At 67.5% G+C, this 112,929-nt stretch carries 107 protein-coding genes (2 of these 107 running past the window's edge); 62 read left to right on the top strand and 45 right to left on the bottom strand.

Annotated features, from left to right (window positions below; all coding sequences use genetic code 11):
- Positions 1-733: the 3' portion of an ABC transporter permease gene (locus AB4851_RS14765; RefSeq protein ID WP_414447839.1), read on the top strand. 266 nt of this gene lie to the left of the window's left edge; only the last 733 of its 999 coding nucleotides appear in the window; its start codon lies beyond the left edge, outside the window; the stop codon is at positions 731-733.
- Positions 730-2,436, top strand: coding sequence for an ABC transporter ATP-binding protein (locus AB4851_RS14760; protein ID WP_414447838.1), 1,707 nt, complete (start codon positions 730-732; stop codon positions 2,434-2,436). The genes AB4851_RS14765 and AB4851_RS14760 overlap by 4 nt, the downstream gene beginning before the upstream one ends.
- A 52-nt stretch (positions 2,437-2,488) precedes the next feature.
- On the opposite strand, the gene AB4851_RS14755 is transcribed toward AB4851_RS14760, so the two are convergent.
- Positions 2,489-3,439, bottom strand: coding sequence for an ABC transporter substrate-binding protein (locus tag AB4851_RS14755; RefSeq protein WP_414447837.1), 951 nt, complete (start codon positions 3,437-3,439; stop codon positions 2,489-2,491).
- Positions 3,440-3,690: 251 nt separating this feature from the next.
- Here AB4851_RS14755 and AB4851_RS14750 point away from each other — a divergent pair, with 251 nt between their 5' ends.
- Both AB4851_RS14750 and AB4851_RS14745 read left to right on the top strand, forming a co-directional pair.
- The gene (locus tag AB4851_RS14750) at positions 3,691-3,951 is read left to right on the top strand and encodes a hypothetical protein (RefSeq protein WP_414447836.1); all 261 of its coding nucleotides are present in this window, start codon (positions 3,691-3,693) and stop codon (positions 3,949-3,951) included.
- A gap of 277 nt (positions 3,952-4,228) precedes the next feature.
- On the top strand, positions 4,229-5,326 hold the full coding sequence (locus AB4851_RS14745) for a hypothetical protein (RefSeq protein ID WP_414447835.1): 1,098 nt from the start codon (positions 4,229-4,231) through the stop codon (positions 5,324-5,326).
- A gap of 200 nt (positions 5,327-5,526) precedes the next feature.
- Here the strand turns inward: AB4851_RS14745 and AB4851_RS14740 are convergent, their stop codons facing one another.
- Positions 5,527-6,405: a MetQ/NlpA family ABC transporter substrate-binding protein gene (locus tag AB4851_RS14740; protein ID WP_414447834.1), complete on the bottom strand. Its 879-nt coding sequence runs from the start codon at positions 6,403-6,405 to the stop codon at positions 5,527-5,529.
- 399 nt (positions 6,406-6,804) lie between these two features.
- Here AB4851_RS14740 and AB4851_RS14735 point away from each other — a divergent pair, with 399 nt between their 5' ends.
- The 9 genes from AB4851_RS14735 to AB4851_RS14695 all read left to right on the top strand — a co-directional run bounded on the left by AB4851_RS14735 (position 6,805) and on the right by AB4851_RS14695 (position 18,363).
- Positions 6,805-8,199, top strand: a complete 1,395-nt coding sequence (locus tag AB4851_RS14735; protein WP_414447833.1) for a KamA family radical SAM protein — start codon at positions 6,805-6,807, stop codon at positions 8,197-8,199.
- A complete protein-coding gene (locus AB4851_RS14730; protein WP_414447832.1) occupies positions 8,196-9,206 on the top strand; it encodes an N-acyl homoserine lactonase family protein in 1,011 nt (336 codons plus the stop codon). The genes AB4851_RS14735 and AB4851_RS14730 overlap by 4 nt, the downstream gene beginning before the upstream one ends.
- Positions 9,207-9,222: 16 nt before the next feature.
- Positions 9,223-11,142 (top strand): FAD/NAD(P)-binding protein, encoded by a 1,920-nt coding sequence (locus AB4851_RS14725; protein ID WP_414447831.1) that lies wholly within the window; start codon positions 9,223-9,225, stop codon positions 11,140-11,142.
- Entirely contained in the window at positions 11,139-12,005 is an 867-nt protein-coding gene (locus AB4851_RS14720) for a hypothetical protein (protein ID WP_414447830.1), read from the top strand. The genes AB4851_RS14725 and AB4851_RS14720 overlap by 4 nt, the downstream gene beginning before the upstream one ends.
- A gap of 17 nt (positions 12,006-12,022) precedes the next feature.
- Positions 12,023-13,516, top strand: a complete 1,494-nt coding sequence (locus AB4851_RS14715; protein ID WP_414447829.1) for an MFS transporter — start codon at positions 12,023-12,025, stop codon at positions 13,514-13,516.
- The gene (maiA, locus tag AB4851_RS14710; RefSeq protein WP_414447828.1) at positions 13,513-14,169 is read left to right on the top strand and encodes a maleylacetoacetate isomerase; all 657 of its coding nucleotides are present in this window, start codon (positions 13,513-13,515) and stop codon (positions 14,167-14,169) included. Before AB4851_RS14715 ends, maiA begins: the two co-directional genes overlap by 4 nt.
- The gene (locus tag AB4851_RS14705) at positions 14,166-15,029 is read left to right on the top strand and encodes a sterol desaturase family protein (protein WP_414447827.1); all 864 of its coding nucleotides are present in this window, start codon (positions 14,166-14,168) and stop codon (positions 15,027-15,029) included. The genes maiA and AB4851_RS14705 overlap by 4 nt, the downstream gene beginning before the upstream one ends.
- Before the next feature lie 362 nt (positions 15,030-15,391).
- Positions 15,392-17,530 carry a TonB-dependent receptor gene (locus AB4851_RS14700; protein WP_414447826.1) on the top strand — a complete coding sequence of 713 codons (2,139 nt, stop codon included), beginning with the start codon at positions 15,392-15,394 and terminating at the stop codon, positions 17,528-17,530.
- Positions 17,531-17,535: 5 nt separating this feature from the next.
- Positions 17,536-18,363: a substrate-binding domain-containing protein gene (locus AB4851_RS14695; protein ID WP_414447825.1), complete on the top strand. Its 828-nt coding sequence runs from the start codon at positions 17,536-17,538 to the stop codon at positions 18,361-18,363.
- 135 nt (positions 18,364-18,498) lie between these two features.
- Here AB4851_RS14695 and AB4851_RS14690 read toward each other — a convergent pair whose 3' ends face one another.
- Positions 18,499-19,368 (bottom strand): LysR family transcriptional regulator, encoded by an 870-nt coding sequence (locus tag AB4851_RS14690; protein WP_414447824.1) that lies wholly within the window; start codon positions 19,366-19,368, stop codon positions 18,499-18,501.
- A gap of 134 nt (positions 19,369-19,502) precedes the next feature.
- Between AB4851_RS14690 and AB4851_RS14685 the strand changes: the two genes are divergently transcribed.
- On the top strand, positions 19,503-19,691 hold the full coding sequence (locus tag AB4851_RS14685; RefSeq protein WP_414447823.1) for a hypothetical protein: 189 nt from the start codon (positions 19,503-19,505) through the stop codon (positions 19,689-19,691).
- 163 nt (positions 19,692-19,854) lie between these two features.
- On the opposite strand, the gene AB4851_RS14680 is transcribed toward AB4851_RS14685, so the two are convergent.
- The 5 genes from AB4851_RS14680 to AB4851_RS14660 form a co-directional block, all read right to left on the bottom strand.
- On the bottom strand, positions 19,855-21,420 hold the full coding sequence (locus AB4851_RS14680) for an amidase (RefSeq protein ID WP_414447822.1): 1,566 nt from the start codon (positions 21,418-21,420) through the stop codon (positions 19,855-19,857).
- A gap of 32 nt (positions 21,421-21,452) precedes the next feature.
- Complete coding sequence (locus AB4851_RS14675) at positions 21,453-23,084, bottom strand: ABC transporter substrate-binding protein (protein WP_414447821.1); 1,632 nt, start codon at positions 23,082-23,084, stop codon at positions 21,453-21,455.
- Between the two features lie 51 nt (positions 23,085-23,135).
- On the bottom strand, positions 23,136-24,776 hold the full coding sequence (locus tag AB4851_RS14670; RefSeq protein ID WP_414447820.1) for an ABC transporter substrate-binding protein: 1,641 nt from the start codon (positions 24,774-24,776) through the stop codon (positions 23,136-23,138).
- Between the two features lie 48 nt (positions 24,777-24,824).
- Positions 24,825-26,018: an LLM class flavin-dependent oxidoreductase gene (locus AB4851_RS14665; RefSeq protein WP_414447819.1), complete on the bottom strand. Its 1,194-nt coding sequence runs from the start codon at positions 26,016-26,018 to the stop codon at positions 24,825-24,827.
- A 77-nt stretch (positions 26,019-26,095) separates the two neighbouring features.
- Positions 26,096-26,293: a hypothetical protein gene (locus tag AB4851_RS14660; RefSeq protein WP_414447818.1), complete on the bottom strand. Its 198-nt coding sequence runs from the start codon at positions 26,291-26,293 to the stop codon at positions 26,096-26,098.
- On the opposite strand from AB4851_RS14660, the gene AB4851_RS14655 reads away from it, so the two are divergent.
- Together AB4851_RS14655 and AB4851_RS14650 are read left to right on the top strand one after the other, a co-directional pair.
- A complete protein-coding gene (locus tag AB4851_RS14655; RefSeq protein ID WP_414447817.1) occupies positions 26,286-27,428 on the top strand; it encodes a rhodanese-like domain-containing protein in 1,143 nt (380 codons plus the stop codon). The two genes, AB4851_RS14660 and AB4851_RS14655, sit on opposite strands and share 8 nt — an antisense overlap.
- 61 nt (positions 27,429-27,489) lie before the next feature.
- Positions 27,490-28,149, top strand: a complete 660-nt coding sequence (locus AB4851_RS14650; RefSeq protein ID WP_414447816.1) for a DUF4865 family protein — start codon at positions 27,490-27,492, stop codon at positions 28,147-28,149.
- Here the strand turns inward: AB4851_RS14650 and AB4851_RS14645 are convergent, their stop codons facing one another.
- Complete coding sequence (locus tag AB4851_RS14645) at positions 28,150-28,983, bottom strand: AraC family transcriptional regulator (protein WP_414447815.1); 834 nt, start codon at positions 28,981-28,983, stop codon at positions 28,150-28,152.
- Positions 28,984-29,180: 197 nt separating this feature from the next.
- Between AB4851_RS14645 and AB4851_RS14640 the strand changes: the two genes are divergently transcribed.
- The 9 genes from AB4851_RS14640 (at position 29,181) to AB4851_RS14600 (ending at position 38,466) form a co-directional block, all read left to right on the top strand.
- Positions 29,181-30,239 carry a Rieske 2Fe-2S domain-containing protein gene (locus AB4851_RS14640; RefSeq protein WP_414447814.1) on the top strand — a complete coding sequence of 353 codons (1,059 nt, stop codon included), beginning with the start codon at positions 29,181-29,183 and terminating at the stop codon, positions 30,237-30,239.
- Entirely contained in the window at positions 30,226-31,191 is a 966-nt protein-coding gene (locus tag AB4851_RS14635; protein ID WP_414447813.1) for a PDR/VanB family oxidoreductase, read from the top strand. Before AB4851_RS14640 ends, AB4851_RS14635 begins: the two co-directional genes overlap by 14 nt.
- A gap of 50 nt (positions 31,192-31,241) precedes the next feature.
- On the top strand, positions 31,242-32,447 hold the full coding sequence (locus AB4851_RS14630; protein ID WP_414441724.1) for an FAD-dependent monooxygenase: 1,206 nt from the start codon (positions 31,242-31,244) through the stop codon (positions 32,445-32,447).
- Between the two features lie 49 nt (positions 32,448-32,496).
- Positions 32,497-33,249 (top strand): Asp/Glu racemase, encoded by a 753-nt coding sequence (locus AB4851_RS14625; RefSeq protein ID WP_414449199.1) that lies wholly within the window; start codon positions 32,497-32,499, stop codon positions 33,247-33,249.
- Between the two features lie 25 nt (positions 33,250-33,274).
- Complete coding sequence (locus tag AB4851_RS14620) at positions 33,275-34,141, top strand: alpha/beta fold hydrolase (protein ID WP_414447812.1); 867 nt, start codon at positions 33,275-33,277, stop codon at positions 34,139-34,141.
- Position 34,142: 1 nt separating this feature from the next.
- Complete coding sequence (locus AB4851_RS14615; protein WP_414447811.1) at positions 34,143-35,177, top strand: 2,5-dihydroxypyridine 5,6-dioxygenase; 1,035 nt, start codon at positions 34,143-34,145, stop codon at positions 35,175-35,177.
- Between the two features lie 36 nt (positions 35,178-35,213).
- Positions 35,214-35,846, top strand: coding sequence for an N-carbamoylsarcosine amidohydrolase (locus tag AB4851_RS14610; protein ID WP_414441727.1), 633 nt, complete (start codon positions 35,214-35,216; stop codon positions 35,844-35,846).
- Between the two features lie 186 nt (positions 35,847-36,032).
- On the top strand, positions 36,033-37,187 hold the full coding sequence (locus tag AB4851_RS14605; protein WP_414447810.1) for a branched-chain amino acid ABC transporter substrate-binding protein: 1,155 nt from the start codon (positions 36,033-36,035) through the stop codon (positions 37,185-37,187).
- A gap of 91 nt (positions 37,188-37,278) precedes the next feature.
- Positions 37,279-38,466: a benzoate/H(+) symporter BenE family transporter gene (locus AB4851_RS14600; protein WP_414447809.1), complete on the top strand. Its 1,188-nt coding sequence runs from the start codon at positions 37,279-37,281 to the stop codon at positions 38,464-38,466.
- Between the two features lie 59 nt (positions 38,467-38,525).
- Here AB4851_RS14600 and AB4851_RS14595 read toward each other — a convergent pair whose 3' ends face one another.
- From AB4851_RS14595 to AB4851_RS14570, 6 genes are all read right to left on the bottom strand, one after another.
- Positions 38,526-39,317, bottom strand: a complete 792-nt coding sequence (locus tag AB4851_RS14595) for an IclR family transcriptional regulator (RefSeq protein ID WP_414447808.1) — start codon at positions 39,315-39,317, stop codon at positions 38,526-38,528.
- Positions 39,318-39,391: 74 nt separating this feature from the next.
- Complete coding sequence (locus AB4851_RS14590) at positions 39,392-40,012, bottom strand: glutathione S-transferase family protein (protein WP_414447807.1); 621 nt, start codon at positions 40,010-40,012, stop codon at positions 39,392-39,394.
- Positions 40,013-40,060: 48 nt separating this feature from the next.
- Entirely contained in the window at positions 40,061-40,882 is an 822-nt protein-coding gene (locus AB4851_RS14585; RefSeq protein ID WP_414447806.1) for an SDR family NAD(P)-dependent oxidoreductase, read from the bottom strand.
- A 5-nt stretch (positions 40,883-40,887) separates the two neighbouring features.
- Positions 40,888-42,675 (bottom strand): FAD-dependent oxidoreductase, encoded by a 1,788-nt coding sequence (locus tag AB4851_RS14580; protein ID WP_414447805.1) that lies wholly within the window; start codon positions 42,673-42,675, stop codon positions 40,888-40,890.
- Positions 42,676-42,686: 11 nt separating this feature from the next.
- The gene (locus AB4851_RS14575; RefSeq protein ID WP_414447804.1) at positions 42,687-43,460 is read right to left on the bottom strand and encodes an SDR family NAD(P)-dependent oxidoreductase; all 774 of its coding nucleotides are present in this window, start codon (positions 43,458-43,460) and stop codon (positions 42,687-42,689) included.
- 73 nt (positions 43,461-43,533) lie between these two features.
- Positions 43,534-44,280: an SDR family NAD(P)-dependent oxidoreductase gene (locus AB4851_RS14570; RefSeq protein ID WP_414447803.1), complete on the bottom strand. Its 747-nt coding sequence runs from the start codon at positions 44,278-44,280 to the stop codon at positions 43,534-43,536.
- A 456-nt stretch (positions 44,281-44,736) separates the two neighbouring features.
- On the opposite strand from AB4851_RS14570, the gene AB4851_RS14565 reads away from it, so the two are divergent.
- The 3 genes from AB4851_RS14565 to AB4851_RS14555 all read left to right on the top strand — a co-directional run bounded on the left by AB4851_RS14565 (position 44,737) and on the right by AB4851_RS14555 (position 50,275).
- Entirely contained in the window at positions 44,737-46,059 is a 1,323-nt protein-coding gene (locus AB4851_RS14565) for an MFS transporter (RefSeq protein WP_414447802.1), read from the top strand.
- A 213-nt stretch (positions 46,060-46,272) separates the two neighbouring features.
- A complete protein-coding gene (locus tag AB4851_RS14560) occupies positions 46,273-47,460 on the top strand; it encodes a porin (RefSeq protein ID WP_414447801.1) in 1,188 nt (395 codons plus the stop codon).
- A gap of 385 nt (positions 47,461-47,845) precedes the next feature.
- Positions 47,846-50,275, top strand: coding sequence for a membrane-bound PQQ-dependent dehydrogenase, glucose/quinate/shikimate family (locus tag AB4851_RS14555; protein ID WP_414447800.1), 2,430 nt, complete (start codon positions 47,846-47,848; stop codon positions 50,273-50,275).
- A gap of 93 nt (positions 50,276-50,368) precedes the next feature.
- Here the strand turns inward: AB4851_RS14555 and AB4851_RS14550 are convergent, their stop codons facing one another.
- Together AB4851_RS14550 and AB4851_RS14545 are read right to left on the bottom strand one after the other, a co-directional pair.
- A complete protein-coding gene (locus AB4851_RS14550) occupies positions 50,369-51,622 on the bottom strand; it encodes a diguanylate cyclase domain-containing protein (protein ID WP_414447799.1) in 1,254 nt (417 codons plus the stop codon).
- Positions 51,623-51,828: 206 nt separating this feature from the next.
- A complete protein-coding gene (locus AB4851_RS14545; RefSeq protein WP_414447798.1) occupies positions 51,829-52,332 on the bottom strand; it encodes an N-acetyltransferase family protein in 504 nt (167 codons plus the stop codon).
- A gap of 79 nt (positions 52,333-52,411) precedes the next feature.
- Between AB4851_RS14545 and AB4851_RS14540 the strand changes: the two genes are divergently transcribed.
- Entirely contained in the window at positions 52,412-52,759 is a 348-nt protein-coding gene (locus AB4851_RS14540) for a hypothetical protein (protein WP_414447797.1), read from the top strand.
- A gap of 24 nt (positions 52,760-52,783) precedes the next feature.
- On the opposite strand, the gene AB4851_RS14535 is transcribed toward AB4851_RS14540, so the two are convergent.
- The 8 genes from AB4851_RS14535 to AB4851_RS14500 form a co-directional block, all read right to left on the bottom strand.
- Positions 52,784-53,764: a lysylphosphatidylglycerol synthase domain-containing protein gene (locus AB4851_RS14535; protein ID WP_414447796.1), complete on the bottom strand. Its 981-nt coding sequence runs from the start codon at positions 53,762-53,764 to the stop codon at positions 52,784-52,786.
- Between the two features lie 37 nt (positions 53,765-53,801).
- The gene (gene hpnI, locus AB4851_RS14530; RefSeq protein WP_414447795.1) at positions 53,802-55,049 is read right to left on the bottom strand and encodes a bacteriohopanetetrol glucosamine biosynthesis glycosyltransferase HpnI; all 1,248 of its coding nucleotides are present in this window, start codon (positions 55,047-55,049) and stop codon (positions 53,802-53,804) included.
- Between the two features lie 79 nt (positions 55,050-55,128).
- Entirely contained in the window at positions 55,129-56,550 is a 1,422-nt protein-coding gene (gene hpnJ / locus AB4851_RS14525; protein ID WP_414449198.1) for a hopanoid biosynthesis associated radical SAM protein HpnJ, read from the bottom strand.
- A 185-nt stretch (positions 56,551-56,735) separates the two neighbouring features.
- Positions 56,736-56,903: a hypothetical protein gene (locus AB4851_RS14520; protein WP_414447794.1), complete on the bottom strand. Its 168-nt coding sequence runs from the start codon at positions 56,901-56,903 to the stop codon at positions 56,736-56,738.
- An 86-nt stretch (positions 56,904-56,989) separates the two neighbouring features.
- Positions 56,990-57,508, bottom strand: a complete 519-nt coding sequence (locus AB4851_RS14515; RefSeq protein ID WP_414447793.1) for a nuclear transport factor 2 family protein — start codon at positions 57,506-57,508, stop codon at positions 56,990-56,992.
- A 76-nt stretch (positions 57,509-57,584) separates the two neighbouring features.
- Positions 57,585-58,202 (bottom strand): hypothetical protein, encoded by a 618-nt coding sequence (locus AB4851_RS14510; RefSeq protein ID WP_414447792.1) that lies wholly within the window; start codon positions 58,200-58,202, stop codon positions 57,585-57,587.
- A gap of 46 nt (positions 58,203-58,248) precedes the next feature.
- The gene (locus AB4851_RS14505; RefSeq protein WP_414447791.1) at positions 58,249-59,034 is read right to left on the bottom strand and encodes a molybdopterin-dependent oxidoreductase; all 786 of its coding nucleotides are present in this window, start codon (positions 59,032-59,034) and stop codon (positions 58,249-58,251) included.
- Positions 59,034-59,627, bottom strand: coding sequence for a cytochrome b/b6 domain-containing protein (locus AB4851_RS14500; RefSeq protein WP_414447790.1), 594 nt, complete (start codon positions 59,625-59,627; stop codon positions 59,034-59,036). Before AB4851_RS14500 ends, AB4851_RS14505 begins: the two co-directional genes overlap by 1 nt.
- 622 nt (positions 59,628-60,249) lie before the next feature.
- Here AB4851_RS14500 and AB4851_RS14495 point away from each other — a divergent pair.
- Positions 60,250-62,319, top strand: coding sequence for a spermidine synthase (locus AB4851_RS14495; RefSeq protein WP_414447789.1), 2,070 nt, complete (start codon positions 60,250-60,252; stop codon positions 62,317-62,319).
- A gap of 54 nt (positions 62,320-62,373) precedes the next feature.
- On the opposite strand, the gene AB4851_RS14490 is transcribed toward AB4851_RS14495, so the two are convergent.
- Positions 62,374-63,282: a DMT family transporter gene (locus AB4851_RS14490; protein ID WP_414447788.1), complete on the bottom strand. Its 909-nt coding sequence runs from the start codon at positions 63,280-63,282 to the stop codon at positions 62,374-62,376.
- A 247-nt stretch (positions 63,283-63,529) separates the two neighbouring features.
- Here AB4851_RS14490 and AB4851_RS14485 point away from each other — a divergent pair, with 247 nt between their 5' ends.
- Complete coding sequence (locus tag AB4851_RS14485; protein WP_414447787.1) at positions 63,530-64,180, top strand: cupin domain-containing protein; 651 nt, start codon at positions 63,530-63,532, stop codon at positions 64,178-64,180.
- Here AB4851_RS14485 and AB4851_RS14480 read toward each other — a convergent pair.
- From AB4851_RS14480 to AB4851_RS14455, 6 genes are all read right to left on the bottom strand, one after another.
- Entirely contained in the window at positions 64,171-65,076 is a 906-nt protein-coding gene (locus AB4851_RS14480; protein ID WP_414447786.1) for a LysR family transcriptional regulator, read from the bottom strand. The genes AB4851_RS14485 and AB4851_RS14480 overlap by 10 nt on opposite strands.
- 91 nt (positions 65,077-65,167) lie before the next feature.
- The gene (locus AB4851_RS14475) at positions 65,168-65,788 is read right to left on the bottom strand and encodes a DUF2894 domain-containing protein (RefSeq protein ID WP_414447785.1); all 621 of its coding nucleotides are present in this window, start codon (positions 65,786-65,788) and stop codon (positions 65,168-65,170) included.
- A 1-nt stretch (position 65,789) separates the two neighbouring features.
- A complete protein-coding gene (locus tag AB4851_RS14470) occupies positions 65,790-66,464 on the bottom strand; it encodes an OmpA family protein (protein WP_414447784.1) in 675 nt (224 codons plus the stop codon).
- Positions 66,461-69,607, bottom strand: a complete 3,147-nt coding sequence (locus tag AB4851_RS14465; protein ID WP_414447783.1) for a DUF802 domain-containing protein — start codon at positions 69,605-69,607, stop codon at positions 66,461-66,463. The genes AB4851_RS14470 and AB4851_RS14465 overlap by 4 nt, the downstream gene beginning before the upstream one ends.
- Before the next feature lie 9 nt (positions 69,608-69,616).
- Positions 69,617-70,528, bottom strand: a complete 912-nt coding sequence (locus AB4851_RS14460) for a DUF3348 domain-containing protein (protein ID WP_414449197.1) — start codon at positions 70,526-70,528, stop codon at positions 69,617-69,619.
- A 141-nt stretch (positions 70,529-70,669) separates the two neighbouring features.
- Positions 70,670-71,101: a GNAT family N-acetyltransferase gene (locus AB4851_RS14455; protein WP_414447782.1), complete on the bottom strand. Its 432-nt coding sequence runs from the start codon at positions 71,099-71,101 to the stop codon at positions 70,670-70,672.
- 201 nt (positions 71,102-71,302) lie between these two features.
- Between AB4851_RS14455 and AB4851_RS14450 the strand changes: the two genes are divergently transcribed.
- Positions 71,303-71,767 carry a MarR family winged helix-turn-helix transcriptional regulator gene (locus AB4851_RS14450; RefSeq protein ID WP_414447781.1) on the top strand — a complete coding sequence of 155 codons (465 nt, stop codon included), beginning with the start codon at positions 71,303-71,305 and terminating at the stop codon, positions 71,765-71,767.
- A gap of 123 nt (positions 71,768-71,890) precedes the next feature.
- Here AB4851_RS14450 and mctP read toward each other — a convergent pair whose 3' ends face one another.
- Together mctP and AB4851_RS14440 are read right to left on the bottom strand one after the other, a co-directional pair.
- Complete coding sequence (gene mctP, locus AB4851_RS14445) at positions 71,891-73,387, bottom strand: monocarboxylate uptake permease MctP (protein WP_414447780.1); 1,497 nt, start codon at positions 73,385-73,387, stop codon at positions 71,891-71,893.
- Positions 73,384-73,596 (bottom strand): DUF3311 domain-containing protein, encoded by a 213-nt coding sequence (locus AB4851_RS14440; protein ID WP_414441753.1) that lies wholly within the window; start codon positions 73,594-73,596, stop codon positions 73,384-73,386. The genes mctP and AB4851_RS14440 overlap by 4 nt, the downstream gene beginning before the upstream one ends.
- A 313-nt stretch (positions 73,597-73,909) precedes the next feature.
- Between AB4851_RS14440 and AB4851_RS14435 the strand changes: the two genes are divergently transcribed.
- Positions 73,910-74,653 (top strand): SDR family NAD(P)-dependent oxidoreductase, encoded by a 744-nt coding sequence (locus AB4851_RS14435; protein ID WP_414449196.1) that lies wholly within the window; start codon positions 73,910-73,912, stop codon positions 74,651-74,653.
- A 54-nt stretch (positions 74,654-74,707) separates the two neighbouring features.
- Here AB4851_RS14435 and AB4851_RS14430 read toward each other — a convergent pair whose 3' ends face one another.
- Positions 74,708-75,343 carry an NADPH-dependent F420 reductase gene (locus AB4851_RS14430; RefSeq protein ID WP_414447779.1) on the bottom strand — a complete coding sequence of 212 codons (636 nt, stop codon included), beginning with the start codon at positions 75,341-75,343 and terminating at the stop codon, positions 74,708-74,710.
- A gap of 49 nt (positions 75,344-75,392) precedes the next feature.
- Positions 75,393-76,253 carry an inositol monophosphatase family protein gene (locus AB4851_RS14425; RefSeq protein WP_414447778.1) on the bottom strand — a complete coding sequence of 287 codons (861 nt, stop codon included), beginning with the start codon at positions 76,251-76,253 and terminating at the stop codon, positions 75,393-75,395.
- Between the two features lie 103 nt (positions 76,254-76,356).
- Here AB4851_RS14425 and AB4851_RS14420 point away from each other — a divergent pair, with 103 nt between their 5' ends.
- Positions 76,357-77,259 (top strand): LysR family transcriptional regulator, encoded by a 903-nt coding sequence (locus tag AB4851_RS14420; RefSeq protein ID WP_414447777.1) that lies wholly within the window; start codon positions 76,357-76,359, stop codon positions 77,257-77,259.
- Positions 77,260-77,295: 36 nt separating this feature from the next.
- Here the strand turns inward: AB4851_RS14420 and AB4851_RS14415 are convergent, their stop codons facing one another.
- A complete protein-coding gene (locus tag AB4851_RS14415) occupies positions 77,296-77,514 on the bottom strand; it encodes a DUF3820 family protein (RefSeq protein ID WP_414441758.1) in 219 nt (72 codons plus the stop codon).
- Positions 77,515-77,688: 174 nt separating this feature from the next.
- Between AB4851_RS14415 and AB4851_RS14410 the strand changes: the two genes are divergently transcribed.
- From AB4851_RS14410 to AB4851_RS14395, 4 genes are all read left to right on the top strand, one after another.
- A complete protein-coding gene (locus tag AB4851_RS14410) occupies positions 77,689-78,201 on the top strand; it encodes a hypothetical protein (protein ID WP_414447776.1) in 513 nt (170 codons plus the stop codon).
- Between the two features lie 38 nt (positions 78,202-78,239).
- Positions 78,240-78,923, top strand: a complete 684-nt coding sequence (locus AB4851_RS14405; protein WP_414447775.1) for a hypothetical protein — start codon at positions 78,240-78,242, stop codon at positions 78,921-78,923.
- Positions 78,924-79,029: 106 nt separating this feature from the next.
- Positions 79,030-79,227, top strand: coding sequence for a type II toxin-antitoxin system VapB family antitoxin (locus tag AB4851_RS14400; RefSeq protein WP_414447774.1), 198 nt, complete (start codon positions 79,030-79,032; stop codon positions 79,225-79,227).
- Positions 79,224-79,595, top strand: a complete 372-nt coding sequence (locus AB4851_RS14395; protein WP_414447773.1) for a type II toxin-antitoxin system VapC family toxin — start codon at positions 79,224-79,226, stop codon at positions 79,593-79,595. The genes AB4851_RS14400 and AB4851_RS14395 overlap by 4 nt, the downstream gene beginning before the upstream one ends.
- A gap of 522 nt (positions 79,596-80,117) precedes the next feature.
- Here AB4851_RS14395 and AB4851_RS14390 read toward each other — a convergent pair.
- Entirely contained in the window at positions 80,118-81,494 is a 1,377-nt protein-coding gene (locus AB4851_RS14390; RefSeq protein WP_414447772.1) for a glycoside hydrolase family 28 protein, read from the bottom strand.
- A gap of 1,211 nt (positions 81,495-82,705) precedes the next feature.
- On the opposite strand from AB4851_RS14390, the gene tssD reads away from it, so the two are divergent.
- The 5 genes from tssD (at position 82,706) to AB4851_RS14365 (ending at position 87,391) form a co-directional block, all read left to right on the top strand.
- Positions 82,706-83,188: a type VI secretion system tube protein TssD gene (gene tssD / locus AB4851_RS14385; protein ID WP_414447771.1), complete on the top strand. Its 483-nt coding sequence runs from the start codon at positions 82,706-82,708 to the stop codon at positions 83,186-83,188.
- A 14-nt stretch (positions 83,189-83,202) separates the two neighbouring features.
- Complete coding sequence (locus AB4851_RS14380; protein ID WP_414447770.1) at positions 83,203-83,721, top strand: DUF2778 domain-containing protein; 519 nt, start codon at positions 83,203-83,205, stop codon at positions 83,719-83,721.
- A 507-nt stretch (positions 83,722-84,228) separates the two neighbouring features.
- Positions 84,229-85,368: an alpha/beta fold hydrolase gene (locus AB4851_RS14375; protein ID WP_414447769.1), complete on the top strand. Its 1,140-nt coding sequence runs from the start codon at positions 84,229-84,231 to the stop codon at positions 85,366-85,368.
- 40 nt (positions 85,369-85,408) lie between these two features.
- Complete coding sequence (locus AB4851_RS14370) at positions 85,409-85,813, top strand: cupin domain-containing protein (RefSeq protein ID WP_414447768.1); 405 nt, start codon at positions 85,409-85,411, stop codon at positions 85,811-85,813.
- A gap of 276 nt (positions 85,814-86,089) precedes the next feature.
- Positions 86,090-87,391 (top strand): GGDEF domain-containing protein, encoded by a 1,302-nt coding sequence (locus AB4851_RS14365; protein ID WP_414447767.1) that lies wholly within the window; start codon positions 86,090-86,092, stop codon positions 87,389-87,391.
- Positions 87,392-87,421: 30 nt separating this feature from the next.
- Here the strand turns inward: AB4851_RS14365 and AB4851_RS14360 are convergent, their stop codons facing one another.
- On the bottom strand, positions 87,422-88,183 hold the full coding sequence (locus tag AB4851_RS14360; protein WP_414447766.1) for an SDR family oxidoreductase: 762 nt from the start codon (positions 88,181-88,183) through the stop codon (positions 87,422-87,424).
- A gap of 233 nt (positions 88,184-88,416) precedes the next feature.
- Here AB4851_RS14360 and AB4851_RS14355 point away from each other — a divergent pair, with 233 nt between their 5' ends.
- From AB4851_RS14355 to AB4851_RS14335, 5 genes are all read left to right on the top strand, one after another.
- Complete coding sequence (locus AB4851_RS14355) at positions 88,417-88,806, top strand: c-type cytochrome (protein ID WP_414447765.1); 390 nt, start codon at positions 88,417-88,419, stop codon at positions 88,804-88,806.
- Positions 88,807-88,849: 43 nt separating this feature from the next.
- A complete protein-coding gene (locus AB4851_RS14350; RefSeq protein ID WP_414447764.1) occupies positions 88,850-89,248 on the top strand; it encodes a VOC family protein in 399 nt (132 codons plus the stop codon).
- Positions 89,249-89,393: 145 nt separating this feature from the next.
- The gene (locus AB4851_RS14345) at positions 89,394-90,005 is read left to right on the top strand and encodes a tat (twin-arginine translocation) pathway signal sequence (protein ID WP_414447763.1); all 612 of its coding nucleotides are present in this window, start codon (positions 89,394-89,396) and stop codon (positions 90,003-90,005) included.
- 16 nt (positions 90,006-90,021) lie between these two features.
- Entirely contained in the window at positions 90,022-91,632 is a 1,611-nt protein-coding gene (locus AB4851_RS14340; RefSeq protein WP_414447762.1) for a GMC family oxidoreductase, read from the top strand.
- A 36-nt stretch (positions 91,633-91,668) separates the two neighbouring features.
- Positions 91,669-92,013 carry a ribbon-helix-helix domain-containing protein gene (locus AB4851_RS14335; RefSeq protein ID WP_414447761.1) on the top strand — a complete coding sequence of 115 codons (345 nt, stop codon included), beginning with the start codon at positions 91,669-91,671 and terminating at the stop codon, positions 92,011-92,013.
- A gap of 52 nt (positions 92,014-92,065) precedes the next feature.
- On the opposite strand, the gene AB4851_RS14330 is transcribed toward AB4851_RS14335, so the two are convergent.
- Positions 92,066-92,650, bottom strand: a complete 585-nt coding sequence (locus tag AB4851_RS14330; RefSeq protein WP_414447760.1) for a DUF308 domain-containing protein — start codon at positions 92,648-92,650, stop codon at positions 92,066-92,068.
- 218 nt (positions 92,651-92,868) lie between these two features.
- Between AB4851_RS14330 and AB4851_RS14325 the strand changes: the two genes are divergently transcribed.
- The gene (locus AB4851_RS14325) at positions 92,869-94,359 is read left to right on the top strand and encodes an HD domain-containing phosphohydrolase (RefSeq protein ID WP_414447759.1); all 1,491 of its coding nucleotides are present in this window, start codon (positions 92,869-92,871) and stop codon (positions 94,357-94,359) included.
- A gap of 21 nt (positions 94,360-94,380) precedes the next feature.
- On the opposite strand, the gene cynS is transcribed toward AB4851_RS14325, so the two are convergent.
- On the bottom strand, positions 94,381-94,851 hold the full coding sequence (cynS, locus tag AB4851_RS14320) for a cyanase (RefSeq protein WP_414447758.1): 471 nt from the start codon (positions 94,849-94,851) through the stop codon (positions 94,381-94,383).
- A 52-nt stretch (positions 94,852-94,903) separates the two neighbouring features.
- Positions 94,904-95,566, bottom strand: coding sequence for a carbonic anhydrase (locus AB4851_RS14315; RefSeq protein WP_414447757.1), 663 nt, complete (start codon positions 95,564-95,566; stop codon positions 94,904-94,906).
- Between the two features lie 141 nt (positions 95,567-95,707).
- Here AB4851_RS14315 and cynR point away from each other — a divergent pair, with 141 nt between their 5' ends.
- The 6 genes from cynR (at position 95,708) to AB4851_RS14285 (ending at position 101,426) form a co-directional block, all read left to right on the top strand.
- Positions 95,708-96,604 carry a transcriptional regulator CynR gene (cynR, locus tag AB4851_RS14310; RefSeq protein ID WP_414447756.1) on the top strand — a complete coding sequence of 299 codons (897 nt, stop codon included), beginning with the start codon at positions 95,708-95,710 and terminating at the stop codon, positions 96,602-96,604.
- 607 nt (positions 96,605-97,211) lie between these two features.
- On the top strand, positions 97,212-98,327 hold the full coding sequence (locus AB4851_RS14305) for an EAL and HDOD domain-containing protein (RefSeq protein WP_414447755.1): 1,116 nt from the start codon (positions 97,212-97,214) through the stop codon (positions 98,325-98,327).
- Positions 98,328-98,554: 227 nt separating this feature from the next.
- Complete coding sequence (locus AB4851_RS14300) at positions 98,555-99,277, top strand: acetyltransferase (RefSeq protein WP_414447754.1); 723 nt, start codon at positions 98,555-98,557, stop codon at positions 99,275-99,277.
- Positions 99,278-99,519: 242 nt separating this feature from the next.
- Positions 99,520-100,563: an alpha/beta fold hydrolase gene (locus AB4851_RS14295; protein ID WP_414447753.1), complete on the top strand. Its 1,044-nt coding sequence runs from the start codon at positions 99,520-99,522 to the stop codon at positions 100,561-100,563.
- Entirely contained in the window at positions 100,560-101,063 is a 504-nt protein-coding gene (locus AB4851_RS14290) for a cytochrome P460 family protein (protein WP_414447752.1), read from the top strand. Before AB4851_RS14295 ends, AB4851_RS14290 begins: the two co-directional genes overlap by 4 nt.
- 135 nt (positions 101,064-101,198) lie before the next feature.
- Positions 101,199-101,426 (top strand): hypothetical protein, encoded by a 228-nt coding sequence (locus tag AB4851_RS14285; protein WP_414447751.1) that lies wholly within the window; start codon positions 101,199-101,201, stop codon positions 101,424-101,426.
- 110 nt (positions 101,427-101,536) lie between these two features.
- Here the strand turns inward: AB4851_RS14285 and AB4851_RS14280 are convergent, their stop codons facing one another.
- On the bottom strand, positions 101,537-103,387 hold the full coding sequence (locus AB4851_RS14280) for an alkaline phosphatase D family protein (RefSeq protein ID WP_414447750.1): 1,851 nt from the start codon (positions 103,385-103,387) through the stop codon (positions 101,537-101,539).
- A 362-nt stretch (positions 103,388-103,749) separates the two neighbouring features.
- On the opposite strand from AB4851_RS14280, the gene AB4851_RS14275 reads away from it, so the two are divergent.
- Positions 103,750-104,583: a hypothetical protein gene (locus tag AB4851_RS14275; RefSeq protein WP_414447749.1), complete on the top strand. Its 834-nt coding sequence runs from the start codon at positions 103,750-103,752 to the stop codon at positions 104,581-104,583.
- Between the two features lie 82 nt (positions 104,584-104,665).
- Here AB4851_RS14275 and AB4851_RS14270 read toward each other — a convergent pair whose 3' ends face one another.
- On the bottom strand, positions 104,666-105,589 hold the full coding sequence (locus AB4851_RS14270; protein WP_414441791.1) for a LysR family transcriptional regulator: 924 nt from the start codon (positions 105,587-105,589) through the stop codon (positions 104,666-104,668).
- An 88-nt stretch (positions 105,590-105,677) separates the two neighbouring features.
- On the opposite strand from AB4851_RS14270, the gene AB4851_RS14265 reads away from it, so the two are divergent.
- The 5 genes from AB4851_RS14265 to AB4851_RS14245 all read left to right on the top strand — a co-directional run bounded on the left by AB4851_RS14265 (position 105,678) and on the right by AB4851_RS14245 (position 110,896).
- Complete coding sequence (locus AB4851_RS14265) at positions 105,678-106,562, top strand: alpha/beta fold hydrolase (protein WP_414447748.1); 885 nt, start codon at positions 105,678-105,680, stop codon at positions 106,560-106,562.
- A 58-nt stretch (positions 106,563-106,620) separates the two neighbouring features.
- Positions 106,621-108,027, top strand: coding sequence for a 3-isopropylmalate dehydratase large subunit (leuC, locus tag AB4851_RS14260; RefSeq protein ID WP_414447747.1), 1,407 nt, complete (start codon positions 106,621-106,623; stop codon positions 108,025-108,027).
- A 1-nt stretch (position 108,028) separates the two neighbouring features.
- Entirely contained in the window at positions 108,029-108,697 is a 669-nt protein-coding gene (gene leuD / locus AB4851_RS14255; RefSeq protein ID WP_414447746.1) for a 3-isopropylmalate dehydratase small subunit, read from the top strand.
- Between the two features lie 127 nt (positions 108,698-108,824).
- A complete protein-coding gene (gene dctA, locus AB4851_RS14250; RefSeq protein WP_414447745.1) occupies positions 108,825-110,183 on the top strand; it encodes a C4-dicarboxylate transporter DctA in 1,359 nt (452 codons plus the stop codon).
- A gap of 170 nt (positions 110,184-110,353) precedes the next feature.
- Positions 110,354-110,896: a hypothetical protein gene (locus AB4851_RS14245; RefSeq protein WP_414447744.1), complete on the top strand. Its 543-nt coding sequence runs from the start codon at positions 110,354-110,356 to the stop codon at positions 110,894-110,896.
- A 13-nt stretch (positions 110,897-110,909) separates the two neighbouring features.
- Here AB4851_RS14245 and AB4851_RS14240 read toward each other — a convergent pair whose 3' ends face one another.
- Positions 110,910-112,304 carry an MFS transporter gene (locus AB4851_RS14240; RefSeq protein ID WP_414447743.1) on the bottom strand — a complete coding sequence of 465 codons (1,395 nt, stop codon included), beginning with the start codon at positions 112,302-112,304 and terminating at the stop codon, positions 110,910-110,912.
- 368 nt (positions 112,305-112,672) lie between these two features.
- Between AB4851_RS14240 and zwf the strand changes: the two genes are divergently transcribed.
- On the top strand, positions 112,673-112,929 hold the 5' portion of the coding sequence (zwf, locus tag AB4851_RS14235; protein ID WP_414447742.1) for a glucose-6-phosphate dehydrogenase. Its footprint extends 1,435 nt past the window's final position; only the first 257 of its 1,692 coding nucleotides appear in the window; its start codon is at positions 112,673-112,675; the stop codon falls past the right edge of the window.

Below are 112,929 nucleotides of genomic sequence, written 5' to 3'. Positions count from 1 at the left end.
GCTCGACATGGTGGCCGCGCCGTTCGAATGGCCGGGCACCGATCCGCAATACTGGCTCGGCACCGATTCGCTGGGCCGCGACGTGGCGGCCGGGCTGGTGCACGGCGCACGCGTGTCGCTGCTGATCGGCGCGTCGTCGGCCGGCATCGGGCTGGTGATCGGCACGCTGGTGGGCGCCATCGGCGGTTATTTCGGAGGACTGATCGACAACCTGCTGGTGCGCGTCACCGAGCTGTTCCAGACGGTGCCGTCGTTCCTGCTGGTGATCGTGATCGTGGCGATCGGCCGGCCCGACGTGACGGTGATCGCGCTGGCGATCGGCATCGCGTCGTGGCCCACGGTGGCGCGCATCGTGCGCGCCGAGTTCCGCCGCCTGCGCCATGCCGATTTCGTGCTGGCCGCGCGCAGTCAGGGCTTCGGCAACGGCCGCATCATCTTCGGCGAGATCCTGCCGAACGCGCTGCCGCCCGTGATCGTGACGGCCTCGGTGATGGTGGCCAGCGCGATCCTGATCGAATCGTCGCTGTCGTTCCTCGGCATGGGCGATCCGAACGTGATCAGTTGGGGCGCGATGATCGGCTTCGGCCGCGATTCGCTGCGCACCGCCTGGTATCTGACGGCGATCCCCGGCGGCGCGATCGTGGTGGCCGTGCTCGCATTGAACCTGCTCGGCGACGGCCTGAACGACGCGCTGAACCCGCGCCTCGCACAACGCTCGGAGCGCCACGCATGACGAACCTGCTCGAAGTGCGCGACCTGCGCGTGAATTTCGGCGCGCACGAAGCGGTGCGCGGCATCGATTTCGAGATCCGCGAGGGCGAGACGCTCGCGCTGGTGGGCGAATCGGGATGCGGGAAATCGGCCACGGCGCTTTCGCTGATGCGGCTGCTGCCCGACACGGCACGCGTGAGCGGCAGCGTGCGGTTCGACGGCCGCGAATTGCTGACGCTGACGCCGCGCGAAACCCGCGACCTGCGCGGGCGCGACATCTCGATGATCTTCCAGGAACCGATGACGTCGCTGAACCCGGTGCTGTCGATCGGCGAGCAGATCGTCGAGACGCTGCGCCGGCACGAGCCGCTGTCGCGCGCGGCGGCACGCGTGCGCGCGATCGAGCTGCTCGATCTGGTGCAGATTCCCGAGCCGGCGCGCCGCTTCGGCGACTATCCGCACGAACTGTCGGGCGGCCAGCGCCAGCGCGTCATGATCGCGATGGCGGTGGCCTGCCGGCCGCGCCTGCTGATCGCCGACGAGCCGACCACCGCGCTCGACGTGACGATTCAGGCGCGCATCCTCGCGCTGCTCGATTCGCTGCGGCGCGAGCTGCGGATGGCGTTGCTGCTGATCACGCACGATCTGGGCGTGGTGGCCGATCACGCCGATCGCGTCGCGGTCATGCTGGCCGGCCGCAAGGTCGAGACGCAGGCCACCGACGCGCTGTTCGCCGCGCCGCGTCATACGTATACGCAGGGCCTGCTCAACGCGTCGCTGAACCTGGCCGGCGAGCGGCATTACCGCGAGACCTCGCTGCCCGAGATCCGACACGGCGTGAACCCGGACGGCACGACTTCGTTCATCGTCGTGCCGGGCGTGGAGCGGGTGGCGCAGCCTGCATCGAACGCGGTGCCGGTGCTGCCGGTGCCGGCTGTGCCGCTGCTGGAGATCCGCGATCTGCAGGTGGAATACACGCAGCGCGGCGCGCGCGATACGCTGCGCGCCGTGGACGGCGTGTCGCTGACCATCGGGCGCGGCGAGACGGTCGGGCTGGTCGGTGAATCAGGATGCGGGAAATCGACGCTGTCGCGCGCCGTGATGCGGCTCACGCCGGTGGCCTCGGGCGAGATCCGGCTCGATGGCGTGGATCTCGTGCCGCTCGGCGAGCGTGCGTTGCGGCCGCTGCGCCCGCGTGTTCAGATGGTGTTTCAGGACCCCTACGCATCGCTGAACCCGCGCCGCACGGTCGGCCAGATTCTCGGGCGCGTGCTGGCCGCCAACGGCGTGCGCGGCGGGCGTGAACGGCTGGCGCGCAGCGCGGCGGCGCTCGACAAGGTCGGGCTGCCGGCCGCCGCATTGCATCGCTTTCCTCATGAATTCTCGGGCGGGCAGCGCCAGCGCATCGGTATCGCGCGGGCGCTGGTGCTGGAGCCGGCGCTGCTGATCTGCGACGAGCCGGTGTCGGCGCTCGACGTGTCGATCCAGGCGCAGATTCTGAACCTGCTGGTGGAGCTGAAGAGTTCACTCGGGCTGTCGCTGCTGTTCATCTCGCATGATCTGTCGGTGGTGCGTTACCTGGCAGACAGCGTGCATGTCATGCAGCGCGGCAAGATCGTCGAGCACGGCGACCACCGCAGCATCTGGCGTGCACCGAAGCATCCGTATACGCGTACGTTGCTCGAGGCGGTGCCTGGGCGCGAGGCGGTGGCGCAGGCGGCCTGAGCGTGGGTGAGGGCGGCGGCGCTTGCCGCGCGGCCGCCTGTTGCAATCCGTCTTACTTTGCCGCTGCCGAAAACGCATCGGCGTACGAACGATCGAGCACCTTGCTCGTATCGAAGTGCGCCGGAATCACGCCCTGCCGCGTCAGGAAATCGGCCGTCTCCTGTGTGTCGCGCGCGGCGCGCTCGTCGACCGGGCCGATCGTCTGGTGCGCGGTCGAGAGCCAGCGCGTGGCCACGTCCACATCGAGATTCGCGCGCTTGGCCCACAGCGCCGCGTATTCCTTCGGATGCGCATCGACCCAGCGGCGCGCGATCACGGCGCGGCGCAGGAAATCGGCGATCGCGGCGTGCTTGCCGGTGGCCGCGCTGTCGGTGGCGGCCACGTAGCTGAGGGCCGGCATCAGGCCTTCTGCGGTGGCGATCGGGCGTGCGTGCTGCTTCAATTCCAGCGTGCTGACGAACGGCTCCCACAGCGAGACGGCATCCACCGCGCCGCTCGCGAGCGCATCGGTCGCGTCGACCGGCATCAGATAGGAATACTGCACGGCGTCGGCCGGCACGCCGGCCTGCTGCAGCGCGCGCAGCACCAGTTGCTGGCTCCACGCGCCGCGCCACACCGCCACCTTCCTGCCCTTGAGATCGGCCACGCGCTTGACCGGCGAACTGGCCGGCACCAGCAGCGCCACGCCTTCGAGGTTCTGCCGCGACACCGCCACGATGCGCACCGGCGCGCCGCGCGCGGCCAGCGTCAGCAGGCCCGAATCGCCGAGGAAGCCGAGGTCGAGCGCCTGGCCGTTGAGGCTTTCGGCGATCGGCGCGGCGGCCTGGAAGTGCTTCCATTGCACGCGATAGGGCGCATCCTTCAAGGCGCCCGACGCTTCCATCGACGCCTCGATGTTGTAGTAGTTCTGCTCGCCGATCGCGAGCGTGACGGGTTCCTGCGCGAACGCCTGATGAGCGGCGAGGGCCAGCAGCAGGCCGGCGAGGGGCTTCCAATGCGACATCGATGACTCCGGAAATGAGGGGGTGGGGCGCTGCGAGACTATCCGGATTCGGGGGCGGCCGTGATGCCGTTTTCTGCTTTGGTTAGCAGCAGCGCGGCAATGGCACTGCAATGGCGCGGCGCGCATATATATAGGCGAAAAGATTGGTTCCGGCCGCGCGCGGCGGGCCGTATCGTGAGCCCATGTTGCGTGCCGCTTGCCCGATGCAGGGCGGCCACGCCCGCCGCCACGTTTTCCGCAGGCTTACGACCATGACGCTGCCCTCGATTCTGATTCGACTGACCACGCACCTGACGCGTCGTTTTTCATCGCCGCATTCGTCCGGCCGGGCGCTGCGCATTCTCGACGCGCTGGCGTCCGCCTCGGTGGGTTTTCCGCCGCTGACGCCGGCCGAGATCGAGTGGGTTCGCTTTACGCATTCGCCGGCCGAGCCGGCTGCGGCACGCCGGCCGGATGAAGGCAACGCCAGCGCGGCGGCGGTGCGATTCGGCATGGCGAGCGGGTCGCGCTGAGCTTGTCGTAGAAAATCAAGGACGACGAGAATTGGCTGTCGCGCAAGACGGTCGCCGTCGGCCTCGGCCACGGGCAGGCCGTGCTGCTGCCGAGGGTGGCGGAGCAGCAAGCGGCGGGGCGCCGCCGCGCCACGCGCCCTGCCGCCCGTCGGCGCATCCGGTTCGCCATCGTCGCCGGACACCGCGAAAACAGCGGGAATAATTGCCGGCCTGCAAGTGTTCTGCTTCTGAACGGAGCGTCGATCCCGACGGCTCCCCCAGATCGGAAGAGGACACGATGGCTGATTCGCACTTCATTGCTGCCGCGTCGGGCGCACCGGGCGCGCCGACGGGCAACCCGCGGCGCGGCGCGCGTCGTCTCATCACCGCCGGGCTTCTGGGCGCATGCCTGATCGGCGCCATCGGCAGCCAATCGGCCAGCGCCGAATCCACGGCGCGTTACAGCGATGTCGAACGCGATTACCGGCAACTGATCGACGTGCTGCGCCGCAGCCCGTCCGCCGCGACCAGCCCCGCGCAGCGCACCGACGTGACCCGCGCCTCCGCACTGTTCCTCGCCGCGCTCAAGCGCGATGGCGGCGCACGCGACGTGCTCGTCACCGACACGAAGAACATCGTGGCCTCGCTCGGCGACGGCTCGTTCAGTGCCGACGGCAGCATCCGCGCGCTGGTTCGCGATGCCGCGGCCGGCAACGCGCTCGACTCCGGGCCCTGGGATGTCAGCGCGCTGCCCGGTACGCCGGTTCCCCAGCCGATCGGGATCAACCTCGTGCAGAAGCACGAGGGCGATTGCGTGGGCATTTCCGTCGTCAAGGCGTTCTCGACCACGCCCACCGGCGCCGATATCCTGCGCCGCGCCGTGCATCGGCTCGACAGCGGCCATTACCGCGTGAGCCTGCCCGGCGACCCCGCCCGCACCTACACGCTCGCCGCCGACAACCTCGATCAGTACGGCACCGGCGACCCGGCCGCCGCGGCCATCGTCGGCGCGATGTTCCAGTATTTCCACCTCGATCCCGCCAAGGGATCGCTGCCCACCAACAAGGTCATGGCCGTGCTCGCCGGCAGTTACGGCGCGCACGCGCGTCTGGCCGACCGCGACAGCTCCAGCCAGCAGATCGTCGAGTTCCTCGGCAAGCATTCGAGCGATCTCGGCTCGCGCGTGGCCATGGTGTTCGGCGGCAAGCCGGACCGCCACGGCGACTGGTCGAAGGGCGACGGGCATGCGTTCGCCGTGATCCGCGTGGACGTGGCCGCCAACACCGTCTATTACACGAACCCGTGGAACGAGTCGGTCGTGCGCAAGATCGCGCTGTCCGATCTCGCCGATCAGGCGGCCGGCACCGGGGCCGATTTCGAATTCGTGAGGTTTTAAGGCCGGCGCCGGAGGCCGCGGCATCGGCTCCGGCAGCAAACCGATTTTTCAGAGCGAGCCCGGATGGGGTGGTGCGGGGTTCAGGCCGAGGGCGAGGTTGCCTTCGGCCTCTTTTTTGTTGCGGCTACAACGGCCACACTGGCTACAGCGGGCGCATCGGCGCTCACTGGGTCGTGATCAACTTCGCCGTCTGACTCCCCTCAAAACGCCGGAATGATCGCACCGTGATAGTGCGTCAGGATGAACTGCTTCACTTCCGGCGACTGATACGCCGCCACCAGTTGCTTGACCCACGGCTGGTTCGCGTCCTTCTCGCGCACCGCGATCAGGCATGCATAGACGGTCGAGCCGTCCTCCACCAGGATCGTGTCGCGGCCCGGCTGCAGGCCGGCCTTGATTGCGTAATCGGCGTTCACGGTGGTGGCGTCGAAATCGTCGAGCGTGCGCGGCAGTTGTGCCGCATCGATCTCGGTGAAGCGGAATTGCTTCGGATTCTCGACGATGTCGCGCGGCGTGGCGTTGATGCCCGCTACCGGGTCGATGCCCGAGCGCAGCCGGATCGCACCGGCCTTCTGCAACAGCAGCAGCGTGCGGCTTTCGTTGGCCGGATCGTTCGGAATACCGATCGTCGCATGTTCGGGCAGCGCGGCGAACGTGCGGTACTTCTTCGAATACACGCCGATCGGCCCGATCCAGGTGCGGCCGAGTCCGACCAGGTGATAGCCGCGCGCGCGGATTTGCGCGTTCAGGAAGGGGCGGTGCTGGTAGCTGTTGGCATCGAGGTCGCCCGAATCGAGCGCGGCGTCGGGCGCGATGTAATCGCTGAACGCCACCGTCTTGATATGCAGGCCGTAGTCGCGTTCGGCCACGCGCTTCGCGGCTTCGAAAATCTCCTCGTGCGGGCCGCTCGTCACGCCCACCCGCAACACGCGTTCGTCCGCATGCGCGGGCCGCACGGCCAGCGTGCCGAGCACGCCGATCGAGCAGAGCGCGAGCACGGCCGCGAAGCGGCGGATCGCACGGCGCTTGGGCGACGGCAGCAGCCGGCGCGAGGAACGAATGGGCGGCGAAGCGGGCATGACGGCAAATCCTCGGTATGACGAAATGAATGCGTGTGCGCGCTGCGGCGCTCACGCGACCGGGCGATTCTAGAGATCGTGCAAGCGGCCGGGAAACAACGGTTATGCATAAGCTTATCGGCGCCGAACCGGCGATCCGCATCGTTGCAAATCACGCGATCGCGCCAATGCTTTGCGCCCTGCAAACATAGGTCTTGCGCAATCACAGAAATCCGTCCGGGCCGATGGTCAAGCGCGTTTCCCATCTTTACATTGGCGACTCGATTGAATCGCCGATGGAAATCAAACCCAAAACAATTCCTTCGCATGGCGAATCGATTGCCGAATAGGGATGTTCCGAGTTCGCTTCACATTCATTTCCGTCACGAGAGAACGGAAATCATCCAGGAGGGTTGGGAAATGCCGAATGACGCCGGAATCAAGTTCAAGCCGTATACGCGACAGTCGATCCGACAGGCGCCGGAATGGGAGAAGCTCAAGCCCGATCAGCGCGAGGCGATCGACGTGGTGGGCCGGGTGCTGCCGTTTCGCGTGAATCCCTATGTATTGAGCGAACTGATCGACTGGGACCGCGTGCCCGACGATCCGATCTACCGCCTCACGTTCCCGCACCGCGAAATGCTCCACGAGCGCGAATACGCGCAACTGCGCGACCTGATCGCGCACGGCGGCAAGCCCGACGAAACCGAGCGCCTGATCCATTCGATCCGGCTGCGCATGAACCCGCATCCGGCCGGGCAGTTGACCCACAACGTGCCGCACCTCGACGGCGTGCCGCTGCCCGGCATGCAGCACAAATACCGCGAGACGGTGCTGTTCTTTCCGAGCGCGGGCCAGACCTGCCATGCGTATTGCACGTTCTGCTTCCGCTGGCCGCAGTTCGTCGGCATGGACGAATTCAAGTTCGATGCGCGCGAAACCACCCAGCTCGTCGAATACCTGAAGCGCCATCGCGACGTGACCGACGTGCTGATCACGGGCGGCGATCCGCTCGTCATGAACGCGCGCTCGCTGGCCGAATACCTGACGCCGCTGCTGTCGCCCGAACTCTCGCATATCCAGAACATCCGGATCGGCACGAAATCGGTGGCGTACTGGCCGCAGCGCTTCGTGACGGACAAGGATGCCGACGACCTGCTGCGGGTGTTCGAATCGGTGGTGGCCTCGGGCCGCAACCTGGCGATCATGGGGCACTACAACCACCCGAACGAACTGGAGCCGGCGATCGCGCAGCAGGCCGTGCGGCGCATCATCGGCACCGGCGCGACGGTGCGCCTGCAAGCGCCGCTGATCCGTCACATCAACACCGACCCGGACGCCTGGGCGCGGCTCTGGACGCTCGGCGTCAAGCTCGGCGCGGTGCCGTACTACATGTTCGTCGAGCGCGACACCGGGCCGAGCGACTATTTCAAGCTGCCGCTGGCCGAGGCCTACGACATCTTCCAGCGCGCCTACCGGCAGGTGTCAGGGCTGGCGCGCACGGTGCGCGGGCCGTCGATGAGCGCGTTCCCGGGCAAGGTGGCGGTGGACGGCATCGTCGAGATCGGTGGCGAGAAGGTGTTCGCGCTGCAATTCCTGCAGGCGCGCAACCCCGAGTGGGTGCGCCGGCCGTTCTACGCGAAGTTCGACCCCGAGGCGACCTGGCTCGACGATCTGGTGCCGGCGTTCGGCGAGCAGCGCTTCTTCTTCGAGGAGGCGGGCACCCACGCCAAGCCGTCGCATCGCGTGATTCCGCTTCATGCGCACGACGATCGCAGCGCCGATCTGGCCGACGCACTGGAGGCCGCGCAATGACGCAAGCCGCTTATTCCACGCCCGCCGCCGACGAGGCCGTCGAACCGTACGAGGTCTACGCGCTGCGCTACGCGACGCACGAGGGCCGCCGCAGCGCCGAGAACTATCTGGGCCACGATCCGCATGGCAATCGCGGCATGCCGCTCGATTTCTATGTCTGGGTGATCCGCAACAGCCAGCGCACGGTGCTGGTCGATACCGGCTTCAAGCGCGAGCTGGCCGGGCGTCGCCGCCGCACGTATTTCGGCGAGCCGGCCGAGTTGCTGCGCAAGCTCGATATCGATGCGGCCACGATCGAGGACGTGGTGATCACGCACATGCATTACGACCACGCCGGCAATCTCGATGCCTACCCGCGTGCGCGCTTCCATGTTCAGGAGAGCGAACTGGCGTTCTGCACGGGGCGCTGCATGGCGCACGGCGCGCTGCGCGGGCCGTTCGAGCCGGCCGACGTGGCGCAGGCCGTGTTCCGGCTGTTCGAGGGGCGCATCGCGTTCGTCGACGGCGACGCGCAACTGCATCCCGGCATCACGCTGCATCAGCTCGGCGGCCACACGCCGGGGCTGCAGGTGGTGCGCGTGGCGACCGCGCGCGGCTATGTGGTGCTGGCCAGCGACGCCGCCCACTACTGGGACAACCTGCGCGAGCGCCGGCCGTTCCCGATCGTGATCGACGTGGGCCGCATGCTCGACGCGCATGCCGCGATCGAGCGGCTCGCCGACGGGCCGAACCATATCGTGCCGGGTCACGACCCGCTGGTGCGCACCACGTTCCGCACGCTGCCGGGCGAGCCGGATGTGGTGGTGCTGCATGAGCCGCCGCTGGAGGTGCATGGGCAAGCGACTGGCGAAGCCATTGGAGCCGCCGCCGCTGAGGCTGCCGGAGTCACCGAAGCCACTGACACCTCCGAAGCCGCCGACACCGCCGACACCGCCGACACCGCCGACACCGCCGACACCGCCGACACCGCCGACACCGCCGACACCGCCGCGCTGGCCACACACTGACGAGGAGAACTGAACGATGACGACCACCCACGTCGCCGTGATCGGGCTCGGCCCGCGCGGCATCAGCGTACTCGAACGCATCCTGGAACACGCGCGTCGGCTGCCGGCCGGCGAGCGCCTGCATATCGACGCGATCGACCCCGGCGAATGCGGGGAAGGCTCGCACCCGGCGCGCCAGCCCGATCATCTGCTGATCAACACGGTTGCCTCGCAGGTGACGATCTTCGCGCCCGACAGCGTGGCGGGCGGCGCGAACGGCCCGACGCTGGTGGAATGGGCGATCGCGAGCGGCTACCGCCGCTTCGGGCCGCGCTTCTTCCGCGTCGGCGACGCCTCGGGCGAGGCGATCACCGAATTCGACTATCTGCCGCGCAGCCTGCTCGGCGAATACCTGTCGTGGGGCGTGGATCACATCGCGCGGCAGTTGCCGGCTGCGATCACATTCGCGCATCACCGCACCCGCGCGCACGACGTCGAGCCGCACGGCGAGGGCTTTCGCGTGCGGCTCGACAACGGCTACACGGTGCGCGCCGATTACACGTTCCTGACCACCGGCCATGGCCGGCGGCTGCCGAACGAGGCCGACCACGCGGCCGATGCGTTCGTGGCGAGCCAGGTGCGGCACAACCCGGCGCTGGCCTATTTCGCGACGCCGTATCCGGTCACCGGCCTGTCGCGGATCGCCTCGCAGGCGACGGTGGCGATCCAGGGCTTCGGGCTGACCGCGCACGACGTGATCTCCGAACTGACGGTGGGGCGCGGCGGGCGCTTCGTCGACGATGCGCAGGGCCTACGCTACGTGCCGTCTGGGCGGGAGCCGAAGCTGCTGGTGTTCTCGCGCCAGTGCCTGCCGTTCGCGGCGCGCGGCGTGAACCAGAAGGGCTTGACCGGGCGGCACGCGGCGCGCTTCTTCACGCCGGCGGCGGTGCGTGCGCTGGCCGATGCGGCGGCGCTGTCGCGCGGCGACCGGCGCGTCGATTTCCGCGCCGAGGTGCTGCCGCTGATCGTCAAGGAGATGGCCTGGGCGTACCGGCTCGCCGCGACGGCGGCGGCCAGCGCGCAGGGGGATTCTGGCGGCGCTCTCGATCCTGAGCGTTTCGTGCCGAGCGCAAGCGAGCAGCAGGCGATCGAGGCGATTCTCTGGCCGCTGAAAGGCCGCCGGTTTGCTTCGGAAGCCGAATTCCGCGCGTTCTTCGACGCGCAGTTCGACGACGATCTCGCGCAGGCCTTCCTCGGCAATCTGTCGAGCCCGCTGAAGGCCGCCACCGATGCGCTGCGCGATACGCGCGAGGCGTTGCGCGAGGCGATCGAATATGGCGCGGCGACGCCCGATTCGCATCGCTATTTCGTCGAGGAGTTCAACGCGATCACGAATCGCATCGCGTTCGGGCCGCCGAAGCAGCGCAACGTCGAGTTCCAGGCGCTGCGCCGGGCCGGCGTGCTGACGCTGGGCGGCGGGCCGGGCGCGCGCGTGACGGGCGACCTGGACGCGGCGCGGTTCCGCATCGACACGGCCTATCCCGAGGGCGACACGCACCGCTTCGCCGACGTGCTGGTGGCCGCGCGGCTCGACGCGTGGTCGCCGCTGACCGATGCCTCGCCGCTGACCGCCGCGCTGCTCGCGCGTGGCCTGATCCGGCCGTTCCGCAATGGCGACTACCACCCGGGCGGGCTCGACATCGACCGTCAACTGCGGCCGATCGGGCGCGACGGCACGGCGCAGCCGCGCCTCTGGGCGATCGGCTATCCGGTCGAGGGCGCGCATTTCTACACGCATGCGCTGCCGAGGCCGCGTATTGCATCGCGCCAGACGGCGGATGCCGAGCGCGCCGTGTTGCAACTGTTCGAGGCGATCGAGCGGCACGGCGCGGCGCGGGCAACGCTGGGCGCGGCGGCGCGCGCCGATAGCGTCGACAGCGTGGAGGCCACGGCATGAGCACGCTGGCCTGGTTGGATACGCGGGGCGATTTGCAGTTGGAAGCGCAGCCGGAAGTGCAGCCCGATGCACTGCCGGAAGCGCAGCCGCAAACGCAACTTCGAGCGCAGTCGGAAACGCAGCCACAAGCGCACCCCCAAACGCAGCCCGAAGCCCTGAATCCGTCGGATGAGGTGGTCACGCCCGGCGGCCGGCTCGTGCCGTTCGGCGCCTATCTCAAGGCGGCGGCACAGCCTCGGCCCGGTGCGGCGCACTGGCCGTCGGGGGCGCTCGACGAGGCGCGCAGCCGCTTCGTGCACGGTGAGCGCGGCACGGCGGCGCTGGTGGCCGGCGAATCCGGTGCGGAGGTCGCGCCGGGCATCTCGCTGGCGATCCAGATTGTCGCGCCGGGCGAGCCGACGCGTGCGCATCGCCATGCGTTCTGGCATCTGTACGTGGTGGTGGCCGGGGCCGGCACGGCGTGGCTCGGCGAGGCCGGCGAGCGCGTCGATGGCGAAGGCGAAGGGGGCGACGTCGATGCACACGGCGCACGCAACCCGGCGGCAAGCCGCGAACGCGCCTATCCGCTCGCGGCCGGCGACGCGCTCTACGTGCCGCCGTGGGCCGCGCACCGCTTCGCGGCCACGCAGGCCGATCGCGCCGATCTAGTCGATCCAACCGATCACACCGACCAAGCCGACCAAGCCGACCAAGCCGACCAAGCCGACCAAGCCGACCAAGCCAGTCCCCTCGTGCTCTACGCCGTGCAGAACCTCCCGCAACTGGCCGCGCTCGGCACGCTGGTGCGCGAGTCGGCGCACGGCGGCATCGAGCACGTTTATCGCGCGCCGGCCGGCACGTTCCCTCCATCCCGTTCGTACTGATCCTCGAAGGAGCCTCCGTGAATTCGTCGGACACCCAGGGCCGGCTCGGCACCGCGGCGCTCTACGCGACCGTGTTCCTGCCGTTCGCTTTCGGCCATTACGTTTCGTTCGTGTTTCGCTCGATCAATGCGGTGCTCGCGCCGTATCTGGTCGAGGCGCTGCAACTGAGCGCCGCGCAGCTCGGGCTGCTGTCGAGCGCCTACTTCGTGTCGTTCGGGCTGGCGCAATTGCCGGTGGGCATGGCGCTCGACCGCTACGGCCCGCGCCGCGTGCAACTGACGCTGCTCGGCGCGGCCTCGGCAGGCTCGCTGCTGTTCGCGTTCGGCACCAGCTTCGGGCCGCTGTTCGCGGCACGCGTGCTGACCGGAATCGGCCTGTCGGCCTGCTTCATGGGCTCGATCAAGGCGCTGTCGTACTGGGTCGAGCCGCGCCGGCTGCCGTCGATCCACGGCTATCTGCTGGCGGTGGGCGGGCTCGGCGCGATGTCGGCCACGCTGCCGGTGGAACTGGCGTTGCAGCAGTTCGGCTGGCGCGCGGTGTTCGTCGCGCTGGCAGTGGTGACGCTGGCCCCGGTGCTGGCGATTCGCTTCCTGACGCCGCCCGATCCGCCCGCGCATCGCGTCGCGCGCTGGCCCACGCTCGGCTCGCTGCTCGAGGTGTATCGCGACCCGGCGTTCCGTCGCACCATCTCGCTGCTGCTGCCCGCGCATGCCGTGGCGTTCGGCCTGCAAGGGCTGTGGATGGGGCAGTGGCTGCAGGACGTCGGCGGGCTCGACACGCGCGAGGCGGCCGCGCTGCTGTTCGTCGGGATGGGCGCGATCGTGGCGGGCTCGCTGTCGATCGGGAACATCACCGAATGGGCGGGCCGCCGCTTCGGCGCGAAGCCGATCGACGTGGCCGGCGTGGGCGTGGGGCTGTTCCTGCTGGTGCAGGTGCTCGCGCTGCTGAACGTGGTGCCGTGGATTCCGGCCCTGAGCGTGGCCTTCACGCTGATCGGCACGATCGCCGGGCTGGAATACACGATCGTCGCGCAGAACGTCTCGCCCGCGCTGACGGGCCGCGCGGCCACCTGCCTGAATCTGCTGATCTTCTTCGGGGCGTTCCTGGTGCAGAGCGGCTTCGGCTTCATCGTCTCGGCATGGACGCCCGACGCCGCCCATCACTATCCGGCCGCGGCCTATCAGACGGCGTTCGCCGTGGTCGTCGCGCTGCAATTGCCGGGCTTTCTCGCGTGGCTCGTGCGCACCGTGCGCCGCCGGTCGCAGTCCGATTTCCAGCCCGATGCGCGGCACGACTCGCAGCCTGACTTGCGGCACGACTCGCAGCCCGATTCGCGTCCCAACTCGCGGCCCAACTCGCGGCCCGGCTCACAGCCCGATTTGCAGCACGACTCGCAGCACGACTCGCGTCCCGGCTCACAGGCCGACCCGCAGCCCGACCCACACCCAGGCTCGCAACCCAATTCGCGCCGCGATGCGCAGCAACCCGACTCGCAGCAGGAGGCCGCATGACCACGCTGCATGGTTTCTACCGCTCGTCCGCGTCGTTCCGCGTGCGCATCGCGCTGAACCTGAAGGGCATCGTGTACGACACGGTGTCCTACGACATCGCGCAACTTGCGCACCGCGATCCCGCCTATCTGGCGCTGAACCCGCAAGGGCTGTTGCCGACGCTCGCGATCGACGGGCTTCGGCTCACGCAATCGCTCGCGATCGTCGATTACCTGGAGACGACGCGGCCCGCGCCGCCGCTGTATCCGGCCGATCCGGCCGGGCGCGCGCGGGTGGCGAGCCTGGCGGCGGCGGTCGGCTCCGACATCCATCCGCTCGGCGCGGCGCGCGCGGTGCGCTACCTGCGCGAGACGGCCGGGCTCGACGCCGCGCAGGCCGGCGCCTGGCAGCGCCACTGGATCGAAACCGGTTTCGCCGCGCTGGAAACGCGGCTGCAGGACGGCGCGAGCGGCCGCTACAGCCACGGCGACACGCCGGGCGTGGCGGACCTGTTCCTCGTGCCGCAGGCGTTCACGGCGCGGCGCGTGGGCGTGGAGGTGGACGCGTATCCGACGATCGCCGCAATCGTCGCAGCATGCCTGGAATTGCCGGCGTTCCGGCATGCGCATCCCGACAATCAGCCGGACAGCCAACAGGAACGGAGATCGACATGAGTCTGATACAGCTTGCCCTCGACAACCCACGTTACGCGGTGATGTTCACCGGCCTGCCGCTGCTGATCGCGGCCGAGGCGGCCGTGCCCCTGCTCGAAGGCGAGGGGCGCTGGCGGCACACGGCGAAGAACCTCGCGATCGGCGTGATCTACGTGGCCACCACGGCCGTGCTCGGGCTCGGCATCGTGTGGCTGCTGCACGCGACCGAGCGCCATCAGTGGGGGCTGTTCCCGCAATTGGGCCTGCCGCTGTGGCTGCAGGTGGTGCTCGGCGTGATCGCGCTCGACTTCGGCGACTACTGGCGGCATCGCGCCGATCACACGTTCCGGCTGCTGTGGCGCTTTCACCGGCTGCACCACAGCGATCCGCTGATGGAGGCGTCGACGACCATCCGCAACCATCCGGGCGCGGCGTTCCCGATCCTCGCGCCGCGCGCGATCCTGATCCCGCTGCTGGGCCTGCCGCCACTCGCGCTGCTGATCCACGCGCCGCTCGCGCTGGCCGGCCAGCTCTATCACCACAGCAACCTGCGGCTGCCGGCCTGGCTCGAAAGCGTGCTCGGCAAGGTGATCGTCACGCCGAGCCATCACTTCGCGCACCACGCGAAGATCCGCAAGTATTCGGACAGCCAGTTCGGCGTGCTGCTGATCCTGTGGGACAAGCTGTTCGGCACGCTGGAGATCGCGCCCGAGCGCAAGACCACGCCGCTCGGCGTGCGCGGCTACGACGACGCGGCGAGCCAGACGCTCGGCGGGATGCTGCTGTCGATGTTCGAGCGCAAGCCGGCGGCAGTGGCGGCGGTGGCCGTGCCGGTCAACGCGGCGCTGGCGCCGGAGAGCGTGGCGCGCGAGGCAGGCTGAAGCCAAGGGGGCGGGGGCCGGTTTGCAGCGTGGCGGCCACGGCCAGGCAAGCGTTGCAGGCAGGTTGAAGGGCGGGTGGAGCCGGTCGGCAGCGGCGGCCACGGCCAGGCAAGCGTTGCAGGCCGGCTGAAGGGCGGATGGAGCCGGCCGGCAGGCCGTGTGGCGGCCGAGACCAGGCAAGCGTTGCAAGCAGGCTGAAGGGCGAGGGGAGACAGGCGCGGCACGGCGGCGCCTTGTGTGATCGATGCAGTTCGACCGCGCTCGGGAAAGCCGACTGTGCTCCATGCAACTGTGTTCTTTGCGGCGAATCATTTCGTTATATATTTCGGTGCATAACGATTTCGACCCCTCGCGTTTCGCCCATGCTTCTCCGCCGCCCCCGTTTCAGGGCGCTCGCGCTGGCTGCCGCCGGCGTGGGCGCGTCATGTGTCGCGCACGCGCAGGATCCCGCTCCGGATCGCGACGTTGCGCTCGCGCCGGTCGCCGTCGGCGGCCTGATGCCGTATTCGCTGCCGTCGTACCAGGTCGAGCGAATCCGGGTCGGCCCGCTCGGCGAGAAGGCGCTGCTCGACACGCCGTATTCGATCAGCGTGGTGCCCGCCGCGCTGGCCGCCAACCAGCAGCTCGAAAGCGTGCGCGAGGCGTTCCGCTTCGTGCCGTCGGTGCAGGGCGAGAACATCCGCCCGCAAACGCGCGGCCTGCAGGCCGGCGTGGTGCAGAACACGCGCGTGGACGGCCTGAACGTGGCCGCCACCACCGATTACCCGATCGAGGAATTCGAGCGCGTGGAGGTGCTCGGCGGCCTGTCGGGCGCGCTGTACGGCCCGGCCAACCCGGCCGGCACGTTCAACTTCGTGTTCAAGCGCCCGACCGCCACGCCGTTGCGCGAATTCACGGTGGGTTATGTCTCGCGTCAATCGCTGCTCGAACACCTCGACCTCGGCGGCCATTTCGGCAACGACGACGCATTCGGCTACCGCCTCAACCTGCTGAACCAGAACGGCGAGAGCTACACGCCCGGCAGCCGGCTGCGGCGCGAGCTGGCCAGCCTCGCGTTCGACGTGCGTTTCAGCCGCGACACGCGCCTCGAAACCAACGCCAGCACCTATCGCTATCTCGACACCGGTTTTCCAGGCACCTTCGCGCTGGCGCGCAATGTGCCGTTCCCGGTGTCGCTCGATCCGACCCGCGCGGGCTACGGCCAGACCTGGGCCGGCGACGACAACACCACCAACATCCTGAGCGCCACGCTCAAACACGACTTCAGCGACGACTGGCACCTGACGGCCGGCCTGCTGCGCGAGACCAGCGACCGCGCCTCCACGGTGCCCACCAACACGCTGACCAACCGGTCGGGCGCGTACACCACCACCGCGGCCACCACCACGTTCAGCCTCGACACCATCGTCAGCAACAACCTCGCGCTGAACGGCCGCACCTGGCTGGCGGGCATGTCGCACGACCTGGTGCTGTCGAACACGGGGTTCTTCTGGAATCGCTACACGCCGTTCCAGACCGGCGCGATCACGCTCGGCACCGGCAACCTCGGCAACCCGTCGAGCTTCGCCGAGCCGGCGCTGCCCGATTTCTCCGATCGCTTCCGCGCGGTGCGCACGATCCAGCAATCGCTGACGCTCGGCGACACGATCGGCTTCAACCGGCAATGGTCGGCGCTGCTGGCCGCGAGCCAGAGCTGGATCAGCGTGCGCAACTTCAACCGCCAGGGCGGCGTCACGAGCCGCTACGACGCGAACGGCATCAGCCCCACCGCGAGCCTGATGTTCAAGCCGCAACCGAACATGACGGCCTACGTGACGTACGCGGACAGCCTCCAGCAAGGCGACAGCGCGCCCAGCGGCGCGGCCAACGCCGGCCAGAGCCTCGCGCCGTACCGCAGCCGCGAATGGGAACTGGGCTACAAGCTCGAAGTGGCGGCGATGAACCTCGGCGCGGCGCTGTACCGGATTCAGCGGCCGTATGCGTTCGTCGGCGCGGACAACGTGTTCGCCAACGGCGGCCGGCAGGTCAACCGTGGCCTCGAACTGACGGCGAACGGCGCGCTCAGCCGCGACCTGTACGTGTACGCGGGGCTGTCGCTGCTCGATCCGCGCCTGTTCGACACCGGCTCGGCGGCCACCAGCGATCAGCAGATCCTCGGGCTGTCGCGCGTGGTGTTCAACGCGCTGCTCGACTACAGCGTGCCGGTGGTGCCGGGCCTGGCGTTCACGCTGAACGTCAATCACGCGAGCCGGCGGCCGGGCAACTACACGAATACCGATTTCGTCGACGGCTACACCTTGCTCGATCTCGGCGCGCGCTACCGCACGCGCATCGCGGGCAAGAACGTGGTGTTTCGCGTGGCGGTCGACAACCTGACCAACCGGCAGTACTGGGCGAACATCGCCCCGACCGGCCAGAACGGCTTCAACAGCACCGACAACGGCACCGGCACGCTCGGCGCGCCGCGTACGGTGCGCGCTTCCATCCAGATCGACTTATGACCTTCATGCGTCCCCTTCGCTCGCGCTCCCTTATCGCGGCGTTCGCGGCTCCGCTGGCCTTCACGATGGGCGCCGCGCACGGCGCCGAGCCGCTCGTCGTATACGCGGCCGGCAGCACCGGCGGCGCGCTGGCGACGCTCGCGCACGACTACGGCGCGGCCACCGGCCAGCCCGTCAAGCTGGTGCTCGGGCCGGCCGGCCTGCTGCTGGAGCGCATCGAGCGCGGCGAGCATGCGGACCTGTTCATCTCGGCGAACCTGGCCCACCCGCAACGGCTGACCGACGAGGGCAAGGCCGGCGCGACGGTGGTGTTCGCGCGCAACCGCGTGTGCGTGACGGCGCGGCCCGACGTGGGCCTGAGCACGGCGAACCTGCTCGACACGCTGCTGAACCCGGCCGTGAAGATCGGCACCTCCACGCCGCATGCGGACCCGGGCGGCGACTATGCCTGGCAACTGTTCGAGAAGGCCGGCACGGTGCGCCCGGGCGCGACGGCGGTGCTGGAGGCGAAGGCGCAGCAACTGGTGGGCGGGCGCACCGCGCCCGACGTGCCGGCCGGGCGCAATCCGGTCAAATACTTCATGCAGACGCATCGCGTGGACGTGTTCGTCGGCTATTGCAGCTCGCACGACACCAAGCCGGACCCGGCGCTCGACCAGGTGGAACTGCCGCCCGAACTGGCGATCCAGGCCGATTACGGCATGACGGTGCTGGCCGGCCGCCACGACGACGCGGCCTACCGCTTCGCGATGTATCTGCTGAGTCCGGCCGCGCAGGCCGTGCTGCCGCGTTATGGTTTCGGCGCGGTGGGGTTGGCCTCGCCGCAGCCGTGAACCTCGTCTGGCGGCATCCGAATCGATTCATCGGGGATTACGTTTTATCTTGAATAAAACGAACGCGCGACTTCGAGGTGCGGATCGCGCGGCGTTGGCGTGGGCGGCGAGCCACCGCCTCGCCGCCTCGCTCCATCAGGCCGCCGTGGCCACCGCCGCCGGCCCGGTGCGGAACGCGCTGACCAGCGTGCGCAGCGCGGCGCGCACCTGGCTGTCGGTGGTGGCCGAGTAGAGCACCACGTCGCGCGCCGGCAGCGCGGGCAGGCCGAGGCGCGGCCCGACGTCCTCGGTGCCGAGCGGTGCGACCCGGCGCGCGAGCGGGGCCACGGCCAGGCCCGCTTGCGCGGCGGCGGCCAGCGCGGGAATGCCACCGCCGACGAACACCTCCACCCACGGCACGCCCGCCGCCTGCAGCGCGCCGATCGCCATCGCGCGCACCCGGCACGGCGCGGCCTGGGTCGCCAGCCGCAGCGGCTCGCCGTCGTGCCGCACCCAGTCGGGCGCGGCCATCCAGCCGAACGGCTCGGCCTGCAGCGTGTCGCCGTCGCGGCGGCTGTCGTCGTGGCGCAGCACCAGCGCGGCGTCGAGCGCGCCGCCGTCGAAATCGGCTTCCACGTCGCGCGAGCTGGCCACCCGCATTTCCACCAGCAGCCCCGGATCGGCGCGATGCACATGCCGCAGCACCAGCGGCAAGTCCGGCCCGACGATGTGATGGCTGATGCCCACCTTCAGCGTGGTGCGCTCGCGCGCGAGCACGCCGAGCGCCTCGTCATGCGCGGCCAGCAGCGCGCGCGCCGAGCGCAGGAACACCTCGCCCTTCGGCGAGAGCCGCACCATGCGCGGCGTGCGCTCCACGAGGCGATGGCCGAGCCGCTCCTCCAGGCGCTTGAGCTTGAGACTGACCGCCGATTGGGTGCTGTCCAGCGCGTCGGCCGCGCGCGTGAAGCTGCGCAGGTCGGCCACCAGCACGAAGGCCTGAACCGCTTCGAGATCGAGTGTTTTCATCGGGAACCATTCGTTTTTGTCATCGTTGAAATATGGCGCGGCCCGTTTCCCGCCACCGGTCGGTGTGACACGCTATCGTCATCCGGCCGGGCTCGCAAGCGGCCGCCCCCCCATCTCACGAATCAGGAGCGGCGATGCCTTATCCGACCGACTCGGCCGATCCGGCCGCCCCGACCGCCTCGGCCCGCGCGCTGCCCGAGACGGCCGACGCGCGCGCGCTCGCCTGGCAGACGCTCGGCGCGCATCTGACCGGCCTGCTGCTCGGCGTGGCGATCCTGGCCGCCGCTACGGTGGGGGTGTGCGGGCTGTTGCGCCTTTTGTGAAGTTGAACGTGTTCCAGGCACGCGGTGGCGTGCCGCGCCGGCCCGAACGGTAACGGAGCCGGCGTGCTGCCGCGTCGGGCGAGATCGTTCGCCCTCGGCGCGGATGCTGCTATCGCGGCGGTTTCTCCAGTTCCGCGCGCGTTGGTCGTGTCGCGGCCTTGCCTCAGGCCGACGGCACGAAATCGGGCGGCGCGACGAAGCCGCCGTAAACCGCCTCGTAGGCGCGTGCGAACGCGATGGTGGTGCGGTCCTCCAGATACGCGCCCACCACCTGCGCGCTGATCGGCAGCGCGTCGGCGTCGAACCCCACCGGGAAGCTGGTGGCGGGCAGCCCCGGCAACACCGGCAGCCCGGCCCAATAGAACAGCTCGAAGAACGGCACCTCGCGCACGCCGTCGGCATAGGCGACCGGATAGGTGCGCTCGTCCTTCGGCTCGTTGCGGTTGTGATGGAACGCGGGCGTGGGCGCGACGGGCGTCAGCACCACGTCGTAATCGCGGAACAGCCGCTCCCAATGATGGCGCAGCGCGTGGCGGCGCTCGTCGGCGCGAATCCAGTCGCGATGCGCGAGCGTGGGCGCGCGCAGCCGCGCGGCGTCGGCGCTGGTGTCGTCGGGCGCGAGCCGGGCGAGCCGCGCCTGCTGGCCCGCGCTCAACGGCGGCGGCTCGGCCAGCGAGGCTCCCGACAAGGTACGGAACAGCGGATGCGAGGCGGCCAGATCGGGCAGCGCGCCTTCGGGCAGATCGGTGGCGAACGTCACCGGCGTGCCTTGCTCGCGCAGCCTCGCCAGCACGCGTGCGATCACCTCGCGCTCCGACAGGCTCGGTTCGACACCGGGCCAGGCATCGAGCACCAGCACGCGGAACGCGTCGAGCGTGGCGGCGCGCGCGGGCGGCAGCGTCAGGCGCCAGCCCTTGGCGGCCAGCGGCTCGCGGTTGACGAGCACGTCGAGCGCCAGTTCGAGATCGCCGGCGCTGCGCGCCAGCGGCCCGGCCACCGACAGGTCGCGGTCGACGATGCGCCCGGTCGGCACGCCGGTGCCATGCATCGAGACGATGCCGTAGCTCGGCTTGTGGCCGAAGATCCCGGTGAAATGCGCAGGAATCCGGATCGATCCGCCGATGTCGGAGCCGATCTCCAGCGCCACGTAGCCGGCCGCCACGGCCGCGGCCGAGCCGCCCGAGGAGCCGCCCGGCGTGCGCGCCAGATCCCACGGGTTGCCGGTCAGGCCGTACACGGCGTTGTAGCTTTGCAGATCGGAATTGTTGAGCGGCACGTTCGACTTGCCGATCACGATCGCGCCGGCCTCGCGCAGCGCGGCCACGGCATGCGAATCGCGCTCGACGCGGTTTGCCGCGAACGCGGGCGCGCCCATGCTGGTGACCAGCCCGGCCACGTCGAACGATTCCTTGACGGTGATCGGCACGCCGAGCAGCGGGCGGCGTTCGCCGCGTGCGAGCGCCGCGTCGGCGGCGCGGGCCTCGCGGCGGGCGCGCACGTCGTCGCGGATCGCGATCGCGTTGAGCGCGCCGTCGTGGCGGTCGATGCGCGCCAGCGCCTGTTCGAGCAGCGCCACGGCGCTGACGCGCCCCTCGGCCAGCGCGCGCGCCTGCTCGGCCGCGCTGGCGAAGATCAGCGTGGCAGTGGTGGTGTCGGCGGTGGGGTCGGCTCCGTTTGCCGCCGTTTCGGAAGCGGCAACAGCGGGAAGGTCGGTGATCTCGATGCTCATCTCGGTTCCTCGGGAATGCGAAGCGTGGCCGCTCAGGCCGGCGCGAGCCAGGTGTCGGAAAAATCGCCGGCGGTCAGGTCGATGCTGTTGTTGAGGTTGCGCACGCGCTTGTGATGGATCTGGATCGACGGAATGCTGACGATCGGATACACCGGCAGGTCGCGCCCGACGATCCGCTGCGCTTCCTTGAAGAGGCCGGCGCGGCGGCCCTCGTCGGTTTCGGTGGCGGCCGAGGTGAACAGGCGGTCCACATCCGGGTTCTGGTAATGGGCGGCGTTGATCCACACCAGCGGATGCCGCACGCCGTCGCCCCAATAGAAGCGCTGCACGCCCACGCTCGGGTCGTACAGGCGGCCCAGGCCGTTCAGGTTGATGTCGAATTCGCGCGCGGTGTACACGCGCTTCAGGAACGTCGGCAGGTCGCCGTCGAGCACCGTCACCTTGATGCCGATCTTGGCCAGCGCGCCGCGCGTGTAGAGCGCGGTGGTGCGCATGTCGTTGCCGGTCAGGTAGGTCAGGCGCAGCGCGAAGCGCGTGCCGTCCGCGCCGCGCGGGTAGCCGGCCGCGTCGAGCGCGGCGTTGGCGGCGGCCGGATCGAACGGGTAGCGGAACGTGCTGTCGTCGTAATAGGCCTGCAGCACGCGCGGCACCGGCGAATCGATCAGCGCGGCGTGGCGGTAATAGACGTTGTCGCGGATGAAGTTGCGGTCCAGCGCCTGCGCGATCGCATGGCGCACCTCGGGCTTGGCCAGCGCCGGATGCTCGGTGTTGAACTCGAAGAACTGGCCGTTGTTGAGGTAGGCGTCGTAGGTGTTGTCGACATGCAGCACGGGGTTCTTCGCGAGCCGTTCGATATCGGCCAGCGGCACGTTGTTGGCCACGTCGGCGTCGCCCGCTTCGAGCGCGGCCGACAGCGCCGCCGGGCTGCCGGCCACCTTGAACACCACGCGGTCGAGCAGCGGCGCGCCGGGCCGCCAGTAGTCGGGGTTGCGGCGCAGGCTGACGTAGCTGCCGCGCACCCATTTCTCGAAGATGAACGGGCCGGTGCCGATCGGCGCGGAGGCATTCGGGCTGGTGAGCGGATCGCCGTCGCCGTAGCGATGGCTCGGCACGATCGGCAGCTCGGCCGACGAGAACGCCTTGATCAGGTACGGCGCGGGGCGGCTCAGGACGATCACGGCGGTCAGCGCGTCGGGCGTGTCGATGCGCTCGACGTTGGCTAGGCTGATGCGCCCGCGCGGCCCCGACTTTTGTTGCGCGAGCAACGAGAACTTGACGTCGGCCGAGGTGAACGGCTTGCCGTCGTGCCATTTGACGTTGGGGCGCAGCTTGAACGTGTAGCGCAGGCCGTCGGCGCTGATCGACCAGGCGGTGGCCAGCAGCGGCTGCGGCTCGAAATGCGTGTCGTAGCGCAGCAGGCCCTCGGTCACCTTCGCGCTGAGGTTGCGGTTGCGCGTGTTGGTGTCGAGGAACGACACGGCCTGCGTGATGTCCTCCGGCACGATGTAGGTCAGCGTGCCGCCGCGCACCGGAGCGCCGGCGTCGGCCGCGCCGGGGGCAGGCGCGGCGTGCGCGTGCTCGGGCGCGAGGCCGGCGGCCAGCGTGCCGGCCCCGGAGAGCAGGGCGAGCGAGGAGGTCAGGAAATGTCGTCGGTCGAAGGTCATCGGTCAGGTTCGCAGCGTGGGTCGTGATGAGGTGGGTTCGGGGCGCGCCGGTCAGCGTTGCAGCCACGCGGCGGCGAAATTGCCGGCGGTGCCGTCCGGCGACACGGTGTGGTCGTGCACGGCGCGGTTGTAGACGGTCACGTATTGCGGCGAGAGCAGCGTCAGGTCGGGCAGGTCGCGCTCGACAATGCGCTGGATCTCGATGAACGCCTGCTTGCGGCGCGCTTCGTCGGTTTCGACGGCGGCCTGCGCGAACAGCCGGTCCACCTCGGGGTTGTGATAGTGCGAGCCGTTGGTGAACGGCACGCCGGGGCGGAAGTTATCGCTGGTATAAAGGCGCGCCACGCCCACCGACGGATCGAACAGGTTGCTCATGCCGTGCACGCTCAGGTCGAACGTGCGATCGGTGTAGATCCGCTTCAGGTAGGCCGACAGATCCTGGTTGCGCACCGTCAGCGCGATGCCGAGGCGCGCCAGTTGTGATCGCAGGTAGGCGCCGATGCGTGCGTAGGCGTCGTTGCCGGGGAACGGGTCGATGGCGAGCGCGAAGCGCGTGCCGTCCGCGCCGCGCGGGAAGCCGGCCGCGTCGAGCAGCGCGTTGGCGCGCGCCAGGTCGTACGGGTAGGGGCTGGGCGACGGGTCCGCATACGGCCCGCCGATGATCGGCGAGGCCAGCGCGCGCGCATAGCCGTCGTAGATCACGCGCCGGATCACCTCGCGATCGACCGCCGAGGCGATCGCCTGCCTCACTTCGGGATGCTTGAGGTAGGGATTGTCGAGATTGAACTCCACCCGCACCACGCCGCTTTCGAAGCCATAGCCACGGGTTTCGAGCGCGAGCTTCGGGTTGCCGGCCAGGCGGTTCAGCTCGGCCAGCGGCACCGGCGTTTCGCCGCCGATATCGACCGAGCCGTCCTCCAGCGCGATCGCGCGCGATTGTGCGTCGGGAATCACGCGCACGATCAGGCGGTCGAGATACGGTTTGCCCTTGTCCCAGTAATCGTCATTGCGGGCGAACTCGATGTAGTTGCCGCGCACCCATTTGACGAAGCGGAACGGGCCGGTGCCGATCGGCGCATTGTTGGCGGCCGCGTGCAGCGGGTCGGCGCCGTCGTACACGTGCTTCGGCACGATCGGCGTCTCGGACGCCGAGAACGCGTGGATCAGGTACGGCGCAGGTTTCGACAGATGCAGCACCACCGTGTACGGATCGGGCGTGTCGATCGCGGCGACGTTGGCGAAGGTGGAACGCGCGCGCGGATGCAGCGCGCGCAGCGTGGCGAGCGACCAGCCGACGTCGGCCGAGGTGAACGGCTGGCCGTCGTGCCAGCGCACGCCGTGGCGCAGGCTGAACGTGTAGGTCAGGCCGTCGCGGGCGACTTCCCAATGCGTGGCGAGCGCGGCGCGCGGCGTGAGATCGAGATCGTAGTCGAGCAGCCCCTCGGTCACCTTCGGGCTGACCTGCATGACGTTGGTGGAGGTGGTGGCGAGGTTGACGAGCGTGGTCGGCTCGGGCGTCACCACCATCGTCAGCGTGCCGCCTCGGTGGCTGTCGAACGCGCCGGCCGCCACCGGTTCGAGCGCGGCGCAGGCGGCGGCCAGCGCCAGCACGCCGAGATAGCGCGCGTCGAACCGCGGCACGAGGCGACGCGCGGCGCGGGCGATCCGCAGGGACAGATGCGGGACGATCATGAGGAATCCGTAGCGATGAGAAGGGGGTGTCGGGCCGCGCGTGGGTGTTCAGTGGCGCAGGCCGGCTGCGCGCAGGCGCGGCACGACTTGCGTGCCGAATTGTTCGAGATCGGGCGCGAAGTCGTAGAAGCTCAGTTGCACGCCGTCCACGCCGGCGCGATGCAGCCGCACGATCGCGTCGGTCACCTCGTCGGGCGAGCCGACGATCGTCACGTTGCCGCCCACCGCGCGGCGCGCAAGGTCGCCGCGCCCGGCCTGGTTGCGCCAGGCGTGGGCGTCGCTGTGGTAGCCGTCGAAGCTGCCCCGGGTTGCGTGCGCAACGATCGCGTCGCGGTATTCGCGCGCCTCGGCGGCGGTGTCGCGGCAGATCACCATCGGATTGAGCAGCGTGCGCACCGTGCGGCCGTGCTGGCGGCCCGCCTGCTTGACGCGCGCGGTGTGCGCGGGCAGCGTGGCGATCGCCGTCTCGATCTCGGAACCGGCCGGGCTGGTGATGAAGATGTAGTCGGAATAGCGCGCGGCGAACGCGATGCCCGCATCCGAGCCGGTGGCGTTCACCAGCAGCGGGCGGCCGTGGCGCGGCTTGGGCGTGACGAACGCCTCGCCGAGCCGCCAGGTCGACAGCTCCGGCGTGTACGAGAAGTTCTCGTCCTGCGCCCACAGTTGCTGCACGGCGTCGAGGAACTCGGCGGCCATCGCGTAGCGATGGTCGTGCTCGATGCGCGGCCAGCCGAACATCTCGTGCTCCACCGCGCGGTGGCCGGTGACCACGTTGATGCCCCAGCGTCCGCCCGAGATATGGTCGAGCGTGGCGTTGAACTTGGCGAAGTGCAGCGGATGCCACGGGCCGTACAGCACGTGGCTGGTGGCCACCAGGACGATGCGCTCGGTGATCGCCGTCATCGCGGCCAGCGACATGAACGAATCGAGCGCGTCGCCGGTGAATACGCCGCCATAGCCGCCTTTCGGCAGCCATTGCGACAGCGCGAACGCCAGATCGAAGCCGAACGCCTCGGCGCGCTGCACCAGCGCGGCGTTGTAGTCGAAGCTCCAATCGGTGCTGCGCGGCAGCGTCGAGGCGCTCCAGCCGCCTGCCTGGATCGGCACGAACAGCCCCAGCGCCAGCGGCTGCGTCAGCACGCGCGCCACCGGGCTGGCCGGATCGTCCACCGGCGAGCGCACCGGCACGAACGGCGTGGCGGCGTAGGGGCGGGTGGTGGCGGCGGGCGGGGCGGCGATCATTGCAGTCGGCGTTCTTGATTATTTCGAGATGCAAAGTAAATCACGCCCCCGTCTCGCTTCGCAAAGAACGAAAACTGCTAAGGGTTGGCGATTTTTCGGCGTTGATGCGCGGGCGGATCGTGCAGTGATATGCGAAACTCATCATTGCGATTCGATTCGCGCATGCGCGATTTTTCGCGATTCCTAATCGGCTTTTGTTGGTTGTCGCGCGGCCGGTTCGACCGTATATCTGTGCGCCCCTTTACCGATATCGAAGCGGAGACGATCTTGAGCATTCGCCCCATCCAGCGCGCCACCCTGCACACCTGGCTGACCCAGTCGGGCCTCGGGCCGGCCGATCACGAACTCGCCGTGCTCGACGTGCGCGATGCCGCCGCGTTCGGCAACGGCGCGCCGCTCTACGCGACCAACCTGCCGCTCGCGCGGCTGGCCGACGAGGTGGCCAACTACGTGCCGCGCCGCTCGGTGCGCGTGGTGCTGGTGGACGGCGGCGACAGCGCGAACGGCACGAACGGCGGCCACGGCGAGGCCGCGCAGGCGGCCGAGCGGCTCGCCGCGCTCGGCTACACCGACCTGTACGTGCTGGCGGGCGGCACGCGCGCCTGGGCTGCGGGCGATGCGCTCGGCCAGCCGACGTTCGACATCCCCGGCAACATCTTCGCGGGCAGCATTCGCGACCTGCGCGCCACGCCGTCGATCGACGCCGCGCAACTGCACGCGCTGCGCGAGGCGGGCGGCAACGTGGTGGTGATCGATACGCGCACGCCGGCCGAATTCGCCGATGCCCACGTGCCGGGCGCGCTCAACGCACCGGGCGAGGAAATCCTGCAGCGTTTCCGCGATGCGGTGCCCGACCCGGATGCGTTCGTGGTGGTGTCGTGCGCCGGCCTGCCGCGCGCGATCATCGGCGCGCAAACCTTGATCGACGCGGGCGTGCCGAATCGCGTCGCGCTGCTGGAGGACGGCACGGTGGGCTGGACGCGCGCATCGTTCACTCTGGAGCAGGGCGCGGATGCGAGCCGCGGTCGCGCCAGCGAGGAAGCGGTTGCGTACGCAACGGATCGTGTCGCGCAACTGGGCGAGCGCGTACCGGTGGCCGAGATCGATGCGGCCGGGCTGGCGGCGTGGCGCGCCGAAGCCGGGCGCACCACCTACTTGCTCGACGTGCGCTCGCGCGACGAATACGACGCGGGCCATGCACCCGATGCGATCTCCGCGCCGGGCGGCCAATTGCTCGGCATTACGTATCGCACGCTGGCCACGCGCGGTGCACGCGTGGTGCTGACCGACGACGACGGCACGCGCGCCCGCACCACTGCATATTGGTTGCGGCAGCGCGGTTGGGAGGTGGCGGTGCTGGCCGCGCACGATCGCGAATCGTCATCGCAGAAATATGCAAGCGTGAATTGAGCCGCCTGCGCTCGCTTGCTACCGTGACCGTTCGACCTCCGCCGAAGAAAGGAACCGGATCATGCTGATCAAGCAATACGAGCACCGCCTGCCGTTCGACTACGACATCGACCAGATCCGCGCGCGCGGCCGCGTGCGCGGCGCGGCCTGGGACGATGCGCAGGGGCTGGCGTTCAAGGCGTTCGCGCTGCGCGAGCGCGGCGTGCACGGCGCGCCGCATCACGCGTACACGTCGATCTACCTGTGGCTCAGTGAAAACGCGGCGGCCGATTTCGTGACCGGGCCGCGCTTCCGGCCCGTGCTCGAATCGTTCGGACGGCCCGAGATTCGCACCTGGTTGCCGATCGCCGTACAGGTGAACGACGCGTCGCGTGCGGCGCTGTCGATCTACAAGCACGAGTTCGAACTCGACGAGGAGACCGACCTGATCGGCCTGCGGCGCGCCGAAACGGCCCGCGCCGAGGCGGCCGTCACGCGCAAGGACACCATCGCGGCGATCGTCGGCCTCGACGTGAGCGCGTGGAAGCTGTTGCGTCTGGAAATCAGCGCCGCGCCGCTGCGCACGCCGGAGGCGGGCATCGGCTACGAGATCGCGTATCTGGCCGCGCCGGGGTGGCGCGGCGTGGCGGGGGCCGCCGAATCGGCTTCCGAATCGGCTTCCAACCCGGCTTCCGAATCGGCCTCCAAACCGGCCGCCGACAAGGCGCTTCGCACAGCGTAGCTAGGCCGTGGCCGGCGCCGCCAGGGCCGGCTTGAACTGCGGCCGGTGATCGACGATATAGCGGCCCGGCGGCACGCCGAACGCCTTCTTGAACATGATGATGAAGGCGGTGGTGGATTCGTAGCCGAGCGTCAGCGCCACGCGCTGCACGCTGATGCCCGCCGACAAGTCGCGCAACGCGACGATCAATTGCAATTGCTGCCGCCACCGGCCGAAGCTCAGGCCGGTTTCCTTCATGACGAGCCGGTCGAAGGTGCGCTCGCTCATGGCCACCTCGCGCGCCCAATCGGCGCGCGAGCGGCGATCCCCCGGCTGGTCGATCAACGCGTTGCACACCGGGCGCAGCTTCGGGTGCACCGTCAGCGGCAGCGAAAGCTGCTCGACGCTCGCACGTGAAAGCTGGCCGAGCAGCACCGCGCAGAACTGCGCGTAGGCCTCGTCGTCGGGAAACCGGTCGCCCTGATCGGCCAGGTGGATCACCATCTCGCGCACCAGCGGCGTGATCGACAATATGCAGGAATGCGAAGGGAGTGACATCGCATCCTGGTCGACGAACAGGAAGATGATCTGCGCGTCGAGGCTGGCCTTGTTGCTGTGCGGCAGGTTGCCCGGAATCCACACGCCCGATTCGGGCAACACCATCAGCAGCGCATCGGCCACGCGGCACGTCACGCTGCCGCGCAGCGAGATCACCAGTTGCGCCTTGCGATGCTGGTGCACGGGCTGTTCGTCTTCCACGGTGGACAGGTCGATGCGCAGCGCCATCGCCATGCCGGGCTCGACATCGGGGTCGAATTGCGAGTAGGAGCCGTGCAGGGTCTTCGTATAGGACATGGCGCGGCCGGTCGAAAAGCGGATCAATCACCGATTTATCCGCACGAAAACCCGGCTGTCAACGCGAAAAAAAATACCGGCGGCCCGCCGCGCGAAATGGCGGGTTATGAAGATCGATTGGCGGTTTGTTAAAACGACAGACGCAAATTGGCCCTCGATACTGGCTCCAACACATCACCCGGAGCGAGAAGGCCACCATGAACGCGCCAGCCGAAATCAAAACCATCCCGATCACCGCCGCCGACGGATGCCAGGACCCGGTCCTGCTCAACGACTGGCACGTGGTGGGCTATGCCGACGACTTCCAGCCCGGCACGATCTATCCGGCCCGCCTGCTGGAGCGCGACCTGATCGTGTGGCGCAGCGAATCGGGCGAGATCCACGTGTGGGAAGACCTGTGCATCCATCGCGGTGCGCGGCTCTCGAAGGGCTGGATCGCCAACGATCACGTGGTGTGCCCGTATCACGGCTGGGAATACGACTGCACCGGCAAGTGCACCAGAATGCCGGCCGCGCCCGACGAGAAGCCGATGAAGAAGGCGGTGGCGTTTCCGTACGCGGCGCAGGAGCGCTTCGGCTTCGTGTGGGTGTGCCTGGGCGAGCCGCAGGCGGATATTCCCGATTTCCCCGACTGGAACGATGCGTCATTCATGAAGGTGCACAGCGGCCCGTACGTGTACAACGCCAACGGCTACCGCGCGATCGAGAACTTCATCGACGCCTCGCATTTCCCGTTCGTGCACGCCGGCCTGAACGGCGTGAAGGACGACGCGGACCGCCTCGAACCGTACACGGTGGAAGAAACGGGCGGCATCCTCAAATCGTCGGAAGTGCGCGTGTTCCAGCCGGTGGGCGACGCCACCGGCCGCCCGTTGATCGCGTTCTACACGTATCACACGTTTGCCCCGCTGGTGGCCTACTTCCGCAAGCGCACCCAGCAATCGGACGCGAGCGGCAAGCCGGTTACCGAGCACTCCGATCTGTTCGGCACGTTCTTCACGGTGCAGATGGTGGACGACAAGCATTGCATCGTGCGCGTGTGCGCGGCGCTCAACGTGCAGCCGTCGCCCGATCCGCAGGCGGTGCGCGAGCGCGCCGACGTGATCTTCAACCAGGACAAGGACATCGTCGAGACGCAGCGGCCCGAGCGGATTCCCACCGAGCTGCGCTACGAGCTGCATCACCGCACCGACCTGATGGGCCAGCGCTACCGCATGTGGCTTCGCAACAAGGGCATTTCGTATGGCGTCATCTGAAGCCCCCAGCGAACTGGAACTGCGGCTCGGCGCGGTCGCCTACGGCGCGCAGGGCATCAACCTGTATCGCTTCGACGCGCCCGACGGCGCTGCGCTGCCGGCCTTCGAGCCGGGCGCGCATGTGGATGTGCAGGCTTGCGGCGAGCATCGCCGCCAGTATTCGCTGCTCTGGCCGCCGGCCGCGCCGGGCAGCTACACGATCGCCGTGCAGGTGGCCGAGGACGGCCGCGGCGGCTCGCGCGCGCTGCATTACGACAGCGTGGTCGGGCGGCATTACCGCTTGTCGATGCCGCGCAATCATTTCGGCCTGGCCGCCGGAGCGCGCCGCTACGTGCTGTTCGCGGGCGGCATCGGCATCACGCCGATCGTGTCGATGTACCGGCGCCTGAGGCAGGACGGCGCGGCGGTGGAACTGCATTACTGGAGCGCGAGCCGCGCCCGCACGCTGTTTCTCGACGAATTGCGCGATGCGCCCGGCGTGCATCTGCATCACGCGGAAACGCGGCAGGATGGCCGCTCGCCGCGCATCGGCGAGGTGATTCGCGACGTGCCGATGGATGCGCAACTGTATTGCTGCGGCCCCGAAGCGATGCTGGCCGCGTTCGATGCGGCCTGCGAGAACCGGCCGGAAGGCATGGCGCACCGCGAGCGCTTCGGCGCCGATGCGGCGGCGCTGCTGCCGGCCGATACGTTCCAGGTGCGCCTCGTGCGCTCGGGAAAAACGCTGACGGTGGACGCCGGGCAGACGCTGCTGCAGGCCTGCCTCGAAGCGGGCGTGGACGCATCGTATTCGTGCGAGGAAGGCGTGTGCGGCGCGTGCGAGGTGAGCGTGCTGGCCGGCGAGATCGTGCATCGCGATTCGGTCCTGACGCCCGATCAGCGGCGCGCGAACCGCAGCATGATGATCTGCTGCTCGCGTGGCGAAGGAACGTCGCTGGTGCTGGATCTGTAGCCCCACCGGGAACGGCACCGGAATACTGCTCAATACTCAAAGGAATCCTCATGAAAATCGGAATCGTAGGCGGTGGCATCGGCGGCGTGGCGCTTGCGCTGGCGCTCCAGAAGGCGGGCATCGAGGCCCATGTGTTCGAGCGCGCGCCGGCGTTTGGCGAGATCGGCGCGGGTGTGCAGATGACGCCGAACGCGGTCAAGGTGCTGCATGCGCTCGGCCTGGCGGACAGCTTGGAGGCAGTGGGTTTCCTGCCCGAGGCGATGATGGGCCGCAACTGGGACAGCGCGCGCCAGTTGTTCCGCACGCCGCTCAAGGCGATCTGCCAACGGCTGTTCGGCGCGGATTTCTATCATGTGCATCGCGCCGATCTGCACGCGATCCTGTCGCGCGACATCAAGCCCGAGAACGTCACGTTCAACGCGCAGTGCGAGCGCGTCACGCTCGACGGCGAGCAGGCCACCGCGCATTTCGCCGATGGCAGCCGCTTCACGGCCGACCTGATCGTGGGCGCGGACGGCATCCACTCGGCGGTGCGCGCCTCGCTGTGGGGCGAAGCGCCGGCCAGCTTCACGGGCCATATGTGCTGGCGCGCGCTGGTGCCGGTGGAGTCGCACCCGCTGCCGTTCGTCAGCCCGGACGCGTCGTTCTGGATGGGGCCGAAGGCGCACGTGGTGACCTATTACGTGAAGGGCGGCAAGGCCGTCAACATCGTGGCCGTCAACGAGAGCGCCGACTGGGTGGCGGAATCGTGGACCGAGCCGAGTTCGCGCGAGGAACTGCTGGCCGCCTACGAAGGCTGGCACCCCGATCTGGTCGAACTGTTCAAGCTGACCGACAGCAGCACCACGTTCAAGTGGGGGCTGTTCGATCGCGATCCGATGCCGCAATGGTCGAAGGGCGGCGCGACGCTGCTCGGCGACGCCGCGCACCCGATGCTGCCGTTCCTGTCGCAAGGCGCGGCGATGGCGATCGAGGATGCCTACGTGCTGGCGCAGGCGCTGACGCATTTCGAGCGGCTCGACGATGCGCTCGACGCCTACGAGCGCGAGCGCCGGCCGCGCACCGCGCGCGTGCAGCTGGAGGCGCGCGAGCGCGGCCGCACCTATCACCTGGCCTCGCCCGAGGAACAGGCGCGCCGCGACGAGGCGATGCGCCTGGAGCAGGAGAAGAACCCGAACGCGGTCGGCATCAAGGCCGAATGGGTCTACGAATACGACGCGGTGCGCTGTATCGAGCGCTTTCATCAGCCCGCGTGACGCGCATCGAACCATCGCTTGCCAGCCAACGGAATTGCCCATGCAGCCCATGACGAAGCCCTACCGGATCGGCCAGATCGTGCCGAGTTCGAACACCACGATGGAGACCGAGATTCCCGCGATGCTGACGGCGCGCGAGCGAATTCGCCCCGAACGCTTCACGTTCCATTCCAGCCGCATGCGCATGAAGCGCGTGGTCAAGGAGGAACTGGCCGCGATGGACGTGGAATCCGATCGCTGCGCGCTCGAACTGAGCGACGCGCGCGTGGACGTGCTCGGCTATGCCTGCCTGGTCGCGATCATGGCGATGGGGCACGGCTATCACCGCGTGTCGCAGGCGCGCCTGACGGCGCGCACGGCCGAGAACGACGCGCAGGCCCCGGTCATCACGAGCGCCGGCGCGCTGGTGGATGCGCTGGCCACGATCGGCGCGAGGAAGATCGTGGTGGTCGCGCCGTATCTCAAGCCGCTGACCGAACTGGTGGTGGACTACATCCGCGAGGAAGGCTACGAGGTGATCGACTACCGCGCGCTGGAGATTCCCGACAACCTCGACGTGGCGCGCCACGACCCGGAACGCCTGCCCGAGATCGTCAAGACGCTTCGTTATCAGGATGCCGATGCGATCGTGCTGTCGGCCTGCGTGCAGATGCCGTCGCTGCCGGCCATCGCGAAGGTGGAGGCGATGACGGGCAAGCCGGTGATCACGGCGGCCGTGGCCACCACCTACGCGATGCTCAAGCAGCTCGGCCTCGAAGCCGTGGTGCCGGGCGCCGGTGCGCTGCTGTCCGGCGCTTATTGAACACGTACGGACTACGGAGCGTTTCATGTCGAATCCCACTACGCTGATCGGCGGCGGCCATGTGCACGCCAACGGCATTCGTCAGCATTACTTGCGATACGGCGGCGAGGCGCTGCGCGCCGCGCACGACCCGGTGGTGATCGTGCCGGGCATCACCAGCCCGGCCGCCACCTGGGATTTCGTTGGCGCGTGGTTCGGGCAGTGCTTCGACACCTACGTGCTCGACGTGCGCGGGCGTGGCCTGTCGTCGGCCGGCGACGCGCTCGACTACAGCCTCGACGCGCAGGCCGCCGACCTGGTGGCGTTCGCCGATGCGCTCGGCCTCGCGCGCTACAGCGTGGCCGGGCATTCGATGGGCGCGCGCATCGGCCTGCGCGCCGCGCGCGCCAAACCGGCCGGGCTGGCGCGGCTCGCGATGATCGATCCGCCCGTGTCCGGCCCGGGCCGCCGCGCCTATCCGGCGAAGCTGCCGTGGTACGTCGATTCGATGCGGCTCGCGCGCGCCGGCATGACGGGCGCGGCGATGCGCGAGTTCTGCCCGACCTGGACCGACGCGCAACTGCAATGCCGCGCCGAATGGCTGCACACCTGCGACGAGCGCGCCGTGCTGGCCAGTTTCGACGGTTTCCATACCGACGATGTGCACGCCGACATGCCGCAGGTGTCGATCCCGACGCTGCTGATCACGGCCGGGCGCGGCGACGTGGTGCGCGCCGAGGACGTGGACGAGATCGCCGCCGCGATGCCGCAACTGGTGCATCGCCGCGTGGCGAACGCCGGCCACATGATTCCGTGGGACGACGAAGCGGGCTTCTACGCCGCATTCGGCGCGTTTCTCGGCACGGCGCTGCCGCCGCTCGATCCACTCGATCCGCTCAAGCAAGGGGAATGACATGCCGGTCAGCGATTACCAATTGATCGACGCCTGGAAAAAGGTGCTGCGCCTGTCGCGGCTCGAACCGGGCCAGACCGTCACGATCCTGACCGGCGCGAGCACCCATCCGCAAACGCTGTCGGCCGCGCTGGTGGCGGTGCAGTTGATGGGCGCGATCGTCAACCGGCTCGACCTGCCGCCCGTCAACGGCGAGAAATCCCTGAGCCGCGACGCGCTGGCCTATCTCGGCACCACGCCGCTCACCGGCAACCGCGCCGCGATCGCCGCGCTGAAGGCGAGCGACCTGGTGCTCGACCTGATGACGCTGCTGTTCTCGCCCGAACAGCTCGACATCCTGAAATCCGGCACCAGGATCCTGCTGGCCGTGGAGCCGCCCGAGGTGCTGGTGCGGCTGCTGCCCACCGTGCAGGATCGCGAGCGCGTGCTGGCCGCGCAGGCGCGCATCGCCGGCGCACGGGTCATGCACGCCGCGTCGGCGGCCGGCACCGATCTGCATTGCCCCCTCGGCGAGTTCGAGCCGATCGCCGAATACGGCTTCGTGGATGCGCCGGGCCGCTGGGATCACTGGCCGAGCGGCTTCGCGCTGACGTTTCCGAACGAGCGCGGCGCGCACGGCAGGATCGTGATCGATCGCGGCGACATCCTGCTGCCGCAGAAGCGCTATGTGCAGGACCCGATCGAGCTGACCGTGGAAAACGGCTTCGCCACGCGCATCGAAGGCGGGGTGGACGCCGCGCTGCTGCGCGACTACATGGCCGCGTTCGACGATCCGGAGGCCTACGCGATTTCGCATATCGGCTGGGGGCTGCAAGCCCGCGCGCGCTGGTCCACGCTGGGCCTGTACGACCGCGAGGCCACCATCGGCATGGACGCGCGCGCCTACGAAGGCAATTTCCTGTTCTCGCTCGGACCCAACAACGAGGCCGGCGGCGCGCGCACCACGGCGTGCCATATCGATGTGCCGCTGCGCCATTGCACGGTGTCGCTCGACGGCGAGCCCGTGGTGCGCGACGGCAAGACGCTCGACCGCTGACCCCGGGCCAACCTCTCAACGAACCGCATCCCTCCCATGTCCAACGACCTCGACACCTATCGCCGCCAGGGCTTTGGCTCGACGCTCGAACCGGCCGCGCCGATCGCGCTGCTGCTGGTTGATTTCGTCAACGGCTTCGCCGATCCGGCGCGCTTCGGCGGCGGCAACATCCCGGCCGCGATCGACAACGCGGTGCCGCTGCTGGCCCACGCGCGTGCGCGCGGCTGGCCGGTGGCGCACTCGCGCATCGTGTATGCCGACGACGATTCGGATCACAACGTGTTTTCGATGAAGGTGCCCGGCATGGCCACGCTGAAGGAACACGACCATGCCAGTGCAATCGTCGATGCGCTTGCACCGCGCGAGGGCGAACTGGTGGTGCGCAAGACGGTGCCGTCGGCGTTCTTCGGCACCTCGCTGGCCGCCTGGCTCGCGCATCGCGGCGTGCGCACGCTGGTGGTGGGCGGTGCGGTGACCAGCGGCTGCGTGCGCGCCAGCGTGGTGGACGCCATGCAATACGGCTTCCGCCCGTTCGTGCTGGCCGATTGCGTGGGCGACCGCGCGCTCGGGCCGCACGAGGCGAACCTGTTCGACATGGGCCAGAAATACGCGAGCGTGATGTCGCGCGACGCGGCGCTCGCGCTGTTCGACGCGATGCCGGCAGGCTGATCGCGCGCCTCGAATTCGTGCAGAAAACTGGCATGGATCCTGCAATACCCCACATGCTCGACAACAAGAACAGACGGAAGGGGGGACACGCTGTCCGGTAGTGCGCGCCCGACCACGAAGCGGTTTCGATCCGAAGCCGGCGCGTGTCGACGCTACGTCAAAATCATTCTGAAGAAAGGATTCGAGATGAGTTCCAGTGCGTTCAAGCTTCGCCCCCTCGCCGCTCTGCTCGGTGTGGTGTTGTCGGTAGCCGCCTTGCAGGTGCAGGCGCAAGACGTGATCGTCAAGGTCGGGGTGGCCGGCCCGATGACGGGCGGCAACGCCGCCTACGGCAAGGACATCGAGGCGGGTGTGAAGATGGCGGTGGCCGAGGCCAATGCGAAGCATCCCGTCATCAACGGCAATGCCGTGACGTTCCAGGTGGTGTCGGGCGACGACCAGGCCGACCCGCGCACCGGCGTGCAGGTCGCGCAGCAACTGGTGGATGGCGGCGTGGCGTTCGTGGTGGGGCACTTCAACTCCGGCACCACGCTGCCGGCCTCGCAGGTGTACGCCAAGGCCGGCATTCCGATGCTGACGCCGGCCGCCACCAACCCGGCCATCGCGCAGGCCGGCTTGACCACCGTGTATCGCGTGATCGCCAACGACGCGCAGAACGCCGGCGCGGCCGGCACCTATGCGATGACCGTCACCAAGGCCAAGCGCATCGCCGTGCTGGACGACCGCACCGCGTTCGGCCAGGGCGAGGCCGAGGAGTTCGAGAAGGCCGTCAAGGCGGCGGGCGGCACGATCGTCGATCACCAGTTCACCAACGACAAGGCCGTCGATTTCAGCTCGCAGCTCACGCACATCAAGAGCATGAACGCGGATCTGCTCTATTGCGGCGTGCTCGACGCGCAGGCCGCGATGATCGTCAAGCGCATGAAGCAACTCGGCATGAAGACGCAGTTCGTGGGCGGCGGCGGCGTGATGGACGCCGATTTCATCAAGCTGGCCGGCCCGGCCGCCGATGGCGCGATGGCGTGGGAATACGGCCATCCGCTCGAATCGACCGCTTCGGGCAAGCGCTTCGCGGGCGATTTCAAGAAGGCCTACGGGCACGACATGCTGGCCTACGCGTCGTTCGCCTACGATGCGGCGAACCTCGTGATCGCGGCGATGGAGAAGGCCGGCTCGACCGATCCGAAAGTCTTCAACGCGGCGATCAAATCGAGTACCTTCGACGGCGCGACCGGCACCATCGCGTTCCAGCCCGACGGCGACCTGAAGAACGCCGCCTCCACGCTCTATCAGGTGGCGGGCACCGAGTGGAAGACGGTGGTGACCAAGGCCGGCAACTGACGCCGGCCGCCGGGGCGGGCCGGGGCCGTGCCCACGGCCCGGCCGGTTCGCCCGGCAATGCAGGTTTCCGAGCAAGGCATTCAAGGTTTTCATGACGTCGACAACGATCAAGACCCCGCAGCGCGACTGGCCGCTTTACCTCGTGCTCGCGTTCGTCAGCGTGAGCTTCTCGGCCACCGGCCCGGTGGCGATCATCATCGCGGCCGCGCGCCAGGGCGGCCTGACGCTGCATCAAACCTCCTCCTGGCTGTTCTCGGTGCTGGCCATCAACGCGCTGGCCAGCATGGTGGTGAGCTGGAAGACGCGCCAGCCGCTGCTGTTCCTCTGGACCATTCCCGGCGCGGTGCTGGCCGGGCCGGTGATCGCGCAATACGGGTTTTCGGCCGCGGTGGGCACCTATCTGGTGTGCGCGCTGGTGCTGGTGCTGCTCGGCGTGACGGGCGCGGTCAAGGTGCTCGACCGCTGGGTGCCGATGCCGATCGTGATGGCGATGATCGCCGCGCTGTTCCTGCGCTACGTGGTGGCGATCGTCGACGCCACCGGCAGCGCGCCCCATGTGAGCGTGGCGATGATCGTGGCGTTCTTCGCGCTGACCTGGATGGAGCGGCACGGCCGGCGCAGCGTGCCGCCCGTGATCGGCGCGGTGGTGGCCGGCGTGGCGATGCTGGCGCTGACCGGTTTTCGCTGGCCGCGCGGCATGAGCGGCGAGTGGCTGGCCACACCGATGCTGGTCGCGCCGGTGTTCAACCTGCACGCGATCTCGCAACTGCTGGTGCCGCTGCTGGTGACGGTGCTGTTCGTGCAGAACGCGCAGGGCATCGCCGTGATCCGCCATGCCGGGTATCCCGCCTCGTCGAAGCTCGTGACCGTGTGCAGCGGCGTGCTGACCGCGCTGACGGGCGTGTTCGGCGGCTGCCCGTCGGTGCTGGCGGGGCCGTCGAACGCGATCCTGGTGTCGGACGGCCGCACCGGCCGCCACTACATCGCGGCGCTGATGGCCGCCGTGGTGTTCCTCGCGATCGGCTGCTTCGCGACCGGCTACGTGTATCTGCTGACCAACCTGCCGGCCGCATTCGTGGTGGTGCTGGCCGGCCTGGCGATGTTCGGCGTGCTGGAGAAGGCGTTCGTGTCGGCGTTCTCGTCGGCCTATCCGACCGGCGCGCTGGTGGTGTTCGTGGTGACCAGCGCGAACTTCAGCCTGCTCGGCATCGGCGCGCCGTTCTGGGGCGTGGTGGCGGGGTGCGTGGCCGGGCATGTGATCGACCGGCGGCGGGGCTGAGGCGAGTGCGAGGCGAGGGCATGGCGCCCCCGCTTCGGGTTCGCGCTTCGGGCTTCACTTCAAAAAATCGGCGCGCCGAGCCGCTGGCTCGCGCGCTTGCCGAACGCCTTCAACTGCTCGGCCAGCGGGCCGTCGCGCTTCGAATCGAAGCGGTTGTACGGCCCGATCGCCGTGACCACGGCCGCGATCTGGCTGTGCGCATCGAAGATCGGCACGGCGGTGGCGGCGATGCCGGGCACCATCAGGCCTTCGATCACCACGATGCCTTCCTCGCGCGCCGCGCGCAGTTCGGCCTGCAACGACGAGGCCGCGTCGGCGAACTGTTCCTGCAGGCTTTTCGGCTCGTGAGCCAGCACCGGCGCGAGCACCGGCATCGGCAGGTGCGCCGCGTAGGTCAGGCCGGTGGCCGAGCGCAGCAGCGGCATGGTCGCGCCGGCGCGCGTGAGCACCGTGACTTCGCCCACCATCTCCAGCACCCGCACCACGGTCGGCCCGTGGTTGGCCCAGACCGCCACGAAACAGGTGATGCCGGTGGCGTCGCGCAGGTCGGGCAGCATGTCGGAGATATTGCCCACCACGTCGATCTGCGCGAGCGCGGCCAGGCCGATCGCCACGGCCGCCGGCCCGAGCGCGTAGCGGCCGGATTGCTTTTCCTGGGTGGCCAGGCCGCTGGCGATCATCGCCTGCAGGTAGCGGTGCGCCTTGGCGGGCGCCATCGCGGAGGCCTCGGCGATGTTGGTCAGCGAGGCGGACGGGCCGAGGCTGGCGAGCGCCTTGAGGATTTCGGCGCCCGTTTCGGCCGATTGCACGCGGTGTCGAGGGTTCTTGCGGGTGTCGTCGCTGGTGGCCATGGGCTCGTCGGGGTGAACGGGGGATCGGGAAAGCCGCCAGTTTACCCCGAGCGAGGCGGCCGGTCGGGCACGTTTCAGGCGTCCGGGTGGCGCGTCGCGAGCATCGACGCGCGCTGCGCGAATTGCGCGTGCCATGCGGCCAGCGCCGGGCGTGCGCGCCAGTTCTGCTCGGGAAAGCGCAGGTCGAGGTAGCCGAGCGCGCAGGCGATGCTGATGGTGCCGATCTCCACGCGCGCGCCGAATTCAGGTGCCCACTGCTCGAAGCGGTCGAGCGCGGCCACCACCTTCTCGTGCTGGCCGTCGTCCCACGGCGCGTGACGGCCGCCGTCGGGCCGGATCACCTGTTCGTAGCGGCGCAGCAGCGCGGCGTTCAGCATGCCGTCGGCCAGCGCCTGCTCGCGCAGCGCGCGCCAGCGGGCGTCGCCGGTGGGGAACAGCTTGCCGTGCGGCGCATCGAGGTATTCGCAGATCACCCGGCTGTCGTACAGCGCCTCGTCGAGCGGCGTGCCGACCAGCGTCGGCACCTGGCCGAGCGGATTGTGCGCGGCCACCTCGGCGTTGCGCGAGACGGGGGACAACTGGCGCGACAGAGGCTCCAGCTCGATGCCGAGTTCGGCGGCGCACACGAGCACCTTGCGCACGAACGGCGACATCGGGGAGTAGTACACGCCGGGCGTGATGGATTGGGACGACATGGGATCTCCGGAAATGGGTTGGGCGCGGGCGCGATGCCGCGGTGGCGCTCAGGCGGCGGGCGGTTGCGCGTGCAACGGCGTGTGCAGCGCGTAATCGTTGCCGTGCGCGTGGGTCAGGTAGCCGGCGGTCAGGCCGCCGTCCACGTCGAGCACCGTGCCGGTGATATAGGACGCCGAATCGGACAGCAGGAACGCGATCGCCTCGGCCACTTCGCCGACCTGCGCGAACCGGCCGAGCGGCGTGCGATCGAGCATCACGTCCTCGCGAAACGCCTGCGGCACGCCGGCGGTCAGCATCGGCGTGTCCACGCCGTTCGGCGCGACCGCGTTGACGCGCACGCCGCGATGGCCCCATTCGGTGGCGAGGCTCTTGACGAGGCCGACCAAGCCCCACTTCGACGCCGCGTAGTTGGCGCGGCCGGGCTGGCCGCCGCGCGCGGTGATCGAGGCGAGGCAGACGATGCTGCCCCGGCCGCGCGGCAACATCGCGGCGGCGGCGTGGCGGCAGGTCAGGAACGTGCCGCGCAGGTTGATGTCGAGCACCAGGTCCCACTGCTCGGCGCTCATCCGTTCGGCGGGCGCGCTGCGCGCCACGCCGGCGCACGGCACGACGTCGGTGATCGCGCCGAATTCGGCTTCGACGCGGGCGACGAACGCGGCGATCTGCGCGTCGTCGCGCACGTCCACCACAGCGGAGAAGAACGGCACGGCCGGGCCGAGCCGCTCGTGCAGCGTGTCGAGGCCGGCCGGGTCGAGATCGGCGGCGGCGATGGCCACGCCGCGCGCGGCCAGCAGTTCGCACACGGCTGCGCCGATGCCGCTGGCGGCGCCGGTCACGAACGCGAGGCGTTGGGTGGGGTTGACGATCACGATGGTCAGGCGTCCTTGAGAACGGGGTTCGGGGTGGCGAGCGGCAGTTGCGCATCGCGCGCGGCCTGGGTGGCGTCGGTCAGGGGCAAGGCCGGGCCGCCGTCGACGATGTCGCGCGCCGCGATATAGCCGAACGTCAGCGCCGGGCCGAGCGTGATGCCTGCCGCCGGATAGGTGCCGGCCATCACGGAGTTCATGTCGTTGCCCACCGCATACAGGCCGGGGATCGGCCGGCCGGCGCCGTCGAGCACGCGTGCGTGCGGGTCGGTGTCGAGGCCGGTGGCGCTGCCGATGTCGCCGGGCACGATCTGCACGGCGTAGAACGGGCCGGTGTCGATCGGGCCGAGGCACGGATTCGGCTGGTGTGCCGGGTCGCCGAGATAGCGGTCGTAGGCGGACTTGCCGCGGCCGAATTCGGCGTCCACGCCCGAGGCGGCGGCCTCGTTCATGCGCCGCGCGCTGTCGGTCAGCGCGGCGGCCGGCACGCCGATTTCGTGGGCCAGCGCGTCGAGCGTCGCGCCGCGTTTCAGATAGCCGCTGCGCAGGTAGCGGCCGACTTCGAGCGAGCGAGGCCGCACGCGGCCCAGGCCGTAGCGGCGCAGAAAGCGCGCGTCGCACACCAGCCAGGCCGGCACGCACGGCGTGCTGGCGTGGGCGCGATGCATCGAGGCCACGAAATCGTGATACGAGCTGGCCTCGTTGGCGAAGCGCCGGCCGGCCGCGTTGACGGCCAGGATGCCGGGCTTCTGGCGATCGGTGACGAGGTGCGGGAACTGCGCCTCGCGGCCGCGTTCGTCGCGGAATACCGAAACGGGCGCCCAGAACGCCGCGCCCGCGTTGCCGCCGGCCAGATGGCCGCCGAGCGGGGCGGCCAGCGCCGCGCCGTCGCCGGCATTGCCCTCGGGCGCCATCGAGCGATGCAGGTCCGCATGCGGCACGAGTTGCGCGCGCAACGCCTTGTTCTGCGCGATGCCGCCGGTGGCCAGCACCACCGCGCGCCGCGCGCGGATGCGGCGCGCGGTGCCATCCAGTTCCACCGTCACGCCGCTCGCGCGGCCGGCCTCGGTTTCGATGCGCGTGACCTTGGCGCGGTTGCGCAGCACGATGCCGGCGTCGTTCGCCGATTTCAGCAGCCGCGCGGCCAGCGCATTGCCGAGCACCAGCCGCGTGCCGCGCGACCAGCGCAACCGGTCGATCGCGTAGCGCGCGAGCAGCGGCACGGCGTGCGCCAGCGCCGCGCCGCTGCGATGCATGGCCAGCAGCGCGTCGATGTCCTTCTTGTTGACCATCATGCCGCCGAGCGCGAGGAAGCTCGCGAGCGGCCCGCGCAGCGCCTCGAACAGCGGGCCGAGCGTGCGGCCGTCGAACGGCGCCGGGTCGATGGTGCGTCCGCCCGGCATCGCGCCGTCGAGTTCGGGCTGGTAGTCGGGCGACACGGCGCGCGCGACAAACTTCACCTCGGTATGCCGCTCCATGAAGCGGACCATCTCCGGGCCGTGCGCCAGGAACGCGTCCATCATGTCCTCGCGCAGCGCGGGGCCGACCGTCTGGCGCAGGTAGCGGCGCGCGGCGTCGAGCGAATCGGTGTGGCCCACGCCGGCCATGTGGCCGTTGTCGGGAATCCACACGGCGCCGCCCGATAGCGCGGTCGAGCCGCCATACAGTTCGGTTTTCTCCAGCACCAGCACCGAGAGCCCGGCCTGCCGGCACACCAGCGCCGTGCCGAGGCCGCCCGCGCCCGAGCCGATCACGACGACGTCGTAGTCGTCGCCGGTTTGAGAGGGGTTGCGCATGATCGTCTCCGTCATTGCATGCGGTAGCCGCCGTTCACGTCGACCGTGGTGCCTGTCTGATAGCCGGCCTCGGGGCTGACCAGATGCACCACCGCCGCCGCGACGTCCTCGGGCAGGCCGAGCCGGTTCAGCGGGATCGCGGCGGCCGCCGCCGCGTCCTTCTCGGGCGGCAGCGACAGGCGCAGCATCGGCGCGTCGATCATGCCCGGTGCGACCGCATTGACGGTCACGCCCTGCGGCGCCAGTTCGCGCGCGAGCGCCTTGGTCAAGCCGAGCACGGCCGCCTTGCTGGCGATGTAGGCCGCGTTCGAGCGGTAGCCGCCCAGTTGCGCGGCCACCGACGACAGCGTCACCACGCGCCCGAAGCTCGGGCCGGCCGGCAGGCGGCGCGCGTATTCGCGGCACACCAGAAAGCAGCCGGTCTGGTTGATGTCGAGGTTGCGCTGCCAGTCGGCCAGCGAGGTTTCGATCACGAGCGGGCGGTCGCCGTCGGGCTTGAAATGCAGGATGCCGGCGCTGTGCACCAGGATTTCGGGGCGGCCGAGTTGGGCCGTGACGGCATCGAACGCGGCCTGCACGTCGGCCTCGCTGGCGACGTTGAGCGCGAACGCGCCGTGGCCGCTGCCGGGCAGCGAATCGGCCACCTGGCGGGCGGCGTCGAGCCGCAGGTCGGTAACCGCCACACGGTGCCCGGCAGCGGCCAGCGCCCGGCAGATCGCGACGCCTATGCCGCCGGCGCCGCCCGTGACGAGCGCGATACGTCGGGAGGACTGATGGTTTGTCATGCTGAGGATCCTTGCGGGTGGGGTGCCGGCCGGGCGCGGCGCGTCCGGCCGACAAGCGAGGGGGACGGTGGCGTCAGAGGCTGCCGCCGAGCGATTTGCCGCCATCCACCATCAGCGTCTGCCCGATGATGAAATCGGTGCGCGGCGAGGCCAGGAAGGCCACCGCGTTGGCGATGTCGGCCGGCTGCGCGGCGCGCCCGGTGGGTTGCAGCGCGAGTTGCGCGGCGCGCCGCTCGGGCGTGAGCGCCTGAAGCATCGGCGTATCCACCAGCCCCGGCGCCACCGCGTTGACGACGATCCCGCGCTCCATCAATTCCATCGCCATCGCGCGCGTCAGGCCCACCACGGCGGCCTTGGCCGCCACGTAATGCGCGTGATTGCGCGCGCCGAGATAGGCGCGCGAGGCGATGTTGACGATCTTGCCGCCGGCCGGCAGCCGCTTGGCCGCGAGCTGGCTCAGCGAGAACAGCGCCACCACGTTCAGTTCGTAATGCCGACGAAAATCCTCGGCGCTCAATTCCATGAACGCGCGCTCGTCGAAGATGCCCGCGTTGTTGACCAGCGCATCGACGCGCGGCAGCGCATCGAGCAGCGCGCCGAGCGCGGCCGCATCGCGCAAGTCCACCGCATGCGCCTCGGCCGAGCCGCCCGCCGCGCGCACCGAGGCGGCCACTTCCTCCACCGCCGCCTGGTTCAGGTCGAGCGCGACCACATGAAAACCGTCGTCCGACAGACGCCGCACGATCGCGCGGCCGATTCCGCCGGCCGCGCCGGTGACGAGGGCGAACGGCTTTGCCGCTGCATGTTTTGTTGCCGCCATGGATATCCTGTTTTGCGTAAAAGATTACGCTAATCGTAAATTTTCTTGGCGGCGTGCAACAATGCTCGGAAACCCGGAGAGCGGCTGACGCGTCACGTTCGAGGGTGGCGTAAGTCGTTTGAAATCAAGGAAAGCGGTAGGAAAACAAGGCACTTTGCCCGATTTCGCCGTGTTGCACGGCTGCCGAAGCCGTGCGTTCCTCGGGTTTTCGAGCATTGTTCAGGCGCGGAGGACGAATTTACGCTGTGCGTAATCAATTACGCAAAATGGAGTTCGACGCAGAGACCCACCCACGCTTCCCGGCGATCCGATCGCCCTCGCATCCGCATCCGCCCGCCACCGGCGCCCACTGCTGCAACGCGCCGGCGCGGGCAGACGAACACCAGGCGGCCGTCCAGAGCACGCTTGACAAGATTGGGGCGCACGTTTCATCTGGCGCCCGGTAAGGAGACATTCATGAATGCCGTAGACGAACGCGCCGTCCTCAGGAAGACGGCCACCAAGCTGATTCCCTTCCTGTTCCTGCTGTACATCGTCAGCTACATCGACCGCACCAACGTCGGGTTCGCCGCGCTGCAGATGAACCGCGATCTCGGCCTGACCCCGGCGATGTACGGCCTGGGCGCGGGCATCTTCTTCATCGGCATGCTGCCGTTCGAAGTGCCGAGCAATTTGTTGATGGTGAAGTTCGGCGCGCGCGTCTGGCTGGCGCGGATCATGGTGGTGTGGGGCTTCGTCACGCTGGCCACCTCGATGATCGCCGGGCCGAATTCGTTCTATGTGGTGCGCTTCCTGCTCGGGGTGAGCGAGGCGGGCTTCTTTCCCGGCGTGCTGTTCTTCCTGACGTTCTGGTTTCCGCGCGAGTACCGCACGCAGATCATCGCGCGCTTCATGATCTCGCTGCCGGTGGCGGCGGCCATCGGCGGGCCGGTGTCGTCGCTGATCCTGCAGGCGTTCGACGGGCTGGGCGGGATTCCGGGCTGGCGCTGGCTGTTCATCGTCGAGGGCATTCCGGCGATCGTGCTGGGCGTGGTGACGTACCGGGTTCTGCTGGAGCGTCCGTCGCAGGCGCGCTGGCTGACGGCCGAGCAACGCAACTGGCTGCAGGCGAAGATCGACCGCGAACAGGCCGAGGATCTCGCCGACGGCGACCCGCACAGCGCCGCGCACGTGCTCAAGGTGCTGCTCGACTGGCGCACGCTGGTGGTGACGTTCACGGGCGTGTGCTTCGTGATCGGCTTCTACGGCGCGGGCTTCTGGCTGCCGCAGATCATCAAGACGTTCCATGTGTCCACGCTGCAGGTGGGCCTGCTCAGCGCGCTGCCGAACCTGCTCGGCGCGGGGGCGATGCTGCTCTGGTCGCGCCGCTGCCGCAACCGCGCGCTGCGCCTGTCGGACGTGGCCCAGCCGCTGGTGCTGTCGTGCGTGGCGTTCGTGGTGGCGGCGTACAACCTTGACAACCCGGTGATCGCGATGTCGGCGTTCTGCGTGGCGATGATCGGCCTGTATGCCTGCATGCCGGCCTACTGGACGCTGCCGACCATGTTCTTCAGCGGCACCGCGGCGGCGGCCGTGCTGGCCTTCGTCAATGCCGTGTCGAACCTCGGCGGCTTCTTCGGCCCGACCATCATCGGCTGGCTCACGCAAACCAGCGGCAGCTTCCGCATCGCCATCGCCACGATGGGCGGGTTCGTGCTGATCGGCGCGATCGCGCTGGTGTTGCTGGTGCCCGCGTTCTCGCGGGTGCGTGCCGCGCCCGAGGCGCGTACGGCGTCTTGACGATGGCGCCGATGGCGTCCTGACGGGCGCTGTTCTGGCCCGCGTCGCGTGCGTGCCGCGCGACGCTGCCCGACCGAGGGCGCGCACTGGCTGGCCCGGCGCGCTCCCGACTTTCCCGATGTGAGCTTCGACGCACCTCGTTCAGCGAGGGGCGCGGGCTGTTTCGACTCGCGAAAAATCAAGTAGTACAACTATATATTGGAGAACTTTTGCATGAAATCGGTCACGAAAATGGCGCTCGGCTGCGTCGCACTCGGTTCGCTCGCCCAGGGCGCGCACGCGCAAAGCTCGGTGACGCTGTACGGGATTCTCGATGAAGGCGTGATGTACCAGAACAACGTGGGCGGCCCGACGGGCGGCAGCCGCACGTTCCTCGATTCCACCAGCGGCATCAACGGTAGCCGCTGGGGCCTGACCGGCTCGGAGGATCTGGGCGGCGGGATGCGCGCGATCTTCACGCTCGAATCGGGCATCAACCTGAACAGCGGCGCGTTCGCGCAGGGCGGCACCGCGTTCGGCCGGCAGATCTTCGTGGGCCTGAAGCACGAGCGCTTCGGCAGCGTCACGTTCGGCCGCCAGTACGACATGATGTTCTACTTCGGCCAGCCGCTGACCTCGGCCGGCGCGCAGGCCGGCTCCGCGCCGTTCCTGCATCCGGGCGACCTCGACAACACCGGCAACACGATCCGCGTGAACAATGCGGTGCGCTACATGAGCCCGGACTACGCCGGCTTCACGTTCGGCGGCGAATACGCGGTGGGCGGCGTGGCCGGCAACGGCACGGCCAACAGCGGCTATTCGCTCGGCTTCGCGTACAACAACGGCCCGCTGATGCTCGGCGGCGCGTTCGAATACTTCAAGAACCCGACCTCCGCCACGGCCGGCTCGGGCTTGTTTACCGACAACGCGAACGGCGCGACGGTGCTGTCGAACGCGCTGAACAAGGGCTATGCGAGCGCCAGCGCCTACCAGACGGCGATCGTCGGCGGCGGCTACACGGTCGGGCCGCTCGTGCTGACCACCTCGTATTCGAACACGCAATACGGCGGCCTCGGCAGCGGCTTCGCCGATCGCAGCGCGCGCTTCGACAACGTGGATTTCGCGGCCAAGTACAGGGTCAATCCGGTGCTGTTCCTCAGTGCTGCGTACGATTATCTGAGCGGGCACGGCGTGGCGCTGACCAACGGCCGCTCGGTGGGCGGCCAGCACTTTCACCAAGTGAGCCTGATGGCCGATTACCTGCTGTCGAAGCGCACCGACGTGTATGTGGAGGGTGCATGGCAGCGCGCCTCGGGCACCGCGTCGACGGGCGGCGCGGCGGTGGCCGACATCGCGAACCTCGGCGATTCGTCGAACAATCACCAGATCATGTTGCGGGCGGCGTTGCGGCACAAGTTCTGATCGGCGCGGGGTCGTGCGATCGGGGTTCGGCGCCGTGTGCGGTGCCGGACCCCTTGTTTCATGGGTCCGAAGCACGGAATTTTTTAACTGTTTCGTGAATTTTGCACACGAAAACGCAGGCCTCGACTATAATCGCCGCCGTGCGACAGTAAAACAACTGTTCGCATCAAGAACATATGACGAGACACCGAGCGCCGGGTAGGCGCGTGCTTTCGTCGTGTGTCTCGGGCCGCGTGCGAATGCCATGCGGCTCGTCCTGCCGCACCGGCCGAGGCCGCGCCATCGCGCGACGCGCCCCCGCCGGCTTGCCGCCCCCTCCGCTCGACCGTTCTCTCGGGATCTTGCTCCCGGTATGTACATTCTGGTCTCCTAACGAGAATGAGCGATGTCGAATCCATCTCCCTCTGAAACACCGTCCCCGGCCGTTCGTATCGGATTCCCGATCATCGGCGTGGTGGGCGTGCTGCTCGGCCTGGTCTTCGTGATCGGCGGCGCGATGCTGATCGCGCGCGGCGGCTCCTGGTACTACCTGCTGATGGGCCTCGCGATGTGTGCCTCCGGCGTGCAGTTCGTGCGCCGCCGCGCGGGCGCCGTGACGATCTTCGTGATCGCGCTGATCGCCACCGCCCTCTGGGCCGTGTGGGAAGCGGGCCTCGATTTCTGGGCGCTGAACGCCCGGATCTTCATGTTCTCGATGATCGCGATGCTGATCGTGCCGCTGTACCCGGTGCTGCGCCGCCTCGAAGGCAAGGGCGCGGCGAAGGGCGGCGCGTGGGCGCTTGCGCTGGTGCTGCTGCTCTGCAATGTCGGCTTCGTGTACGGCATGTTCATCCCGCACGGCACGTTCGGCGTGGAATCCGGCGCGGCGCTGGCCGACAGCGAGGCAGGCAAGGGCGACTGGACGGCCTACGGCCACGGCGATGGCGGCGATCGCTTCTCGGGCTTCGGCCAGATCAATCGCGAGACGGTCAAGAACCTGCAGGTGGCGTGGACCTACCACACCGGCGACGTGCCGCAGAGCCCGACCGGCGGCGGTTCGGAAGATCAGGAAACGCCGCTGCAAGTGGGCAAGACGTTGTTCCTGTGCTCGCCGCACAACACGGTGATCTCGATCGACGCGGCCACCGGCCATGAAAACTGGCGTCATGCGTTCCCGACCAAGACGACGGTGTGGGTGCGCTGCCGCGGCCTGGCGTATTTCGACAGCGGCAAGCCGCTCGTGCAGCCCACGGCGAAGGGCTCGACGCCCGTCACGCCGATTGCCGCGCCGGGCGAGCAGGCGCTGTGCCGCCGCCGCATCTTCATGAACACGATCGATGCGACGCTGGTGGCGCTCGACGCCGACACCGGCAAGCTGTGCCCGGACTTCGGCCAGGGCGGCAAGGTGGATCTCAAGACGGGCCTCGGCTCGGCCAAGAGCCCGCTGTACCAGATGACCTCGGCCCCGACGCTGGCCGGCACCACCGTGGTGGTGGGCGGCCGGGTGGCCGACAACGTCACGCTCGACATGCCGGGCGGCGTGATTCGCGGCTTCGACGTGATTACCGGCAAGATGAAGTGGGCGTTCGATCCCGGCAATCCTCAGGATCACGAAGCGCCCGTCGACGGCAAGACGTTCGTGCGCTCGACGCCGAACGTGTGGGCGCCGATGTCGTACGACGCCAGCTCGAACACCGTCTACATGCCGGTGGGCGGCGCGGCGATCGACCTGTGGGGTGTGAAGCGCACGCGCCTGGACGAAGGCTACGGCGCCTCGATCCTCGCCGTCGACGCCACCACCGGCGCCGAGAAGTGGCACTTCCAGACGGTCCACCACGACCTGTGGGACTACGACGTGCCGATGCAGCCGACGCTGATCGACTTCCCGGTGGCGGACGGCAAGACGGTGCCCGCGCTGATCATCGGCACCAAGATGGGCCAGTTGTTCGTGCTCGACCGCCTGACCGGCAAGCCGTTGACGAAGGTCGTCGAGCATCCGGTCAAGGCGGCCAGCGTGCCCTACGAGCATTATTCGCTCACCCAGCCGTTGTCGGTGGGCATGCCGCAGATCGGCGCCGAGGTGCTGAACGGCAAGGACATGTGGGGCATGACGCCGATCGACCAGATGATGTGCCGCGTGATTTTCCACGGCATGCGCTACGACGGCCTGTTCACGTCGCCGAGCACCGATACCTCGCTGAGCTTCCCCGGCTCGCTGGGCGGCATGAACTGGGGCGGCCTCTCGTACGACCCGAACGCCGGCATGATCTACGCGAACGACATGCGTCTGGGCCTGTGGGTGCGCTTCGTCAAGGCAGAAAACCGGGGCGGCACGTCCGACGGCAACGAATCGGTCAATGCGGGCATGGGCGCGGTGCCGCTCGGCGGCACGCCGTACTCGGTGGTGAAGGATCGCTTCTTCTCGCCGCTCGGCATCCCGTGCCAGAAGCCGCCGTTCGGCTCGATGACGGCGATCGACCTGAAGACCCGCAAGATCGCCTGGCAGGTGCCGCTCGGCACCGTGCAGGACACGCGCCTGGCCGGCATCCAGATGCACATGCCAGCCCCGATCGGCATGCCGACCATCGGCGGCTCGCTCGCCACCGGCGGCGGCCTGGTGTTCTTCGCCGCCACGCAGGACTACTACCTGCGCGCGTTCGACAGCTCCACCGGCCGCGAAGTGTGGAAGGCCCGCCTGCCGGTCGGCAGCCAGGGCACGCCGATCAGCTATGTGGTGAACGGCAAGCAGTACATCGTGATTTCGGCCGGCGGCGCGCGCCAGTCGCCCGATCGCGGCGACGACGTGATCGCCTACGCGTTGCCGGATGTGAAGTAATCCGAAGCAAGTAGCGAGGGCCGCGAGGTAGCGGTCATGCGGACGAACAGGCCGGGGAGTGATCTCCGGCCTGTTTTTTATGCGTGCGCGGGTTCAGACGTTCGCTTTCGAGGCGAGTGCATCGGCGAACGCGCCGCTTGCGACCTGCACCCGGTTGCGCCCGGCGCGCTTGGCGGCGTACAGCGCCGTATCGGCCGCGCCGATCAAGGCATCCGGCGTGGTCAGCCCCGCGCGCTCGGCGACGCCGATGCTGATCGTGACGTTGGCGCGCTGGCCCTGCGCGATGAAGTGCAGGCCCTGCACGGCTTCGCGCAGCCGTTCGGCGGTGCGCTCGGCTTCGGCAAGGGCCGCGTTCGGCAGCAGAATGGCGAACTCTTCGCCGCCGAAGCGCGCCAGCAGGTCGCCGCGCCGCAATTGCGCGGTCAGGCACTGCGCGACATGGCACAGGCAGGTATCGCCGGCCAGGTGGCCGTGGCGGTCGTTGAAGGCCTTGAAGCGGTCGATGTCGACCAGCAGCAGGGCGCCGGCCGAGCCGGGCATTGCGACGAGCTCGGCCAGCGCCTCGTCGAGCCGCCGCCGGTTGGCGATGCCGGTCAGCGAGTCGGTATAGGACAGGCCGGTCAGCGCGGCGTTGCTTGCCGCGAGGCTTTCGTTGCGAAGCCGATCGAGCAGCCGATGCAGGTAGATGCGGCGCGAGACGCGCTCGAACGCGTGGCCGCCGACCAGCGCCGGCAGCAGCAGCGTGCACATGAAGCCGATCAGGAAGGTGGCGTCGTCGTGGGTCAGCGCCGGACTATGAAACAGGCACAGCGCGAACACGGCGAGATTGGTCGCGAAGAACGCCGCGGCTTGATGAAAGCGCAGCCGCACGAACACCAGCACGAAGCTCGACGGCGGAATGGCCAGCAGGTAATCGCGCAGCGTGGCCGGTTCCGGCTTGGCGGCCACCACCAGGATCGCCGCCACGCTGCACACCAGGCAGCAGGCCAGCAGCGCCACCTCGCGCAGCATCGCCGGGGCGGACTCGCGCAAGCCCAACCGGATGATGACGAGCACCAGGGTGCTGGAGCCGACCAGTTGCACCGCGACGTCCGGCCAGTCGGGATGGCGGATCACGATCAGGTTCAGCAGCACGCCGAGCACGAAATAGCCGGCGATGCCCCATAGCGCGATGAAGCGCAATTCTCTGAGCCGCTCGGTGGCAATGTCTTGCCAGTAGCGCGCTTCGAGGGCGTCGGGAAAGCTCAGACGAAAGCCCGAACGCTTCAGCTCGCCCTCGGCCAGTGCCCCCAGGCGCGGCGCCGTTTCCCCGGGCGCCGTGCGGGCCTGCTTCAGTCCATTCACCATCGTGTGCGTGGGCGCCGAATAGCGGAGCGGCGCCGAGGACGGCTGCGGGTGGCGGCACGTTCACGTCGGCGTTTTGCGCTCCTGTTCTTGAATATCGAGACAGGATACCTGAGGACTTGCGCCAGTTCGTGAATCGTTTGCCATGCGATGGCGCGGCGGGTGCGATGCAGCCGATGCACCCAATAGCCGCCGTGCCCGGCCGCCCGTTACGCCCCGCTGCGCACCATCACCAGATCGCGCTGCACGTCGTCGCCGCATTGAAACGTGGTTTCACCGACTTCGGCGAAACCATTGCGCGTGTAGAAGCGGATCGCCTTGGCGTTCTCCTCGCTGACCGTGAGCCGGATCGGGCCGGACACCGCGGCCAGCGTGGCGGACATCAATTGCTGCGCGAGGCCGGTGCCGTGGTGGGCAGCCAGCACGTAGCAGCGGCTCAACTCCGGGATATCGTCGGCGGCCGGCACGCCCAGGTGGGCAGGACTCCGATTGATCACGCTGAAGCCGACGACGGCGCCGGCGTCGTCCACCACGCGCACCTCGTATTGGTCGCTTGCCACCACGGCTTCGAAGCGCGCCGCCGTGAAGTTGTCATCGATGTAGGCCACGATCACTTCTCGTGGCGTGTCCGGCGGGCAGGCGAGGGCGAAGGTTTGCCGGGCCACGGCGCCGATGGCTTCGGCGTCGGCGGGAGTCGCGTGACGGATCTGCATGGGAATCGGGTCTTGTCTGCGGAAAGGCAATGACCCAATGGTAAAGCAAAGGCGGGAGTTACCGAGGGAGTCCTGAACGATGCGTGATGCCTGGCGTGCCAATGCGATGCTCGCGGCGGTGGCGGCGGTGGCGGCGATGTCGGCGCAACTCGTCGTCCTGCTGCTGATCGGCGTGTTTCATCTGCCCGATCGCGCGTTCACGACGGACGGTTTTCATTGCGTGGCGCTGGTTTATATCGGCGCGGCGATGTGGCTCGTGCATCGTCTTGCGGCGCAGGCGTTCCGTGCCGCGCTGACGTCGGGGCATGTGTGCGCGACGTCGCAGGCCGAGCGGCGCGTGCGGGTGGCGGCGCATTGCCCGCGCCGTCTGCTGGTGCGCGTGCACCTGATGCTGCATCGCTATCGTCTGGACTGCAGATCGCTGTAATGCGCCAGGCTGCTTCGCCTGCGCTCACGCGCCGCGCCGGCCGCGCGCCTTCCACTCCACCCATTGCCACGCGGCCAGCCCCGGCAGATAGAACAGCAGGTCGCGCAGGCGCCGCGCGCCGGCCAGCGCGAGACACACCGAAGGCTCCAGCCCGAACCACCCGCCGATCACGACGAAGCCGCCTTCCTGCACGCCGATGCCGGCCGGCACGAGAAACGCCATGCTGCTGAGGAACTGGATCAGCGCCTCGATCGCCATCGCATCGGCAAAGCTGGCCGACGCGCCGAGCGCCTTGAGCGCGATCCAGATTTCGAGCGAGAAGCCCGCGAATTGCAGCGTCTGCCAGATCAGCAGATAGCGCAGCACCACGCCGGTGTCGCGCCAGATCAGCATGACGGACAGGTCGATCCGCGCGCTCGCGCCGAGCTTGTCGACGAAGCCGCCGGCCGTGACGCGGTTGAGCAGGCCGGCGATGCGCCGGAACGGCCGCGCGTGCTGGAGCGCTGCGAACAGCACCAGCACCGGCAACGCGAACGCCAGCCCGAGCGCAAGCTGGCCGATGCCGCGCCCTGCGTTCGAGCCGGTGCCCATCAACAGATAGGCGCAGGCCAGCAATGCGAACACGAGCTGGCTGATCAGCGTCAGTTGCATGTCGGCCACGAGGCTGGCGATGGCGGCCGACGGTTGCACGCCGAGCCGCCGCAGGAACCGGAACGAGACGATTTCGCCGCCGATCCGCGCCACCGGCAACAGGCCGTTGACCGATTCGCGCAACCAGACGAGTTCGAGCATGGCCGCGAAGCGGGGCCGCCTGCCGCGCCGGAACAGCAGCCGCCAGTCGGCCGCGTTGGCCATCATCGGCAGGATGTGCACGGCGGCGGCCAGCAGCAGCCCGGCGCCCGCGTCGCGCAGCAGCGCGAGAATCGCTTCGGGATGCTCACGACCCACCAGCCAGGCGGCGAGCGCGAGGCCGAGCGCGGCGGTCAGCACGCCGAGCCACTTCATGTTGCGGACTCCCGATCGTTCGGCAACGGCGCTGCGCTCATTTGTCGAGGCGTGGCGAGAGCCGGCCGCCCGGATCGACCCGGAAGCGCCGGCCGCGCCACACCACGTCGGACAGGCCGAAGCTCGTCACGAACACGCCGAATTGCAGCAGATCGAACAGCGGCAGGCAGAACCAGTCGGCGAACGATTGGCGCAGCGCGCGATCCATGCGCAGCTTGAGCAGCAGACGCGACAGCAGGGCCGCGGCGGCCAGCGCCCAGGCGCTGCCGTTACCGCCGGAAGCGAGCACGGCGATCAGCGCGAACGGCAGCGGATGCATCAGCGCCGAGCCGAGATGGCCGAGCGGGTCGGCCGCGCGGATCGTCTGGCTCCAGCGCGATTCGTGGGCGAGGTACACGCCCGCCGTGGTTTCGGTGCAGGCGTGATCGACCAGCCTGGGCGGCACCGCCACCGTCAGGCCGATCTCGCGCACCGCCTCGCCGATCGCGTGATCCTCGGCCAGATGATGCGCGAAGCGATGCAGGCCGCCGATCGTCGACAGCGTCGCGCGCCGCAGCGCGATGGTCTGGCCGAAGCAGGGCCGCGCGAGCCGGGAGGCCAGGCCGGTCGCCACGCCGGGGAAGAACAGGTAGTTGGTGGACGCCGCCGAGGCGCGCGGCCAGAAACCCGGCGCGGCCATGCCGCGATACGCGCTTGTCACGAGGCCGACATCCGGGGCCTGTAGCGCGCCGACGATGGTGCGCAGATAGTCGCGCTCGACGCGCACGTCGCTGTCGGCGAAGCAGAGCAGGTCGTGCTCGGCCTGTTCGAGCATGTTGATGAGGTTGGACACCTTGCGGTTCGGGCCATGCAGCCGCGCGTCGGCCACGGTGGTGACATGGGCGTCGGGATAGCGCGCGCGCACCGTGGCCACGGCCTGCAGCGCGATGTCGTCGGCGTCGTGCACGCCGAACACGTACTGAATCGGGCCGGGGTAGTCCTGATCGAAGAAGCTGGCCAGATGTTCGGCGAGTTGCCACTCGTCGCCGTGCAACGGCTTCATCAATGTCACTGGGGGATAATGGTCGGCGTCAGCCAGCGGGCGCGCGAAGAAGCGGCCGATCAGGTGCGCGGCGATCAGCGTGTAGGCGATGCCGAGCACGGCGCAGACAGCGGCGATGCCGTACACCAGATAGCCGGCCTCCAGCGCATAGGGGCGGTGCGAGGCGAGGATCGCGGCCAGCGCGATGGCCGCGCCCACGGCGAGAAACGACAGCGGTCGAAGCACGATCGCACGAACATTCATGGCGTCAAGGCACGTTGCGGGTTGGACGAAGAGGTAAAGGGTTCGGCGCGCTGGTGCAGGGCACGCGGCGCGTGCCCGCTCAAGCCTCGTGCGCGCGCAAAAACCGGAAGAACTCGACGCCTTCGCGCAGGCGGCGCTTCAGCATAGTCCAGCTTGTTGACATTTCCAGGACGATCTCCCAGATCTTCGACGGCCGGAAATAAAACGCCCGGTAGAAGTGTTCGAGCTCGTGATAGATGTCGTCCTTCGACAAGTGCGGATAGCCGATCGCGGCCAGTTGCACGCCGGCCTTGCTGACCAGGTTGATGGTCTTGTTCTCTTCCATCCAGCCGTTTTCGATGGCCTGCTCATAAAGCTTCGTGCCCGGATACGGCGCGGCCAGCGACACCTGAATGGTGTGCGGGTTGATTTCCTTGGCGTATTCGATCGTCTTCTTGATCGTGTCCTTGGTTTCGCCGGGCAGGCCCAGGATGAACGTGCCGTGAATCTTGATGCCGAGCTTCTTGCAATCCTCGTTGAAACGGCGCGCGATGTCGGTGCGCAGGCCCTTCTTGATGTTCAGCAGGATCTGGTCGTCGCCCGATTCGTAGCCCACCAGCAGCAGGCGCAGGCCGTTTTCCTTCATGACCTTCAGCGTGTCGTACGGCACGTTGGCCTTCGCGTTGCACGACCACGTCACGCCGAGCTTGCCGAGGCCGCGGGAGATTTCCTCCACGCGCGGCTTGAAGTCGGTAAACGTATCGTCGTCGAACATGATCTCTTTCACTTCGGGCATGTTGTCGCGAATCCACTTCACCTCGGCCAGCACGTTCTCGACCGAGCGCACGCGGTAGCGGTGGCCGCCCACCGTTTGCGGCCACAGGCAGAACGTGCATTTCGAGCGGCAGCCGCGGCCCGTGTAGATCGAGACGTACGGGTAATTCAGGTATCCGATGAAATAGTTGCCGATCTTCAGGTCGCGCTTGTAGACGGGCGCGACGAACGGCAGCTCGTCCATCTCCTCGATCATCGGGCGCGGGCCGTTGTGCTCGATCGAGCCGTCGGCGGCGCGATAGCTGAGGCCGAGGATCTCGCTGAACGGCTTGCGGTCCGCCACGTCGCGGCACGTGTAGTCGAACTCCTCGCGGCAGACGAAATCGATCGCGTCCGAGGCCGTCAACGAGTTGTGCGGATCGACGGCCACCTTGGCGCCGACCATGCCGACCAGCACCGACGGCTTGCGCTGCTTGAGGTCCTGCGCGAAGGTCGCGTCGGTGGGGAACGACGGCGTGCTGGTGTGGATGATCACCAGGTCGTATTCGACGGCGATCTTCAGCGTGTCTTCCACCGACAGTTCATCGGCCGGCGCATCGAGCACGCGGCTGCCGGGCACCAGCGCGGCGGGTTGCGCGAGCCAGGTCGGATACCAGAACGAGCGGATTTCGCGCTTGGCCTGATAACGCGAGCCGGCGCCGCCGTCGAAGCCGTCATACGACGGCGCTTGCAGGAACAGGGTTTTCAGAATGCCGGCGTGCGGCGGGAGCGTGGCGGTGCGGCGGGGGGAGGGAGTCTGTGACATGCCTTCGATTCGCTTGCATTGGCGGCGCTGGATCGGAACATCGTGGGCGCGCCGCAGGGTATTCGCGATCGTACGAAACCGAAGCTGAAGGCAAGCTTAAGGCAGTGAGTGGGTGAGGCTGGTATCGCTCAAGGCGTGTCGCCGGCGTCGCGACGCGCGGGCAGCCAGGGTGCGGCCGGCGAATCGGACGAGGCGAGCGTGGCATGCAGCGGCGCACCGGGCGCGACGGTCAACAGCGAACTCGCGCCGAGCGCAAACAAGATGGCAAAGGCGGACAGCAACAGGCGCAGGGTCATGGGTACCTCTCGTGAAATTCCTTTCATTCAGGTACCCACTATGCACACAGGCGGCTTAAGTGAAGCTTGGAAGCGCTGACGAATCGTCAGCGCGACACGGTTTCATAGAGCAGCTTGCGCGCGGGCGGCGTGCCGTCCATCGGGAACAACTGGCGTGATCGAATCCGCCATCCGGCTTCGGTGCGCACGGCTTCCCAGCGATTGACCAGCACGCGGAAAATTTCGTGACCGCGCGACAGGCCGTGGTTCGGCAGCGTGGTTTCCGCGCCGCTGCGATTGAAGCGCACCAGCATCAGATATGACGTGACGACGGCCGTGTCGCCGTCCAGTTCGATGCGCGGCAGGTTGCCGAAATGCGCGAGGCCGCCCGAGAGCGCGGCTTCGTGCGCCTCGCTCTCGACCAGTTCGATCAGCTTGTCGCGGCCGCTTGCGCCCGGCGCGGCCGTGCCGCGATCGAACACGGCGTCCTCGGTATAGAGCGTCGAGAAGAACGGGCCGTAGCCCGTGTCGGCGCTCAACGGATGAGCGGCGATCAGGTCGTAGATCGCGAGCTTGTCCTCGATGAGTGCGAGGCGTTGTTCGATCGTGGTCCGCGAAAGCGCCAAGGCGGGTTCCTCTGGTTCGGTGTCGAGGTAGGGAAGATGGCAACCGCATGACAATGCGTGCGGTTGCCCAAGGCCATTACATCGGCGGCGCGACGCCATCCTTTTCGACCACCACGAATTGCGCGTCGTAGCCGTCGCCGCTCTTGGCCGGCGTGGCCACCACGAACACCTTCTTGCCGGCGGTCAGGTCGGCGCGCGTGGCGGGGATCAGCGTCACGACCGGCGCGGTGGCCGGCACCGTCACGGTGTTGTTGCCGCCCTTGTACGACAGCTTCAGATCGCGCCCGCTGGTGCCTTGCACGACGGTATCCACGTTCGCGTTGGTCATCGAGCTGTTCGCACCGAGATCCCACGCGTAATGGCCCTCGCCCGTGCCGCGCGCGGCTTCGGGGAACACCAGCACTTCCTTGGCGACGAGCTTGCCGTCCGGGCCGGGCACCGAGGCCGCGCCCACGTAGGAGCCCGGCTTGATGTCGGAAAGCTGGATCGCCTTGACGGCGTTCACATGCGAGGCGTCGCTCATCTTGAGCACGACCGTGTCGCCGCTGCGGCGATGCACGGTCAGCGTGTTGTCGGCGAGCGAGACGACGTCGCCGCGAATCCGTTGCGGCTTGGCAGCCGGGGTTTGCGCGAATGCGCCGCCGGCCAGCGTGAGGGCGATGACGGACGTGGCCAGCTTGAGACGAAAGGACATAAGGACTCCGAGGGTAATGCGATTGAAAAGGCTGGCGGCGGGCGTGTCAGGACCCGCCGAACCAGTTGTAGCCCTGGTTTTCCCAGTAACCGCCGGGAAATTCATTGGTGATCGTGATGCCGACGATGTGTTTCGCGTTCTTGTAGCCGAGCTTGGTCGGCATCCGCAATTTCATCGGGAATCCATACTTGGGCGGCAGTACCTGGCCGTCGTAGGACAGCGTGAGCTGCGTTTGCGGATGCAGCGCCGTGGGCATGTCGATGCTGGTCCAGTAGTTGTCGGCACAGTGCAGCGCCACGTATTTCGCCGTGGTGTCCGCGCCGGCCAGCAGCAGGAAATCGGCGAAGCGCACACCGCCCCATTTGCCGATCGCGCTCCAGCCTTCGATGCAGATATGGCGCGTGACCTGGCTGTGTTGCGGCAGCGCGTTCAGCTCGCGCAGCGTCCAGTTGCGCTGGCCTTTCACCAGGCCCGTCAGTTCGAGCCGGTAGCTGGCCGCATCCACGTCGGGCACCTGATCGATGTCGTAGAACGCGTTGAACGGGAACGGCCGCGTGATCATCGAATCGGGGTAGGTCGGCGCGAGCTTGCTCGGGTCGAACAGCAGCGCCTGCGCCCGGTCGTTGAGCGTGGACACCTTGCGCAGCATCGCTTCGATCGACGCGCCGTCGGTCGGGTTGCAGCCCGTCAGCAGTGCGAGGCCGCCGAGGCTCAGGATTCGCTTGCCGAACAGGCGTCGCGACTCGGACGTCAATTCGTTGCGTGCGTCCTTGACGATGGAGTCCGCGTCGAGCGCGGGCGCCGGTGGTGTCGTGCCTTTCGTGCGGATCATCAGCGGCCCCGGATCATCGTCAGCAGCGAGCGCGGCACCAGCGCGACCATGACGATATGGATGACGAAGAATGCCGCCAGCCCGCTCATCGCCACGAAATGCACAATGCGCGCCGTGTCGTAGCCGCCCATCAGCGTTCGCAGCAGCGGAAACTGAACCGGCTTCCAGATCGTCAGGCCCGACAGGATCACGAGCACGATATCGGCGATCACGAGCAGATAGGCGAGCTTCTGCACCGCGTTGTAGCGGCGCAGGTCGGCGTGGCCGAGCTTGCCGCGCAGGGCGGCCAGCAGGTCGGTGGCGACCGCACGCGGGTTCAGCGGCAACAGCATGCGGCGCAGCCGCCCGGTCAACGTGCCCAGCACCAGATACGCCGCGAAGTTGGCCACCAGCAGCCACATCACCGCGAAATGCCATTGCAGCGCGCCGCCGAGCCAGCCGCCCAGCGTGATGGTGGCGGGGAAGTGGATGGCGCTGAAGAGGGGCGACGCGTTGTACACCTGCCAGCCGCTCATGCACATGAGCACGACCGATACGGCGTTGATCCAGTGGAACGCGCGGACCCAGCCGGGATGAATCGTTGTGATGTTCAAGATAGTCTCGCGATCGGCGCCCGATGCTGCGAGGCCGCCGATGTTTGCGCGGCAACGTGCCGTCGATGGCATCAGGATCGCGTGTGGGGCGGTCTGGCGGTATCGGTCGAATGTCCGATACGGGGTGGGGTGGGGCGTTCGGTGGGGGCGCGGGCGCTTTTTAAGTGTGGCTTAAGCATCGGCAGCCCATAATCGACCGCGATGTACGCACTGTAACGGTGGGAGTCGTGTTAGCGGAGAGGGATGGCCAGTTGGACTACGGCGGCCATCCATCGAAACGGCGCAGCTCTCTTGGACCCGGTCGATGACCGGGTCTTTTTTTATTTGCGGTGGTTTTTGGGCTGCGTCCGGCCCGGAGCGCTCGGCTGCTCTATTCGAAATGGTCGCTGCAGGTCATTTTCCTGTCGTTTCATTCCCTGACAATCCGTCAGACCACACCCGCCCACGCGCCGCCCGCCTCGCTTCCAGAGGATTCAACGTTCAATTCATCGCGCGGTATACCGTATGAATGTTTCTGTGCAGAATGGCGGATATTCCGCACGATCGACGTAGCTCACAATATCGAAATTTTCGAAAGGTTCCGGTAGAAAGCGAAACGGATTCGATAAAAATACGTTAGAAGATGATTACCTTTCTGTACGCCTGCACCATCACGCTGAGTGCCTTTCTATTATTTCAAGTAGAACCCCTGGTCGGAAAAATCATCCTCCCCGGCTTTGGCGGATCGGCGGCCGTATGGAGTACCTGCCTGCTTTTTTTTCAGGTACTGCTCGTCTTGGGTTATCTGTATTCGCATCTGACAACCCGCTTCCTGACCGCCAGGCGGCAAGTGCTCGTGCATGTCCTGCTTCTTGCCGTGAGCCTGGCGCTGCTGCCGATCAAGCCGATCATGCACGGGATAACGGCGGCGAACGGCAATCCCGCCTTGACCATAGTCGGCCTGCTGACCATGAGTATCGGCTTGCCGTATTTCATGCTTTCGACAACGGGGCCGTTGGTGCAGGCGTGGTTCGGCCGAGAGAAGGTACGTGTGGTGCCTTACCGCCTGTTTGCACTTTCCAACGTCGGATCGATGCTGGGCTTGCTCAGTTATCCGATCGTTTTCGAACCGTGGTTGCCGCTGCATCTTCAAACGATCGGGTGGTCCGTCTCCTATGTCGTGTTCACGCTGGTGTGCGGAACCCTGGCACTCAGGGCTTCGCGTACGGAACAACAAGCGCCGACGCCATCGGCGAATGATGCGGTCGAGCGGCCTCGCGCCAGGATGTTGGTTATATGGACCCTGATGGCCGTATGCCCCTCGGTGCTGTTGATGGCGGTCACCAGCTATCTGACTCGCAACGTGGCGCCCATTCCGCTTTTATGGGTGTTGCCGCTTGGGCTTTACCTGTTGAGTTTCATCTTGTGCTTTGAAGGGCGGATGTGGTATCGGCGAAGCCTCTGCGTCTTTCTTCTGATTCTCGCACTGGTCGGAATGACGGCGGGTTTTCTCGGATTTCTATCTCGGGACTCGCTGTTCCTGCCAATCGTCCTGTTTAGCGCGGGGCTATTTTTCGGCTGCATGATTGCTCACGGAGAACTCGCCAGGCTAAAGCCGCATCCACGCTATCTGACGTCGTTCTACCTTGCGCTGTCGGTTGGCGGCGCGATGGGGGGCGTGTTCGCGGTATTCATTGCGCCGAGTTTTTTCAATGGCGATCACGAACTGCCGCTGGGGATGGGCGCGATGGCTGTCCTCGCGCTGATCGTCACCTATCGAGGCATGACGAAAGGGCCGAATAAATCGGCTGGACCGGTGGCTTGGTTGGGGCTGGCGACCATGACCGTGGTGGTCGCCATCCTGATTGCGAGCCTGTATTACGGCACGGTTTTGAGACTCGCAAGCACCAGGCTTTCTGTCCGGAATTTTTATGGAACGCTGGCCGTCAGTGATCATGGCACCGGTGAGCAGGCCAAACGCGTGCTGTCCAACGGTTTGATCGTTCATGGCGAGCAGTATTTGGCGGCCGACCGCCGAGCCTGGCCGACGACCTATTACGGCGAACATTCCGGCGTTGGCATGGCGATCCTCGCCAACCGGACAGCGCAAGCTCAACACGTGGGCGTGATTGGGCTGGGGGCCGGCACGCTGGCGGCCTACGGTCGTGCGGGTGACGATTACCGATTCTATGAAATCAATCCGCTCGACATTCGCATTGCACGTTCGGAATTCAGCTTTCTTTCGGACTCCCCAGCGCATGTTTCCATCGCATCAGGCGATGCGCGTCAGACGTTGGCGCAGGAACGCCCTCAGCAGTTCGATCTGCTGGCGGTCGATGCCTTTTCAGGCGACGCGATTCCTGTTCACCTGCTGACCCGCGAGGCATTCGGCATTTATTTTCACAACCTCAAGCCCGGTGGCATGCTGGCCGTGCATGTGACGAACCATTATTTGGACCTCGCTCCGATCGTCAAGCTCAATGCGGCGTTCTATGGAAAGGAAGCGAGGGTCGTGAAATCCGAAGTGGGCGACTCGGATGACGGGAAGGGCGAATTGAAATCGGTTTGGGTGCTCGTTTCAGATCGGGCGGATAACTTCTCGCGGAATCAATTCCTGGGGAATGCGAAACAGATCGAGTTGCCGGACGGATTCAAGCCCTGGACGGACGATTACAGCAGTCTCTATTCGGTATTGAAGAGAAAGACTGACTGACGCGTTTTCGGAACAGTCCGCCAGGTCTTGATTGCCGGGTTATGGCCCGGCTCCTCACCCCCGCCCCCGCCAAGCCACGAAAGCCACCCCCAAAATCGCCATCCCACCCCCTACCAACGTCGCCACCCCCGGCCGTTCCCCCGTCATCCCCATCGACAGCACCGTCGCCGCGGCCGGCACCAGGTAAAGAAAGCTCGACGCCCGAGCCGCCCCGAAATACCCCAGCCCCACCGTCCAGCTCGCATACCCGAGCGCCGCCGGAAACACCCCCAGCACCAGCACCGCGCCCAGCGTGCCCGGCGACGCAGCCGGCGCGGCGAGCGAGCCGATCGCGCCGGGCAGCCACGGCGACAGCAGCAGCGCACCGGCCAGCAGCGTGTAGGCGGTGCTCGGCAGTGCGCCGTAGACGGGAATCAGGCGCCGCTGCAACACGAAGTAGCCGGCCGATGCCAGCGCGGCCAGCAGGATCAGCGTCGCGCCGCTGCCCGGCACGAGGCCGCCCGGCTGCCCCCAGGCGATCACGCCGATGCCGGCGAAGCTGAACAGCGAGCCGATCCAGCCCCAGCGGTTGAATTTCTCGCGCAGGAACAGCGTGGCGAGAATCGCCGTGAAGATCGGCGAGGTGCTCATGATGAACGCGGCCGCGCCAGGCGCGACGGTCAACTCGGCGGTGTTCAGCAGTGCGTTGTAACTGGCGATGCCGAGAAAGCCGGACACAAGAAACCATCCGGCGTCGCGCAGCGACGGCCGGGTCGGGCGCCGGTAGCAGAGCCACACGATGACGAGCACGGCGGCCGTGGCGAAGCGCGCGGCGGCAAGCTGCATCGGCGCGAGGCCGTGCAGCCCGATCCGGATGAACGCGAAGGCCGAAGCCCACGACAGGATCGTGAACGCGACGGCGCCGGTGGCCCGGGCCGACGAAACCGGTTTGCGTTGGGCGGGCAAGGCAGCGGACGGCGTCATGAGCAGGCTCCTGGATCGAATGGACGGGATTGATTGTCCGGGTCAGGCCGCTCGCGATAAACGGAGCCCGCGCCGAAACAGAATCCGTCCGGGCCGGACAATGCGCGCGAGATTGTACGGTTCGCCCGGATTCTGTTGCGCGGCCCGGCCGGCTTCCTGCCCGCGCCGCGATTGCGCACACTGGCCTCGGCAGGCAACCGTCCGGTTGCCGATGCCTCGAACCGATGCACCGCAGGGAGCGACACCCATGTCCATTTCACTGATCGAACACGCCTGGATCGACCTCTCGGCCGCGCCGCAGGCGCCGTTCGCGATCACGCCTCTGAGCGACGCCGACGCGCCGTGCTGGAGCGGCGTGCTCGATCTCGGCCCCGGCGCGACGCATACGCTCGATGCCGGGCTGCGCCACGATCTTTTTGTTTTGCAGGGCGAAGTGATGGCCGGCGGCCAGCATCTCGCCACGGGCGATTTCCTGACGCGTTGCCACGGCACGGTGGTGCGCGCGGGCGAGGGCGGCGCGCGTGTGCTGCTCTATCGTCAGGCATGCAATACGTTGTGCCAACCCTTGCTGCAACCATCGGCGGGGCGGGTCTGGCACGGCGGCATCAACCCGCACATGCGCATCGCGCCGCTCGCGGGCGGCCGTCATCATGTCAGCCTGGTGGCATGGCAGCCGCAGGCGCGCACCCGCGCGCATGCGCATCCGAGCGGGGAGGAAATGTTCGTGTTGAGCGGGGTGCTGCGCGACGGCGAGCGACATCATCCGGCCGGCACCTGGCTGCGCCTGCATCCGGGTGCGGAGCACGCGCCATTCGCCGACGAGCCCGCCGTGATCCTGCTGCGCCACGGGCATCTGCCCGATACGAAAGATCGAGCAGGCCCGGCGAATCAGGCCTGATCGGCCTTGAGCAAGTCGATCAGCGCGCGGACCTTCGGCGCGGTGTGCTTGCCGGGCGGCAGCAGCGCGTGGATCGCCGAGCGCACGGTGGCCCATTCCGGATACAGGCGCACGAGCCGGCCAGCGGCCAGGTCGGCTCGCACCGAAAAATCGGGCAGCACGGCGAGGCCCGCGCCTTCGCTCACGGCCGAGCGACACGCGTAGGCGGTATCGGCCTGCAGGCCGGCGGAGAACGCGATCTCGCAGGTGTCGGTGGCGCTGCCGTGGCGGTGCATCGTGAAGCGCGCGGGATGATGCAGCACCGACAGCGCGACGAACGGCAGTTCGGCGGCGTCGCGCAGGTCGTCGGGGAGCGCATGGCTCGCGACGAACCCGGGGCTGGCGACGAGCCACTTCGTGTAATGGCCGATGGCCACCGCGCGATGGCTCGAATCGTTCAGTTCCCCCAAGCGAATCGCCACGTCCACGCCTTCCTCGATCAGGTCGATCAAGCGGTCGGCCGACACCATGGCGACGCGCAGCCTGGGGTGCGCCTGCCGCAGCCGGGCCAGCACCGGTGCGAGCACGATCGCGCTGTATTCGACGGACGACGCCACCCGCAGCGTGCCGCTCAGGTCGTCCGGCGACGGGCTGGCGATCGACACGGCCTCGTCGGCGAGCCGCACGATTTCCCGGCACGTTTCGAAGAACGCCTCGCCGGCTTCGGTCACGCTCACGCGCCGGGTGGTGCGCACGATCAGGCTGGCTTGCAACTGCTGTTCGAGGCGCTGGATGCTCTCGCTGACGGAGGTCTTGCCGATGCCGCGCCGCTCGGCCGCCCGCGTGAACGAACCGGTTTCCACCACGGCGATGTAGTTGAGCAGGTGCTCGAAGGTCAGGTTGCGCAGGTCGGGCATGGCGAGGGCGGGGAGAGTGGCGAACGCGGCCGCCAGTGTGGCACGGATTTGCCGCGTTGCGCCGTAGCCGGCGCTCGAGGCCGGGCCGGCTTCAGCGCGCGGTGCGCGTGCCGCGTTTCGGCTTCTTCGCCGCGGCGGCGCGCGGCGCTTCCTTGGCGGCGGTCGTGGCCGGATCGCCGCGTTGCAGATCGTCGAGCCAGGACAGCGTTTCCGCGTAGCCGAGGAAGTGGCGCAGGTAGTCCGGCGAGATGTCGCGCATCTGCAGCAGCGCGCGGTGCACGAGGCTGCTCGAATTGAGCGGGCCGGCGTTCTTCGGCACGCTGTCGAGCGAGACCTGCACCTGGCGGTCGGCGCTCAGTTTCGACCAGAGCTCGCGGAAATAATCGAGCACGGCGGCGGGCGGCGCGCTGCGGGCCGTGCGGACCTTGTCGAGACTGAGCGCGGCGAACGGGCTGGGCAGCGGGGCGGCGGGCGCTTGGTTCGGCGCCGCGCCGCGTACCTGTTCGATGCGTGCCGCGTAGTCTTCCAGCAGCGCGTGCAGGCGTGTGTCGATCACGCGCCGCGCTGCACCGCTGTGCGCGTTGGCGCGGCGATGCAGCGCATCGATCAGGCCGAAGCGCAGCGGATCGATGCGGTCGCAACCATCGGCTCGCCAGGCGTCGAGGCGGGCGCGGGCGGCGTCTTGCGGCAGGTCGTCGGAAGCGTGGCGCATGTCAGTGCGCCACGGCGGCGGAGGTGGCGCTTGCCGCCGTGGCCGTCACCGAGCTGGTCGGGCGCGGCACCGCCGCGATCTCGACGCGGCGGTTCTTGGCGCGGCCCGTCTCGTCGGCATTGGAGCCCACCGGCTGCTCCGAACCGAACGCCGCCGCGAACACCGACGGCGCGGGCACGCCCGCATCGATGAACGCGCGCGTGACGGTCAGCGCGCGCTCGGCGGACAGCTCCCAGTTGTCGGCGAAGCGGCGGTTGCCGGCGCGCACCTGCTGGTCGTCGGCGAAGCCGCTGACCATCAGGATCTGGTCGCGATCATGCAGGTAGGCGGTCAGCGGCCCGGCGAGGCTGCGCAGCAGGTCGCGGCCGGCCGGCTGCAACTGATCCGAATTCACGGCGAACAGCACGTTGCCCGCGATCCCGATGCGGCCGTCCACCAGCGTCACGCGGCCGGCCGCGAGCGGGCCGGCCAGCGCCTGTTCGAGCGTCTTGCGGCGCTGCGTTTCCACCTGCCGCTGCTTGACCTCGTCGGCCAGCCGCGACGACGCTTCGAGCTGCATGCCGATCACGCCCACCAGAATCAGCACGAACGCGCCGAGCAGTGCCGCCATCAGGTCGCCGAACGCGGCCCAGACGGGCACACCCGCGTCGAGGCCGCCGTCGATATCGTCGTTCATGCCGGCTTCGCTCCGTCGAGGCGTTGCAGGTTTTCGACGATCTGCTGCTGCGACATCAGGCTCAGGTCGATCACGTCCTTGGCCTGCGCGACGTAGTAGGCCAGTTGCTCGTCGCTGCGCGCGAGCGACTTGTCGAGCGCGCCTTCGATGCGCTGCAGTTGCGCCATCAGCTTGTCGTTCGATTCGCCGAAGCCGGCCACGGCCTGACCGAACGCCTCGGCCAGGCTGGCCATTTCGACGGCGCTGCCCGTGACTTGCGCGGACACGCCTTCAAGCGCCTGCGCGCCCGTCTCGACCTGCCGGTCGAAGCGCGTGCCGACACGGTCGAGCAGGTCGGACGAGGTGGATACCAGCGCATCGATCGCGCCGCGTTGCTCGTTGCTGGCGTGGCTGACGGCGTCGAGCAGGGTGGCGACGGTCGAGAGCAGGCGGCCGCGTTCCTCGAGCATCGCGGTGTCCTGCACCATGCTCTCGGACAGCTTCTGACGCAGCTCCGCGACTACGTCGGCGGCGGCGCGCGGCGCTTCGGCGGCTGCTTCGACGAGGCGCGAGATTTCGGCGAAGGTGTCGCGGGCGTGGGTTTCGGTTTGCGCGGCGATGGCGGTGGCGGCTTGCGCGAGCGCGTCGCAGATCGCTTGCTGGCGCTCGGCGGCTTGTGTCGAGGCGGCTTGCCAGGCGGTGGCGTGTGCGTCGGCGGCGCGCGCGATTTCGGCAATCGTGCCGCTGGCGTGTGCTTCGGCGTGCGTGGCGATGCTATCTGCGGTTTTGGCGAGCGCGTCGCAAATGGCCTGCTGACGATCGGCGGCCTGCGTCGAAGCGGCTTGCCACGCGGTAGCGTTCGCTTCAGCGGCGCGGGCGATTTCGGCGATCGTGCCGCTGGCATGTGCTTCGGTCTGCGTAGCGATGCTGTCGGCGGTTTTGGCGAGCGCGTCGCAAATGGCTTGCTGGCGCTCGGCGGCTTGCGTCGAAGCGGCTTGCCACGCGACGGCGTTTGCTTCGGCGGCGCGGGCGATTTCGGCGATCGTGCCGCTGGCGTGTGCTTCGGTCTGCGTAGCGATGCTGTCGGCGGTCTTGGCGAGCGCGTCGCAAATGGCCTGCTGGCGCTCGGCGGCCTGCGTCGAAGCGGCTTGCCACGCGGTAGCGTTCGCTTCGGCGGCGCGGGCGATTTCGGCGATCGTACCGCTGGCATGTGCTTCGGTCTGCGTAGCGATGCTGTCTGCGGTCTTGGCAAGCGCGTCGCAAATGGTCTGCTGGCGCTCGGCGGCTTGCGTCGAAGCGGCCTGCCATGCGGCGGCGTTCGCCTCAGCAGCACGCGCGATTTCCGCCACCGTACCGCTGGCCTGCGCGGCGGTTTGCACGGAAATCTCGTTGGCCGTCTTGGCGAGCGCGTCGCAGATCGTCTGCTGGCGCTCGGCCGCCTGCGTGCTGGCCGTCTGCCAGGCCGCCGACGAGGCCGCCGCGAGCCGCGCGATTTCGGTGACGGTGGCGGTGGCCTGCGTTTCGGTGCGCGCGGCCACGTCTTGCGCGGTGGCCGCCAGCGCCTCGACCACGGCCTGCTGGCGTTGCGCGGCCTGCGTGCTGGCCGCTTCCCAGGCAGCCGAGGCCGATTCGGCGGCGCGCGCGATCTCGCCGAGCGCGCGGCCGGTTTGCGCTTCGGTCTGCGCGGCGATGCTGCCGGCCGTGCGCTCCAGCGTCGCGCAGATTTCGGCCTGCTGCTGCTGCGCGGCCGCGTTGGAGGCTTGCCATTGCTCGCGCAGCGTCGTGCCGACGGCTTCCAGCGAGCCGGTCCAGGCCGCGAGGCGCGTTTCGTCGCGCGCGGCGAGCTGGCCTTGCAGTTCCTGTTGCGTGCCGTGCAACTCGCGCAGCAGCGCGGCGGCGTGCGTTTCGAACGTCGCGGCGGCCGAGGCGAGCGCCTGGCGGTTGTCGTCGGCGAGTTTTTCGCCCGATTGTTCGTGACGCGCCAGCGCGTCCTGCCAGGTTTGCGACGCGGCTTCGGCGGCGGCGGCCTGACGGCTGTCGACATCGCGCAGCAGCGTGGCCGAGCGCGCCTCGAAGCTGGCGTTGAAGCTGTCGAGCGCGCCGCGCAGGTCGCCCGCCAGCGCGTCGCCGGCGCGGCGTTGTTCGGCCAGTGCGTCGGTCCAGAGCCCGGCCACGCGGGCCGTGCTGGCCTCGAAGCCACGGTTCAGGCCGTCCAGTTGGCGTTCCACCGCCTGCGTCAGCGTGCCGTGCAGCGCGGCGCTTTCGCGTGCGAGGCCGGCCATCGCGGCATCGACCACCGGCGCGATCGCCGATCCCGCCACGCGCGCGCTTTCCGCCGCGCTCGATTTGAGCGCCTCGCCGAGCGTCGCCGCGAGGCGCGCGTGGCTGGCTTCGGCGTTGTCGAGGAAGGCCTGTTGCCCGGCGAGCTGACGGTCGCCGGCCGTCGCGCCCTGGCGCTCGATGGCCGCGATCAGCGTTTCGAGCTTGTCGACCAGCGCCGGCATCGCGTCGGCCTGGCGCTGCATCAGCGCGAAGCCGGCCTCGCGGCGGTGCGCGTGCGAGAACGGGCGCAGCACGGTGGAGCTCAACGCGTCGAGCTGCTGCACGGCATCGAGCCGCTCGCGGCGGCACAGCGCCGACAGCAGCCCGAGCATCGCCGAGGTGGCGACGCCCGCGATCGAGGTGCCGAACGCGAAGCCGAGGCCGCGGATCGGCGCGTACAGCGCATTGCGGATCGCGTCGAGGCCGGTCGCGCCGTCGAGCGCCGCGCTGGTGCCGCGCAGCGTCGCCACCATCCCGAGCAGCGTGCCGAGCATGCCGAGCAGCACCAGCAGGCCGACCAGGTAGGGCGTCAGCGCCGGCGCGGGCAGGGCCGCGCGCTCGCCCTCGACGCGGGCGCGCACCGCGCCGCGCAGGCCCGGCGCGAGTGGTTCGAGCCAAGCGGCCAACGAGGCCGGCTCGGCCTGCGTGGCGCAGGCGCGCGTCAGGCTCGCCGTGGCCTGGCGGTAGCGGTGCAGCTCGAACGCGCCGCCCGCGTAGAAGGCGGCGATCAGGAGCGTGACGGCCAGCGCGAGCGGATTGGCGCTCACGTAGCCGGCGCCGATCCAGGCCACCACGGCCAGGCCGGCGAGAAATACGACGAGATCGATGCGAAGTCGGGACATAGATGGAAATTAGCGGGCGCGAAGGGCCGCGAGCAGCCCTCCGACCGGTTGGAACCGGACATCCAGTTCGGCGAGCAGGACGCTCTGCATATCCTTGCGGAACGTGTCGAGCCAGGTGTCGGCCGGCGCGGGGCCGGGGGCGACGCGGGGCCGGACGGCGGCGGCTGCGTGTGCGGTTGGGGCGGCGGTGTTCGGGGCTTCTGCCTGGGCCTGGGCGTCCGCCGCCGCTTGCGCCTGAGCCTCTGCCGCCACGGTTTCCGCCTCAGCCTGCACCCGAGCTTCCGCCTCGGCGGCTTCGGCTGCTTCCGCCTTGGCAGCCGCGCGCAACCGCTCGAAATACTGACCGAGCAACCCCGGCACCGCGCCGAACAGGCTGCGTTCGCGCGCGGCCAGCGCGCGCTCCATGGTGGCGTCGAGCGCGGCCAGCCGTGCCAGCGCCGGCGATTGCGCCGCCAGCCGGCCGCGCAATCTCGCGCGCAGGTCGCCGATGTCGCTCTCCATCTTCTGCTGCAAGCCGAGGCAGCACTGACGATAGAGCGCGAAATCGGCGTCCGGGCCGGTGAGATCGGGCAGACGCGCGGCTGGCGGAGGCGAGGCAAAGCCGCCGCCCTGGCGGCCGTGGCGCGGCGCGCGCGCTGGCGCGAGCAGGGCGTCGTTGGCGATCGCCTTCGACAGCGCCGAGCGCAGGTCCAGGCAGCGCGCCGCCTCGTCGCCGCCCTGCGTGCGCAAGCCGGCCACCGCGGCGGGCACGGGGGCGGCCAGCACGGAGGAGAGCGCGATCGCGTCGGTCCAGCCGACCCATTCGCTGAGTCGGTCGGGCAACGGCAGCGCGGTACGCGGCACGTCGGGCTGGCCGAGACGCATCAGGAGTCGGATGATGGCCGGCGCGTTCAGTGAAGTGCGCGGCGAGGTGGGCAACATGCGGCGAATCAGAAAAAAAGGCAGCAGTTTACACAACGGCGCGGCTCGGCACGCGGTTTTGGCCGACGAGGCGTGCGGCAGGGGCTCCCGGAAGGTGCGGCCAGGGGCGTCGGATGCACCACTGGCAAGGCGCGCGGGCCGTCAGGCGGCACCGAGCGCCTTCTTCATGAAGTAGCGCGAAAAGCCGGTGGGATAGTCGGGCAGCTCGGCGAAACAGGCGTAGCCGAGCCGCTCGTAGAACGGCCGCGCCTGGAAGCTGAAGGTGTCCAGCCAGGCGTGATGGCAGCCGCGCGCCACGGCTTCCTGTTCCGCGAGCCGCATGAGGCGCGTGCCCACGCCGCTGCCGCGCGCCGCTTCCGGCACCACCAGCAACTGCGTGAACAGCCATTCGTAGCCCGTCATGCCCCACAGGCCGCCCACGATCTCGCCGCCCGCATCGCGCAGCGCGACAACCAGCGGGCGATGCCCGGCCGGCGCGCCGGTGGCATTCACGTTGTATTGCACGAGCGGTTCGACGATGCGCTTGCGGACGGCCTCGTCCGCCTGATCGGTCAACGTATAGGTGTGGGTCATGGTCGTTTGATCCGGAAAAGGGAGGCGCAGAGGGCCGGGCGCCCCGGTTCGCCACGCGAGACGGCAGGTATAGCGGACTGGCGCATGCCTGACAACAGCGCGGGACCGTCGCGGGAGCCACAGGCTGGCCGTCTGACACATGCCTGTCGGCATGCCGCTATACAATCCGCCGCTCGCAATCAGGCATCGCCACGAGGTTTCATGACCCGTCCGGACCCGGCCGACCCCGCCACCCCTCAGCAGCTCGCCGATTTTCTCTGCTTCGCCGTGTACTCGGCCAACCTGGCCTTCGGCAAGGCGTACAAGCCGCGGCTCGACGCGCTCGGGCTGACCTACACGCAGTACATCACGCTGGTGGCCGCCTCCGAGGGCGAGGCGCAGACGGTCGGCCAGCTCGGCGAACGCCTCTACCTCGAATCGAACACGCTGACGCCGATCCTCAAGAAGCTCGAGGCGCTCGGTTATCTGGCGCGGCAGCGCGCGCAGCACGACGAGCGCCAGGTGCTGATCAGCCTGACGCCGCAAGGCCGGCAGTTGCGCGAAACGCTGGGAAAGTTGAGTGTGGCCGATGCGACCGGCCTGTCGGCCGAGGAAAGCGACGCCACGCAGCAGGCCGTGGCGCGCTTGCGGGACCGGCTCGTGGCGTCGGTGCGCAACGACGATTGAAGAGATGGCTTGACGTCCGTTCGAGCGCCGCCTGAAGGCAGGCGGTGCTCAACCGGTTGCGCACGCAAGCATCCGCGCCGGTTCCGGCCGCCCCGCCATGCAGCACGGGGCGGCCGGCAACCCTCAGACTGCCGCGCCGCGGCCCGCCTGCGGACGGCTGGCCGAGGTCAGCGCCGAGATCACCAGCGTCACGACGATGTTCACCACCAGCGCGATCAGGCCGATATAGAACGTGTAGGAACCCGAACCGACGTGCAGCGTGTACACCGGCTTCAGGCCTTGCGAGACCGACAGCGCGGTGCCCAGCACGATCCCCACCAGCCAGCCGATCAGCAGGCCGGTCGCGCTGAGGCGGCGCGTGTACAGGGAGAACACCACGGCCGGCAGGATCTGCAGGATCCAGATCCCGCCCAGCAGTTGCAGCTCGATGGCGTACTGCGTCGGCGCCGCGACGATGAACACCAGCGCGCCGAACTTCACGAGCAGCGACACCAGCTTCGCCGTCGAGGCCTCACCGGCCGCCGATTGATTCGGCGAGACCAGCGGGCGCCACAGATTGCGCGTGAACAGGTTCGCCGCGCCGATCGACATGATGGCGGCCGGCACCAGCGCGCTGATCGCGATCGCGGCGGCGGCGAAGCCGACGAACCACGACGGGAACAGCGTGTGGAACAGCGCCGGCACCACATCGGTGGGCGACTTGACGTGGATGTCCGCGGCGATCGCCATGTAGCCGAGCAGCGCGATCAGGCCCAGCAGCACCGTGTAGGCCGGCAGGAAGATCGCGTTCTTCTTGACGGTCGCGGCCGAACCCGAGGCCAGCACGCCCGTCATGGTGTGCGGATACATGAACGCCGCCAGCGCCGAGCCGAGCGCGAGCGAGGCATACGCCGTGAACTGCGTCGGCTTGAGCAGGATGCCGGTCGCGCCGCCCTTGGCCGCGAAGTGCGCGTCGGCCAGTTCGAACACGTGCGCATAGCCGCCGAGCTTCACCGGGATCAGGCAGACCGCCGCGATCACCACGATGTAGATCATGATGTCCTTCACGAAGGCGATCATCGCCGGGGCGCGCAGGCCGCTCGTGTAGGTGTAGAGCGCGAGGATCAGGAACGCGATGATCAGCGGCAGCTCGCCCGACACGCCGAGGCCCTTGATCACCACCTGCATGCCCACCAGTTGCAGCGCGATGTAGGGCATCGTCGCGACGATGCCGGTGATCGCCACCGCCGCCGGCAGCCACTTGCCGCCGAATTCGCCGTGCACGTAGTCGGCCGCCGTGATGTGGCCTTTCGCGTGCGCGATCTTCCAGAGCTTCGGCATGACCGCGAACACGAACGGATAGACCACGATCGTGTAGGGCAGCGCGAAGAAGCCGTAGGCGCCCACCGCATACACCAGCGCCGGCACCGCGATCACCGTGTAGGCGGTGTAGAAATCGCCGCCCACCAGGAACCACGACACCACCGTGCCGAACTGGCGGCCACCGAGGCCCCATTCATGCAGTTGCGTGAGGTCGCCGCGCCGCCAGCGCGCCGCGATGAAACCGAGCACCGTGACGAGTGCGAAAAACGCGATGAAGACGGTCATCGCCACCGGATCGATCGAATAGCCGTCGTTCATTTTTCACTCCGGTAGACCAGATACAACAACACGGACGTAACCGGAATCCACAGCAATTGATACCAGTAGAACATCGGCAGGCCTGCAAACGACGGCTGGCCGTAGTTATAGAACGGCAGCCATAAAAGCGCGACATACGGAATCAGCAGCGCGACCCAGACCCATAGCGGTTTCCGTTTGCGTGCATCGTCTTGAGGGCTGTCTGCCATCGGTCTCTCCTCCTGTGCGGTGGGCTTCGTATCGGGTTATTGGATAAAGCGGCTCGATTGTGAGCCATTATGAGATAGGTTGCAGTAGGCAAACGACCGGCGTTGTCGGCTTTGGACAAATTGCAATGATTTCCTTTCAAATTGCTTTTGAATAAGGCGTTAATTCTTACGAATTAATTTCATTGTTTTGACGGACCGGTCGGACCAGTTAGGAATCCGCAGTACGGCCGAGCGTGTCGCACGTTGCCTTGCCAGCCAACCATTCTCTTTTCGCCGGGTAAAAATCGACCCGGCTCAATCGATCGATATCGCCATGACTACTTCGCAGCCCGTTGCATTGATTACCGGTTCGACATCGGGGATCGGTGCGGCCATTGCCCGCCGACTTTCGAAGGATGGGTTTTCCGTTGTCCTGCACTCGCGCAATTCGGTCGAGGCGGGGCAGGCGCTGGCGCGCGAGCTCGGCTCGGCCGCCTACGTGCAGGCCGACCTGGCCGACGACGCCGATCGCATCCGGCTGGTGCGCGAGGCGGTGGCCGTGTGGGGCCGGCTGGACGTGCTGATCAATAACGCCGGCATCAGCCGCGTGATTGCGCATGCCGATCTGGCGGCGGCCACGCCGGAGGTCTGGCATGAACTGCATGAGATCAACGTGGTGGCGCCGTTCCGGTTGATAACCGAAGCGCAGGCGGCGCTGAAGGCGACCGCCGCGCGCGGGCGGCCCGGCTGCGTGGTGAACGTCAGCTCGCACGCGGGCGTGCGGCCCAAGGGGGCGTCGATCCCGTACGCGGCGAGCAAGGCCGCGCTCAATCACGTGACGCGCTTGCTTGCGGTGTCGCTGGCGCCCGACATTCGCGTCAATGCCGTCGCGCCCGGGTTGGTGGATACGCCGTTGACGGCGGATTGGACGCAGGCCCAGCAGCTTTGGCGCGAGAAGGCGCCGATGCGGCGGGCGGCCAGCCCGGACGATATCGCGCAGGCGGTGGCGTGGCTGGTTGCTTCGGATTACTTGACGGGGGAGATCGTGATGTCGGATGGCGGGCTGAACTTGACGTAAAGGTGGATGGATCGCGGCGCCCGATGAACCGGTCAGGCGCCGCGTCGCCTCAACTCAACTCGCCACCGTCAACGCGAACGGCTTGAACCCCGACGCGCGAACGAGATGCGGCACCATCAGCATCATTGCTTCCGTCGCGCGCGCCGATTCGATCGCCCCGAGATCGAGCATATCGTGCGCCGGCCAGCCCAGTTCGATCAACAGCCGCGCCACTTCCTCCTTGGCCTCGCCGTCGTTGCCGCTCAGAAATGCCTTCGGTGGTATCGCCAGCGCACCCGGCGCCGTCATGACGCTGACGTGCATCGTGTTGAGCGTCTTGACCACCTGCGTGCCGGGCAGCGCGGCCTGCAACTGTTCACCCAGGCTGCTGCCCGCGTAGAGCAGCCCGCCGGGCATGCCGTCCGGCAGGCGCTCGGTGGCGTTCGCGAGGTCGAGCAGGATGCTGCCCTTCAACGCGTCGCCCAGCGCGCTTAGGCATTCCAGCGCGACATGGCCGGGCAGCGCGTTGATGACGATGCGCGACGTGCCGGCCGCGTCCTCCAGCGTCGTGTGATGGACGGCCGGCCCGCGCCAGCGCGCCGATCCGGCTTGCGGGTTGCGATGGCCGACGGTGACGTGATGGCCTCGATCGACGAGCGCTTGTGCGAGCGAGGTGCCGACGCGTCCCGCGCCGAGAATGCCGATATTCATAGGGTGTCCTGATTGATTGGAAATCGGTTGATCGATAGGGTGTGGCGCGTCAAACCACGTCGCGCAACGCGTCGATGCATTCGCCGTGAACGCCGGGCGCGCAGGCCAGGAAATCGTCGCTCGCGAGCGTCCACGGCTGGCCGCGCAGGTCGGTCACCACGCCGCCCGCCTCGCCGATCAGCAGCGCGCCGGCCGCTTGCCCCGAGCGCACGTTGCTGTGCTGCCAGAAGCCGTCGATCCGGCCGGCGGCGACCTGCACGAGCGGGAACGTGGCCGGCACGGTCATGCGCACCACCAGCGCCCGGCGCAGCATTGCCGTGATCGATGCGCCGATGCGGCGGTGGGTGGCGTCGCTTTCGCCAGGCTTGGCCTGGCCGGTCGTGACGAGGGCGGCGCGCAGTTCCGTCCGGGTGGACGTGCGCATCGGCACGCCATCGGCATACGCCACGCCGCTGCCGCGAACCGCCGTGTAGAGCCGCCCGGCAACCGGCTCGTGGATCGCCGTGAGCACCGGCACGTTGTCGCGTATCAGCGTGGCGCTGACGCCCCATTCCGCCAGGCCGTGCACATGGTTGATGTTGCCCTCGACGGGATCGACGAGCCACCATTCGCCGTCGGGCAGCGCGCCGCCTTCGAGCTCGTCCTCGACCCAGCGCGCGGCGGGGCGGGCCTGCGTCAGCAGCGGGCGCAACACGGCGAGCGAGATGGCGTCGTTGGCGTGGATCGCCTCGATCACGCCGGGCAGCGTGTCCGGCGTTCGGACTTGCGGGTCGAAGTGGCGCAGCATCGCGTCGCCTGCCGCGCGCACGGCGGCAACGGTCGCGGCCAGCAGCGCGCCGTCGTCTGCCGTCGTGACGGCTTGCGCGGCAAGCTGGCCCGCGATGTATCGCTTGGGGTCCTGAGTATTCATATCCGGTTGCACTCCTGAATGCGCATCAGCGCGAACAGGCTTCATTTTTCGGTAGCGAGTGATTAACATCAAATCAATTGTCGTTACCGCTGAGTTAACTCAAATGCAACTCGATATGAACCTGCTGGTGGCGCTCGACGCCTTGCTCGACGAAGGCAGCGTCGGCGGCGCGGCGGCGCGCATGCATGTCAGTTCGCCGGCGATGAGCCGGACGCTCGACCGCATCCGGCACATGACGGGCGACCCGATCCTGGTGCGTGCCGGCCGTGCGATGACGCCCACGCCGTATGCGGAATCGGTTCGCGAAGAGGTGCACGCGATCGTGGCGCGCGCGCAGGCGGTGCTGGCGCAGCAACGCCATTTCGATGTGTCGAAACTGACGCGCAGCTTCGTGATCCAGTGTCACGACGCGCTCGCCTGCACGTTGGGCCCGGCGCTGCTGGCGCGCCTGCGCGAGGCCGCGCCGCACGCCAGCCTGCGCGTGCTGGCCGAGGCGTCGACCGATGCGCCGGAATGGCGGCAAGGGCAGATCGATCTGCACATCGGCGCAGCGATTCCCGCGCAGGCGGAGATTCACCACGCGGTGCTCGGCCACGACACGATGGTCGTCGCGATGCGGGCCGGGCATCCGTTGGCGGGTGGCCGGCTCACCGCACGCCGTTACGCGAGCGCGGAGCACATCATCGTGTCGCGCCGCGGGCGGCTGCGCGATCCGGTGGACGATGTGCTGGCCGCGCAGGCGCTGGCGCGCCGGGTGGTGGCGTCGGCGCCCACGGCAGCGGCGGCGCTGTGCATGGTCGGCGCGTCGGACTTGCTGGTGGTGGTGCCGACGCACGGCTGCGCCGCGCTGGCGGGCTCGCTCGGGCTGGTGACGCGGCCGATGCCGGTGCCCGTGTCGGCCTTGCCGGTGGTGGCGTCATGGCATGGGCGATACGACGGAGACCGGGCGCATGCGTGGTTGCGCGAGAGGGTGGCGGCGGTGGCGGGGGAAATGTTGCGGGGATGACGCGCGCTCGCTTTTACCGGGCTGGCTTTGGAGGCGTCAACGCGGCGGCTTGCGCAACGGGTCCAGCAAGCTCTTCAAGCCGTTATGGTCGATCTCCTGCATCAACGCGAGCAGCCGGCCGATCTCGCCCGGCGGAAACCCTTCGCGGGCGAACCAGTTCAGATAATGCCCGGGCAGGTCGGCGAGAATCCGGCCTTTGAATTTGCCGAAGGGCATGGTCAGGGTGACGAGGCGTTCGAGGTCGGGCGTTTGCATGGGGCGTATTGTGCATGGATTTCCGATGCGACATGGTTTCGGCAGCGCGCATCGCCTGCGTTGAATACGTTTCCGGCAAGCCGCTTCAATGAAATCGACAGCGCAACACCCATCGTCGATAATCTCGCCGCGTAAAATGCCATTCACCCCGATAACCTCGACGAGCCGCCCTCCATGTCAATCCAGCGAGCCTTGTTTCTCACGGCGATGTTTCTGTTTTCCGGTATTGCCGAAGCGCAGCAAGTCGGCGTGGTGGATGGCGGCGTGTATTACTCCGTCAATCCGGCATTGCCGAAAGGCACGCGCGTTCAAGTCCTGAGCGACGATGGCCGAGGCGTCATCCAATGCTGCGGCGAGATTGCCGGCCCGGCCAGACAGGCGAATCGCCAGGTGCTCGACAGCCTGCGCGACCGCCCGGTCACGGCCTATGCGCTGACGCCGGGCGGCGCGTTGTCGGCCGACAGCGCCGGCTTCGGCATTGCCGGCAACGTGAAGATGATCAGGCAGGGCGCGCATCCGCAAGGCATTCTGGAAGACGGCTCGCACTTGAATTTCTCGATTTGCGCTTCGTCGGAGGGCATGCATTATCTGGGGCGGCGCGCCGGCGACAATAAATTGCTCGTGCACCTCTACGAATATTTCGATGGCGATCTGGAGTCGAATTGCAAGGACAGCGAATTGAAATGAGCTGGAACGGCCGCCAACATTCGATTATCGATATCAAGATGAAGCCGCATTCCCGCGCGTTCGTCGCAGTCCTGGGTGTTGCCGCGATCGTCGCCGCAACCGCCGGCGCCCCGGCCTGGTCCGCCGAAACCGCATTCCCGCGCTTCGCCCAGAAGGAAGGCCGGCTCGACGCCAACGACACGCCGCTTTCGGGCGTGACACTTTGCGTGCTGCCCGACAAAAACCCGTGCTTTGAAATGCCTTCCAGCCCGATCCCGGGCGACGCGAAGGATCGCTATCAATTCGCGCTCAACCCGCGGTCGGAGCGGTTGCCGCTGGCCGGCGGCGGCTCGTGGGTGTTTTTCTCGGGCATGTTCTCGGGCGGCGGCAGCGGCATGCTCGAACGCGTGGCCGTGCTGCGCTACGCGGCCGACGGCAGGATCGAGAACCTGATGCCCGAGGTGACGGCCACCGATATCGCCGACCGCGCGATGTGGAACGTGCCGGAGGTTTCGCCGTATCCGGTGTTCATCCGCGCCGATTTCATCTGGGGCGACGGCGAGGATCACTTCGGTCAGCATGTGTTCGGCGTCGACGGCTGGATGTTTGATCCGGGCGTTCATCAGTACAGGAAAGTGTTTTCGTATCGCACCGCGCGGCGCTACGCGCGCGGCGACCAGGACGATCATGTCTTGAAGGCCGAGCGTGAGGAGATCCTGCGGCGGTTGAAGGCGGGGCGTTGATTCGGGCTGCACATGGACGGGCCGTGGCGTCAGCCGGCGTCGGTCAGGCACTTTAATTGGCATCAAACGATGCTATTATTGGTGCCTTGAGAAAAAGGAGGTTTCTGTGCGTACTACCATTGCGCTTGATGACGACTTGGTCGCCAAGGCCCAGGCCTATACGGGAGTGGAAGAAAAATCCGCGCTCGTGCGTGAAGCACTGAAGGCCTTGATCCAGCGTGAGGCCGCAAAGCGGCTCGCAAATCTTGGAGGAAGCCAACCGGGTATCAAGAGCGCACCGCGTCGGCGGCAGGACGACAAATGATCCTCGTCGATACATCGGTCTGGATCGATCACATCAATGCGACCGATCCCATGCTGGTTGAGCTGCTCGCCGAGGAGCGCGTGTTGATTCACCCCTATGTGGTCGGGGAAATTGCACTCGGCAGTTTGCGTAACCGCGAAGTCGTGCTTGGTGCGCTACGGGATTTGCCGACTGCGCCCGTTGCCACTCCGGATGAAACGTTCTACCTGATCGAGCGTGAAGGTTTGTTCAATCGCGGAATCGGATATGTGGACACGTCGTTATTGGCCTCGGCGCGTCTGAAACCTGGTGTCGTCATCTGGACGCGTGACAAACGCTTGAGGAAAGTGGCTGACGAACTTAACCTCGGCGCAGTGCTGGGGCACTAGCTGGCGGGAAACGCCGGCGGTCCGCTTCGCTTCAGCACCGGTGGCCCACGGACTGGTCAGAAGCGACTGATAGGTATGGAATAAGACGTTGATATTGGCCGTTTTCGATAGGCGGGTGCTCGTGCCGCTCTCGTTGGAAAGCATCATCGGTTCTACTTCGAATCGCACGGCCGAGGCGATCTCGAAGGCGTATTCCACAACCCCGCGCAGGCGTGGAATCACGATTTTTACTGGAAATCGCTGAGCTCGACAAAGTGGGATCTGATCGTAGATGCCCCCGATGTTTCGCTGTCGATCACGGTAAGCGGTGCCAATATCCCGGCAGCGGGCAAATGCGGCTGTATGGTGGTGATGGCCAGCCGCTTGTCGACTTCGATTCGATCATGATCACGGCGGCCGCCATGAGTGCCGGCGCGATGACCATCGCGCCGGGCACCAGAATGCTTACCGTAAGCGCTCGCTATTTACTATGTTCGATTTCGATTATGTCGAGCGCTGCTGGCCGTTCTTTCACAATCCGGGTTAGAGCTGCGCCGGGATCGTGATGCTGCTCGGACAGGACAGGGTCGGGCCGCTGTCGGTGATCGACACCACCCGGCCGTTCGAGCCGATCGAGGTGGTCAGGCTGCTTTTGCTGCCCAGTTGCAATTCTCCGTTTGTCACCGAGAAGGCGTTGCCGCCGCTGATCTGGCTATTGGTGATGCGGATTCCCGTGTCGCCCGTTTTCGGGTCGCCCATCAGGCTGTTCGAGAGCCCGACGATGGCGCCTTGCTGCTTGGTGGCGGTGGCGATCACGTTGTCGATATTGACGTTGGCGATGATCGGCAGGTTGCCGCCGGTGCCCGATGCGTAGGCGTAGGTGAACAGGAACGGCTGCTGGACGTTGCGCATGCAGGTGTTCCGATAGGTGATGCCGGTGGTTGCGCCGCTGTCCTTGACAGTCTGGTCGGTCTTGATCCGGTAGCCGAAGTCGGTACCGCTGAACTGCACCGTGTCGATCGTCACCTGCGAGACGCCAGGGTTGGCCAGCGTGGTGCCGGCCGCTTCCTGGCCGCCGATCGAGATGCCATGACCGCCGCCGACCACGCAATGGCCGATGGTAACGTTCGAGGTGGCCGCACCGCCCGCGTTGGACTTGATAGCGATGTCGTCGTCGCCGGTGTCCAGCACGCAGTTGCGGACAGCCGCGGTTTGGGTGCCGATGATGTCGATCGCGTCGGTATTCGGCGCGAGATCGTTGCCGCTGGCATTGCGATTCGGGTTTGCGTAGATCCACACGCCGTCGATCGTGACGTTTTTGGAACCGGACTCGATTACCAACTGTTCCTTCGGCGAATTGCGAATGATCAGCGCATTGTCGGTGGCATTGGACGAACTCGGAAAAGCGACGATCGATTGCGATTTTCCGGCATCGGTGAAGTTCGAGCCGATTTGCAGGGTCGAGCCGGTGATCGCGATCAGCTTCGGTCGAGCCGTGTTGTTTTGGCCGATCGCCGCTGGCCAGTAGTCCTGACCATCGCCATCGATCGCACCGGTGCCGGTAATGGTCAAATTGCTCAGATTGCTTCCGGTAAGCATCGCGCCGCTGGCGGGCTGCGAGGGCGAGCCTTTCAATGTGAAACCCTTCTCCAGCTTCAACACGATGTTGCTGGCCAGGTTCACGCTGGTGATGACTGCTGTCGAGATGCCGTTGTTGCTGGTCAGGTCGACCAGGCCCGGGCTGCTGCTGGTACCGCTGGCGGCGCACTGCTTGATTGCATTCTGAAGGTTGGTGGTATTGCTGCTGGCCGAACTGCTCCACTGGGGCGTGCAGGTCTCGGCCTTGGCAGATGCCTGCACGGTGAGCGCGGCGAAGGTAGACAGCGCCAGTGCCGCGCGCATGCTGATATTCCTTTTCATCGTTTTTCCTTGTCTTTGAATGGCGGAGGAAATCAAGCTCGACACGCACGCGGAAGCAGGCGGCCAATGAATCGCTGCCAACGGTGGGTCGAACCTCTGCCAGGATTCCCTTCGAACCCTGGGTACTGCCCGGTGACACCGACTTGTGCGGATCATGCGGATCAGCGAGGTCGGTGATCGTGGTGTCGTGGAGCCGGCCCGCGATCGTGATGTTCTATGAGGGGATGCCGTTGACGTTTCGCGCCCGATCGGGCCCAGCGCACTCGCGTCGGTATCGGCGCTGGTCTGGGCGACCCTGGAGCAGGGCTGCACGCCAAAGGCCCCAACCTGAAAGCCGACGGCAGGGGAGGAAGGACGGTGCGATGCCATTCAATGAGGCGATGTGATGAATGGCCCAATCGTTAGGTATCCAGATCGAGCCTGCTGTCATTGCGGCGCTGTCGGGGGACGTGGCGCAGGCGCCAGCGACTCCCGGCGTATCGGTGCCTTCGCCTCCGAAGGCGCCGAGTAGCGTGCTGCCCATCGGAGCCCCGTCATAGCCAAGGAATTCTCGCTTCATGATCCTGAATATTTTGAGCGGATCCGATTCGCCGGATGGCGCTTGGAAGTCGTGGGTGGTCACTGCTGTCTCCGGCATATGTGGTGATCTTGTCGATGGGAGGCAATGGCGAGGTGATATCTAATGTCATACGATGACACGATGATAGGATGATGGGAAAATAAAGCAAGGCCCGTATCTACCCTATGAAAAGCGGTTTGTAATATCGAAATAAGCCCTGTATTTAAGCGTTTTATTCAGATTTTTTGGATCCAGACAGAGTTTGATTGCACGGCGACAGGGTACTGAGCCAGCTGCGGTATTGGGTTTTGATATGTGATGTCAGATGTCTTGCAAGGTGCTTGAGTCACATGGAACGGTACGATTTTCGGCTCGTACGTTCCGCCAGACGACATCGGCATCCGAGAACGGGAGGGGACTAAAGATTCGCGGCTCGTCTGCCGAGCGCGCCAAAGCGTTCCGGCAGGTACGCGCGTCTGGCTCGCGGCCGGCGTGCCAGATATGCGCTGCGCGCTACCGATTTGTGGGATAAATAATAATCAGATGATTCCTTGCCTCGTATCATGGCGCTGCATTGGGTTTTTAGTTCATTGTTTCGATGTTTTGGTGCTTGCCAGAACGTCGTTCCAACTCAATGAAGGAGAAAGTCGGCATGCCCATTCCCGCGTACATGTGGCTGAAAGATGATGGTGGTGCGGACATAAAAGGCTCGTCAAGCGTTCAGGGTCGGCAAGGAAGCATTGAAGTTATCAGCTTTGGGCACGGCGTGAATCTGCCGGTTGATGCCGCTAATGGAAAAATCACTGGCGCGCGCGTTCACTCGGCAGTCGCGTTTGAAAAGGAATTTGATGCTGCAACGCCCTATCTATACAAGGCTGTCGCTAAGGGGCAGACGTTGCAGTCCGCTGAAATCAAATGGTATCGCATCGACGACGCGGGAAAGGAGGAGGTGTATTTCGTGATGCTGTTGGAGGGTGTGAAGGTCTGCGGCATCAATCCCGGCATGGCTAATGCAAAACTGGCACAGGCATCCGCGCTCAATCATGTCGAGTCCGTTTCCATGATGTATGACCGCATCACGTGGCATTACCTAGATGGAAATATTAAATTTTCTGACTCGTGGAATGAACGCTGATAAATGGGGCAGCCATGGCTTATCAAGGAAAATTTTTTGTGAATAACGTGCCGTTGGCACCTCTCACGATTTTTGGTGTCGGTACGTTCAACGCGTTTTCAGGAAACAATCAATATCGTAATCGAGGCGGCTGCACTGCGGTTCTCGATAACGGTCCCATTCCAGCAGGCAGATACTGGATCATTGATCGACCGACCGGTGGTATAGGTTCCATTGCCTTCGCACGCTTCAAAGACGAATGGAACACTTTTTTTGGAAACCCATCGAATCACCGAGAATGGTTTGCACTGTATCGGGATGATGGGAAAATTGACGACGTGACGTGGGTAAATGGCGTCAAGCGTGGGCAGTTTCGATTGCATCCGGCAGGTGGGCATGGCATCTCGCTCGGCTGCATTACCCTGCCGAGCCGCGTCGATTTCCTGAGAATCCGGAACGCATTGCTGCACACCACAAAAATTCCTGCAGGGAATTCGGGGCTTGACGCCTATGGAACAATTGAGGTCATCACGTATGGCAACACTTGCCCGTAGGCTGTTCAAGCTCACGTTATTCATCGGCTTGTTTCTTCTTTCAGTCCGTTATGTGCATCCATACCCCTATGCGTGGACAGAAACCCAGGCGCATGCATGGTTGTATACGTCCCAGGCCCTGGGTATTCGCGACCCAGACGATTTATATTTCGTGATATGGGTGACGATCGAATTGGTTGTGGCAGTGCTTGCCTATCTGGCAATCGTGAAACTATGGCGCAGGTCTCGAACGCATTGCCTGAATCAAACCTTGGGTAGATAGGCATTCGATCGATGGGCGAACGTCGTACCCGGCGGCTCGCCCGGAAAACCCCGCATCCCGCTTTCACCCGCCTTTCGCGTACATTCCTCATCGAATCCGCCGCCTCCCATCTGCGCAGAATTGTCCTGCTCCAGAACAATTCCCTCCCATCCGAGCAGGGCGGGCACGTCTATCGTTGAACCCGGCTCGGCAGCTTCGGCATCGCCGGAAACACCCCGGGCCGCACTCAGTCATTCGTCATCCTGTTGTTATCGGATGGACAACTCACACGGATAAAAAATGTTTACATCGAGACTCCGCGGCCTCGCGCTCGGCGCGTTGCTCGCCGGCGCGGGCGTCCTCAACACGGCCCACGCCGCCAACGCAGCCTCTGCAGCCCCAGCAGCCACACCTTCCCCCCCGAACAGGCCGGCGATTTCGTCGCGCACGATTTCACGTTCTCCGACGGCACCGTGCTGCCGGACGTGCGGATTCACTACGTGACGATCGGCACGCCGCACCGCGACGCCTCGGGCCGGATCGACAACGCCGTGCTGCTGATGCACGGCACCACGGCCACCAGCCAGGAATTCCTGACGCCGCTGATGCGCCGCGAACTGTATGCGCCGGGCCAGCCGCTCGACGCGCGCCGCTATTTCGTGGTGATTCCCGACGGCCTGGGCCGTGGCGGCTCCAGCAAGCCGAGCGACGGCATGGGCGCGGCGTTCCCGCACTACGGCTACACCGACGTGGTGGAAGCCAATCACCGGATGCTGGTGGACGGCCTGCACGTGACGCATCTGCGCCTGGTGCTCGGCGTGTCGATGGGCGGCATGCAGACCTGGATGTGGGGCGAGCGCTACCCGGCGATGGCCGACGCGCTGATGCCGGTGGTCAGCCAGCCGATCCCGATTGCCGGGCGCAACTGGCTGTGGCGGCAGATGATGATCGGCGCGATCCGCAACGATCCGGGCTGGCAGGACGGCGCCTACAAGACGGAACCGACGCAATGGCTGCGCATGATGCCGATCTTCGCGCTGATGACGGTGAACCCGGCGCGCATGCAGGAGGAAGCGCCCGACCGGCAGGCCGCCACGGCGCTCTACGACACGCAGGTCGAGCGCGCGAGGAAGAGCGACGCGAACGACGTGCTGTACTGGTTCGAATCGTCGCGCGATTACAACCCCACGCCCGATCTCGGCAAGATCCGCGCGCGCCTGCTGGCCGTGAATTTCGACGACGACCTGCTGAACGCCACCGATCTCGGCGTCATGCAGCGCTACGTGCCGCTCGTGCCGCACGGCAGTTATGTCGAGGTGCCGGAATCGAGCCATTCCTACGGACACCTGACGCAAACGCATCCGGAAGCCTGGAAATCCTATGTGGCCAAACTGTTGGCCAATTGAAACGCGCGTTTCGATTAATCCGAATCAACAAGGTGGAATCATGAAAACCATGCAGAAATGGATCGCCGGCGCGATGTTGGCGGCAGTGTCGTCGGTTTGCCTGGCGCAAACCACGGGCGTGACGCGCACCGAGGTATTGAAGGGCGACATATCGGTGCCGGGGCGCGAAGCGGTGATTTCGCACGTCACGATCGTGCCGGGCGGCAAGCTCGGCTGGCATACCCACCCGGGCGACGAAATCAGCTATGTGGAGGCGGGCGTGCTGACGCTGCTCGTCGACGGCAAGCCGACCGAACAGGTGCCGGCCGGCAAGGGCTTCATCGTCGAGACCGGCCACGTGCACAGCGCGAGAAACGACGGCGCCGCGCCGGTCGAACTCGTGACCGTGCATGTGGTGACCAAGGGCCAGCCGCTGGCCACGCCGGCCGCGCCGCCGGCGCAGTAAACCATCCGCCGCGGGCGGCTCCGGGTTGGGTTTTCACCCGCCCGGGCCGCCCCGGCACCTGCCACCCGCGCTCCTGCCGGGCGGCAGCGTTCCGTTCCCCCGATGTGCCGCGCCGCAACAGCGCGAACGAGATTAATTCAAGCCGCCGGGAAATTTCACTTGCTGTGTTTATAATCGTCCGTTCCGCCGATCGATACGATGCCGGGTGGGCGGGGTACGGCGGGTTCAATGCACGACCGAAGTCGATATGAATTGAAGATTTTGTAAGGTTAGATCATGTCCGATTGGCCCAATACGCCGGTCCCATTCATGGACGGCATTGCCATCTGTGTGGCCACGATCGGACGCGATATGCACCGCGCGCTCGTCGTGACGGCTGCCAATCACCATTTTTTCGAAATGATGGGCGTGACGGGCGAGGACATGCCCGCCTTTCCGATTCCGCTCGATGTGCTGGCGGCGGATTTCGCGCTGCGCGATTTTCGCGAGCAGTTGCGGGTGTGCTTCGACGCCGGCGAATCGCCGCAGATCGCATGGAGCTACGATTTCCGCGCCGATACCGAGGTGTGGCGCCTGTCGCTGGAGCCGGTGCGGCATCTGCAAGGCGGCAAGGCGATCGTGCGTGAAGTGATGGTGACGGGTTTCGACGTCGCCACCAAATTGCCGCCCAATCAGGAACCCGATATCAAGGCCGCGCGTTATCGCGCCGTGGTGAATTCCGCCTACGACGCGATCGTGACGATCGATCACGATCGCAATATCACGCTGTTCAATCGCGCGGCGGAAAACATGTTCGGTTATTCGGCCGCCGAGATAATCGGCCGGCCCATCGAAACCTTATTGCCCGAAAAATATCGGGCCGATCACCCGCAGCGCGTGCAGCGATTCGCCGACAGTTATCAACCGACCGTGCGCCACAATACGCCGCCGCGCATGGATGGCAGCAATAGCGTATTCGGCCAGCATCGCAATGGTTCGATTATTCCGGTGGAAATCGCGCTGTCGCGAATCGACGTGCATGGCGCGACCGAATTTACCGCCGTGGTGCGCGACATTACCGATCGTGCGCTGCAAATGGAATTGCTGAAACAGCAGGCCACCACCGATGCGCTGACGGGCCTGCCGAACCGGCGCGGCTTCATGGAATTCGTGGAGAGCGTGCTGGGCAGCGAAGACGCGTTGTCGGTGTTCATTCTCGACATCGATTTCTTCAAGGACATCAACGACAGCCACGGCCACGATGCCGGCGACGAGGTGTTGCGCGTGCTGGCGCAGGTCGGCGCATCGATGACGCACGAGCCGAACGTGTTCGCGCGCTGGGGCGGCGAGGAGTTCGTGGCGGCGCTGCCCGGCGCCGACGCCGACCGCGCGCATCGCGTGGCCGACGCACTGCGCCAATGCTTCGAGCGCCAGGACTTCGAGCATCCGTGGCGGCTCCAGCCGATTCCGTTTACGGTCAGCATCGGCGTGGTGGCGCGCGAGGCGGGCGAGGACGACGTGGAAGCACTGATGCGCCGCGCCGATCGCGCGCTGTATCGCGCCAAGCAATCGGGCCGCAATCGCGTCGAGATGGCGTGATGCGCGCGGCCCCGGCCGCTTGCTTGCCGCTTATTTGCCGCCCGTCACATCGAGGAACGTCCCGGTAATGAACGACGCCTCGCTCCCCGCGAGCCACAGGATCGCGCGCGCCACTTCCTCGGCCTGACCGCCGCGTCCCATCGGGATCGACTCCCTGACGCGGTCCACGCGCCCCGGCTCCCCGCCGCTGGCGTGCATCTCCGTGTAGATATGCCCCGGCCGCACGCAGTTCACGCGAATGCCGTCGCGCGCCACTTCCTTGGCAAACCCCGTGGTGAACGTTTCGAGCGCGCCTTTCGAGGCGGCGTAATCGACGTATTCGTTGGGGCTGCCCAGGCGTGCCGACGCCGACGACACGTTGATCACCGCGCCGCCCCGGCCGCCGAGGCGCTGCGACATGCGTCGGATCGCATGCTGCGCGCACAGCATCGGGCCGATCGCGTTGACGGCGAAGATCCGCTGCATCCGCTCGAAACCCAACTCCACCAGCGGCGATTGCCGCGCGATGATCGCGGCGTTGTTGACCAGCACATCGAGGCGGCCGAACGTGCGGTCGATCGCGGCGAACAGGTCGTCCACTTGGGCCGGGTCGGCGCTGTCCGCGCGCACGGCCAGCGCGCGGCGGCCGTGCGCCTGCACGTCGGCGGCCACGGCCTGCGCGGCGGCTTCGTTGGCGACGTAGCTGATCGCCACGTCGTAGCCGCGTTCGGCCGCGAGCCGCGCGGTGGCGGCGCCGACGCCGCGGCTGCCGCCGGTGATCAGGATCAGCGGGGCGGGGGAAGGGATGGTCATCGAGCGAATCTCCTGGTCGTGTTGCAGTGCGGTGCGCTCAGTCTAGGTGCGCGCGCAACCCGCCACAACGGACCGGAATTCGTCTCAGCAGTGAGAAAAAGTCACGCGCTGCGGCGTGCTGCCGATGCGGATGCGGAAAACCCCTAGGCGCGATTTAGCCATGTATTACCAGCCGGCATGCCACGCTCGTTACGCTGGCGGCACTAGAAGACCGCATCCCCACGAGAGCAGGCATGACCATGATCCGAGTTCGTCGCACGCAGTCCTCATCTTCTTTCCGCATGACCCGTGGTTCCTCGCGCCTGCTGACGCTGGCCGTGCTGGCCGGCGCCTGCCTCGGCGGCGCGGGCCTCGCGCAGGCGGCCGGCGATCCCGCGCAGGGCCGCGCCAAATTCACCGCGTGCGTGGCCTGCCACGGCGCGAACGGCAACACCACCACCTCGCCCGGGTTCCCGAAGATCGGCGGCCAGAACGCGGCCTACGTGGCCGCCGCGCTGCACGCGTACAAGGCCGGCCAGCGCACCGGCGGCACGGCGCAGATGATGCAGCCGATGGCGCAGGGCCTGTCCGATCAGGACATCGACAACCTCGCCGCCTATATCGCCACGCTCGGGCCGAAGTGAGGCCCGCCGCTCACCCCTTGATCGAGACGAAGGAGATCGCCCGATGGCCAAATTGATTCACACGATGGTGCGCGTGCACGACCTCGACCGCTCGCTCGCGTTCTACGACGCGGCGTTCGGCTTGAAGCCGTCGCACCGGCTCGATTTCGACGATTTCTCGCTGGTCTACCTGCGCAACGCCGAAGCCGAGATGGAACTCGAACTGACCTGGAACAAGGGCCGCGAGCCGGCCTATACCCACGGCGATGGCTACGGCCACGTCGCGTTCGTGGTGGACGACGCGGCCGCCGACCGCGCGCGCCTGGTCGGGCTCGGCCTGCAGCCGAAGGACGTCAAGGCGTTTCGCGACGGCGGCGGCGAGCTGATCGCGCGCTTCTTCTTCATCGAGGACCCGGACGGCTACAAGATCGAGGTGCTCGAACGGCACGGGCATTACCGCTAGGCGAAGGCCGGCAATCACCGGCATATAAAAACCCAGGCAGCAAGCGAAGCACCCCAGGCAGCAAGCGTGATGACGGTAGCACCACAACAACAAGCGCCACAAGCGAACCCGAGCGCATCACGTTCCCGCAATCAAGGAGACGAACATGGAAGGCAAAACCATCGGCATTGTCCGCGAGAGGCAGGCCGAAGCGGACGGCCCGCGGCGCATCGCGCTGACGCGCCGCGAGTGGCTCAAGGGAACCGGCGTGCTGATCGGCACGCTGGCGCTGTCGTCGTCGCTGGCGGCGTTCGCGCCGAGCCGCGTCTGGGCGATCGAGCTGCAAGGGCTCGATTCGCACACGGGCGCGGTGCTGCTCGCACTGGTCAAGCAGATCTATCCGCACGCCACGCTCGACGACGCCGTCTACGCGCTGGTGGTCAAGGATCTCGACGCCAAGGCGCGCAAGGATGCGGCCACCCGCACGCAACTCGCGGCCGGCGCGCGCCAGCTCGACGCGAAGTCGGCCGGTGGCGACTGGGCTCACGAGGATGCCGCCGCGCAGGCGAAGGACACCGCCGCGATCGCCGGCACGCCGTTCTTCGAGACGGTGCGCAGCACGGCCGTGGTCTCGCTGTACAGCAACGGGCTGGCCTACCGGCACTTCGGCTATGGCGCCGCGCAAGGCGACGGCGGTTATTTGTTCCAGGGCTTCGACGACCTGAGCTGGCTGCCCGACCCGGCGCCGCAGGACAGCGGCCCGGTTCCGGCAGCCTGACCCTGGGAGACCTCACATGGCAACGCAACAGACGCAGCAATCGACACAACAGCAGGCGAACAAGCACTTTTCGCACAACGACGGCAGCGTGGTGGTGGTGATCGGTTCGGGCGCGGGCGGCGGCACGCTCGCCAACGAACTGGCGCAGAAGGGCATCGACGTGGTGGTGCTGGAGGCGGGCGGCCTGAACACCCAGGCCGATTTCAAGACCGAGGAATGGGAGGCATTCAAGCTGCTGTCGTGGCTCGATCCGCGCACCACGTCCGGGTCGTGGCGGGTGGCGCGCGATTTCCCGCAGCTGCCCGCGTGGATCTGCAAGACGGTGGGCGGCACCACTACCCACTGGGCCGGCGCGAGCCTGCGCATCAAGGCGCATGAATTCGCGGCGCGCACCCATTACGGCGCGATCGAGGGCGCGTCGCTGCTCGACTGGCCGGTCACGCGCGAGGAACTCGATCCGTACTACGACCGCGCCGAGAAGAAGCTGGGCGTGACGCGCACCAACGGCCTGCCGGGCCTGCCCGGCAACAACAACTTCAAGGTGATGCACGCGGGCGCGACCAAGCTCGGCTACCGCGAATGCAATACCGGCCACATGGCGATCAACAGCACCAACCGCGACGGCCGCAGCCACTGCTATCAGCGCGGTTTCTGCTTCCAGGGCTGCCGGTTCGGCGCGAAGTGGTCCACGCTCTATACCGAGATTCCGCAGGCGCAGGCCACCGGCCACATGGAATTGCGCACCCAAGCGCACGTGGCGCGCATCGAGCACGACGCGCACGGCAAGGCCACGGCGGTGCTCTATTACGACGCCAAGGGCAAGCTGCAGCGGCAGAAGGCGCGCGTGGTGGCGGTGGCCGGCAATTCGATCGAGACGCCGCGGCTGCTGCTGGCGTCCGCCTCGAACCGCTTCCGCGACGGGCTGGCCAATTCGTCGGGGCAGGTGGGGCGCAACTACATGCGCCACACCACCGGCTCGGTGTATGCCGTGTTCGACCAGAAGGTGGACATGTACAAGGGCACCACCATGGCCGGCATCATCGAGGACGAGGCGCGGCTCGACACCGGGCGCGGCTTCGCGGGCGGCTATCACATGGAGACGATCGCGCTGGGCCTGCCGTTCTACGCCGCGTTCTTCAACCCGGGCGCCTGGGGCGGCGATTTCACGAAGGCGATGGACGCCTATCCGTACACCGCCGGCATGTGGATCGTCGGCGAGGACATGCCGCGCGCCTCGAACCGCATCACGCTGAACCACGACGTGAAGGACGCCTACGGCCTGCCGGTGGCGAACGTGCATTTCGACGACCACCCGAACGACGAGGCGATGCGCGAGCACGGTTTCAAGCAGGGCACGGCGGTGTACGAGGCCGCCGGCGCGAAGACGGTGTATCGTGTCCCGCCATATCCTTCCACGCACAATCTCGGCACCGCCCGGATGAGCGCGCGCGCGGAGGATGGCGTCTGCAACGGCTTCGGCCAGACCCACGACATCGCGAACCTGTTCATCTCGGACGGCAGCCAGTTCACCACCGGCGCGGCCGAGAACCCGACGCTGACGATCGTCACGCTGGCGATCCGTCAGGCCGACTACATCGCCGGGCGCATGAGCCGGCGCGAGCTGTGAGCCGCGCGGCTCGCTTCGAGACAAGGAGACATTCGCATGTGCAGCGTCTATATCAACGCGGACCCGATTCTCTACGAATCGCGCACGCGCGCGATCCGGATACACGGCGTGGTGACCACCGTGCGCCTGGAGAACCTGTTCTGGGAAGTGCTGCAGGAAATCGCCAACCGGGAGGACATGACCACCAGCCAGTTCGCCGCCAAGCTGCATGACGAGCTGCTGGACCTGCGCGGCGACGAGCCGATCAACTTCGCGTCGTTCCTGCGGGTGTGCTGCATGCGGTATCTGTCGGTCAGCCGCGAGCGCGGCGAGCGCCAGCCGGCGGCCGACGATGTGCCTCCCGGGCTGGCCCGGCTCAAGATGGTCGAAGCCGGGCGATAAGAACCGACCGAGCCGCCGCGCCGTGGGGGGAGCCGGCGCGGCGGCGGATCGATCAGGACTGCTGCGCCATCGGGCGCCGTGCCTGGCGCACCGCCAGCCACACGGCCGAGATCAGGAAGTACGCGGCGCCCACGCCGGCGTAGCCCGCCACCTTGGCGATGGCCGGCGGCGCGGCCGCCTCGGCCTGCACGATGAACAGCACGCCGGCCAGCGCCGATTGCGCGCCACTCAGCACCATCGGCCATTGCGCGCCGAAGCCCTTCCAGCGGCGCAATGCCGTGCCGAGCTGGAGCAGGCCCGATACGATGGCCCACAGGCCGAACGCGCGCAGCACCCAATCCGGGCCGATCGTCAACGCCACGGCCACTGCCACGGTGGTGATCGTGCTGATCAGCACGTTGAGCGTCTGGGTGCGGTTGTCGGCCATGCCGCCGCTGCGCGACAGGTCGAGGTAGTTGGCCAGCGCGTCCCAGGCCGGATAGACCACCAGCAGGATCGCCGCGAGCCCGGCCGATTGACGGCCGAGCGCGAAGGCCAGCGCCACCCAGACGATCGAAAACGCCGCCCGAACGAAGTAATACTGCTTGAGCCAGCGCTCGGCGCGGGCGGCGGTGGGTTCCGTGTAACGATCGATCATGTCGACTCCTTGCTTCGAGAATGACGGGCCGGCGCGCGACATGGCAGAAAGCCATGCGGCGCCGATGACGGAAGAAGCATCGCATCGCCCGCGCGCGGGCGGCATCGGTCGAATAACCGATCCGGCCCGTTGGCCCCTCGCGTATAGTGGGCGTTCCCTCGCGCGCGCAATCCAGTTAGCGTGTCCCTTTTCCGCCGATGCCTGCCGTTTTCCCTCCGATGACCGACGATCCCGCCCGCCTCGCGCCGTTGCGCGTGTTCGATGCCCTGAAGGCGCTCGCCTTCGTCGGCGACCTCAGCATGGGCCAGCCGACCGACCACTCGCCGCGCTCGGCCTGGCTGGCCGGGCGGCTGGCGCAGGCGGCGGGGCTGGACGCGGCGGGCTGCGCGACGGCGCGCGAGACCTCGCTGCTGCGCTGGTCGGGCTGCACGGCGAACGCGGCCGGCTTCGCCGAGACGTTCGGCGACGACATCGCCGTGCGTGCCACCATGCTCGAAGCCCGCCCCGGCTGGCGCGCGCCGCTGGAGGCGGCGGGCGGCGCGGGCACGGCGCTGGTGCCGCTGGCGCAGATCCACTGCGAGGTGTCGGGCGAGGTGGCGCGCATGCTGGGCCTGTCGCGCGATACGGAAATGGCCTCGCGCCACATCTTCGAAACCTGGGACGGCAACGGCCTGCCGTCGCATCTGGCCCGCGAGGCGGTGCCGATGCCGGTCATGATCGTCTCGCTGGCGGGCGACCTCGAGATCTACCACCGCGTGTACGGCGTCGAGACGGCGCTGGCCATGCTCGCGCAGCACGCCGAGTCGCGTTACCCGCGCGCGCTCGTCGAGCTGGCGGCGCGCGAGGCGGCCGGCTGGCTCGCCACGCTGGAGCGCGCCGCGCCGGGCGAACTCGACGCCGGGCTGCTGACGCCATCGATGGAGCAGGCGGCCTCGGCCGAGCTGATCGCCGACGTCATCGATCTGAAGCTGCCGTGGATGACGGGCTTCTCGCGCACCGTGGCGGCCACCGCCGCCGCCTGCTGCGCGCGGCTGACGCCCGATGCGGCCGCGCACGAGCGCGTCTACCGGGCCGGGCTGATTCACGGGATCGGGCGCGCCTCGGTGCCGAACAGCGTGTGGAACCTGCCGGGGCCGCTGCCCGAAAGCGCCTGGGAAAAGGTGCGGCTCGCGCCGTACTGGACCTCGCGCGCCGGCCGGCAGGCGGGGGTGCTCGGCGAGGCGGCCGAACTGGCCGCGCACGCTTACGAGCGGCTCGACGGTTCCGGGTATTTCCGCGGTGCGCGCGGCGTGGCGCTGACGCTGGAGGCGCGCGTGCTGGCGGCGGCGGTGGCGTGGGTGGCATGGCGCTCGGCGCGGCCGTGGCGCGCGGCGCTACCCGACGACGCGGCGGCGCAGCAGATGCGCGAGGCGGTGGCGGCCGGCCGGTTCGACGGTGCCGTGGTCGAGGCGCTGATGATCGATGGCGGCGCGCTCAAGCGGCCCGCCAGCCCGGTCGGGAGCGGTGCGCAGCAGGCCGTGCCGTTGTCGGCGCGCGAGCTGGACGTGCTGCGGGCGATTTCGCGCGGCGCGAGCAACAAGGAAGCGGCGCGCGCCCTGACCTTGAGCCCGAGCACGGTGCGCACGCACGTCGAGAGCGTATTCCGCAAGCTCGACTGCTCGACGCGCGCGGCGGCCACGCTCAAGGCCTCGGTGATGGGGCTGATCTGAGCGGGCCGCTGCGCGAAACGTTCAGAACGGCTTGGTCGGCAGGTACTTGCCGTCCAGCGTGATCACCGCGCGCGACCCGCCTTCCGGGTCGTCCACTTTCTTGATGTCGAGCTTGAAATTGATCGCGCTGATGATGCCGTCGCCGAACTGCTCGTGCACCAGCGCCTTGAGCGTCGAACCGTAGACCTGCACCATCTCGTAGAAGCGGTAGATGGTCGGATCGGTCGGCACGCCGCCGGGGAGGCTGCCGCGCAGCGGGATGGTCTGAAGCTGGCGCACGTCGTCGTCGTCGAGATCGAGCTTGGCGGCCACCACGCGCGCGGCGTCGGCCGGCAGCGGATGCTGGCCGAGCAGGGCGGCGGTCACGAAGGCGAGGCTCAGGCCGGTGCCTTCGCAGATCTGCTCGAAGCTCAGGTTCTTGCGGCTCTTCGCGTCGATGATCCGGTCGGTCAGCGCTTGGCGCGGGGCCTGGGTGATGTGCGATTGCGTCATGTCGATGCTCCTTGGTAAAGAGGTCGGGAGAAAAACGGGGGAAAGCGGGGCTTCAGGCCGCGGGGCGGGCGTCGATGGCGCGCAGCGCGCGGGTGTCGGGGAACGCGGCCAGCGATACGAAGCGGCGCGTCGCGCCGTCGTACGCGTCGATCGAGCCGGTTTCGATGTCGTACACCCAGCCGTGCAGCGCGAGCCGCCCCTGATCGAGCGCCAGCCGCACCGACGGATGCGTGCCGAGATTGGCCAACTGGGCGATCACGTTCTCGCGCACCATCGCATCGACCCGCTCGTGCGGGCTCGCGTGGTCGCGCACCTCGTTGACGACACGCGCCGAATCGGCGTAACGGAGCCAGTTGCGCACGGCCGGCATGTGATCGAGGCAGGTGCAGTTGGCGATGGCCGTCATCGCGCCGCAATCGGAATGACCGCAGATCACCACGTCGGTCACGCCGAGCGCCGCTACCGCGTATTCGACCGAGGCCGTCACGCCGCCCGGCTCGGGGCCGTAGGGCGGCACGATATTGCCGGCATTGCGGATCACGAACAGGTCGCCCGGCTCGCGCTGCGTGACCAGTTCGGGCACCAGGCGGCTGTCCGAGCACGAGATGAACAGCGTGCGCGGATGCTGGCTGGTGGCGAGCCGCCGGAACAGGTCGGAGCGCTGCGGAAACACGTCGCGCTGGAATTTCAGGAAGCCGTCGATGATCTCTTGCATGTCTCGCTCCGTCGGGAGGTCGTGAACCGGTGCAGCCATCATGCGACGGGCCAGTTATAGCGTCCAAGACCGGTTTATTATCGAAGCCATTGGTATTGCCAATAGTTGCCGGCGCGGGCCGGCACGCTTCGAGGGCGCCTCATGCTGCTTCGTCATATCCGGTATTTCCTGGCGGTTGCGGAACATCGCAACTTCACGCGCGCCGCGCAGGCGCTGCATGTGTCCCAGCCGACGCTGTCGCAGCAGATCCGGCAACTGGAGGACACGCTCGGCGTGCCCTTGCTCGACCGTTCCGGGCGCACCGTCCGCCTGACCGATGCCGGCGCGGCCTACGTGCATTTCGCGCAGCGCGCGTTGCAGGATCTTGAGGCGGGGCGGCGCGCGATTCACGACGTGGGCGAGTTGAGCCGTGGCCGCTTGCGGCTCGGCATGACGCCCACCTTCACCACCTATCTGATCGGGCCGCTGCTGGCGCGCTATCACGCGCGGTATCCGAACCTCACGCTCGACGTGATGGAGATGCCGCAGGAGCGCATGGAGGCCTTGCTGAACGAGGACGCGCTCGATGTCGGCATTGCGTTCGCCGAAATCGATTCGCCCGACATCGAGGCCGTTGCGCTGTTCGTCGAGGCGCTGGCCGTGGTGGTGGGCAAGGCGCATCCGCATGCGAAGCGGCGCAAGCCGCTGACGCTCGACGCGTTCGCGCGCGAATCCCTGGTGCTGCTGAACGGCGAATTCGCCACGCGCCATTACGTCGACCGCTATTGCCGCCAGCATGGCGTCGCGCCGCGCATCGCGATGGAGGTCAATTCGATCAGCGCGGCGATCGACATCGTGCAGCGCACCGGGTTGGCCACGCTGCTGCCGGCCGAGGTGGCGCGCGAGCATCGCGCGCTGTGCCGGGTGGAACTGACGCCGGCGCTGCCGCAACGTACGGCGGCCGTGCTGCTGCGCAAGGATGCCTATCGGAGCGCGGCGGCGCGCGCATTCGTTGCGTTGGCGCTGGAGACGCGAGCCGAGCGCGCTGCGCCCGAATAGGCATCATCATTTTTGAAACACCGGCCGACTTTGTTCGGCCATTTTGCTTTCTATTTCTTCGCGAATACTTCACAATCCCGCCGCGCGTGTTTCATTGCAATCGGATTATTTGATAAATGGAAATGATTCGTGCGTTTATATAGTGAAATCATGGAATAACAAAATGAGAGTATTGACATTCCGAGGGCGGGCATGGGTATTGGGTTGCACCGCATTGCCGTATCGCCACCACGTCATCGCCCGGCCGGCGCGCTGACGCATTTCCCCTCGCAAGGCCTCCTTCGCGCCTCCTTGAAAGCGATTCGTCAGGCGCCGATGCAACGCCTGTCTTGCAACACGACGAAACTTTGCCACGGCGATCGGCATTGACCTCTCGCGGCCCGTGTCACGGAATTTTCACGATCGACGGTCTTAATCGCTGGCGTGTTCTTAATGGCTTGGTCATGCTTGGCGACGACGCCTCGCAAAGCAGCGCCGTGTCGCGTCGAGGTCGGTTCGGGGGTAAACCGGCATCCGGCGTGAACGATGCGCACGATACGATTGGGTAGAAATCTGTTTGACGATTCGAAGAAATGACATGCCTCGCAACGCAATAAAATATCGATTCGTGGCCCGACAGCCCATCCTCGACGTCTCGGATCAAATCGTCGCCTACGAGCTGCTGTACCGTGGCGGGGAGGAGAACCGGGCACCGCCGAACGTCGATTCGGCCGAAACGGTGTCGGTGATCGAATCGGCGGTGGCCAACTTCGGCATCGAGAACCTGGCCGACGGCAAGGACTGCTTCATCAACTGCACCGACGCGCTGCTCAACTCCGAGGCGATCCGCGTGCTCGATCCGGCGCACTACGTGCTCGAAGTGCTGGAGGACAGCACGCTGGACGACGAGGTGATCGAGAACTGCCGGGTGTTGCGCGCGATGGGCTTTCGCATCGCGCTCGACGACGTCAGCAAGATCGACGAGCGTGTCGAGCGGGCGCTGCCGATCGCCGATATCGTCAAGATCGACTGGTCGATCACCACCGAATCGCGGCGCGCCGAACTGGCCGCCTTCTTCAAGCGCAAGAACAAGACCATCCTGGCCGAGAAGGTCGAGGATTACGCCGCGTTTCGCGAGGCGAGCGCGATCGGCGCGACGCTGTTCCAGGGGTATTACTTTTCGCGGCCCGAAATGCGCCGCGTGCGCTCGGTGCCGCCCGACTTCGGCTCGGTGCTGTCGACCATGGGCCTGATCGCCGACGACGCGCCGATCGAGCAGTTGGTGGGCTCGATCGCCAACGCGCCCTCGCTGCTGGTGCATCTGCTGCGCCTGGCCTCGGCCGCGGCCAACAACGTGCGCGTCAGGCCGCAGGAAATCGGCTCGATTTCCACTGCCGTGCGAGTGGCCGGATCGGCGCGCCTGATGAAGTGGTGCACGTTCCTGATTTATCACGGCGACCTGACCGAGCGCGATCATCCGTTCACGTTCCTGGCCGAGCAGCGCGCCGAGATCATGGCGGAATACATCGAGCGGGGCAATCCGGGCGACGAGCATCTGGTGCGCATGGCGCATATGGCCGGCGCGCTGTCCCTGCTCGACGTGCTGTATTCCACGGATCGCGAGGAATTCTGGAAAAGCCTGCCGGTGGCGCCGGCCATCAAATCGGCGATTTCCCATTTCGACGGGCCGATTGGCGAGGCATTGGCTTTTGCGATGACGTTCGAGAATGCGGACGTGAATTAAGCGGCAATAAGGCCGGAGTGGTGTCGAGCCGTTGTACCGGATTGTGGGTACAGGCGTGGCGCGACATTTGTAATACAATTCGCGCTCCGCTTGCCGCACCACCCGCCGTAGCCGTGCCAGCTCGGCGTGCCAAGGGGCAGTGACGGATTCGCTCGGATCATTCCATCCGATTTCACGAATTTCGTTGCCTGCGCCAATGCAGGCAATGCCAGCCTTTTTCATTCGAAATGAACGTCACCACGTCAGACGATTGCACGGGTATTTTGGCGGACCATCCGTTAGCACGCGCTTTCATCGTATTCGGTTATCGGGACGGTACGTTTTCAACGATTCCGAATAATTTCTTCAAGAACTGGATCGACGAGGAAGCGACCGAGGGCTCGTTTCATATCGAGAAGGGCTCGGGCTTCGGCGTCGGCTCGCTTGCCAAATACGACGGCAATGCGCAAACCCTGCGCATCGGCAAATACGTGGCCGGCGGCCAGCGCGTGCGCTTTCTGCTGAACGGGCAGCACGACACGCGCAGCATTTCGATGACGATGTTCAGCGTTTTCGGCACCGGCATGCTGAACCCGCCGCCGCCGCAATATGCGGATACCGAAGTGCACAACGACGTGTGGATCGGCGACGAGGCGATGATCCTCGGCGGCAGCGTGATCCAGAGCGGTTGCGTGATCGGCGCGCGCACGCTGGTGCCGCCCAATTTCCGCTCCGAGCCGTATGCGATCTATGCCGGCTCGCCGGCGCGGCTGATCAAGTTCCGCTTCGCCGAGCCGGTGCGCGAGGCGCTGTTCGAACTGGCCTGGTGGGACATGCCGCTGCAATGGATCAAGCAGCACAACGAAGCGTTCCTGGTGGACCTGACGGCCGACGAAGGCCACGCGCTCGAAGTGCTGGCCGAATTGAAGCGCATCAAGTTCGCCGAGCAGCGCGCCAACCGACGCCCCTGATTCGCCGCGTTTTTCCGCTGTTTCCGCTCATTCCCCCGCATTTTTGATTTCCTCTGTATCGCGTCCACACCGCGATACAGAGCGATACAAACGACGTTCCCGGCTCCGCTATAAATCCGTCCAGACGCTCGACGCACCGCCCACGGCCCAGGCCCACGGGCATGTCGAGCCGATCAGGTTGGGGCCGCGCCCGCATCGGCGCGGCTTTCCAGGGATAAGCCAGCACATCAGGAGCAGGGAACATGTCGGATTCTGTCAATCTTCGCCGCCGCCGCATTCTCGGTACGACGCTCGCGGGCGTCGGCCTCGTCGATTTCGGCCTCGGCAGCCTCGCCCGGGCGCAAACGCCGGCCGCAACATCGGGCGCGGCGACGTCCGGCGGCGGCGCGAGCTTCACCGAGATCCGTCAGATCCGCGCCGGCGTGCTCGACGTCGGCTATGTCGATGTCGGCCCGCGCACCGGCCCGGTGGCGATCCTGCTGCACGGCTGGCCGTACGACATCCAGTCCTACGCCGAGGTCGCGCCGCGTCTCGTGGCGGCCGGCTACCGCGTGATCGTGCCGTACCTGCGCGGCTACGGCTCGACGCGCATCGTTTCCGCCGACACGCCGCGCAACGGCCAGCAGGCCGCGATCGCCGCCGACGTGGTCGCGTTGATGGATGCGCTGAAGATCGACAAGGCGGTGTTCGGCGGCTATGACTGGGGCGCGCGCACGGCGGACATCATCGCGGCGTTGTGGCCCGAACGCGTGGTGGCGCTGGTGTCGGTCAGCGGCTACCTGATCGGCAGCCAGGCCGCGAACCGCGCGCCGCTGCCGCCGCAGGCCGAATTCCAGTGGTGGTACCAGTTCTACTTCACGACCGAGCGCGGCGAACTCGGCTACGCGGCGAACCGCGACGCGTTCAACCGCCTGATCTGGCAACTGGCCTCGCCGAAGTGGCGGTTCGACGACGCCACCTACGAACGCACGGCCGCGTCGTTTCGCAATCCCGACCATGTCGCCGTGGTGATCCACAACTACCGCTGGCGGCTCGGCCTCGCGCAGGGCGAGGCCCAATACGACGCGCTCGAACAGCGGCTCGCCGCGCTGCCGCCGATCGCCGTGCCGACCATCACGCTCGAAGGCGACGCGAACGGCGCGCCGCACCCGGCGCCGGCCGCCTATGCGAAGAAGTTCACGGGCAAGTACCGCCACCGCACGCTCGACGGCGGCATCGGCCACAACCTGCCGCAGGAAGCGCCGCAGGCGTTCGCCGACGCGATGCTGCAAGTGGTGGCGTTGTGACGGGCGTGCAGCGTTGGCTGGCGGTGGTGCTGCTCGGCGGTGCGTCCTTGGCCTCGGCCGCCGATGCGCCGCCGCCGCCGCCGAACGCCTCGCCGATCTACGGCGTGACGATCCCGCCCGGCTACCGCAAGTGGGAGATGATCGCGCCGGCCGAGGAGCCCGCGCCGCTCGACGAGCTGCGCGTGGTGCTCGGCAATCCGCAGGCGGTGGCCGCGCTGGAGCAATCGACGCTGCCGTTTCCGGACGGCACGATCCTCGTCAAGCTTGCCTACAAGCGCAAGCAGTCCGAAGAATCGCCCACGGCGACGGTGGCCGGCCGGGCGACCACGGTGCAGGTGATGGTCAAGGATTCGAAGCGCTATGCGGCCACCGGCGGCTGGGGCTTCGGCCGCTTCGTCAACGGCGTGCCGGTGGACGCCGCGCAGCACCAGACCTGCTTCGCGTGCCATCAGGCTTTAGTGAGGAATCACGACTACGTGTTCACGCGCCTGGCGCCGTGAGGGCGGGGCGGCCGGCCACAAGGCCGGCATCTGTAACAGCCTTGTCGCTTCGGTAACGAACGGCATCGGGCGTGGACCGGCGCACGCGGCCACGGCACAATGCCGGCTGGTTCACACGCTACCTATGGAGTCCCCATGAAAAAACTGATGATTGCCCTGTCCTGTTTCGGTCTGTTCGCTGCCGCCGGCACGGCCAATGCGGCCGGGTGCCTGAAGGGCGCGGCGGTGGGCGGCGTGGCCGGCCACGTTGCGGGCCACCACGCGGTGCTCGGTGCGGCCGCCGGCTGCGCGATCGGCCATCATCACGCGGCGAAGAAGGCCAAGGAAGCCAGCGCGGCGGCCGCGCCCGCGCCTTCGCACTGAGCGACGGCAGCCGCAACAGCGGCGTAGCGCTCACACGGCGCGGCGTGCCCGATCGAGGGTGCGCCGCGCCGTGTTGCTTTTTGCGGCGCCCGTCAGGCGCCGCGTGATGCTCAACTGCTCAACACCTGCGTCTGGATCGTGTGCGAATTGTTCGCCACGCTCAGTTGCACGCGCTTGGCGACCGGGTTCGCCGGCGCGGTGCCGTCGCTGTTGAGCGGTTTCACCTTGGTGTAGACCACCGAGAATGCATCGGCCGTGACGGTGGCGGAGGCGTAGCCTTGCGCGTCGTGATCGGCGTAGGCCAGGTCGGGATTGAACTGTTGCAGCGCCGCGTCGAACGTCGCGCCGTTCGTCACGCCGAGCAACGGCAGCAGGGCGGCGTACTGCGTGCCTTGCGTCTGCTGCTGGATGTAGCTGTAGAACGACGAACTGCTGATCCCGGCCGACACGAAATCCACCAGCACCGGGGTGCCCGTGGCCGGGTTCGGCACATCGCGCACCACGCCGGCCTGGAACGCGTGCAGGTCGCCGGTGATCGCCACCACGTTCTGCACGTTGGCCTGCTTCAGGTAGCCGAGCACGTCGGCCTTGTGGCTCGGATAACCGTCCCACGAATCGCAATTCATGATGTAGTTGAACGCCGCCGAGGTCGGCACGCCCGGCACCGTGGTCAGGTCGATCCACAGGCGGTTCAGCATCACTTCGTTGCCCCATACCTTCCACGCGGCGGTCGAGCCGGACATCTTCTGCTTGAACCATTGCGTCTGCGTCGGGCCGAGGATCGACGGCGTGCGGCCGAGCGCGGCGGTATCGAGCGCTTCGGCGGCGCTCAACGCGTTCTGCGTCACGAAATAGCGCACGCCCACCGAGCTGGTGGTGCTGGCATCGGGCAGGCCGAGCTGGCTCGCGGCCGGCCCGCCGATCTGCTCGCTCATCACGTGCTGGTCGCGGAACAGGCGCTCGTCGGTCATCACCAGGTCCATCAGGTTGCCGTAGCTGAAGCTGCGGTAAATGCTGATGTTCGTGTAGGCCGGGTTGCTCTGGTCGAACTGCACGTCGCTCCAGTCGATCGGCATGTATTCGGCCCAGGCCTGGCTCGCGCTGCGGCGGCGCGAGGTCTGCTGCGCGTTCGCGTTGGTGTAGGTCTGGTGATCCTGCCAGCAGTCGTCGGAGAATTCGTGGTCGTCCCAGATCGGGATCATCGCGAAGCGCTGGTGCACCGCCTGCAGGCGCGCATCGGCGCGGTAGGTGCGATACAGCGTGCGGTAGTCGTCGAGGCTGTTCGCATAGATGCCCGCGCCACCCGGCAGCGCGATGCCGTCCGGCAGCGTGATCTGCGTGTGGGCCGGCTCGGCCGCGCCCGTCTGGAACGACGCGCCGACCGTCTCGTAGATGTAGTCGCCCAGATGCACCACGAAATCCAGATCGCTTTCGGCCGCGATCAGCGACAGCGCCTGCCAGTGGTTGACCGTCCAGTCCTGGCACGTGAACCAGGCGAAGCGCACCTTCGACACGCTCGAACCGGCCGCCGGCGCGGTCTTGGCCGTGCCGGCCGCGCTGATGTCGCCGCCTGCCACGAAGCGGTAGTAATAGGTGGACGCGGCGGCCAGGCCCGTCACCTTGGCGCGCACGGTGTAGTCGAAATCGGGCAGCGCCTGCAACGCGACCTGCGCGGCCAGCGTCGAGAAATCGGCCTGGGTGGACACCTGGAGTTGCAGGCCGACCGGCGCGCTCGCGCCGGACTTGGCGACGGCGCGCGTCCAGAACACGATGCTGTCGCCGCGCGGGTCGCCGCTCGCGACACCTTGCGGGAAGCTGTAGACGCCGGCAGCGGGCGCGGTGCTCGCGCCGGTGTTGGGCGTGGTGGGCGCATCGTCGTCGGACGAGCACGCGGCGAGCGTGCCGCTGGCCGCGGCGATGGTGAAGAACGCGGAGGAACGGAGAAAGTGGCGGCGGTTCATTCGTTGGCTTCCTTTTGTTATCGGGAATGGCACCGCGACGATAAAGAGCGAGTTTGACGTGCAGGTGAATACCGGCGAAATGCATCGCGAATAGAAGAAACTGTCGAATCGATTGAAGCGCGCGCGTGAACGATTATGTCGGATGCGATCGATCAATCTCGATGCTGCGTCATTCATATCAAAATAAATCAAATTCGATTCGGGTTTCGCAAGAGTGTGGAATATGGTGGAGTATTCCTGCCGTGTGCGGCATGACCCCATTCGTGGATTATCTTTCGCTTGCCGCATATCGATGCTGGTTGCTTTAAAACAATCGTCGATATGAAGAGGGCAGTGAATATTCCACGAAAAGGATCAGCGCCATGAGCAATAACGGAAATGCAACGGCACCGTCTGCGGGTTATCTGACGGATTACAAGCTGAACGGCCAGCAACGCAAGGGCGTGAAATTCAGCGCCGGTTCGCTCGCGTATTTCGAGCACTACGATATCGTCGTGGAAGGGGTGGCGTATCAGGATCCCGAGAAAATCGACGCGGCAAACATCATCCTGGTGCCGGCCAACGAGGATATCGCCTGGAACAGCCGGATCGGCGTGTATGGCGCGAACGGAACCGGAGAGAGTCAGGTGCTTTTCCAGGACGGCGCGGTGTTTCGTCCCGGTGCGGGGCATATCGACAATCGCGGCGAGCTGACGCGTATCGTGTTCGATTCGGGCAATGTCGGGCGCTATACCCATTATTCGGCCGACGTCGACGGCGCCGAATATGGCGGCCTGACGATCGTTCCTGAAAAGAACGCGGTCGAATTGCCGTTGAAGGTCAAGGAGAACGCCAAGATCGAGATATTCGGGCGCAGCGAATCCGACAAGAAGGTTTCGGTGTTCGATGGCCGCTCCGAAGCCGAGCCGCTGCACGGCGCGGTGGTGTTTCACGGCGATACGTCCACTTGCGTGATGTTCATGAAGGGCGATCTGGAGAAGTTCGCGCCCGGCTACAAGCTTCGCTATGAAAACGACAAATCGACGGTCGAGGCGCGGCGCCTGTCGCCGACGCATATCCGCTTCGAAACGGTCGGCCGCAACATCGTCACCGAAGTGCAGCTTTACGCGTTGACGGCCGACGGCGCGGAAGACCGGCTGCTGTTCAAGGGACGCTACAACAAGGACGAAGCGGCAAAGTTCGACCACAACGACTGACCCGCGGCGGTTCGCCATCGAACCACCCCACACCCCGCGCGTGGCCCGGCACCGGTCGATCCGGGCCGGGCCACGCCGGTTTTCACCCTCCGCGCTTGCGCTCGGCCGGCAGCCCCAGCATCTGCGGCAGCCGCTCCCCGAGAAAATCGATGAACGTGCGCAGCCGCGCCGACAACTGGTTGCGTTCGAGATAGACCGCGTAAATGTCGGCGTTCGGCAGCGTCCAGTCGGTCAGCAGCGGCACCAGCGAGCCGTCGCGCAGCCGCGCCTCGGTTTCCCATTGCGAGCGGATCGCGATGCCGTGGCCGTCGAGCGCCCATTTGAGGACGGCCGCGCCGTCGTTGCTGCTGAGTGGCCCGCGCACCTTGATGCTTTCTTCCTGGCTGCCGCGCGTGAAGTGCCAGTTGCCGTAGGTCGAATCGTTTTCGCGCAGGATCAGGCAGGCGTGCTGCGCGAGCTCGCGCGGCGTGCGCGGCAGGCCGCGCCGCGCCAGATAGGCGGGCGCGGCGCAGACGAGGCGCCGGTTGCGCACCAGCCGCCGCGCGTTGATGCGCGCCTCGGGCACGTCGCCGAAGCGGATGCCGACGTCGAACGCATGTTCCTGCAGGCTCATCGGCCGGTCGGTCAGTTGCAACTGGATTTCCATCGACGGATGCCGTAGCGCGAACTCCGACACGGCCGGCGCGACCCAGGTGCGCCCGAAGCCGAACGAGGCGTTCACGCGCAGCAGCCCGGCCGGCTCGGCGCGGCTGCGGCTGACCTGCTGCTCGAGTTCGGCCAGTTCGGCGAGGATGCGCGTGCCGCTGTTCACATACAGCTCGCCCTCGGTCGTCACGCTGATCTGCCGCGTGGTGCGGTTCAGCAGCCGCACGCCGAGCCGCGCCTCGATCTGCTTGAGACGCTTGCTGACCGACGGCGGCGTGACGCCCAGCTCGCGCGCCGCCGCCGTCAGGCTGCCCTGGCGCACCACCAGCTCGAACAGCGCGAGATCCGAGATCGCGTCCATTGTTTCCCTCAAGTTAATACCGGTTTGCTTTTGCCGATACCTTGGCGTTCAGGGCATCAATTAGACTACAAAAAACGCAGGAGGAACCATGTTCGACGACTTCACCCCGGTCCAGGTCGAGACCGACGGCATTCAGATCCAGGCGCTGCGCGGCGGCCACGGCCCGGCGCTGTTGCTGCTGCACGGCCATCCGCAAACCCGCGCGATCTGGCATCGGGTCGCGCCGGTGCTGGCGCGGGACTTCACCGTGATCGCGGCCGACCTGCGCGGCTACGGCGACAGCGGCAAGCCGGCCGGGCTGCCCGATCACGCCAACTACGCGAAGCGCCGCATGGCGCAGGATCAGGTGGACCTGATGCGCGCGCTCGGCTTCGAGCGTTTCGACGTGCTGGCCCACGATCGCGGCGCGCGGGTGGCCGTGCGCATGGCGCTCGATCATCCGGACGCGGTGCGCCGGCTCGTCACGCTCGACATCGCGCCCACGCTGGCGATGTACGAGCAGACCTCGTTCGCGTTCGCGCGCGCCTATTGGCACTGGTTCTTCCTGGTGCGGCCCGCGCCGTTCCCCGAAACGTTGATCCGCGCCGACCCGGACCTGTACCTGAAGCAGACCATCGGCGCGCGCAGCGCGGGGCTCAAGCCGTTCGCGCCCGAGGCTTATGCGGAATACCTGCGTTGCCTGTCCGATCCGGCCACCGCGCACGGCATCTGTGAGGACTACCGTGCATCGATCACGATCGATCTCGATCACGACCGCGCCGATCTGGCCGCGGGCCGCAAGCTGGCCTGCCCGATGCTGGCCCTGTGGGGCGCCGACGGCGTGATCGGCCAGTGCTTCGATCCGCTCGCCGAATGGCGGCGCTGGTCCGACGCGGTGACCGGCCACGCGCTGCCGTGCGGCCACTACATCCCAGAGGAAGCGCCGGACGCGCTGCTCGACGCGGCGCTGCCGTTCCTGCGCGGCGCGGGCTGAGGCTGGCCCGTACGTTCCGTACCCCTGAATATTCACCCACGATACGAGAGGAACCGGGATGGCTATCCGGACGCTGTACCAGAAGCTCGTCGATTCGCACACCGTCGCGCCGCTCGATGCGGACAACGTGCTGCTCTACGCCGACCTGCATCTGATGAACGAATACACCAGCCCGCAGGCGTTCGCCGGGCTGGACGAGAAGGGCCGCGCGGTGCGCCGGCCCGGCCAGCAGGTGGCGGTGGTCAGTCACATCATCCCGACCCACGCCGAACGGCCGCGCCGGATCATCGACGTGGCCTCGGCCACGCAGGCCAGCAATCTCGCGCGCAACTGCGAGCGGGCCGGCATCCGCCTGTTCGGCACCGACGATCCCGACCAGGGCATCGAGCACGTGGTCGCGCCCGAGCACGGCTTCGTGCGGCCCGGCATGGTGATCCTGTGCGGCGACAGCCACACCACCACCTACGGCGCGCTCGGTGCGCTCGGTTTCGGCATCGGCACCTCGGAAGTCGAGCACGTGCTGGCCACGCAAACGCTGGTCTACCGCCTGGCGCAGACCATGCGGATCACGATCGACGGCGCGCTGCCGTACGGCACCACGGCCAAGGATCTCGTGATCTGGCTGATCGCGAAGATCGGCGCGCAGGGCGCGCGCGGCTATGCGGTCGAGTTCGCCGGCAGCACGCTCGAAGGCCTCACGGCCGAGGCGCGCATGACGCTCTGCAACATGACGGTGGAGGCCGGCGCGCGCGCCGCGCTGATCGCGCCCGACGCGACCACGCTCGACTACGTGCGCCGGCATGTGGCGTTCGACGACGCGCAATGGGCCGCCGCCTGCGCCGATTGGGCCGGGCTGGCGAGCGACGCGGGCGCGCGCTTCGATGCCGAGCATCGCTTCGACGCCAGCCAGGTCGCGCCGTTCGTGACCTGGGGCACCAGCCCCGACCAGGCGATCGCGATCGACGCCGCCGTGCCGGCCGCCGAGGATCAGGCCACACCGGCCGAGGCCGAATCCACGCGCCGCGCGCTCGACTACATCGGCCTGCAGGCCGGCGCGCCGATCGCCGGCACGCCGGTGAACCGCGTGTTCATCGGCTCGTGCACCAACGGTCGCATCGAGGATTTGCGCACGGTGGCCGCGATCGTGCGCGGCCGTCAGGTGGCCGAGGGCGTGCGCGCGATGGTGGTGCCCGGCTCGGGCCGGGTGCGCCGCCAGGCCGAGGCCGAGGGCATCGCGCGCGTGCTGACCGAGGCCGGCTTCGAATGGCGCGAGCCGGGCTGCTCGATGTGCCTCGCGATGAACGACGACTTTCTCGAGGCCGGCGAGCGCTGCGCCTCCACCACCAACCGCAATTTCGAGGGGCGGCAGGGGCGCGGCGGGCGCACCCACCTGATGAGCCCCGCGATGGCCGCCGCCGCCGCGCTGACCGGCCGCCTGACCGACATCCGCACGCTGGAGCACTGACATGAGCCTGCTGACCCATCTCGAAGGCCGTGCGCTGCCGCTGCCGATCGACAACCTCGACACCGACCAGATCATGCCGAAGCAGTTCCTGCGCGGCATCGACAAGGCGGGCCTTGCGCAAGGGCTGCTGTACGACCTGCGCGTCGATGCGCAGGGCCGCCCGCGCGATGGCGCGGTGCTGAACGACCCGCGCCACGCCGGCGCGTCGATCCTGATCGGCGGCGCGAACTTCGGTTGCGGATCGAGCCGCGAACACGCCGTCTGGGGCCTGATGCAATACGGCATCACGGCCGTGATCGCGCCGAGCTTCGCCGAGATCTTCTATTCGAACGCGATGAACAACCGGCTGCTGCTGGTGGCGCTGCCGCGCGAGGTGGTCGATGCGTTGACGGCCGAGGCGCAGGCGCATCCGCAAGGCATCCTGAAGATCGACCTGGAAGCGCAGGCGGTCGCCACGCCCGGCGGCACCGTGTATTCGTTTCCGATCGGCGCGCGCCACAAGCGCATGGTGATCGACGGCGTCGACACCATCGACCTGACGCTTCTGATGGCCGACGCGATCGACGCGTTCGAGCAACGGCATCGCGCCGCGCATCCGTGGGCGCTGATCGACGTGCCGGGCACGGCAGCGTCGGCGGCTTCGGCAGCGCCGGTTAGTTCGGTTACCTGAACACGGGCGGCCCGGCCGCCCGCACCGCGGCCGCACCCGGCCGACTTTTTCCGCACCCCGCATCGCTCCGACCGCCCGACAACAGGGCGGCGGGGACGACGCACGCCCCTTTCTTTCCGGAGGAGACATGGCGACTCGCATCCAATCCGTTCCGCTCTGGCGGCATCTCTACTTTCAAGTGCTGGTGGCGATCGCGCTCGGCGTCGCGTTCGGCCATTTCGCGCCGTCCACGGCGGTGGCGCTGAAGCCGCTCGGCGATCTGTTCGTGCGCCTGATCCGCATGGTGATCGCGCCGGTGGTGTTCTGCGCGGTGGTGGCCGGTATCGCCAGCATGCGCGACCTGAAGGCCGTGGGCCGCGCCGGCGGCAAGGCGCTGCTGTATTTCGAGGCGATCTCCACGGTGGCGCTCGGCTTCGGGCTGCTGATGGGGCACCTGCTGCAGCCGGGCGCGGGCTTCAACGTGTCGATCGCCTCGCTCGACGCGTCGGCCGTGTCCGACTACGTGTCGCGCGCCGCGCACGGCGAGGGGCTGACCGGCTTCCTGATGCACGTGGTGCCCGAAACGTTCGTGGGTGCGTTCACGCACGAGGACATCCTGCCGGTACTGCTGCTCGCGCTGCTGTGCGGCTCGGCGCTGTCGGTGCTCGGCGAGCGGGTGCAGCCGGTGGTCGATTTCGTCGACGGCGTGGCGGCCATGATGTTCCGCATCGTCGGCTTCATCGCGCGCGTCGCGCCGATCGGGGCGTTCGGCGCGATCGCGTTTACGGTCGGCAAGTTCGGGGTGGGCTCGCTGCTGCCGATGATGAAGCTGGTCGGCTGCTTCTACCTGACCGCGCTGCTGTTCGTGTTCGTCGTGCTCGGCACGGTGGCGCGGCTGGCCGGCTTCAGCATCGTGCGCTTCCTGGTGTTCATCCGCGAGGAATTGCTGATCGTGCTTGGCACCTCCACCTCCGAAAGCGCGCTGCCGCAACTGATGCTCAAGCTCGAACAGCTCGGCTGCCAGCGCGGCGTGGTGGGGCTGGTGGTGCCCACCGGCTATTCGTTCAACCTGGACGGCACCAGCATCTACATGACGCTCACCGTGCTGTTCCTCGCGCAGGCCACCAACACGCCGCTCACGCTGACCCAGCAACTGACGCTGCTGGCGGTCACGATGCTGACCTCGAAGGGCTCGGCGGCGGTGGTGGGCGCGGGTTTCGTGACGCTGGCGGCGAGTTTGTCGGTGGTGCCCACCGTGCCGGTGGCCGCGATGGTGCTGGTGCTCGGCATCGATCGCTTCATGGCCGAATGCCGTTCACTGACCAACCTGGTCGGCAACGGCGTGGCGACGATCGTGGTGTGCGCCTGGGAGGGCGCGCTCGATCGCGAGCGGATGCGGGCGGTGTTGAGCGGCGAGTGGCGGCCGGTTGTTCAGGACAACGAAGGCGAGGCGGGCGAGGCGGGGGCGGCGGTCGATCGCGGCGAGATGGCGGGGCAGCAGCGCTGAGGGGGCGGGCGAGGCTTCGTCACAGCGAGATGCAACACGTTGATCAAGCACCTGGGCGAGGTCAACCCATGCCGGTCCGGAGCGTGTCACGCGTTGCCAACCCCGCATAATAGGCGTGGACTGCAATAACTCAGGGGGGCGCCATGCAATTCGAGGCAGCAGAGAGAACCATGTGGGAACTCGTGCAAACCTATACGGGTCGGGTCGGTTACCAGCGTGGCGCGAAATCGGAAGGCCTGTCGGCCGACCCGCCCGTCATCGACTGCTCGGGATGGACCCGATTGCTCCTTACAAAAGCAATGCAGGCAGAGAACGAAGCCGCGGGCCGCGTGGTGTTTGGTTCCGATGACCTCGAAGCCCTGCAAGTGTGGTCGGATCGAATCATTCAGGAAATCGAGACCCGGACGGGCTTTGTTCTTGAAGGAGACAAAATTACGGCGCACAGTCTTCCGCGCTGCGCCACCATCGGGCTGAAAATGGGCGCGCCTTCGTGGGCGAACAACCATCCTCGTCTTCGCGGCATCACCCACATTGTTCAGGTGGTGCGCCGCCCTGAGGATGGTGCGCCGTTTGTCTCCGAGTCGTTCTGCGGTGCCGTCTCACAGGGCATCAGCCTGACGCCGCTGGAAGCGTGGCTCGTGCAGTCACGGCCTCATCTGCGCGCAGGTGAAACGTGGGCTGTCGATCCGTTCGGCCTGGCCGCAACGAATTGAATATTGCCCCCCATCACCGCCCCCGCGCCAACACCTGCTCTCCCGCATCACGCGGCAGCATCACACTGTCGACGATCGCCACCGCGGCCATCGCGGCGATCAGCACGAACGCCAGATGGAAATCGGCCACGCCCGGCGTGCCCTGCGGCGTGCCGTGCAGCACGCCCGCCACCGACAGCGCCAGCGCGCCCACCGCGATCCCCATCCCCGCGTTCATTTGCTGAAGCACCGAGAACAGCGTGGTGGCGTCGCGCATCTGCGGCTGCGGCACGTCGGCGAAGCCGATCGTGTTCATCGCCGTGAATTGCATCGAGCGCGTCATGCCGGTGACGAACAGCAGCAGGCAGACGAGCCAGTGCGGGGTGCTGGCGGTCAGCGTCGCGCAGGCCGCGAACCCGAGCACGATCAGCGCGCCATTGCCGATCAGCACCGGGCGAAAGCCGAACGTGTGCATGATGCGCGTGGTGGCCGGCTTCATCGCGAGATTGCCGGCGAACAGCCACAGCAGCAGCGTGCCGGCTTCCACGGCGCTGTAGCCGAACGCCAACTGGAACATCAGCGGCAGCAGGAACGGCGCGGTGCCGATCGCAGTCCGAAACAGCGAGCCGCCGAGCGCGGTGACGCGGAACGTGGCGATCGACAGCGGCGCGAGCGCGAACAGCGGATGTCTGGCGCGCGCCAGATAGCGCGCCGACACGATCAGCAGCGCCACGCCGGCCGCCAGCATCGCGAGCGCGAGCACGCGCGGGAGATCGGCGCGGCTGGCCGCTTCCAGCCCGGCCATGAACAGCAGGAAGCCGAGGCCCGTCAGGATGAAGCCGGGCAGGTCGAACGGCGCGCGCTTCTCGTCGCCGTTGCGCACCAGCACGAGCGCGGCGGCCAGCGCCACCGCGCCGATCGGCAGGTTCAGCAGGAAGATCCACGGCCAGCTCCAGTGCATCGCGATCCAGCCGCCCACCGGCGGCCCGAGCACCGGCGCGACCAGCGCGGGCCAGGTCAGGATCGCGATGGCGCGCACGATCTGGTCCTTCGGCGTGTCGCGCAACACCACCAGCCGGCCCACCGGCACCATCATCGCGCCGCCGAGGCCCTGCAGCGTGCGCGCGGCGGTGAACGCGAGCAGGTTGGTGCTGGCCGCGCACAGCAGCGAGGACAGCGTGAACACGACGATCGCCGACGCGAACACGCGCCGCGCGCCGTAGCGGTCCGCCATCCAGCCGCTGATCGGGATGAACACCGTCAGCGCCACCAGGTAGGCCGACACGCCGATCGACAGATGCGTGGCGGCGGTGCCGAACTCGCGAGCCATGGTGGGCAGCGCGGTGGCGATCACGGTGGCGTCGAGGTTTTCCATGAAGAACACGGCGGCAACGAGGAGCGCGGTGGCGGTGCGGCGGTCGAGGGACATGGAGCGCGGGGGAAGTCGGCAGGAGCGCCGAGTATACGAGACGGTGCGCGATTGCGGGGGGCTGCGCGAGCAGGCGAGGAGCAGGGACGATGGCGGCGGCCGATACGCGCGCGCGGGAAATCGGCTGTAATGGTTGATCGGTTGGCGATGCGTCGGAAACACATGCAGACACAGGCGAGACACAGGCGAGACGTGCGCGCAGACACGCGTGGCACGGACGCCAAGCGTGCGACAGCGCCCGCTTGTCTGCTGCGTCGCCAGCCACGCATCACGCGGCGGCCGTCGAAAATCGCCCGCCGCCGCCATCCTTCCGGGCATTGCATTTGCTACCCGGCCTTCATTCATCCCGCTCGAAGGAGAACCCGCCGATGGACGATTCCCGTTCCGCTTCCCCCGCCCAAGCCGACCATGCCGACCAACCCGCCGCGTCGAAGGTGCCGGCCCCCGCGCATCGCGAGGCCGCATCGCCGGCCGGCAAGCATCGCGCGCCGCCGTGCACGCTGGTGATCTTCGGCGCCGGCGGCGACCTGACCAGCCGCCTGCTGATGCCCGCGCTCTACAACCTCGCGGTGGACGGCCTGCTCGACGACGGCACCCAGATCCTCGGTGTCAATCACGGCGAGCG

It is taken from the genome of Burkholderia sp. 22PA0099 (genome assembly GCF_047497165.1).
In the GTDB taxonomy this organism is placed as follows: Bacteria; Pseudomonadota; Gammaproteobacteria; order Burkholderiales; family Burkholderiaceae; genus Burkholderia.
The sequence above is the reverse complement of the archived record's forward strand: the minus strand, read 5'-3'. Positions and strand labels throughout refer to the sequence as shown.

Coding starts and splice junctions, on each gene's coding strand:
- AB4851_RS14725 (WP_414447831.1), top strand. CDS start 9,223: ATGACGACCACCCACGTCGCCGTGATCGGGCTCGGCCCGCGCGGCATC.
- AB4851_RS14635 (WP_414447813.1), top strand. CDS start 30,226: ATGGCGTCATCTGAAGCCCCCAGCGAACTGGAACTGCGGCTCGGCGCG.
- cynS (WP_414447758.1), bottom strand. CDS start 94,851: ATGACGCAATCGCACATCACCCAGGCCCCGCGCCAAGCGCTGACCGAC.
- AB4851_RS14735 (WP_414447833.1), top strand. CDS start 6,805: ATGCCGAATGACGCCGGAATCAAGTTCAAGCCGTATACGCGACAGTCG.
- AB4851_RS14435 (WP_414449196.1), top strand. CDS start 73,910: ATGACTACTTCGCAGCCCGTTGCATTGATTACCGGTTCGACATCGGGG.
- cynR (WP_414447756.1), top strand. CDS start 95,708: ATGCTGCTTCGTCATATCCGGTATTTCCTGGCGGTTGCGGAACATCGC.
- AB4851_RS14265 (WP_414447748.1), top strand. CDS start 105,678: ATGTTCGACGACTTCACCCCGGTCCAGGTCGAGACCGACGGCATTCAG.
- AB4851_RS14665 (WP_414447819.1), bottom strand. CDS start 26,018: ATGATCGCCGCCCCGCCCGCCGCCACCACCCGCCCCTACGCCGCCACG.
- AB4851_RS14630 (WP_414441724.1), top strand. CDS start 31,242: ATGAAAATCGGAATCGTAGGCGGTGGCATCGGCGGCGTGGCGCTTGCG.
- AB4851_RS14335 (WP_414447761.1), top strand. CDS start 91,669: ATGTGCAGCGTCTATATCAACGCGGACCCGATTCTCTACGAATCGCGC.
- hpnI (WP_414447795.1), bottom strand. CDS start 55,049: ATGAATGTTCGTGCGATCGTGCTTCGACCGCTGTCGTTTCTCGCCGTG.
- AB4851_RS14705 (WP_414447827.1), top strand. CDS start 14,166: ATGAGTCTGATACAGCTTGCCCTCGACAACCCACGTTACGCGGTGATG.
- AB4851_RS14555 (WP_414447800.1), top strand. CDS start 47,846: ATGTCGAATCCATCTCCCTCTGAAACACCGTCCCCGGCCGTTCGTATC.
- AB4851_RS14740 (WP_414447834.1), bottom strand. CDS start 6,405: ATGCCCGCTTCGCCGCCCATTCGTTCCTCGCGCCGGCTGCTGCCGTCG.
- AB4851_RS14680 (WP_414447822.1), bottom strand. CDS start 21,420: ATGAGCATCGAGATCACCGACCTTCCCGCTGTTGCCGCTTCCGAAACG.
- AB4851_RS14700 (WP_414447826.1), top strand. CDS start 15,392: ATGCTTCTCCGCCGCCCCCGTTTCAGGGCGCTCGCGCTGGCTGCCGCC.
- AB4851_RS14485 (WP_414447787.1), top strand. CDS start 63,530: ATGTCCATTTCACTGATCGAACACGCCTGGATCGACCTCTCGGCCGCG.
- AB4851_RS14545 (WP_414447798.1), bottom strand. CDS start 52,332: ATGCAGATCCGTCACGCGACTCCCGCCGACGCCGAAGCCATCGGCGCC.
- AB4851_RS14495 (WP_414447789.1), top strand. CDS start 60,250: ATGATTACCTTTCTGTACGCCTGCACCATCACGCTGAGTGCCTTTCTA.
- AB4851_RS14760 (WP_414447838.1), top strand. CDS start 730: ATGACGAACCTGCTCGAAGTGCGCGACCTGCGCGTGAATTTCGGCGCG.
- AB4851_RS14570 (WP_414447803.1), bottom strand. CDS start 44,280: ATGGCGGCAACAAAACATGCAGCGGCAAAGCCGTTCGCCCTCGTCACC.
- AB4851_RS14550 (WP_414447799.1), bottom strand. CDS start 51,622: ATGGTGAATGGACTGAAGCAGGCCCGCACGGCGCCCGGGGAAACGGCG.
- AB4851_RS14430 (WP_414447779.1), bottom strand. CDS start 75,343: ATGAATATCGGCATTCTCGGCGCGGGACGCGTCGGCACCTCGCTCGCA.
- AB4851_RS14315 (WP_414447757.1), bottom strand. CDS start 95,566: ATGCAAGAGATCATCGACGGCTTCCTGAAATTCCAGCGCGACGTGTTT.
- AB4851_RS14755 (WP_414447837.1), bottom strand. CDS start 3,439: ATGTCGCATTGGAAGCCCCTCGCCGGCCTGCTGCTGGCCCTCGCCGCT.
- AB4851_RS14600 (WP_414447809.1), top strand. CDS start 37,279: ATGACGTCGACAACGATCAAGACCCCGCAGCGCGACTGGCCGCTTTAC.
- AB4851_RS14620 (WP_414447812.1), top strand. CDS start 33,275: ATGTCGAATCCCACTACGCTGATCGGCGGCGGCCATGTGCACGCCAAC.
- AB4851_RS14490 (WP_414447788.1), bottom strand. CDS start 63,282: ATGACGCCGTCCGCTGCCTTGCCCGCCCAACGCAAACCGGTTTCGTCG.
- AB4851_RS14440 (WP_414441753.1), bottom strand. CDS start 73,596: ATGGCAGACAGCCCTCAAGACGATGCACGCAAACGGAAACCGCTATGG.
- AB4851_RS14475 (WP_414447785.1), bottom strand. CDS start 65,788: ATGCGCCACGCTTCCGACGACCTGCCGCAAGACGCCGCCCGCGCCCGC.
- tssD (WP_414447771.1), top strand. CDS start 82,706: ATGCCCATTCCCGCGTACATGTGGCTGAAAGATGATGGTGGTGCGGAC.
- AB4851_RS14415 (WP_414441758.1), bottom strand. CDS start 77,514: ATGCAAACGCCCGACCTCGAACGCCTCGTCACCCTGACCATGCCCTTC.
- AB4851_RS14405 (WP_414447775.1), top strand. CDS start 78,240: ATGAAGCCGCATTCCCGCGCGTTCGTCGCAGTCCTGGGTGTTGCCGCG.
- AB4851_RS14660 (WP_414447818.1), bottom strand. CDS start 26,293: ATGCTCAAGATCGTCTCCGCTTCGATATCGGTAAAGGGGCGCACAGAT.
- dctA (WP_414447745.1), top strand. CDS start 108,825: ATGGCGACTCGCATCCAATCCGTTCCGCTCTGGCGGCATCTCTACTTT.
- AB4851_RS14625 (WP_414449199.1), top strand. CDS start 32,497: ATGACGAAGCCCTACCGGATCGGCCAGATCGTGCCGAGTTCGAACACC.
- AB4851_RS14410 (WP_414447776.1), top strand. CDS start 77,689: ATGTCAATCCAGCGAGCCTTGTTTCTCACGGCGATGTTTCTGTTTTCC.
- AB4851_RS14605 (WP_414447810.1), top strand. CDS start 36,033: ATGAGTTCCAGTGCGTTCAAGCTTCGCCCCCTCGCCGCTCTGCTCGGT.
- AB4851_RS14575 (WP_414447804.1), bottom strand. CDS start 43,460: ATGACAAACCATCAGTCCTCCCGACGTATCGCGCTCGTCACGGGCGGC.
- AB4851_RS14455 (WP_414447782.1), bottom strand. CDS start 71,101: ATGACCCACACCTATACGTTGACCGATCAGGCGGACGAGGCCGTCCGC.
- AB4851_RS14520 (WP_414447794.1), bottom strand. CDS start 56,903: ATGACCCTGCGCCTGTTGCTGTCCGCCTTTGCCATCTTGTTTGCGCTC.
- AB4851_RS14720 (WP_414447830.1), top strand. CDS start 11,139: ATGAGCACGCTGGCCTGGTTGGATACGCGGGGCGATTTGCAGTTGGAA.
- AB4851_RS14240 (WP_414447743.1), bottom strand. CDS start 112,304: ATGTCCCTCGACCGCCGCACCGCCACCGCGCTCCTCGTTGCCGCCGTG.
- AB4851_RS14480 (WP_414447786.1), bottom strand. CDS start 65,076: ATGCCCGACCTGCGCAACCTGACCTTCGAGCACCTGCTCAACTACATC.
- AB4851_RS14450 (WP_414447781.1), top strand. CDS start 71,303: ATGACCCGTCCGGACCCGGCCGACCCCGCCACCCCTCAGCAGCTCGCC.
- AB4851_RS14355 (WP_414447765.1), top strand. CDS start 88,417: ATGACCATGATCCGAGTTCGTCGCACGCAGTCCTCATCTTCTTTCCGC.
- AB4851_RS14295 (WP_414447753.1), top strand. CDS start 99,520: ATGTCGGATTCTGTCAATCTTCGCCGCCGCCGCATTCTCGGTACGACG.
- AB4851_RS14420 (WP_414447777.1), top strand. CDS start 76,357: ATGCAACTCGATATGAACCTGCTGGTGGCGCTCGACGCCTTGCTCGAC.
- AB4851_RS14730 (WP_414447832.1), top strand. CDS start 8,196: ATGACGCAAGCCGCTTATTCCACGCCCGCCGCCGACGAGGCCGTCGAA.
- AB4851_RS14595 (WP_414447808.1), bottom strand. CDS start 39,317: ATGGCCACCAGCGACGACACCCGCAAGAACCCTCGACACCGCGTGCAA.
- AB4851_RS14345 (WP_414447763.1), top strand. CDS start 89,394: ATGGAAGGCAAAACCATCGGCATTGTCCGCGAGAGGCAGGCCGAAGCG.
- AB4851_RS14505 (WP_414447791.1), bottom strand. CDS start 59,034: ATGATCCGCACGAAAGGCACGACACCACCGGCGCCCGCGCTCGACGCG.
- AB4851_RS14650 (WP_414447816.1), top strand. CDS start 27,490: ATGCTGATCAAGCAATACGAGCACCGCCTGCCGTTCGACTACGACATC.
- AB4851_RS14745 (WP_414447835.1), top strand. CDS start 4,229: ATGGCTGATTCGCACTTCATTGCTGCCGCGTCGGGCGCACCGGGCGCG.
- leuC (WP_414447747.1), top strand. CDS start 106,621: ATGGCTATCCGGACGCTGTACCAGAAGCTCGTCGATTCGCACACCGTC.
- AB4851_RS14695 (WP_414447825.1), top strand. CDS start 17,536: ATGCGTCCCCTTCGCTCGCGCTCCCTTATCGCGGCGTTCGCGGCTCCG.
- AB4851_RS14465 (WP_414447783.1), bottom strand. CDS start 69,607: ATGTCCCGACTTCGCATCGATCTCGTCGTATTTCTCGCCGGCCTGGCC.
- AB4851_RS14540 (WP_414447797.1), top strand. CDS start 52,412: ATGCGTGATGCCTGGCGTGCCAATGCGATGCTCGCGGCGGTGGCGGCG.
- AB4851_RS14535 (WP_414447796.1), bottom strand. CDS start 53,764: ATGAAGTGGCTCGGCGTGCTGACCGCCGCGCTCGGCCTCGCGCTCGCC.
- AB4851_RS14690 (WP_414447824.1), bottom strand. CDS start 19,368: ATGAAAACACTCGATCTCGAAGCGGTTCAGGCCTTCGTGCTGGTGGCC.
- AB4851_RS14330 (WP_414447760.1), bottom strand. CDS start 92,650: ATGATCGATCGTTACACGGAACCCACCGCCGCCCGCGCCGAGCGCTGG.
- AB4851_RS14285 (WP_414447751.1), top strand. CDS start 101,199: ATGAAAAAACTGATGATTGCCCTGTCCTGTTTCGGTCTGTTCGCTGCC.
- AB4851_RS14640 (WP_414447814.1), top strand. CDS start 29,181: ATGAACGCGCCAGCCGAAATCAAAACCATCCCGATCACCGCCGCCGAC.
- AB4851_RS14380 (WP_414447770.1), top strand. CDS start 83,203: ATGGCTTATCAAGGAAAATTTTTTGTGAATAACGTGCCGTTGGCACCT.
- AB4851_RS14615 (WP_414447811.1), top strand. CDS start 34,143: ATGCCGGTCAGCGATTACCAATTGATCGACGCCTGGAAAAAGGTGCTG.
- AB4851_RS14300 (WP_414447754.1), top strand. CDS start 98,555: ATGAACGTCACCACGTCAGACGATTGCACGGGTATTTTGGCGGACCAT.
- AB4851_RS14670 (WP_414447820.1), bottom strand. CDS start 24,776: ATGATCGTCCCGCATCTGTCCCTGCGGATCGCCCGCGCCGCGCGTCGC.
- AB4851_RS14395 (WP_414447773.1), top strand. CDS start 79,224: ATGATCCTCGTCGATACATCGGTCTGGATCGATCACATCAATGCGACC.
- AB4851_RS14390 (WP_414447772.1), bottom strand. CDS start 81,494: ATGAAAAGGAATATCAGCATGCGCGCGGCACTGGCGCTGTCTACCTTC.
- AB4851_RS14365 (WP_414447767.1), top strand. CDS start 86,090: ATGTCCGATTGGCCCAATACGCCGGTCCCATTCATGGACGGCATTGCC.
- AB4851_RS14645 (WP_414447815.1), bottom strand. CDS start 28,983: ATGTCCTATACGAAGACCCTGCACGGCTCCTACTCGCAATTCGACCCC.
- AB4851_RS14350 (WP_414447764.1), top strand. CDS start 88,850: ATGGCCAAATTGATTCACACGATGGTGCGCGTGCACGACCTCGACCGC.
- AB4851_RS14245 (WP_414447744.1), top strand. CDS start 110,354: ATGTGGGAACTCGTGCAAACCTATACGGGTCGGGTCGGTTACCAGCGT.
- AB4851_RS14580 (WP_414447805.1), bottom strand. CDS start 42,675: ATGCGCAACCCCTCTCAAACCGGCGACGACTACGACGTCGTCGTGATC.
- AB4851_RS14510 (WP_414447792.1), bottom strand. CDS start 58,202: ATGTCCTTTCGTCTCAAGCTGGCCACGTCCGTCATCGCCCTCACGCTG.
- AB4851_RS14425 (WP_414447778.1), bottom strand. CDS start 76,253: ATGAATACTCAGGACCCCAAGCGATACATCGCGGGCCAGCTTGCCGCG.
- maiA (WP_414447828.1), top strand. CDS start 13,513: ATGACCACGCTGCATGGTTTCTACCGCTCGTCCGCGTCGTTCCGCGTG.
- AB4851_RS14340 (WP_414447762.1), top strand. CDS start 90,022: ATGGCAACGCAACAGACGCAGCAATCGACACAACAGCAGGCGAACAAG.
- AB4851_RS14275 (WP_414447749.1), top strand. CDS start 103,750: ATGAGCAATAACGGAAATGCAACGGCACCGTCTGCGGGTTATCTGACG.
- AB4851_RS14560 (WP_414447801.1), top strand. CDS start 46,273: ATGAAATCGGTCACGAAAATGGCGCTCGGCTGCGTCGCACTCGGTTCG.
- AB4851_RS14685 (WP_414447823.1), top strand. CDS start 19,503: ATGCCTTATCCGACCGACTCGGCCGATCCGGCCGCCCCGACCGCCTCG.
- AB4851_RS14470 (WP_414447784.1), bottom strand. CDS start 66,464: ATGAACGACGATATCGACGGCGGCCTCGACGCGGGTGTGCCCGTCTGG.
- AB4851_RS14460 (WP_414449197.1), bottom strand. CDS start 70,528: ATGTTGCCCACCTCGCCGCGCACTTCACTGAACGCGCCGGCCATCATC.
- AB4851_RS14590 (WP_414447807.1), bottom strand. CDS start 40,012: ATGTCGTCCCAATCCATCACGCCCGGCGTGTACTACTCCCCGATGTCG.
- AB4851_RS14270 (WP_414441791.1), bottom strand. CDS start 105,589: ATGGACGCGATCTCGGATCTCGCGCTGTTCGAGCTGGTGGTGCGCCAG.
- AB4851_RS14370 (WP_414447768.1), top strand. CDS start 85,409: ATGAAAACCATGCAGAAATGGATCGCCGGCGCGATGTTGGCGGCAGTG.
- leuD (WP_414447746.1), top strand. CDS start 108,029: ATGAGCCTGCTGACCCATCTCGAAGGCCGTGCGCTGCCGCTGCCGATC.
- AB4851_RS14750 (WP_414447836.1), top strand. CDS start 3,691: ATGACGCTGCCCTCGATTCTGATTCGACTGACCACGCACCTGACGCGT.
- mctP (WP_414447780.1), bottom strand. CDS start 73,387: ATGAACGACGGCTATTCGATCGATCCGGTGGCGATGACCGTCTTCATC.
- AB4851_RS14325 (WP_414447759.1), top strand. CDS start 92,869: ATGACCGACGATCCCGCCCGCCTCGCGCCGTTGCGCGTGTTCGATGCC.
- AB4851_RS14675 (WP_414447821.1), bottom strand. CDS start 23,084: ATGACCTTCGACCGACGACATTTCCTGACCTCCTCGCTCGCCCTGCTC.
- AB4851_RS14610 (WP_414441727.1), top strand. CDS start 35,214: ATGTCCAACGACCTCGACACCTATCGCCGCCAGGGCTTTGGCTCGACG.
- AB4851_RS14280 (WP_414447750.1), bottom strand. CDS start 103,387: ATGAACCGCCGCCACTTTCTCCGTTCCTCCGCGTTCTTCACCATCGCC.
- AB4851_RS14360 (WP_414447766.1), bottom strand. CDS start 88,183: ATGACCATCCCTTCCCCCGCCCCGCTGATCCTGATCACCGGCGGCAGC.
- AB4851_RS14565 (WP_414447802.1), top strand. CDS start 44,737: ATGAATGCCGTAGACGAACGCGCCGTCCTCAGGAAGACGGCCACCAAG.